Source organism: Mycolicibacterium boenickei (genome assembly GCF_010731295.1).
Taxonomy (GTDB): Bacteria; Actinomycetota; Actinomycetes; order Mycobacteriales; family Mycobacteriaceae; genus Mycobacterium; species Mycobacterium boenickei.
In genome coordinates this window covers 4,833,104-4,947,935 of record NZ_AP022579.1, presented here as the reverse complement: position 1 = coordinate 4,947,935, position 114,832 = coordinate 4,833,104, and the positions used below count along the sequence as shown (strand labels likewise).

The window sequence follows — 114,832 nt, the reverse complement described above, 5'->3', positions numbered from 1 at the left end:
GCCACTGCGGTGACCGAGCCGAGGTCGGCCAAATCGGCCAACAGCATCATCCTGCGTAAGTCCAGCATCATGCACCTCCCACAGTTGATCGTTGCATCACCGCCACAGCGGGTGGAAGGCGCCATGAGTTCACAGTTGCCTGGGTTGGGGCTCTGAACAGGGCTTTGTCACGGGCCGGCGGCAGGAATCACCGCGGTTGTAATTCTCGCTTCATCGAGGCATTGACTGGGACATTAAGCCGCACTGAAAGGTTCCGGTAGCCAAAGACTGTTGTTCGCGGCGACCCGCGCGCTGACGCTGACCAGTGCGAGACCGATCCACTGTTTCGTCAGCCCAACGCCGAGTCAAGACAAGGAAGTCAGCACATGACAGACCTCAGTGAAAAAGCCAGGGAAACAACTTCTCTCACCGACACGGGTCTGGACATCGTGCCCGTGGCCGGATACATCGGCGCCGAGGTGCGCGGTGTCGACCTGCGCGGCGGCTTGGAAGCCAGTGTCGTGGAGGAGATCCGTAACGCTCTGCACACCTACAAGGTGATCTTCTTCCGCGACCAGGAGATCGGCCACGCCGAGCAGATCGCCTTCGCCCGGAATTTCGGCAAGGTGACCCCGGCGCATCCGCACGAGGAGGAGCCGCCGGAGGGGTTCCCCGAGATCCTGCCGATCGACAGCCGTCGCTACGAGCGCCAACTGGGCCGCAAGCGGACCTCGTACGACAACAGCTGGCACACCGACGTCACCGCGCTGATCAATCCGCCCGCGGCGTCGATCCTGCGGGCGCACATCCTGCCGCCCTACGGCGGTGACACGGCCTGGACCAACCTCGTTGCGGCATACGAGAACCTGCCCAAGGAGCTGCGCGACTTCGCCGACAAACTCGACATCAAGCACCAGTTCAACGCCCGCGCGGCGGCCGGCAGCCAGCGGGACCGCAAGGTGCGCGAGGCGAACCTGGTGACCTATCACCCTGCCGTGCGGGTGCACCCGGTCACGGGGGAGCGCGCGCTGTTCGTCAGCCCGGGTTTCACCCGTGGTGCCCGCGAGATCCGGGGTTACTCGCCGACGCAGAGCGAGGCCATCCTCAAGCTGCTGTGGGACGAGGCCACCCGCACCGAGTACACCGTCCGGTTCCGTTGGGCGCCGGGCAGCATCGCGTTCTGGGACAACCGGGCCACCGCACACCTGGCGATCGCCGACGCCGGCCACCTCGACTACGAGCGGGTGCTCTATCGCGTCACCTTGGAAGGGGATGTCCCCACGGGTGTTGACGGACGCGTATCCGAGTCCGTTTCCGGCGAGCCGTTCTTGGGATCCTGAAGAAAGAAGACAACCGATGACAGACACACCAGCGCGCGTCGAGCACCGCCGGCTGGGCGACAACGGGCCGGAAGTATCGGCAATCGGGCTGGGGTTCATGAGCTTTCGAACCTCGGCCGGCGCCGAGGACGAGACGCAGGCGACCGAGCTGGTCGCAGAGGCGATCGATCTCGGCGTCACGTTGTTCGACACCGCCGACGTGTACGGCCCCGAGTTCAGCGAGATCCTGCTGGGTAAGGCAATCCGGGGCCGGCGTGATGCGCTGACCATCGCCACCAAGTTCGGGAACGCACTGGATCGCGACACCAACCCTGACGCGCGTGCCCTGGACGGCCGGCCCGAATACGTCCGCACCGCGATCGAGGGTTCGCTGCGCCGCCTCGGAGTGGACCATGTCGATCTGTACTACCAGCACCGGGTCGATCCCGACGTGCCGATCGAAGACACCGTCGGGGCACTCGCGGAACTGGTCGCGGCAGGCAAGGTCCGCCACATCGGCCTGTCCGAGCCAGGGCCGCAGACCCTGCGCCGGGCCCACGCGGTCCATCCGATCGCGGCCATCCAGAACGAATGGTCGCTGTTCACCAGGGATATCGAGGCCGACACGGTGTCGGTCGCGCGCGAGCTCGGCATCGGCATCGTGCCCTACTCGCCGTTGGGGCGGGGTTGGCTGACCGGGCGGGTGCGCAGCGTCGAGGACGTCAAGGGGGTGCAGAGTCGTCATCCGCGTTTCGGCGCCGACGTGTTCGACCACAACCGGGCGCTCGCCGACACCGTGACCGAGATCGCTGCACAGATCGGCGTCCAACCCAGCCAGGTCGCGTTGGCCTGGGTGCTCTCGCGGGGTCAGGATGTGGTGCCGATCCCGGGAACCCGCCATCCGGAGTTCCTGCGGGAGAACCTCGGTGCGCTGACGGTGGCCCTCGATGCGGAACACCTGGACCGACTGGAGGCCATCACCGGTCAGGTCGGGGGCCACCGTTCGATCCGTCCCGAGCACCTCGGAGTGGAAGCGCCGGTCGCCTCGTGACCGTCATTGCCCGTTACGGCGACATCGACGCGGCGCTGGCGGTCCACAACGAGACGCTGGCCCTGCAACTCGCACATCGATCGGTACGCAAGTTCACCGCGGAACCGGTGACCGACGAGCAACTCTCGGCGCTGGTCGCCGCCGCCCAATCGGCATCGACCAGCTCGAATCTGCAGCCGTGGAGCGTGATCGCCGTCCGCGATCCGCAGCGCAAGGGCCGGCTGGCGACGCTGGCAAACAGCCAGCAGTTCATCAACCAGGCCCCGTTGTTTCTGGTCTGGGTGGCCGATCTGGGCCGCGCCCGCCGACTGGCGCAACGCGCGGGGGCCACGCTCGACGGTGCGGACTACCTGGAGACCACGATCATCGGTTTCGTCGACACCGCACTGGCTGCCCAGAATGCGGTGGTGGCCGCCGAATCTCTGGGACTGGGTGCGGTTTTCGTCGGGGCGGTCCGCAACCACCCCGAAGAGGTGGCGGCCGAGCTGGGGCTGCCGCCACACGCGGTGGCGACGTTCGGTCTGGCCGTCGGTACCCCGGACCCTACGGAGAACGCGGGAATCAAGCCGCGGCTGCCCCAGGCTGCGGTACTGCACCGTGAGCAGTACGACGCGCAGGCAGCCGATTCACATCTGCCCGGCTACGACGAGCGGCTGGCGGTCTACAACAACCGCTACGGTCTGTCGGGCAGCTGGAGTGAGCGGGTGCTGAGCCGGCTGGCCGGCCCGCATTCGCTGTCCGGGCGACACCGGCTGCGTGAGCAATTGGAACGCCTCGGTCTGCCGTCGCGCTGAGAGGTGACAGGAAACGAGCCGCTGAGCGGAATGCTCAGCGGTTCGTTTCGTCGAGTGTGGTCAGAAGAACCCGGTGTCCGGCAACCCCGCGCCGTTGACAGCGATGTCCCCGAGCACCCGAGCCTTGTAGACGGTCGGGTTGTGGGAGAACAGGGTTCGAAGGTTACGCCAGTGCCGGTCCAGGTACGACGCCGACCGCACCGACGACGCGCCGCCGGCGTCGAAGACGCGGGAGGCGGCGCGCAGCGCGGGCTGCTCGATGGCCACCTTGACCCGGGCGGCCGCCACCGCGCCCTGATCTTCGAGCCGGGCGTCGATCCCGCTGACCCGGGCGGTGTCGAGAGCCGGGGCCAACTCGGCCGCCGCCCGCAGCACCAATGCCTCGGCGGTGTAGGCCACCGCATCGATCTCGCCGACGATCTCCAGCAGCTGGGGGTCGGATGAGGGGGTGTCGGTGGTGGCGAAGGTATAGGTACGGTGGCGATCACGGACCAACGCGGCGGCCTCCTCGGTCAGAGACTTCAGGATTCCGGCCGCGATCGCGTGCAGATACAGCTGCACCAGCGCACCGCGCGCCCGGTCCACTCCCACATTCGTGCCGATCGGCAACACCTCGTCGTCGTGCACCGTGACGTCCTCGAATATGGTTGTCCCACTGCCGGTGTGGCGTTGGCCGATGCCGTCCCAGTCATCCGCGTGGACGATCCCGGCCCGGTCCGCCGGTACCACCGCGGCCACCGGGGCGCCGTTCTCATCTTCAGCGGTGGCACGCACGTAGTCGGAGAACTGGGCGCCCGTGCTGTAGAACTTGCGGCCGGTCAGCCGCAGCCCGTCGGCGGAGCGCACCAGCTTCGTGTCATAGGTCTGGCCACCCACGCGGGCGGTGGTGAGCTCAGAGCTCACCCCGCCGATCAGGTGACCCTCGGCCACCACCGGCAGCCACCGCTCCTTGGCCTGGCTGCCCGGGACCCGCTGCAGCTCCTCGACGGTCGCGTAGTGCACCCGCAGGATATGGGTCAGGTCAGGGTCGGCCTGGGCGAGCCTGATCAGCAGTTCGAAGAACTCGGGCACAGTGAGGTCGCCGCCACCGAGTTCGCCTGCCAATCGGGCCGCGCCCAGCCGGTGCTCACGCACCAGGCGCAGCCCGAGCCCGGGTGGTTCGTGTCCGCCCTCGTCCAGACGGCGGCGGTAGTCGGCGGCGATCGCGTCGAGCACTTCCTGCAGCTGTTGTCCCCGCGGAACGGCGCGTGCCGTCAGTACCGAGTCGATGGTCATCGGTGTCAATCCTTTCCGGTGGTTGCGGCCGAGGTGTCGTCGATCCAGGCGTCGTAGAACCAGGGCACCGAGTTGGCCGCGTTGGCGAATCCCCGTACCCGTGGGGCGACGGCGAAAATCTGGGTGTCTTCGAGCAGCGGGATGGAGTACGCGTTGTCGATGACGTAGTTGTTGTATTCCTCGAGCACTTTCAGCCGCTGCGCCGGATCGGTGGCTTCGATCTGGGCGTGCAGCATGCGATCGATCGCGGGGTCCGCGCCGTCGAGGGCGTACAGATCGCCGCCCTTGCTGTCGTAGTTCTGCCACAACCGCACCGGGTCGGCGGTGGGCCAGCCGTTGCGCCGCAGGCCTACCGAATCCTCGATGCTGGCGGTGGGGTAGTTGGCGAAGTCGGTCTGGCGGATCACCAGCCGGATACCGATGCGCCGCAATTGACGCTGGATCAGTTCGTACATCGGCTTGGCGGTGTGGTCATAGACGTCCACATAGATCTTGACCGCCAACTCCTGGCCGTCCTTGACCCGGTAACCGTCGCTGTTGACGTGGGTCCACCCGGAGGCTTCCAGCCGCCGGACGGCCTCGTTCGGGTCGTAGCGGACAGCGTCGCTGCGATCGGTGTAACCCGGGAAGTTCTTCGTGACGATGTTCTGCGCGGGCTTCCAGTTCTCGGTGTAGAGGGTGCGCAGGATCTCTTCGCGGTCGATTCCGAACCCGATCGCCTTGCGCACGTTGATGTCCCGCATGAACGGAGCGGTCTGCCGGACATCGAGAGTGTTGGCCAGGCCGGGGGTGCGCAGTCCCCGCACGTCGAAGCCCTCCCTGGTGAGCAGGCGCTCGTCCGGGGGCTGGGAATAGCGGATGGCGTCGGCCTGCCCGGCCCGTATCGCCCCCACCCGGACACTGTCTTCGGTCACCGGGATGACGGTGACCGTGTCCAGGTAGGCCTCGCCCTGGTGCGGCGCGGTGGCCGGGGCCCAGTTGTAACCGCGGCGCTTGGACAGCACGATCTGCTTGTCCGGAATCTCCGAGGTGGCGACGAACGGTCCGCACCCGATCAGGTTGGTGACAACGGACTGCTGTTCCTTGGTGGCGTCGATCGTGGCATCGGCGACCAGGCCTGACGTGTTCAGCGAGAGCACCGCGATGAACGGCGCGTACGGCTTGCGCAGTGTGACGCGGACGGTGCGACGCGCAGGGTCGGTCGTGATCGAGTCGACCTCAGGGAAGTAGGTGTTGCGCGTGATGCCCTTGTCTTTGTCTCCGTTGGCTTCCCATTCCAGGTTGCGGCGTACCGACTCGGCGTCGACGGGTTGGCCGTTGCTGTAGCTGGCGCCTTCGCGGATGGTGAATTCGTATATGCGCTTGGACGGGTCGACCGTCCACTTCTGTGCGATCCACGGCACGAAGTCGAACGTCTTGGGGTCCTGGTAGACGAGGCGGTCCAGCATCTGGTCCTTGAGCAGGCTGTTCTGCCAGTAGCTGACCTGGATCTGCAGGGAGGCCGGCGCCTCGGCATCCAAGTAGGTCAGGTCGCCGCCGCGAGCGCCGGGTGTCGGGGTGGGGGAATGGGCATCGGAGCAGGCACTCACCGAGCCGGCGACGATCAGGATCGCGGCCACCGTACGTCGGACCATCACGCCGCACGTGCCGGGGTGCCGGGGACCGCATCGAGCAGGCGGCGGGTGTATGCCGCGGATGGGGCGCCGAAAACATCTGCCGTGGGCCCGGTTTCGACCAGCCGGCCGTGTTCGAGCACGCTCACCTGATCGGCGATCTGGCGGACCAGGCTGAGATCGTGAGAGATGAACAGGTAGGTCAGTGCGAGTTCCTGTTGCAGGTCGATCAGCAGGTCCACCACCTGCGCCTGGACGTGGACGTCCAGCGCGGAGGTCGGTTCGTCGAGCACCAGGATGGCCGGATGCAGCACCAGGGCACGGGCCAAGCCGACCCGCTGGCGCTGACCGCCGGATATCTCTCGCGGCTTGCGGGCAGCCAGGTCGGCGGCCAAGCCGACCCGGTCGAGCGCCTCGGCGACCTCCTCGCGGCGCTGCGCGGGGGATCCGATGCGGTTGATCCGCAACGGCTCGGCGATCGCCTCGCCGATGGTGAACCGGGGATCGAGAGCGGCCAGCGGATTCTGGTGTACCAACTGAAGGACCCGGGCCTGTGCCCGCTGCTGCGCGGTGCGCAGCGGTGTTCGTGCGGCACGTACGGAACCGTTCACCCGAACCTCGCCCGAGTCGAAGTCGGTGAGGCCCGCCAATATCCTGGCCGCGGTGGTCTTGCCCGATCCGGATTCGCCGACCAGGGCGTGGATCGAACCGGCCCGGACCTCGAACGACACCGCGTCCAGCGCACGGGCCCCGCCGTAGTTCTTCACCAGCCGGTCCACGCGCAGGATCGGTTCCGCGGCGGCAGTCGTCGCAGGCCGGTGCGCGTACTTGTCCGGCGACAGCGCCGGCGCCGCGGCGATCAGCTGCCGGGTGTAGTCGTCCTTCGGTGCGGTGAGCACCGTTGCAGTGGGGCCGGTCTCGCGCACGTCTCCGTCGTGCAACACCACCACGGTGTCACTGTGCTGCTCGGCCAGCGCCAGGTCGTGGGTGATGAACAGGACGCCGAGACCGTGCTCGACGCGCAGCTCGTCGAGCAACTGGAGAATGCGCCGCTGGACGGTGACATCGAGTGCGGAGGTGGGCTCGTCGGCAATCAGCAGCCGGGGTTCACCGGCAATGGCGATCGCGATCAGCACGCGCTGCAACTGCCCGCCGGAGAGCTGGTGAGGGTAATCGCCGGCCCGGCGGCTCGCGTCGGCGATGCCGACGTGCTCGAGCAGCTCGACCGCTCGCCGGCGGGCACCGTCCCGACCGGCGATCCGGTGCACCCGCAGCACTTCGGCGATCTGGTCGCCGACCGGTTTGAGCGGATCCAGTGAACCCAGCGGATCTTGCGGAACGAAACCGATTGTGCTGCCGCGAAGATCGCGCCACCGGCGTTGCGAGAGCTGGGTGACGCTGCGGCCCTCGACGAGGATGTCTCCAGCGGCGATCCGGCCGTTGGCGGGCAGTAGACCTTGCACCGCGCGCGCGATGGTGGACTTGCCGGACCCGGACTGGCCGACCAGGGCGACCACCTCGCCGGCCCCGACATCGAACGAGACGTCGCGAACGACGTCCCCGCGGCCCGCATATTCGATGTTCAGATCGGAAATAGACAGCAGGGCAGGAGAATTCATTGTCAGCCGACTTTCTCTCGGATGATATGGGCGAGCCGCGACAGGCTCATCACGGTCAACACGATCGCCAGTGCCGGGAAGAACACCAGGCCCGGCGACGAGTTGATGTAGTTGCGTCCCTCGGAGATCAGCAGCCCCCATTCGGGTTCGGGCGGCTGCGCTCCGTAGCCCAGGAAGCTCAACGACGCGATTGCCAGGATGGCCGCGCCGAACTGCAGGGCGGCCAGGGCCAGTACGGAGGAGTAGGCATTCGGCAGGATGTGCCGGAACAACAGGGTGAGATGGCCGGCGCCCAGGTGTGCGCTGGCTTCCACGAATGGCAGGCTGCGCACCGCCAAGACCTCGGATCGCGCGAGCCGGGCGAATACGGCGATGGATGAGATACCGACGGCGATAGCGGCATTCACCGTGCCGAAGCCGAGGGCCACGATGATCGTGATCGACAGCAGCAGCGTCGGGATCGACAGCAGCACATCGATGATCCGGCCGATGATGCTGTCGGTGATGCGGCCGAAGTAGGCCGCCAGCAACCCGAGAACCGTTCCCACCAGCAGTCCGATGACCACGGCGATGAACGACCCGGCGATGGTGGCGCCGGTTCCGGCGATCACCCGGCTCAGCAGGTCGCGGCCGATGTAGTCGGTGCCGAACGGGTGCGAGAGACTCGGGCCGGCCAGGGGCAGGTCCGGATTCTCCTGCAGCGGATCGTAGGGGGCGATGGCCGACGGCGCGACGATCATCGCCGCGACCAGAAGGAGCAACAACACCGGTGGGATGTCCCACGGATTGACATTGACCCGGCGGGACGGCCTGGGAACGGGCACGGCAGGGCGTGCGTCGGTCAGGATCATGCGGGCACCAGCGCGCCTCTCGGAGTAGTGGATCTCTGGATGCGTGGGTCGATCAGCGGATAGGTGACATCGACGAGGAGATTGACCAGCACGAACGTGACCGACACCGTGATGACCACCGCCTGGATGATCGGGGTGTCCTGGTTGCGGACCGCTGTTTCGGTGAGGTAGCCGATTCCGGTGCGGTTGAAGATGGTTTCGGTGATGACCGATCCGGCCAGCAGTTCGCCGACCGTGATGGCCACGATCGTGACGGTGGGAATCGAGCCGTTCTTGACCAGATGCCCGAAGATGATCCTTTTGTCGTCAAGGCCTTTGGCGCGCAGCACTTCCACGTAGGGCTGGGCGGCGGCGTTGCTCAACCCCTGGATCAGCACCTGCGCGATGGGCGCGGCGACCGGCAGTGCCAGGGGCAGGGCGGCCAGCACAGTCGACCGCAGTCCCTCGTCGCGGACGGCCGATACCCACCCGAGGCTGAACGACAACCATTGCAGGGCCACCAATCCGGTGACGAACACGGGGATGGACAGGAACGCCGGTGGCAGCACCCGCGCGAACTCACGCACCGGTGACCATGGCGCGAACACCGCGGCCAGCGCGATGCCGAAGCCCAGCAGGGCGGCAAGTACGAATGCCACAGCGGCCAGCGCCAGTGTCGAGGGCAGCGCGTGCGCCATCAGCCGCGCTACCGATTGGCCGCTGTTGAGCGAATATCCGAGATCCCCGGTGAACAACCGCTGTACCGATACGCCGAACTGCACGATGGCGGGATCGGTGAGCCGGTAGTAATCGCGCAAGACCTGAGCGTCGTGATCGGAGATGGGATTCTCGGGGTTGGAGATCTGCGTCTCGATCGGGTCTCCGGGCAGCACGTTGAGAACGAAAAACACTGCGGTGTACGCCAATACGATCACGATGATCGACTGGCCGATGCGCCGCAGGGTGAAGTTCAACACCGGTCGAACGCTATGGCCGCCCCGCAGGTGGAGCAATCATTCGCACCTTTAGGAACTTTAAGCCGATGGTTCAGTTCTGCTTAACTGTTGTATCCGTGCGCAATTGGATTATGTGTGATCGCAATCGTTGTCGGGCGCGGGATGTTCGATCACGGTGGTGGGCATGGGGGTACCACTCACAGTTGGAATTGAGGTGACCGGCGACGGTCTCAGCGTGCTCGATGCCGGGGTCGCGGGTATCGCCGGCCTGGCCGGGCGGCTGGAGGCTGCCGGCGTGTCGTACTGGGTGATCGGCGCCGGGCGGGGCGAGGGTAACGACGTCACGGTGGAAGGTCTCGACCCGTCCCTGCTCGCCACGATCGCGGCGCGGCACACCAGCCGACTGGGGCTGGTTGTCGCGGCTGCCGCGCACCGGGACCACCCCTACAACCTCGCCCGGAGGCTGGTCTCGGTGGATCATGCCGCACACGGTCGGGTCGGCTGGCTGGCGCTGGACTTCGACCACAGCATCGCGCTCAACGCCAACACCGACACCTGGACCGGCAACGACCTCGACCCGGCGCACACCGACGACGCCATCGTCGCGGTACGGGCACTGTGGCGGACCTGGCCGCTGGACTCGGTGGTGGGGGATCTGGGTACCGGCTTGTTCGCCGATGTGTCGCGAATCCGACGCGCCGACGTACACAACGCATACGACATTGCCGGTCCGCTCAACGTGCCCGGATCGGTCCAGGGTGATCTCCCGGTCTGGCGGCAGGCCGGGATCGGCCGCGACGGCGTCGCAGGTGCCGCCGACCATCTGATTGTCGAGGACGGTGACCCGATCCCTGCGGCAGGCAACGTGGTGGTGCGGCTGAGGTCGGCCGGCTCGATCGATGCCGCGCTCAATCGGATCGCCGGTTGCGCCAAGACATCAGGGGTACTGCTACGACTCGACCCGGCCGAGTTGGAGCACGTCCTCCACGAGGTGCTACCGGCGGCCCGCAAACGCGGCCTGCTGGCAGATCACGAGACCGGGACGTTGCGTGAGCGGCTCGGCCTGCCGGTGCCCGTCGCGCCTGACCTGACCCGCAATCCGACGGTGTTCGAGACCGTACCCAACCCGGGAGGACGACTGTGACGCAAGCAGGCCAAGTGATCCTGAACGTGAACGTGCTCAACGTCGGAATCCACACCGGCGCATGGCGGCGCACCAGCGAGCAGCCGACCGCGTTCGCCGATCCCGGTTACTACGTGCGGATGGCGAAGCTCGCCGAGCGGGGAAAGCTTGACGCATTGTTCCTGGCGGACGGCCCGGCGTTGCGTGAGCATCCAGCGCTGCGTCCGTCGCAGGCGCTGGAGCCAAGCGTCATCCTGGCATCGGTGGCCGCCGAGACCGAGCATCTGGGCCTGATCGGAACGTTGTCCTCGACCTTCAACGACCCGGTCGAGCTGGCCCACCGATTGCTCACCCTCGACCGGCTCTCCGGCGGTCGGCTGGCGTGGAACGTCGTCACCACGTATTCGATCCCGGCCGGCGCGAACTTCGGTCTCGCCGACTACCCGGACCGTCATGTCAGATACCGGCGGGCTGCCGAATTCGTCGACGTGGTCCGTGCGTTGTGGCGCGACGCCGCCGACCCCAGCGGCCGCGGCATCGACCACCACGGTGAGTTCTTCACCGTGGTCGGCGGGCTGCCGCAGGGACCGTCCCCGCAGGGCCATCCGCTGTTGGTGCAGGCCGGCGGATCGCCGCAGGGGCGCGAGCTCGCCGGTCGGGTCGCCGATGCGGTGTTCAGCGCCGAACTCGACCTGGGCGCCGGAATCGACCACTACCGCTACGTGAAGGACGTCGCGGTCGCCTACGGCCGCAGGCGACACGACGTCAAGATCCTGCCTGGCCTGATCACCACGATCGGTAGCACCAGGTCCGAGGCCGAACGCCGGTTCGCCGACCAGAACGCCCTGCTGCCGCCCGGCCACGATCTGGAGCGGCTCTCGCAGGTCCTGGGCGAGGATCTGGCGGGCTATCCGCTGGACGAACCGGTACCGGCGCACCTGCTCGGAGAGGTCGCCGACCCGGCGAAATTCGGTGCGTCCCTGGGATTCCGGGAATCGGTGGTGCGATTGATCGAAAGCCGTGAGCTCACGCTCGGACAGGCCGTGCGTGAATTCAGCGGGGCCGGCCACCGCGTCATCGTCGGATCGCCGGTCGATGTCGCCGACACCATCGAGCGCTGGTTCCTGGCCGGTGCGGCCGACGGATTCAACCTGATGCCCGACGTGTTCCCCGACGGCCTGGAGATCTTCGTCGACGAGGTGGTGCCGATGCTGCAGGAGCGCGGCCTGTTCCGCAGGGACTACGCCGAGTCGACCTTGCGCGAGAGGTTCACCGGCCGGGCTCATTCCGGTGGGGTGCCGACCCTGGTCAGGGCCCAACTCGCGTGAACGAACCCGCCCCGTAGGTTGGTGGCGTGGATACTCCGATCGCCGTCGTCACCGGGGCAAGTCGCGGCGCAGGCCGCGGGATCGCCGCGGCCCTGCTCGCCTCGGGTTGGCGGGTGTACGTCACCGGACGGACGGTGACCGATCCGGGGGAGGGCGGCATCGCCGTCCAGGTCGACCACTCCGACGACGCGGCCGTGGGTGCGCTGTTCGAGCGGATCAGCGAACAGGAGGGCCGGTTGGATCTCCTGGTCAACAACGCCGCCGCGGTCCACGACGACCTGGTCAACCCGAAACCCTTCTGGGAGAAGCCGATCGAGCTGGCCGACGTGCTGGATGTGGGCTTGCGTTCGGCGTATGTGGCGTCCTGGTATGCCGCGCCGCTGCTGCTGGCCGCTGATCGCGGCCTGATCGCATTCACGTCGTCGCCCGGCTCGGTCTGCTACATGCATGGTCCCGCCTACGGGGCGCAGAAGGCCGGGGTGGACAAGTTGGCCGCGGACATGGCGGTCGACTTCGCCGGCACCGGCGTGTCGACGGTGTCGATCTGGATGGGCATCCTGCTCACCGAGAAGTTCAAGGCCGCTTTCGCCGGGCACCCCGACGCCCTGGCCAAAACCGCCGAGCATGCCGAAACCCCGGAGTTCACCGGCTATCTGATCGATGCGCTGTACCGCGATCCCGAGTTGGCGCAGCTGTCCGGACGTACCGTGATCGGTGCCGAACTCGCTGCGCGCTACGGCATCACCGACGAAGGTGGGCGGGTCCCGCCGTCGCACCGGGACATGCTGGGCGCACCGCGGGAACCCAGCTCGGCCGTCGTCAGGTAGTCCAGGTCAGCGAAACGGAGTGCCCGGGCATCGGATTCGCACACCGTCAAAAAGTTTGACGAAGTTGGGAACGGCATGTCGCACAGGCAGACGACCCAGCCGAGTAACCCGGCTCAGATGCCGGTGAGATACCGGCGGGTCACCACCCGCTGCAGCAGCCGCGTCACCGGTCCGCCCAGGCGGCTCCACCAGGTGGCCGGCCGCGAGAACGCGACCACCTCGGCGTGCACCTCGTCGGTGGCCGGGTCGTAGCGGACCGAGAACAACTCCTCGCCCGACTCGGGATGGCCGGCCAGCGTGCCGTACGCGAAGCCGCGGCGGTCGGGCTCGTCGAGAACGTAGACCACCCGGCACGGCGCCGGGACCGGGCCCAGTCGGACGATCAGCTCGGTGCCCACCGCGGCGGCCTCCGAGGTGGCTTGCACCCGCAGGCCCGCACCGCGCTGCATACCCCACTTCAGCACGTTCTCAGCCGCCTGATCGAAGCGGTCGCGGCCGGTGCCGATCACCGCGGAGGCCCGGGTGTGGCGGTACCCGGCGGGCAGCTCGCCGGCCGTCGCGCCCACCTCGGAATAGGTCAACGAGCGCTGCTCCAGGTCGTGCGGTTTCACCTCACCACCATGGCACTAATACGGTGGCTTCGTGGCCCCAGAAACTGACACCGCCAGAGCGCACCCCGGCGGAGGGTTCAACCCGCCCGATCCCACCGATCGCGGCGGTCCCGATTACGGCCGGTTCATCGAGGCGGTGCGCACCCTGCAGGACCATGCCCGCAGCGCCGACGCCCCTGACGAGGTGATCACCGAGGCCGCCGACCTGATCGAGAAGGTCTCAGCCCTACTGGCACCGTACGAAGCCGACGAATGGAATTCACCTTCCGGTCGGCGCATGGACCTGCCCAACCGTGGCAACGTCAACAACGTGCCGGTGGATCTGGAACGGACCGGCGACAACCAGATCGCCGGGACCGCCCACTTCCGGCGCTTCCACCTCGGCCGCAACGGCGCGGTACATGGTGGCTCGCTGGCGCTGCTGTTCGATTCGCTGCTCGGCTACACCGCGGCCAAACTGACCGGCAGCATGTATCAGCGCACCGCATACCTGCACGTCAACTACCGCAAGATCGCCCCGATCGAGAAGGACCTGCAGGTGCAGGCCGGCATCGACCGCATCGAGGGACGCAAGATCTTCGTCGAGGGACGCCTGCTCGACGGCGACGACGTGCTCGCCGAGGCCGAGGCATTGTTCGTTCGGCTCAAGCCGGGGCAGCCATGAGCCTGGCCACGAACCTCGCCGCGGTGAAACAGCGCTGGACAGGCTGGCGGGAGGGGCTGCGCTCGCGTCCGGTCGCCGATTTCACCTACCGGATCGTCATCGGCGTCGTCGGCACGGTCGTGCTGGCGGTCGGCATCGTGGCCATCCCGTATCCGGGCCCGGGCTGGGCCATCGTGTTCCTCGGGCTGGCGATCCTGGCCAGCGAGTTCGACTTCGCGAAGCGGGCGCTGCGTTATGTCCGGGCCCGCTACGACGCCGTGATGGCCTGGTTCGACCGCCAGCACATCGCGGTCAAGGGTGTCAGTGCGGCGTTCACGGGACTGGTGGTGGTCGGCACACTGTGGCTGTTCGGCGTCGTCGGTTTCGCGGCGGGCCTGGTCGGGCTGGAGCAGGAGTGGCTCAAGAGCCCTCTCGGGATGGGGTCCTGATCAGCAACACCGATAGCCCGCACCGATAGCATGACAGCGTTCGCATCAGCCCACGCATGGTAGGAGACTCCCCGATGAGCGCCGCCCCCAGCCCAGCCCCCGCTGCCCCGATCCGGGTCGCGGCCGGGACTACCGCCGGCGCGGCGGTGCGCGAGGCGGGTCTGCCCAGCCGCGGTACCCCGGACGCGATCGTGGTGGTGCGCGACGAAGAGGGGCGACTTCGCGATCTGTCGTGGGCCCCGGACACCGATGTCGAGGTGACGCCGGTGGCCGCCGATACCGAAGACGGCCGCAGCGTCATCCGGCACTCGTGTGCCCACGTGCTGGCGCAAGCCGTGCAGGATCTGTTCCCGCAGGCCAAGCTGGGAATCGGCCCGCCGATCACCGACGGCTTCTACTACGACTTCGACGTCGCCGAGCCGTTCACCCCGGAAGACCTGGACAAGCTCGAAAAGCGGATGCAGAAGATCGTCAAGGACGGTCAGCTGTTCTCCCGGCGCGTCTACGACTCCAAGGATCAGGCCCGCGAGGAGCTGGCCAACGAGCCGTACAAGCTCGAGCTGGTGGACGACAAGTCCGGCGACCCCGATGTGATGGAGGTGGGCGGCGACGAGCTGACCGCCTACGACAACCTCAACGCCCGCACCAAGGAGCGGGTGTGGGGCGATCTGTGCCGTGGTCCGCACATCCCGACCACCAAGTACATCCCGGCGTTCAAGCTGACCCGCAGCAGCGCCGCGTACTGGCGCGGCGATCAGAACAACGCCAGCCTGCAGCGCGTCTACGGCACGGCATGGGAGTCGCAAGAAGCCCTCGACAAGCACCTGGAGCTCATCGAGGAGGCGCAGCGCCGCGATCACCGCAAGCTCGGTGTCGAACTGGACCTGTTCAGCTTCCCCGACGAGCTCGGCTCGGGCCTGCCGGTGTTCCACCCCAGGGGCGGCGTGATCCGTAAGGAGCTGGAGGACTACTCGCGGCGCAAGCACTCCGAGGCCGGTTACGAGTTCGTCAACACCCCGCACATCACGAAGGAACACCTCTACATCACCTCGGGCCACCTGGAGTGGTACGCCGACGGCATGTACCCGCCGATGCACATCGACGCCGAGTACAACGAGGACGGCACGGTGCGCAAGCCCGGCCAGGACTACTACCTCAAGCCGATGAACTGCCCCATGCACCACCTGATCTACCGGGCCCGGGGCCGCTCCTACCGCGAACTTCCGTTGCGGCTCTTCGAATTCGGGTCGGTGTACCGCTACGAGAAGTCCGGCGTGGTGCACGGACTGACCCGCGTGCGCGGCATGACCCAGGACGACGCGCACATCTACACCACGCGTGAGCAGATGCGCGACGAGCTGACCTCGCTGCTGCAGTTCGTGCTCGACCTGCTCTCGGACTACGGCCTGGACGACTACTACCTGGAGCTGTCCACCAAGGATCCCGACAAGTACGTGGGTTCGGACGAGATGTGGGATGAGGCCACCGAGACCCTGCGGTCGGTCGCCGAGGCCTCGGGCCTGGACCTGGTACCGGATCCGGGCGGCGCGGCGTTCTACGGGCCCAAGATCTCCGTCCAGGTCAAGGACGCGCTGGGCCGCAACTGGCAGATGTCGACGATCCAGCTCGACTTCAACATGCCCGACCGGTTCGAGTTGGAGTACACCGCTGCGGACGGCACCCGGCAGCGCCCGGTGCTGATCCACCGCGCCCTGTTCGGCTCGATCGAACGGTTCTTCGGGGTGCTCACCGAGCACTACGCGGGTGCCTTCCCGGCCTGGTTGGCGCCGGTGCAGGTGGTCGGCATCCCGGTCGCCGACGCCCACCTCGATTACCTGTACGACGTTGCCGCCCAACTGAAGTCACGCGGGGTTCGGGTCGAGGTCGACGGCAGCGACGACCGGATGGCGAAGAAGATCGTCAACCACACGAACCTGAAGGTGCCGTTCATGCTCCTGGCGGGGGACAAGGACATAGAAGCGGGCGCCGTGTCGTTCCGGTTCGGAGACCGCACCCAGATCAACGGGGTGCCCGTCGACGAGGCGGTGGAGGCGATCGTGAAGTGGATCGCCGATCGCAACAATGCGGTGCCGACGGCCGACCTGGTAAAGGCAGGCACTGCACGGTGACGGGGGACGAGCGGTCGATCATCGATCATGGCGTGGGTGAACCCGACCATCTGCAGCGGCTGTGGACACCGCACCGGATGAGCTACATCGTCGATGCGGTCAAGGGCGACAACAAGATCGGCTCGGCCGGTTCGTCGCAGCCGTTCACCGACATCCCCGAGATGTCCGACGAGGACGGGCTCATGGTGGCCCGCGGTGAACTCGTGTACGCCGTGCTCAACCTGTACCCGTACAACCCGGGCCACCTCATGGTGGTGCCGTACCGGCGGGTGTCTGAGCTCGAGGACCTGACCGAGGCCGAGAGTGCCGAACTGATGGCGTTCACGCAGAAGGCGATTCGCGTCATCAAGGCCGTCTCGCGCCCGCACGGGTTCAACGTCGGCCTGAACCTGGGTGTCTCGGCCGGCGGCTCGCTGGCCGAGCACCTGCACATGCACGTGGTGCCGCGGTGGGGCGGCGACGCGAACTTCATCACGATCATCGGCGGCGCCAAGGTCATCCCGCAGTTGCTGAGCGAGACCCGGGAACTGCTCGCCACGGAATGGGCCCGCCAGCCGTGAGCAACCTGTTCCTGATGAGCCGGGCGGCCTACGCGAAACTGTCGCGGCCGGTGGCCAAGGCGGCGCTGCACGCGGGCCTGACCCCCGACATCGTCACGATCGTCGGCACCGCCGGGTCGGTCACCGCCGCGCTGACGCTGTTCCCGATCGGTCAGCTGTGGTGGGGCGCGTTCGCGGTGTTCGTCTTCGTGCTCGCCGACATGCTCGATGGAGCGATGGCGCGTGAACGCGGCGGCGGCACCCGATTCGGCGCCGTGCTGGACGCGACGTGTGACCGCATCGCCGACGGCGCCATCTTCGCCGGCCTGCTGTGGTGGGCGGCGTTCGGGCTGCACGACCCGACACTCGTGGTCGGGATCCTCATCTGTCTGATCACCTCGCAGGTGATCTCCTACATCAAGGCCCGTGCCGAGGCCAGTGGGCTACGCGGCGACGGCGGCATCATCGAGCGCCCCGAGCGTCTGGTGATCGTGCTGGTCGGCGCCGGGCTCTCCGGGGTGCCGTTCCTGCACGCCCCCTGGCTGCTGCAGGTCGCCGTCTGGCTGCTGGCGCTGGCCAGTGTGGTCACGGTCGCGCAGCGGATCCACGCGGTCCGCACCTCACCTGGTGCCATGGACCTATTGCAGCCGCTGCAGCCCTCGCAGCCCGACGGCGGCGACACACAGGAGCCGGGAGCCTCGTGAACATTCCGCTGTCGGGGCAGGTGACCGATTTGGGCTATGCCGCGGGTTGGCAGCTGGTCCGCGCGATGCCGGAAGTGGTGGCGCGCAACCTCTTCGACGCGGGTGCCTTCTATGCCTCCCGGGGTGGTGGACCGGAGCAGTTGCGAAAGAACCTGGCCCGGGTGATCGGGGTACCCCCGGCTGACGTGCCGGACGATCTGATGCGTGCTTCACTGGCCTCGTACGCCCGGTACTGGCGGGAGGCGTTCCGGTTGCCATCGATGGATCTGACCGCTGTGGCCAAGCGTCTCGACGAGGTGTTCGTCGGCGCGGACAAGCTGCGGGCTGCTCGCGAGGCGGGCCGCGGTGCGGTGCTGGCCCTGCCGCACAGCGGCAACTGGGATATGGCCGGGGTGTGGCTGGCCCAGCAGTTCGGCACCTTTGCCACCGTCGCCGAACGGCTCAAACCTGAGTCGCTGTACCGGCGCTTCATCGACTACCGGGAAAGCCTCGGATTCGAGGTGTTCCCGCTGTCCGGCGGTGAGCGTCCGCCCTTCGAGGTGCTCTCGGAACGGTTGCGGGACAACAAGTTCGTCTGCCTGATGGCCGACCGGGACCTCACCCGCAACGGTGTCGAGGTGCAGTTCTTCGGTGAAGCCACCCGGATGCCCGCCGGTCCGGCCAAGCTGGCCATCGAAACCGGCGCCCCGCTGCACCCGACGCATGTCCACTACGACGGGGAGGATTGCGTCGTCGAGATCTTCGACGCGCTCGACACCTCGTCGGGGGACGTGTCCGTGGTGATCCAGCAGCTCGCCGACCGGTTCGCCGCGAACATCGCCGCGCACCCGGCCGACTGGCACATGTTGCAGCCGCAGTGGCTGGCCGACCTGTCCGACGAACGTCGTGCCCGGTTAGGTACCTGACCATGCGTATCGGGATGGTCTGCCCGTATTCGTTCGATGTGCCGGGCGGTGTGCAATCCCATGTGCTGCAACTGGCCGAGGTGATGCGCGCGGGCGGGCATTACGTCAGTGTGCTGGCGCCGTCGTCGCCGCATGTGAAGCTGCCGGACTATGTGGTGTCGGGCGGCAAGGCCGTCCCGATCCCGTACAACGGCTCGGTGGCGCGCCTGCGGTTCGGGCCTGCCACCCACCGCAAGGTGAAGAAGTGGATCGCCGAGGGTGACTTCGACGTACTGCACCTGCACGAGCCCAACGCGCCGAGCCTGTCCATGCTGGCCCTGCAGGCCGCCGAGGGGCCGATCGTGGCGACGTTCCACACCTCGACCACAAAGTCGTTGACGCTCAGTGTGTTTCAGGGGATCCTGCGCCCGTTCCACGAGAAGATCGTGGGCCGCATCGCGGTGTCGGACCTCGCCCGGCGCTGGCAGATGGAGGCGCTCGGCTCGGATGCGGTCGAGATCCCCAACGGGGTCGACGTCCCGTCCTTCGCGAATGCGCCTCGTCTCGATGGGTATCCGCGGCCCGGCCGCAGCGTGCTGTTCCTGGGGCGGTTCGACGAACCGCGCAAGGGCATGCCGGTCCTACTGGGTGCCCTGCCGAAGCTGGCCCGGCGGTTCCCCGACATCGAGATCCTGATCGTGGGCCGCGGCGACGAGGACGCGCTGCGCGAGGAGGCCGGCGAGCTGGCCGGGCACCTGCGTTTCCTGGGGCAGGTCGACGACGACGGCAAGGCCGCGGCTATGCGCAGCGCCGACGTCTACTGCGCGCCCAACCTCGGCGGCGAGAGCTTCGGCATCGTCCTGGTCGAGGCGATGGCGGCGCGCACGGCGGTGGTGGCCAGTGAACTCGACGCGTTCAACCGCGTTCTCGATCATGGCCAGGCCGGCCGGCTGGTGCCGGTCGGCGATGCCGACGCGCTGGCCGATGCGCTGATCGAGGTGCTGGAGGACGACGCGCTGCGTGAGCGGTACATCGACCGGGCCACCGAGCGGGTCGCCCGCTACGACTGGTCGGTGGTGGCCGGCCAGATCATGCGGGTCTACGAGACCGTGGCCAGCCCCGGCGTCAAAGTCCAGGTGGGTGACTAGGCGTGCCTACCTGGCTTGTGGTCACCGCACTTGCCCTGCTGGTGGTTCTGCTGCTCGTCGGAGGGTGGGCCTATCAGACCGCCAATCGGCTCGACCGGCTCCACGTGCGCTACGACCTGTCGTGGCAGGCGCTCGACAGTGCGCTGGCCCGCCGGGCCGTCGTCGCGCGCGCCGTCGCGGTCGACGCCTATGCGGGCGCGCCACAGGGCAAGCGGCTCGCGGCGCTGGCGGATGCCGCCGAACGGGCCCCGCGCCCGGCCCGTGAGGCCGCCGAGAACGACCTGTCGGCCGCACTGGCCGCGGTCGATCCGGCCGGGTTGCCCGTGCCGCTGGTCGCCGAACTGGCCGACGCCGAGGCCCGGGTGCTGCTCGCCCGACGCTTCCACAACGACGCCGTCCGCGACACCCTGGCCCTGCGGGAACGTCGCTTTGTGCGGCTGCTGCGATTGGGCGGAACCGCGGCACTGCCAACCTATTTCGAGATCGTGGAACGTCCGGATTCCCAAGCCGAGGCCAACCCCGTGAGCCGCCGGACCTCTGCGCGGGTGGTGCTGCTCGACGAAACGGGTGCGGTGTTGCTGCTGCGCGGCAGCGACCCCGCGATCGACGAGCCGGACAAGCCCGCGCCGCGGTGGTGGTTCACCGTCGGTGGCGCAGTCCAGCCCGGTGAGGATCTGGCCGCCGCGGCGGCCCGTGAACTCGCCGAGGAGACCGGGTTACGGGTGGCTCCGGAGGAACTTGTCGGGCCGGTGTGGCGGCGCGACGCCGTCATCGACTTCAACGCCTCGGTGATCCGCAGCGAGGAGTTCTTCTTCATCCACCGGACCGGCCGGTTCGAGCCGTCGGCGACGGGGCGCACGACCCTGGAACGGCACTACATTCACGGGCACCGCTGGTGCGATGAGACAATGATCGCCGAGTTGGTTGCCGGCGGGGAGGCCGTGTATCCGCTTCAACTGGGCGAGCTGCTGGCTCAGGCCAATGAACTGGCCGAACAGCCGGCTGCGATGCTGGCGAATACGCAGAGAGCTGCGAATCGCGAGCTGCAAGCCATCCGGTGATGCGGATTCAATGGATTTGGCGGCTCCACTAGACTGATTCAGTAGGACTTTGAAGGAGATTGCAGTGGATACCGCGGCGCAGAACGGCTCTAGCAACCAGACCGGCACCGCGCGCGTGAAGCGCGGGATGGCTGAGATGCTCAAGGGCGGCGTGATCATGGATGTCGTCACCCCGGAACAGGCGAAGATCGCCGAGGCCGCGGGTGCCGTCGCTGTCATGGCCCTGGAGCGGGTCCCCGCCGACATCCGGGCCCAGGGCGGGGTGTCGCGGATGAGTGATCCCGACATGATCGAGGGAATCATCGAAGCGGTCACCATCCCGGTGATGGCCAAGGCGCGCATCGGGCATTTCGTCGAGGCGCAGATCCTGCAGAGCCTGGGTGTGGACTACATCGACGAGTCCGAGGTGCTGACCCCGGCCGATTACACCAACCACATCGACAAGTGGAAGTTCACCGTGCCGTTCGTGTGCGGTGCCACCAACCTGGGTGAGGCGCTGCGCCGGATCACCGAGGGCGCGGCGATGATCCGCTCCAAGGGCGAGGCCGGCACCGGTGATGTCTCCAACGCCACCACCCACATGCGCAAGATCGGCGGAGAGATCCGTCGGCTCACCTCGCTGAGCGAGGACGAGCTGTACGTCGCGGCCAAGGAGCTGCAGGCGCCGTACGACCTGGTGGCCGAGGTGGCCCGGGCCGGCAAGCTGCCCGTCACGCTGTTCACCGCGGGCGGCATCGCCACCCCGGCCGACGCGGCGATGATGATGCAGCTCGGCGCCGAAGGCGTGTTCGTGGGTTCGGGCATCTTCAAGTCGGGCAACCCGGCACAGCGCGCCGCGGCGATCGTGAAGGCCACCACGTTCTACGACGATCCCGACGTGCTGGCCAAGGTGTCGCGCGGCCTGGGCGAGGCCATGGTCGGTATCAACGTCGAGGAGATCGCCCAGCCGCACCGGCTCGCCGAGCGCGGCTGGTAAACACCTCGTATGGCGATTGAAGAGATCCTCGATCTGGAGCAGCTCGAGGTCAACATCTATCGCGGTGGGGTGTTCAGCCCGGAGTCGGGCTTCCTGCAGCGGACGTTCGGTGGCCACGTCGCCGGTCAGTCCCTCGTCTCGGCGGTGCGCACGGTGGAGCCGACGTTCCAGGTGCACTCCCTGCACGGTTACTTCCTGCGGCCGGGTGACGCCCGGGCGCCGTCGGTGTACATCGTCGAGCGCATCCGCGACGGCGGCTCGTTCTGCACCCGTCGGGTCAGCGCGATCCAGCACGGCGAGACGATCTTCACCATGTCGGCGTCGTTCCAGACCGACCAGACCGGCATCGAGCATCAGGACGCCATGCCGGAGGCACCTGGCCCGGACGACCTGCCCGGATTCCGGTCCGGGGGAGCGTTCGACGACGCCGGTTTCGCGCAGTTCGCGGAATGGGATGTGCGGATCGTGCCGCGGGACCGGGTGGCGCGACTGCCCGGTAAGGCCTCGCAGCAGCAGGTGTGGTTCCGCCACCGCGATCCGCTGCCCGACGATCACGTGCTGCACATCTGCGCGCTGGCGTACATGAGCGACCTGACCCTGCTGGGTTCCGCCCAGGTCAACCACCTCGACGTGCGCAAGCACCTGATGGTGGCCTCACTGGACCACGCCATGTGGTTCATGCGGCCGTTCCGCGCCGACGAGTGGCTGCTCTATGACCAGTCCTCACCATCGGCCTGCGGCGGGCGCTCGCTCACCCAGGGCAAGATCTTCAACCGCTACGGCGAGATGGTGGCCGCCGTCATGCAGGAGGGCCTGACGCGCTACCAGCGCAACTTCACCCCGCCGGAGGACGCGTGAGCCCCCGGGTCGGGGTGCTCGCATTGCAGGGCGACACCCGTGAGCACCTGGCTGCGCTGCGTGAGGCAGGTGCCGAGGCCGGCACGGTACGACGGCTCTCCGAACTCGACGCGGTCGACGCCCTGGTGATCCCGGGCGGCGAATCCACCGCGATGAGCCACCTGCTGCGCGAATTCGACCTGCTCGAACCGTTGCGGGCGCGCATCGCCGCCGGGCTGCCGTGCTACGGCTCCTGCGCCGGCATGATCCTTCTGGCCACCGAAATCGCTGACGCCGGCGTGGCGGGCCGGGCCGCGGTGCCGCTGAAGGGTATCGATATGACGGTGCGGCGCAACGCCTTTGGCCGTCAGGTCGACTCCTTCGAAGGGGACATCGACTTCGAGGGCCTCGACACCCCGGTGCACGCGGTGTTCATCCGGGCGCCGTGGGTCGAACGGGTCGGGCCCGAGGTCAAGGTGCTGGCCCGCGCCGCCGACCACATCGTCGCGGTGCGGCAGGGCTCGATGCTGGCGACGTCGTTTCACCCGGAGATGACCGGGGACCGCCGCATTCACAAGCTTTTCGTCGATTCGCTCTGAGTCCAGCAAACCCACGGCGCATACATAGCTCAGACAAAGGCGGCACCGACTTAATGGTCGTGTGACGACGACGTTGGAGGATGCCTCCGCCGAGCCTGCCCTCGAAGCCCCGCGCAGCACTCCGCCGATCGCTCGTGAGCGCCTGGCGCTGCCCGCTCTGCTGGTCGCCACCGCCCTGGCTTACCTGTGGAACATCACCGTCAACGGCATGGGCAACCAGTTCTACGCGGCGTCGGCCTGGGCGGGGTCACTGAGCTGGAAGGCGCTGTTGTTCGGATCGCTGGATCCGGCCAATTTCATCACCGTCGACAAGCCGCCGGTGTCCCAGTGGGTGATGGGCCTGTCCGGTCAGCTGTTCGGGTTCAGCAGCGCCGCCATGCTGATCCCCGAGGCGCTGATGGGCGTCGGTTCGGTGGCCCTGCTCTACGGTGCGGTCCGCCGCATCGGCGGTCCGCGCGCGGCCCTGCTGGCCGGTGCCGTGCTGGCCCTGACGCCGGTGGCGGCGTTGATGTTCCGGTTCAACAACCCCGATGCCGCGATGGTGCTGCTCATGACTGCCGCCGCGTACTGCACGGTCCGCGCATTGCAGGGTTCCGGTGCCCGGTGGCTGGTGCTGGTCGGTGTAGCGCTGGGGTTCGCGTTCCTGGCCAAGATGCTCGAAGGCCTGATGGCCATGCCGGCCATCGCCCTGGTGTACCTGGTCGCCGCGACCGTGCCGATGCGGGTACGCCTGCTGCACCTGGCGGGTTCGCTGGCGGCGTTTCTCGTCTCCGCCGGATGGTTCGTGATACTCACCCTGCTGTGGCCGGCCTCCTCGCGGCCCTACCTCGCCGGATCCACCGACAACAACTTCATGAACCTGGTGCTGGGCTACAACGGATTCGGCCGGGTGCTCGGGCACAACCATTACGGCACGCACAACGACGTCGACCCTGTGGTTCCCGCCGGTGCGCACCACGGTGGCTGGGGTGATCAAGCTCAGGGCTTGCCCCGCCTGTTCACCGGCGAGTTCGGTTTCGAAATCGGGTGGCTGCTGCCGGCCGGTCTGCTCGCCGTGGTGCTGGTGCTGCTCTCGAGGCGTGGCCGGCCCCGGACCGACCTGGTACGTGCCGGAGCCATCCTGTTCGGCAGCTGGCTACTGATCGACGGCGTGGTCCTCAGTTTCATGAAGAGCATGGTCCACCCGTATTACTGCTTGTCGCTGGCGCCGGCGCTGGCGGCGATGTTCGCGATCGGTGTCGCCGAGATGTGGCGCCGGCGTGAGGATCGGTTTGGGCAGATCGGTTTGGCCGCAATGCTTCTGGGCGCTGCAGGGTGGGGCTTCTGGATTCTCGGCCGCAATGGGTCGTGGCTGCCACCGCTGCGGTGGGCGATCGTGGTGGTGGCGGTCGCGGCCACGATCGCCTTGTTGTGGGCGCTGCGGGCGGGAAATCGCGCCACCGCCACTTGCGCGCTGACGCTCGCGCTGATCGGTGGTCTGGCCGGACCGACCGCGTACACGGTGGCCACCCTGGGGCAGTCGCACACCGGAGGCGGTCCGAGTGTGGGGCCGGCCGATCCCGACGGCAACCACAACCATGGATGGAACTCCGACAATGCCGAGGTGAACGCCATGCTGCGCGGCGCCAACACCACCTGGTCGGCGGCCATCAACCGGTCCGGTGCCGCGGCGGCCCTCGAATTGTCCACCGACACAGCGGTAATGGCGATCGGCGGCTTCACCGGAACCGACCCGGCGCCGACGCTGGAGCAGTTCCAGACCTACGTCGCCGACCGGCAGATCACCTACTACATCCTCCCGGAGCCCAAGAACGACCACGGCGGCTTCTTCGGCATCAACTCCCACACCGACATCGCCGACTGGGTGAAAGCGAACTTCACCTCCACCAAGGTCGGCTCGGACACGGTGTACGACCTGCGGGCACCGCTCACCGGGGCCCTCCCTCGACAGTGACGCCTGCAGCCTCTTCCATCGGTTTGATGACGGAGGTGAAGTCGGACTCGGGGCCCTCGGCATGCAGCGTGTGCTCCCAGATCCGTTGCACGGTCTCGGCCATCTGCACCGGGAGGCCGAGGGTGGTGGCCTCATCGAGGTAGAGCCGGACGTCTTTGGCCATCAGGCCGGTGGCGAACCCATAGTCGAACGTGCGGGGGAGCACCGCTCGCGGGAACTTGTCGCGGCTGGCGTGCGTGCCACCGGATCCGGCGTTGAGTACGTCGATCATCACGTCGGCACTCAGACCCGCCTTGACGCCCATCACCATCACCTCGGCGGTGGCGGCCAGCGTGGTGGCGGCCATCAGGTTGTTGATCAGCTTCATGGTCTGTGCCGCGCCGGGCTGTTCGGAAACGAAGATGGCCCGGCCGAGTACCTCGAAGACCGGTGCCAGCGAATCGAACTCGCTGCGCGGTCCCGACACCATGATGGCCAGGGTGCCGGCCTGGGCGCCGTGCATCCCGCCGCTGACCGGGCTGTCGAGCGCCGCGATCCCCTTGGCGCCGAGGGCGGCGTGATTGCGTTGTGCGGCTTGACCTCCCACTGTCGACAGATCGACGAAGCGCCGCACCGTCGAACCGGTGGCAACCTCGGCCACCACTGCTTCGGACACCTGTGGGGTGGGAAGACTCGCCAGCACGGTCTCGGCGCGCTCGGCGACCGACCGCACCGAGTCGGCCGGTTGGGCACCCAGAGTGGTCGCCCTGGCCAGAACATCCTCGCGCACATCGAAGGCCAGCACGGGGAATCCCGCCGACAGCAGCCGGTCCATCATGGGCCACCCCATGTTGCCCAACCCGATGAAGCCGATCGCCTCAGTCATCTGCCGGGCTCTCGTCGAGTTCGGCGAACACGGCGCGGGCCAGCCGGAAGCTGTCGACCGCGGCCGGGATGCCCGCGTAGATACCCACCTGCAGGAAGATCTCGCAGATCTCCTCCCGGGTGACGCCGTTGGTGAGGGCGCCGCGGATGTGTGTGCTCAGCTCGTTCGGCCGGTTGAGGACCGCGATCATCGCGAGGTTGAGCATGCTGCGGGTTTTCAGCTCCAGACCATCCCGGCCCCAGACCGCGCCCCAGCAGTATTCGGTGACCAGGTCCTGCAGCGGCTTCGAGAAGGCGTCGACGTTGCCTGCCGCCTTGCGGACATACTCCTCACCGAGGACCGCCGTGCGGATCGCCAACCCCTTGTCGTACGTATCTTGATCCATGCGTCTCTTCCCGTAGTTCGTGGATTACCGCGCCACCACGACAGTCTTGGTGGCCGTCACGGCATCGAGTGCCCCATAACCTTTCTCGCGGCCGTACCCGGACTTCTTGAATCCGCCGAACCGTAGCTCGACGGCGGACCCGCCATCAACAACGTCATCCGCTGCCCGCGTACCGGCGTACGCTCCGGGCATGTCCGCGTCGTCGCCAACCTCGGTCCGGAGGCCAGGTGTCGTCGAGTCGGTGATGAGTTGGGCCGTATGGGCCCTGGTCGGCCTGATCGCCGTGCTGCTGGCGTTCGCCGCGATCTTTCCCGTCGGCTTCAGCGGGGCGGCTCCCGGACAGGCCGACGAGGCCGCGACCGTGGCCGGTTGGGCGGTGCTCACCCTGGCGACCGTGATTCTCGCGCCGATCGGCATGGCGATCGGGCATTGGCGGCATTGGCACATCTGGTACTGGCCGGTGCTGTGCGGCGCCGCGGCGGCCACGACGATGGTCCTGCTGCAGGCGCTGTAGGCGTCGTATCGAGCGCGGTGGGACCGGCCACGTAGACTGGAGAGCCGGAGTTTTAACCGGAAAAGGGGCGTACCTGCATGAGCGGCCATTCCAAGTGGGCCACCACCAAGCACAAGAAGGCCGTCATCGACGCCAAGCGCGGCAAGATGTTCGCCAAGTTGATCAAGAATATCGAGGTCGCGGCACGTGTCGGCGGGGGAGACCCGGCCGGTAACCCCACGCTCTACGACGCCATCCAGAAGGCCAAGAAGAGCTCGGTACCCAATGACAACATCGAGCGGGCCCGCAAGCGTGGCGGCGGTGAAGAGGCCGGTGGCGCCGACTGGCAGAACATCACCTACGAGGGCTACGGCCCCAACGGGGTCGCCGTGCTCATCGAATGCCTGACCGACAACCGCAACCGGGCCGCCGGTGAGGTCCGCGTCGCGATGACCCGCAACGGCGGCAACATGGCCGACCCGGGCTCGGTGGCCTACCTGTTCTCCCGCAAGGGCATGGTGACACTGGAGAAGAACGGCCTGACCGAGGACGACGTGCTGATGGCCGTCCTGGAGGCCGGCGCCGAAGAGGTCAACGACCTCGACGACTCGTTCGAGATCATCTGTGAGCCGACCGACCTGGTCGCGGTGCGGACCGCGCTGCAGGACGCCGGCATCGACTACGACTCCGCGGAGGCGAGCTTCCAGCCGTCGGTCACCGTGCCCGTGGATCTCGAAGGCGCCCGCAAGGTGCTCAAGCTCGTCGACGCGCTGGAAGACAGCGACGACGTGCAAGAGGTCTACACCAACATCGACATCCCCGACGACGTCGCCGCGCAGCTCGACGAGGAGTAGTGGCGAGCGTCCTCGACCCTGAGGGCGTCAAGTGGACGGTCCGACGGCGTTGGTTGCCGTGGCGTCCGCGCCGAAAGATGCCCGACGACTGGGGTTTTGGCGACACGTCGGTCAGCGACGGGGACGACATCATCAGCATCGTGCTGAACATCGCCCTCGTGGTGCTCTTGATCCCGGCCCTGGTGTTGGCGCTGCTGGTGGCCGCGGAGTTCCTGCTGTTGCTGCTCCTGCTGCCGTTGTGGGTACTGGCCCGGTCACTGTTCGGCACGCCGTGGATCATCGTGATCCGCCGTGACCACAAGGTCGTCGGCGAGGAAGCCGTGCGCGGGTGGGACGCGACCAACGCCCGCATCGATCAGATCAAGTCGTTCATCGCATCGGGTGCAGCGCTGCGTCGATAGGCGTCTCACCCGAGATCACCTCGAACGTCCGCCCGGCGGTCCCCGGCTCGTGCAGGACGGCGAGCAACACGCGGGCGACGTCGGCGCGGGGGATCGTGCCGCGGCCGGTCGACTCGGCGACCGTCACGGTCCCGGTGCCCGGCTCGTCGGTGAGGCCACCGGGCCGCACGATCGTGGTGTGCAGCCCGGTCCGGGCCCGCACATCGGCGTCGGCCTCGGATTTGGCCCGCATGTAGGCCAGGAACACCTCGTCGTAGTTCGCGTCCAGCGACCGGTCGTCGGCGGCCAGGGCCGAGACCATCACGTACCGGCTCACCCCCGCGGCCTCGGCCGCATCGGCCAGCAGAATCGCGGCATCCCGGTCGACGGTCTGTTTGCGCGCCGCCCCGCTGCCGGGCCCGGCGCCCGCGGCGAACACGACGGCGTCGGCGCCGCGCAGGGCGACGGCGACCTCGTCCACCGACGCCTGTTCCAGATCCAGCACGACGGCCTCCGCCCCGGCTGCCTGCAGATCGGCGGCCTGGGCCGGGTTCCGGATGAGCCCGGCCACCTCGTCGCCGCGGGCGGACAACAACTGTTCAAGGATCAGGGCGATCTTGCCGTGCCCGCCGGCTATCACTACGCGCATGGTTCCGACCCTACGGATCTGAGCGTGTCCCTGCGGCTGACTGTCGCCGGCTCACGCTAGGCTCTCGAACAGATGTTCTGACGAAGGGGTTCGTGTGCGGGTGATGGGAGTGGATCCCGGGCTGACACGCTGCGGCCTGTCGGTGGTCGAGAGCGGTCGCGGTCGGCAGGTCACCGCGCTGGATGTGGACGTGGTCCGCACCCCGGCCGATGCGCCGCTGCAGAAGCGCCTGCTCGAGATCAGCGATGTCGCCGAGTACTGGATGGACACCCACCGGCCCGACGTGATCGCGATCGAGAGGGTCTTTGCGCAGCAGAACGTGTCGACGGTGATGGGCACGGCTCAAGCCGGTGGGGTGATCGCGCTGGCCGCGGCCCGCCGCGACATCGAGGTGCATTTTCACACCCCGTCGGAGGTGAAGGCGGCGGTCACCGGTAACGGTCGCGCCGACAAGGCGCAGGTCACCGAGATGATCACCAGAATTCTTGCCCTGCAAGCCAAGCCGACCCCGGCGGACGCCGCCGATGCGCTGGCTCTGGCCATCTGCCACTGCTGGCGGGCGCCGATGATCGCGCGGATGGCCGCCGCCGAGGCGCTGGCCGCCGAACAGCGCCGCAAATATCAGGCCCGGCTGAAGGCCACCGCGAAAGCGGGCCGGGCATGATCGCCTCGGTGCGCGGTGAGGTCATCGACATCGCCCTCGACCACGCGGTGATCGAGGCCGCCGGCGTCGGCTACAAGGTGATGGCGACCCCGTCGACCCTGGCCAACCTGCGCCGTGGCGCCGAGTCCCGGCTGATCACCGCGATGATCGTCCGCGAGGATTCGATGACGCTCTACGGGTTCGGCGACGGCGATGCCCGCGACCTGTTCCTCACGCTGCTGGGCGTCTCCGGCGTCGGCCCCAAGATCGCGCTGGCGACACTGGCGGTGTACGACCCGCAGGCCCTGCGGCAGGCCCTGGCCGACGGCGATGTCACGGCATTGACCCGGGTTCCCGGCATCGGCAAGCGCGGTGCCGAGCGGATGGTGCTGGAGCTGCGCGACAAGATCGGTCCGGTCACCCCCGGGACCTCCGGGTTCACGGGTCACGCGGTGCGGGCACCGGTGGTGGAAGCCCTTGTCGGACTTGGCTTTGCGGCCAAACAGGCCGAGGAGGCCACCGACAAGGTGCTGGCCAACGATCCCGAGGCCACCACGGCTTCCGCGCTGCGGGCTGCACTGTCCATGTTGGGTAAGAAGTAATGGGTCGGTTCGACGACGCCGAGGAGCCCGACGACCGGGAGGTCTCACCGGCACTGACTGTCGGTGAAGGCGATATCGACGCCAGCCTGCGCCCGCGCTCGCTGGGGGAGTTCATCGGTCAGCCCCGGGTGCGCGAGCAACTGCAACTGGTCATCGAGGGTGCCAAGAACCGCGGTGGCACACCCGATCACATCCTGCTGTCCGGTCCGCCCGGGCTGGGGAAGACCTCGCTGGCGATGATCATCGCGGCCGAACTGGGCTCCTCGTTGCGGCTCACCTCCGGCCCCGCACTGGAGCGGGCCGGCGACCTGGCCGCCATGCTGTCGAACCTCGTCGAGCACGACGTGCTGTTCATCGACGAGATCCACCGCATCGCCAGGCCGGCAGAGGAAATGCTCTATCTGGCCATGGAGGACTTCCGCGTCGACGTGGTGGTCGGCAAAGGCCCTGGCGCCACGTCGATCCCGCTCGAAGTCGCGCCCTTCACCCTGGTGGGGGCGACCACCCGGTCCGGAGCGCTGACCGGTCCGCTACGCGACCGGTTCGGGTTCACCGCGCACATGGACTTCTACGAACCGGTCGAGCTCGAGCGGGTCCTGGCCCGGTCGGCCGGCATCCTGGGTATCGAATTGGGCGGCGAGGCCGGCACCGAGATCGCCCGGCGTTCCCGAGGCACGCCACGCATCGCCAACCGGCTGCTGCGCCGGGTCCGGGATTACGCCGAGGTCCGCGCCGACGGCGTGATCACGCGCGACATCGCCAAGGCCGCGCTGGAGGTCTACGACGTCGACGAGCTCGGCCTCGACCGCCTGGACCGCGCAGTGCTGTCCGCGCTCACCCGCAGCTTCGGGGGCGGCCCGGTCGGGGTGTCGACGCTGGCCGTGGCGGTAGGCGAAGAGGCGACCACGGTCGAGGAGGTCTGCGAGCCCTTCCTGGTGCGTGCCGGCATGGTGGCCCGCACGCCGAGGGGCCGGGTGGCCACGCCATTGGCGTGGACGCACCTCGGTCTGCAACCGCCGGTTACCGGACTGGGGCAGCCCGGGCTGTTTGAATAGACCGTATGGTCATCGCCGGTCTGGTGTTCGCCGCGCTCGCTGCGGCCCTGCATGTCTACATCTTTGTGATGGAGTCGCTGACCTGGACTTCACCGCGCACCCGCGCCACCTTCGGCACCAGTGCGGAGGAGGCGCAGGCCACCAAGGAGCTCGCCTTCAACCAGGGCTTCTACAACCTCTTCCTCGCGATGGTCACGGTGGTCGGCATCGTCGCGGTCGGCCTGGGGCACAACGCGGTCGGGGCCGCCCTCGTGTTCGCCGGTGTCGGTTCGATGCTGGCGGCCGCGGTGGTGCTGCTGACCAGCTCGCCCGACAAGGCGCGGGCGGCGATCACCCAGGGCATCTTCCCGCTCATCGCGGTGGTGTTGCTCGTGATCGGGCTCGCCATTTGATGACTGCTCGCGGAAACTGATTGGCCGCGGGTTCGACTAGCTGCGGTTTTCCACCCACTCGGCCAGCGCAGCCAGGGCCATCCGGGTGCCCGTCTCGTTGTCCGCCGGATCGACGGCGTCAGGGATCCCGTCGTGCTGAATCAGGACCTCGGTGCCGGTTTCCGCATCGCGCAACGTCGTCGTCATCGTCATCTCGCCGGCCATGGCGGGATCGTCGCTCTCGAACTCCAGCACCTCGACGACCCGCTCATCGGGCACCAGCTCGACGAAGCGGCCGTGATAGGTGTCGGTGTGGGCGCTGGACTTTCCGACGGCGTCCGGTGAGTCGTAATGCAGCGAGACGCGGAACGTTCCGCCCTCCCGGGCATCGAATTCGTGGACCTCGCTGCGCATTCCGGCCGGAACCCGCCACGCCGCGATAGCCTCGGCGTCGACGAGCGCCCGATAGACCGCAGCGCGGGGCGCGTTGACGTGGCCGGCGACCCGGGTGCTGCCCATGCCGCCACGCTACATACTGATTGGCCGCGGTCCTGGATAAGGACCGCGGCCGCTCAGGGGATTCTTCCCTTGTGGGGAAGTCTGTTACAGCAACCCGAGCATCTGCAGGTTGGTGATGTACTTGACGATCACCGCCGGGCTGACGTGGGGGATGTCCTTGTCGGGCCCGATCTTGGCTTCCTGCACCGCCGCCCGGAACCGGTCGGTCGGCGCGGCAGCTCCCAGCAGAGGCTGCGACGGCTTCTGGTAGTTGTGCAGCAGTGGCAGCAGGGAGGCCTGACGCTGCTTGTCCGGCAGCGCGCGCAACGCGGTCTCGAAGCGCTGCAACCACTGGCCGTAGTCGTCGATGCGGTGCACCGGGTAACCGGCTTCGATCAGCCAGTCGGTGAACTCGTCGAGGCCCAGGCCGTCGTCGTAGGGGTTCATCACGTGGTAGGTCTCGAACCCTTCCGTGACATGCACGCCCAGCGTCGAGATGGCCTCGGCGATGAACTCCACCGGGAGCCCGTCGTAGTGGGCCCGCTGGCGGTTGCCGTCCGCGTCGAGTTCGTAGAACGAACCGGGCGCGATGCCGGTGGCCACCAGGCTCAGCATCATCCGGGTGAACATGTCGGGCAGGTTGAGCTGGCCCGAGTACGTGGTGTCGGCCAGGATCATGTCGCAGCGGAACACCGCGACCGGCAGCCCGCACAGGTCGTTGGCCTCACGCAACAGGACCTCACCGGCCCACTTGCTGTTGCCGTAGCCGTTGGCGTAGGAATCGTCGACCTGCCGGGTCGGGCTGATCACCCGGATGTCGGCATCCTCGACGAACTCGCCGGGCTTGATGCCCCAGCCCACACCGATCGTCGAGACGTAGATGAACGGCTTGATCTTGGTGGTGAGCGCGATGCGGATGAGCTCGGCGGTGCCGAGGGCATTCGCGTCGAACATCTGGCTGTAGGGCAGCACGTGGTTGACCAGGGCGGCCGGGTCGACGATCAGATCGACGTCATCGGCCAGTCGCTGCCAGGTGTCGTGGTCGAGACCCAGATCGGCCTCGCCCTTGTCGCCGGCGATCACCTCCAGGTGGTCGGCAGCCAATTCCTGGTAGTGCGCAAGCAGTTTCGCGTCACCCACATCGAAGGTGGCATCAAGGCGCGCGCGAGCCTCGGCGTCGCTCTTGGCGCGGACCAGGGCGATGACCTTGCCGTCCACCAGGTCCATGCGCTCGAGCCATTCCAGGGCCAGGTAGCGGCCCAGGAAGCCCGTGGCGCCGGTCAGCAGCACAGTGCGGACCTCGGCCGGAGCCTTGGGCAGGTTCGGCGCTGCGGCCACGGTTTCGGCGTCGAGGAACTTGTCCAACGTCAGGTCGGCGGCGTGCACCTCGGTCGCGTCCCGGCCGTGCACCGACGCGTAGGTCGGGCGCTTGGACCCGTGGCGCTGGCCTTCGATGTAGCCGGCGATACCGGCCAGGTCGGTGGCCGGGCTGACGATCACGCCCACCGGCACATCCACCTCGAAGATCTCGTGCAGCAGATTCGAGAAGGTCAACGCGGACAACGAATCCCCGCCCAGATCGGTGAAGTGGGCGTCGGGCGCGAGATCGGATGCCGCGGCACCCAGCAAGGCCCCGGCGGCCCGGCTCACGGTGTCGAGCACGGGGGCGTCGGCACCGCTGCGGCGCAGTTCACTGAGCTCGTTGGCCTGGCCCTCGGCCAGCTCGGTGTAGAGCTGCTCCAACCGCTCGCCGTAGTGGCTCTTCAGGTTGGGGCGGGCCAGCTTGCGGATACCGGTCAGCAGACCGTTCTCCAGGCTGAAAGGCGTTGTCTCCACGATGAAATCGCGAGGCACCTCGTAGGACTGCAGGCCGGCGGCACGCGCCGCGTCCTGCAGGGAATCGCTGATCGCCTGCTTCGAGACGGCCGGGTCGGTCGGCACCACGACGGCGAGCAGATAGGAGCGGGCGCTGTTGCCGTAGATGAAGATCTGTCGCACCAGCGGGCTGTCTCCGAAGACCGCCTCCAGCTTGGAGACCGTCACGAACTCGCCCTGTGAGAGCTTCAGCACGTTGTTGCGCCGGTCGAGGTACTCGACGTGGTCCGGTCCGAGTTCGGCGACGATGTCACCGGTGCGGTAGTACCCGTCCTCGTCGAACATCTCGGCGGTGATCTCGGGGCGCTTGTAGTACCCGGGGAACATCTGCTCGGACTTCACCAGCAGCTCACCGCGGGGGTGGGGCTGATCGGTGCGGAAGTAGCCGAGATCCGGGACGTCGACCAGTTTGTAGTCGATCACCGGCGGACGCTGGATCTGGCCGTCGACGAAGACCGAACCGGCCTCGGTCGAGCCGTAACCCTCCAGCAGGTGCATGTCGAGCAGGCGCTCCACCCAGGTCTTCATCTCGGCGGAGATCGGCGCGGAGCCGGTCATCGCGGAGACGAACCGCCCGCCGAGCAGATCCTGGCGAACCTCGGCGAGCACCTCGTCTTCGGGGGCGCCACTACGGTCGAGTCGGCTCTGGTACTCCTGGAACAGCATGTCCCAGATGCGCGGCACGAAGCTCAGCTGAGTGGGCCGCACCAGCGCCAGGTCCTCGAGGAACGTCGAAAGGTCGCTGCGCGCAGCGAAATACGCGGTACCGCCCGAGCTGAGCGTGCCGATCAGGATGCCGCGGCCCATGACGTGGCTCATCGGCATGAAGTTGAGGGTGATCGCGGGCAGGACGGCCTGGTTCTCGTCCCAGGTGGCCTTCGAGGCCAGCTGCCACATGTTGGCGACCTTGCTCTCCGGGTACATCGCGCCCTTCGGGGTGCCGGTGCTGCCGGAGGTGTAGATCAGCATGGTCAGCGGGTCGGGCTGACCCGGGGTGTAGAGCGGGGCGTCGGCCAGTGAGCGTCCGCGGTCGAGGACGTCGGCCAACGGTTCGACGACGACGCCGGTGCCTGCCAGGGCTGCCTTGGCGGCTTCGAAGGTCTCACGCTGCGCGTCGACCTGGGGCCGGTAGTCGAACACCACGAGGCGGTGGGGTGCCGGTCCGGACTTCACCAATTCGACTGCGTCGTCGAGGAAGTCGATGCTCGCGGCAATCACGGTCGGTTCGGTCTCGGCGACGATGGGCCGCAGGGTGGTGACCGGGGCGCTGGTCTGCAGCGGCACCGACACGGCGCCGAGCTCGATCAGGGCGGTGTCGATGGTGGTGTAGTCCACGCTGGTGAACCCGAGGATGGCGACACGGTCGCCTGGCTTCACCGGGTGGTTGTGCCAGGCGTTGGTCACCGCCTGGACGCGGTCTCCCAGCTGCCGGTAGGTGATGGTGTCGAATCGGGGGAGCAGCCGGGCCGAGGTGCGGCCGGCAGCGTCGGTGACGAGTTCGACGGCCCGCTGCCCGAGGGCGGGGCGGTCCGCGTACCCGGTGAAGATCCCTTTGACGACGGCGGGCAACCGGAGTTCGGGCTGGGCCACGGCGGCGTTGACGGCGTCGCTGGGGCGGGCGTCGGCGAACTGTGAATCGGTGTCATACAGATGTGCGATGCGGCGTTGGAGCCGGTCCTCGCGTGTTTCGGTGGTCATATCGGTCCCCTGAGCAAATCAAAAAAATATGGTCGGCACGTTTGTCGCGCCTACTGATTACTACGTTAGTAAAACTAATTATATTTCGAGATGCCAGCGCCGAAGGTGCGAGATGCGTCACGCCCGACACGCGCCCGTCCCACAGCGGTGTGGGACGGGCGCGCGGGGAACTCAGAGCAGGCCGAGCTGCTGCAGGTTGGTGATGTACTTGACGATCACCGCCGGGCTGACGTGGGGGATGTCCTTGTCGGGCCCGATCTTGGCTTCCTGCACCGCGGCCCGGAAGTGATCCGTCGGGGCCAGGGCGCCCAGCATCGGCCGCTCGGGCTTCTGGTAGTTGTGCAGCAGCGGCAGCAGCGAGGCCTGACGCTGCTTGTCCGGCAGGGCCCGCAGGGTGCTCTCGAAGCGCTGGATCCACTGCCCGTAGTCAGGGATACGCTCGATCGCATAGCCGGCCTCGATCAGCCAGTCGGTGAATTCGTCCATGCCGAGGCCGTCGTCGTAGGGGTTCATCACGTGGTACGTCTCGAAGCTCTCCACGGACTGACCGCCCAGCGTCGAGATGGCCTCGGCGATGAACTCCACCGGGAGCCCGTCGTAGTGCGAACGCTGCCGGTTGCCGTCGGCATCGAGCTCGTAGAAGGACTTCGGCGCGATACCACTGGCGACGAGGCTGAACATCATCCGGGTGAACATGTCGGGCAGGTTGAGCTGACCGGAGTAGGTGGTGTCGGCCAGGATCATGTCGCAACGGAACACCGCGACCGGCAGCCCGCACAGGTCGTTGGCCTCGCGCAGCAGGACCTCACCGGCCCACTTGCTGTTGCCGTAGCCGTTGGCGTAGCCGTCGTTGATCTTGCGGACCGCGCTCATCTCGCGCACGTCGACGTTCTCGACGAACTTGCCCGGCTCGATCTGATCGCCCACGCCGATGGTCGACACGTACGTGTACGGCTTGATCTTCGTGGTGAGCGCGATCTTGATCAGCTCGGCGGTGCCGAGGGCATTGGGCCCGAACAGCTCGCTGTAGGGCAGCACGTGGTTGACCAGGGCGGCCGGGTCGACGATCAGATCGACCTCATCGGCCAGGCGCTGCCAGGTCTGCCGATCCAGGCCGAGGTTCTCCTCGCCCTTGTCGCCGGCGATCACCTCCAGGTGGTCGGCGGCCAGATCCTGGTAGTGCGCAAGCAGTTTCGCGTCGCCGTCGCTGTTAGGTCCAGCAGTGTCGAAGGTGGCGTCGAGCCGGGCGCGGGCCTCCTCGTCGGACTTGGCGCGGACCAGGGCGATGACCTTGCCGTCGACCAGATCCATGCGCTCGAGCCATTCCAGGGCCAGGTAGCGGCCCAGGAAGCCGGTGGCGCCGGTCAGCAGCACGGTCCGCACCTCGGACGGGGCCTTGGGCAGGTTCGGCGCTGCGGCCAGGGTGTCCGCGTCGAGGAACTTGTCCAGGGTGAGATCGGCGGCACTGACCTCAGCGGCGTGCCTGCCGTGCACCGACGCGTAGGTCGGACGCTTGGATCCGCTGCGCTGCGTTTCGATGTGCGCAGCGATGCCGGCCAGGTCGGTGGCCGGGCTGACGATCACGCCGACCGGCACATCCACGTCGAAGATCTCGCGGAGCAGATTGCCGAACGTCAACGCCGACAACGAATCGCCACCCAGATCGGTGAAGTGGGCATCGGGTCCCAGGTCGGATGCCGCGGCACCGAGCAACGCACCGGCGGCCCGGCTCACGGTCTCCAGCACCGGGGCGTCGGCCGCCCCGGTACGCAGCGCTCGCAGTTCAGCGGCCTGCGTCTCGGCCAGATCGGCGTACAACTGCTCCAGCCGCTCGCCGTAATGCGCCTTCAGCTTCGGCCACGCCAGCTTGCGGATGCCGGTCAGCAGGCCGTTCTCCAGGCTGAAAGGCGTTGTCTCCACGATGAAGTCGCGCGGGATCTCGTAGGACTGCAGGTCGGCTTCGCGGGCGACTTCTTGCAGGGATTCGCTGATCGCCTCTTTCGAAACGCTTGCGTCGGTGGGCACCACGACGGCCAGCAGATAGGGCTGTGCACTGTTGCCGTACACGTAGATCTGTTGCACCAGTGGGCTGTTGCCGAACACCGCCTCCAACTTGGCCAGCGTGACGAACTCGCCCTGGGCGAGCTTGAGCACGTTGTTGCGCCGGTCGACGTAGCGCAGCTGGTCCGGCCCGACCTCGGCGACGACGTCGCCCGTCCGGTAGAAGCCGTCCTCGTCGAACACCGACGCGGTGACCTCGGGACGCTTGTAGTAGCCGGGGAACAGGTTCTCGGTCTTGATCAGCAGCTCGCCGCGCGGGTGAGGCTGATCGGTGCTGAAGTAGCCCAGATCCGGGACGTCGACGAGCTTGTAGTCGAGCACCGGGGGACGCTGGACGACACCGTCGAACAGGGCCATGCCGGCCTCGGTCGAGCCGTACCCCTCCAGCAGGTGAATGCCCAGCATGTCCTGAGTCCAGGTCTTGAGCTCGGGTGAAATGGGTGCCGAGCCGGTCATCGCCGCGACGAAGCGTCCGCCGAGGACCTTGTCCCGCACCTCGGCCAATACCTCGGCCTCGATGGCCGCACGGTCCTGGCCTGCCTCGGCCAGGCGCTGATCGACCCGGCTCTGGTACTCGCTGTGAATCATCTCCCACACGCGCGGAACGAAATTCAGCTCGGTGGGCCGCGTCAGCGCGAGGTCCTCCAGGAGTGTCGACAGATCGCTACGAGCCGCGAAATAGCAGGTGCCGCCTGCGGCGAGCGAGGCGTAGAGGATGCCGCGACCCATCACGTGGCTCATCGGCATGAAACTCAGGTTGATCGCCGAACTCACCGGTCCGAGCCAGGCCTTGCTGTTGCGGCGCCAGAACTTGGCGACCGAGCTCTGCAGGTACATCGCGCCCTTGGGCGCGCCGGTGCTTCCCGAGGTGTAGATCAGCAACGCGAGCGGATCGGTGCCGTCGGACTCCGGGGCCGGCGGCGTCGGCAGTTCATCTCCGCGGTCCAGCAGTTCGGCCAAGGTTTCGACCACGACGGCGGAGCCGATCAGTCGCTCGGCGGCAGAGGCCACGGCGTCGCGGTGATCGTCGATCTCGGGGTGGTGGTCGAAGACGAGCACTCGGGCCGGAGCGTGGGCGGTCAACGCCAGCTCGACGGCGTCGGCGAGGTGGTCGACACTCGCGGCGATCACCCGCGGTTCGGTCTCGGTCACGATCGGCGCCAGCGCCTCGGGCGAGGAGCTGGTCTGCAGCGGGACCGACACCGCACCGAGCTGGCCGAGTGCCGTGTCGATCACGGTGTAGTCGGCGCTGGTGAATCCAAGGATCGCGACGCGGTCGCCGGTCACGACGCCGGAGGCGTGCAGGGCTGCGGCGAGGGCACGGACCCGTTGCCAGAGCTCGCCGTAGCTGATGGTGTCGAACCGGGGGAGCAGGCGCGCGGTCGTGCGTCCCGTGGCCGGGTCGGCGACGAACTCGAGGGCGCGTTCGCCCAGCGCGGGTCGCTCGGAGTAGCCCTCAAGGACGGTCTGGACGATTTCCGGCAGAAGCAGGCCGGGGGCGTCGACGGCGGCGGTGACGGTGTCGCTGGGAATCGCGGCGGCGAACTGTGGATCGGTGGCGGTCAGATCGGCGATACGGCTCGCCAGTTGCTCATCACGAGTATCAAACGACATCAAGAACCCTCTTTACAGATAGCTGAATTAATCACCGGCGCGACGTTGCGCTACCGAACTACTACGTTAGTGAAACTAAACTTATTTCCGGAAAACCAGCTATCTAGCTGTCAATGTGCTGTGAGTCTGGTCGTTCCTGGGTACGAGCAGGGGACGGCCTGATAGCGGCTCAACGGATTGCTGGGACCGCCGCCCGAGCAGGAGCCCGCCCGGCGAGCGCTTCCACCGCCGCCGTGGGATCAGGCACCGCGATCAACAGGTCGCGGGTCGCGGCCAAGGCGGTGGGCGACGGCGCCACGCCGCCGATTGCGTCAGCCAGATCGAGCAGATGCACGGTGGCCTCCATCAGCGCGACCTCGGCGACGACGCCGAGCGTGGTGCTGCCGACGATCGGGTAGCGGATCACCGTTTCGCCGGCCCGGGCCATCTCGGGCATGCGGCGCAGTTGGGCGGCCGCTTCCACGAATCGAGCTGCCGCAGTCGGTGGCGTCAGCGTGGAGGCCTCGAGCACAGCGCGTTCGGCGATCTGGTTCGCCGTGGCGTTGGCGACACCGTCCGGCCGGTTGAAGATGCGCAGCATCTCGGCGGCGTCGGTCACCGCGGGCGCACCGTCGATTCGCGCCTTGGCCAGTTCGTCGAACGTCGTGGCCTCCGGACACACATGGGCGACCAGCGACTGCACGTCCCAGGACTCACAGCGGGTGGTGGTCCGCCACTGGGTGGCGGTGAGGTCGGCGCACCGCTGCCCCCACCGTTCCCATGCGCCGGCCAACTCATCGCGCAGGACAATCTCGACTAGACGCATCCCCTGAGGGTAGGAGCGTTACTGCCACCGAGTTTGGGGTACCCACCGGGGTGTCAAAGGAGGCATCATGACCGAATTCGATACCCGCGGCGGCCGGCTGCGCATGCCCCGCAGTCGCGGGGCCGCCAGCGGCCTTTTGCTGGTTCTGCTGGGAATCTGGGGTGCGCTGATCCCGTTCGTCGGACCGTACTTCGACTTCGCGTTCACCCCGGATCAAGCCTGGGTGTGGACGTCGGCGCGAGGGTGGTTGGAGGTGCTTCCGGGGGCTGTGACGGCGCTGGGCGGCCTGCTCCTGCTGGGTTCGGGTAACCGGGCCACGGCGCATTTCGGCGCATGGCTGGCCGTTTTGGGTGGAGCGTGGTTCGTGGTCGGCCGGGCGCTCGCCGGGCCGTTGGGCATCGGTGACACCGGCATGCCCATCGCCGTGACCGACGCCAAACGCGTGACGCTGGAGTTGGCCTACTTCTCCGGGCTGGGCGCACTGATCGTGTTCCTCGGTGCGATGGCCGTGGGCCGGTTGTCGGTCCGCAGCGTGCGTGACGTCGAGTACGCACAGCGGCCTGCGGCACACGCCGTGTCGGCCGAGCCCGTCGCCGTCGCTGACGCCGAGCCGACCGAAGCCGTGGCCGCGCCCGAGCGCCGGACCTGGGGCGGGATGTTCGGCAGGCGCCACACCCACGCTCATTAGCGCTTCAGAGGTCGCGCAGGATCAGCTCCAGCACATCGAGCCCCTCGATGAGCAGTTCGTCGCTGATCGTCAGCGGCGGCAAGAAGCGCAGCACGTTGCCGTAGGTGCCGCAGGACAGCACGATCACCCCGGCCGCATGGGCGCCTGCGCACAGCGCCTTGGTCAGCTCCGGGTCGGGTGTGGTGGTGCCGGCCTTGACCAGTTCGACGGCGATCATCGCGCCCCGTCCGCGTACGTCGCCGATCCGGTCGTCCTCGGCCTGCAACCGGCCCAGCCGGTCCTTCATCAGCGCTTCGATCTGCTGGGCCCGGGCGACCAGGCCGTCGGCCTCGATGGTCTCGATGGTGGCCAGCGCCGCGGCGCACGCGATGGGGTTGCCGCCGTAGGTGCCGCCCAGTCCGGAGACATGTGGCGAATCCATGATCTCGGCCCGCCCCGTCACCGCGGACAACGGCAGGCCGTCGGCGATGCCCTTGGCGGTGACGATCAGGTCGGGATCGATGCCCTCGTGTTCACACGCGAACATCGCGCCGGTGCGGGCGAATCCGGTCTGCACTTCGTCGGCGATGAACACCACGTTGTTGTCGCGGCACCAGCCCAACAACGCGGGCAGGAACCCGTCGGCCGGGACGATGAACCCACCCTCGCCCTGGATCGGTTCGATGATGACCGCGGCCAGGTTGTCCGCGCCGACCTGCTTCTCCATCACGTCGATGGCCCGTTTGGCCGCGAGTGCGCCGTCGGTGGCCAACTCCTTGCCGAACTCGGCATCGCGGAACGGATAGGACAGCGGCGCCCGGTAGATCTCGGGCGCGAACGGGCCGAAGCCGTGCTTGTACGGCATGGACTTGGCGGTCAGGGCCATCGTGAGGTTGGTCCGCCCGTGGTAGGCGTGGTCGAAGGCGACGACGGCCTGCTTGTGGGTGTGGGACCGCGCGATCTTGACCGCGTTCTCCACGGCCTCGGAACCGGAGTTGAACAGGGCCGACCGCTTCTCGCCGCGTACCGGCGTCAGCCGATTGAGATGTTCGCAGACCGCGACGTACTCCTCGTACGGGGTGATCATGAAGCAGGTGTGGGTGAAGTCGGCGGCCTGCGCGGCCACCGCCTCGACCACGCGCGGCGACGAGTTGCCGATGGTGGTGACGGCGATGCCCGAGCCCAGGTCGATCAGGCGGTTACCGTCGACATCCTCGACGATGCCGCCTCCGGCGCGGGCGGCATACACGGGCATGGTGTTACCGACACCGCGGGCGACGGCCGCGGATTTTCGGCCGATCAAGGCCTCGGATTTGGGGCCGGGAATTGCGGTGGCCAGAAGGCGGGACTGCTCTGGATGGCTCAACACTGCCTCCTCTTTACGGAAGGGCGGCACCGGAAACAACGCGTACTGAGCCTAGCCGCGGGGCCTGCCTGTCGGCGGCGAATGGGGTGGTCCGGGTCGGCGGCGGTATCGTGGCCTCGGTCGCCCTGACATCTGACACAACACGAAAGACATAGTTGACATGGATCTCGTCATTTTTCTGCCCCTGCTGATCGTCATGGGCGCGTTTATGTTCTTCGCGTCGCGTCGTCAGCGCAAGGCGATGCAGGCGACCATCGACCTGCACAACTCGCTGCAGATCGGCGATCGTGTGCACACCACCTCGGGCCTGCAGGGCACGATCACCGGCATCACCGACGACAACGTCGACCTGGAGATCGCCCCCGGCGTCGTCACCACCTGGATGAAACTCGCGGTGCGCGACCGCATCGAGGAGGACACCGAGGTGGACGCCGACGCCGACACCCCGTCGGCCGCGACTGAACTGACCGAGAGCACCGGTGTCACCGACACCGACGGCCTCAAGAAAGACTGACCGCAGAGCACCCAGGACAAGCACGTACCCTTTGCGGTGCTGACGAACTGATCTCGAGGAGACCCTAGAAACGTGGCATCGTCTACGGCGCCGGTGCACCCTGCGCGCTACCTGACACTTTTCCTGGTCCTTCTGATCGGCGTTTATCTGCTGGTGTTCCTCACCGGCGACAAGCAGGCCAAGCCCAAACTGGGCATTGACCTGCAGGGCGGTACCCGGGTGACGCTGACCGCGCGCACCCCGGACGGCTCGACGCCGACCAGAGAGGCACTCAACCAGGCCCAACAAATCATCAGTGCCCGCGTCGATGGTCTCGGCGTCTCGGGCTCGGAGGTCGTCATCGACGGCGACAACCTGGTGATCACTGTTCCCGGCAACGACGGCAGCGAGGCCCGCAACCTGGGCCAGACCGCGCGTCTGTACATCCGGCCGGTCGTGCATGCGATGCCCGCCAAGCCGCCGGCCCAGCAGGGCCAGCAGCCAGGCGCAGGCGCTCCGGGTGCCCCCGCGGCCCCAGGTGGGGCACCGGGTGCCCCGGGCGCGATCCCGGGAATGCCGGGTGTCATCCCCGGTATGCCGGGCGAGGCGCCGGCAGCACCTCCGGCGGGCGAGGCACCAGCGGCACCGCCGGCCGGCGAGCCGGTCCCGGCACCCCAGCCGCGGCCCTACCCGCTGGACCCCGCGCCCACGCCTGGCGAACCGACCCCGGCTCCCGCCCCTGGTGAGCCCGCGCCTGCACCGGCCCCCGCGCCTGCACCGGGTGAGCCCGCGCCGGCTCCGGCACCGCCCAAGCCCGGTGACGCCAAGGCCGCCCTGGCCCAGCGCATCGCCGACGAGAAGGAACTGCGGCAGAGCACCAACCCGTCGATCCAGATCCTTGCCCTGCAGTACCAGGCCACGCGCTGCGGGGAAGAAGATGTGCTCGCAGGCAACGACGACCCGAACCTGCCGCTGATCACCTGCTCGCAGGACGGCCAGACGGTGTACCTGCTGAGCAAGTCGATCATGAGCGGCGAGGAGATCGCCGACGCCACCTCCGGGCTGAACCAGCAGCAGGGCCAGTACGTCGTCGACGTGACCTTCAAGAGCGGAGGCGCCAAGACCTGGGCCGACTTCACTGCGGCGAATGTCGGCACGCAGACGGCGTTCACCCTCGACTCGCAGGTGGTCAGCGCACCGGAGATCCGCGAACCGATCCCCGGCGGGAACACCCAGATCACCGGCCAGTTCACCTCGGACACGGCCAAGGAACTGGCCAACGTGCTCAAGTACGGCTCGCTTCCGCTGTCGTTCGAATCCTCGGAAGCCGAGACCGTTTCGGCGACCCTTGGCCTGTCCTCGATGCGGGCCGGCCTGATCGCGGGCGCAGTCGGTCTGGCCGCGGTGCTGCTGTACTCACTGCTGTACTACCGCGTGCTCGGCCTGCTGGTCGCGCTGTCGCTCGTCGCCGCGGGCGCAATGGTTTTCGCGATCCTCGTGCTGCTCGGCAGGTACATCGGCTACACGCTGGACCTCGCCGGTATCGCCGGTCTGATCATCGGTATCGGCACCACGGCTGACTCGTTCGTGGTGTTCTTCGAACGAATAAAGGACGAGATTCGTGAGGGCCGGTCCTTCCGGTCGGCGGTGCCCCGAGGCTGGGCCCGCGCCCGCAAGACGATCGTGTCCGGCAACGCCGTGACCTTCCTGGCCGCCGCAGTGCTGTACTTCCTGGCGATCGGCCAGGTCAAGGGCTTCGCGTTCACCTTGGGGTTGACCACGATCCTCGACATCGTGGTGGTGTTCCTGGTGACCTGGCCGCTGGTGTACCTGGCCTCCAAGTCTCCGACGATGGCAAAACCGGCCTTCAACGGTCTCGGCGCGGTGCAGCAGATCGCGCGGGAGCGCCGAGAGGCTTCGCATGCGACCGCGGGACGGGGATAAGCACATGGCAGCAGCAAAGAACACCGCCGACGACACGGCCGCCGAGGACGTCAAGGACACCGCAGTGGAGGCGCCGAACATCGAATCCACTTCCGCGGCAATGCCGAAGCATGGATTCTTCGTCCGGCTCTACACCGGCACCGGCGCCTTTGAGGTGATCGGCCGCCGCAAGCTCTGGTACGCGGTCAGCGGCATCATCGTCGCGATCTGCGTCGCCAGCATGGTGCTTCGCGGATTCACCTTCGGTATCGACTTCGAGGGCGGCACGAAGGTGTCGATGCCCTCGGCCGGTTCCGAGGGCATCGTCTCGGTTCAACAGGTCGAGGACGTCTTCAGCAAGACCCTGAACAAGGCGCCCGAGTCGGTCGTGCTGGTCGGCAGCGGCGCCTCGGCGACCGTGCAGATCCGTTCGGAAACCCTGTCCAACGACGAGACCGAAAAGCTGCGGACCGCGCTGTTCGACGCGTTCCATCCCAAGGGTGGCGACGGCCAGCCGAGCAAGCAGGTCATCAGCGACTCGGCGGTGTCCGAGACCTGGGGTGGGCAGATCACCCAGAAGGCGTTGATCGCGCTCGTGGTCTTCGTCGTGCTGGCGTCGATCTACATCGCGTGGCGCTATGAGCGGTATATGGCGATGGCGGCGATGGCCACCCTCGTCTTCGACCTGGTGGTGACCGCAGGTGTCTATTCGCTGGTCGGGTTCGAGGTCACCCCGGCCACGGTCATCGGTCTGCTGACGATCCTGGGTTTCTCGCTCTACGACACGGTGATCGTGTTCGACAAGGTCGAAGAGAACACTCACGGTTTCGAGCACACCACTCGCCGAACGTTCGCCGAGCAGGCCAACCTCGCCGTCAACCAGACCTTCATGCGCTCGATCAACACCAGCCTCATCTCGGTGTTGCCGATCGTCGCGCTGATGGTCGTCGCGGTGTGGCTGCTGGGCGTCGGAACGCTGATGGATCTGGCCCTGGTCCAGCTGGTCGGCGTCATCGTCGGTACCTACTCGTCGATCTACTTCGCCACGCCGCTGCTCGTGTCGTTGCGTGAACGCACTGAGCTCGTGCGCAAGCACACCAAGCGCGTGCTGAATCGCCGGGAGAAGGGCGCCAAGGCGTCGACGGCCACCAAGGACGCGGCGGACGCCTCCGATGCGGACACCGACGACACCGAGACGGTGTCGGCCTCGGTCGCCGCCGAGCCCGCGCCGGCCAAGCCGGCTCCCGGTGCACGACCGGCCGCACGGACCGGACGTCCGTCGGGCAAGCGGAACACCCGGCGGTAAACCGCATGGTTCAGTGGCGGGCCGTCGCCCGGGCACGGACGGCACTGACGGCGGCGACGCTGTCCGTGGTGGCCGTGATGGGCCTGTCGGCGTGTTCGGGCAGCTCGGCCGACGAGATCGACTACGCCGTCGACGGCACCCTGACCACCTACAACACCAACACGGTGGCCGGAGCCGCGTCCGCCGGGCCGCAGGCGTTCGCCCGAGCGCTCACCGGGTTCGCCTATCACGGCCCCGAGGGCCAGGTGGTCGCCGACAACGATTTCGGTTCGGTGTCGGTCGTGGGCCGCGCCCCGCTGATCCTCGACTACGTGATCAGCGACAAGGCGGTCTACTCCGACGGCAAGCCGATCACGTGTGACGACCTCGTGCTGGCATGGGGCGCGCAATCAGGACGGTTCCCCGGGTTCGACGCCGCCAACCGAGCGGGCTACCGCGACATCGCGTCCGTGGACTGCGCCCCGGGCCAGAAGCGGGCCCGGGTGTCGTTTGCCCAGGACCGCGGATTCCTCGACTACGGGCATCTGTTCGCCGCGACATCGCTGATGCCCTCACATGTCATCGCCGACGAACTCAACCTCGGCGACGGCGGAGTGGCGACCGCCCTGCAGAACGGCGACCAGCCGACGATCGACCGGATCGCCAAGGCGTGGAACACCGTCTGGGATCTCAAGCCCGACCTCGACCTCAAGCGGTTCCCGTCCTCGGGCCCGTACCGGATCGACTCGGTGTCCAAGGACGGCGTGGTGGTCCTGGTTGCCAACGACAAGTGGTGGGGGACCCCGGCGGTCACCAACCAGATCGCGGTGTGGCCGCGTGGGGCCGACATCCAGGAGCGGGTCAACCAGGGATCGTTCGACGTCGTCGACATCGAATCCGGATCGTCGGGCCTGCTCAACCTGCCCGACGACTACGTCAGCACGGAAAGCCCCTCGGCCGGTATCGAGCAGTTGATCTTCGCGCCGGGCGGTCCGTTGGCCGCAACGCCGGCGCGGCGGGCCGTGGCGCTGTGCACCCCGCGGGACGTGATCGCCCGCAACGCCGCGACGCCGATCATCAACTCCCGGCTGAGCCCGGTCACCGACGACGCGTTCAGCGCGGCCGAGAACGTGGGCGAGGCCGTGCAATTCGGGGTGGCCAACCCTGACGCGGCCCGCGCGGCGATCAACAACAAGCCGCTGACGGTCCGGATCGGATACCAGACGCCCAACGCCAGGCTGGCTGCGACCGTCGGTGCGATCGCGAAGTCGTGTGCCGCCGCCGGCATCACCGTCCAGGACGCCGGGTCGGCGACGGCCGGGCCGGTGGCCTTGCGCAACAACGAGTTCGACGGACTGCTGGCCAGCACCGGCGGGGCCGCCGGCAGCGGCTCCTCGGGTTCCTCGGCCATCGACGCCTACGCGTTTCATTCGGGCAACGGCAACAACCTGCCCGGCTACGCCAACGAGCGGATCGACGGCATCATCGATGCCCAGGCTGTCTCGTCGGATCCGAAGGAACTGGCGCGGCTGGCGGGGGAGGGCGCGCCGATCCTGTGGAACGACATGCCGACCCTGCCGCTGTACCGCCAGCAGCGCACGGTGCTGACATCGACCAAGATGTACGCCGTGAGCAGCAATCCGACCCGGTGGGGCGCGGGGTGGAACATGGACCGCTGGAAGTTGTCGACGTGAGCGGCGACACGGCCAGGATCTCGGAGCTGGTGAAGAAACTGATCCGGGAGGTTCCCGACTTTCCCGAGCCCGGCGTGCAGTTCAAGGATCTGACGCCGCTGCTGGCCGACGCGCAGGGCCTGGGTGCGGTGACCGACGCCCTGGCCGCCACCGCCGCGGATGCCGATCTGGTCGCGGGACTGGACGCCCGGGGATTCCTGCTGGGTGCCGCCGTCGCGACCCGGCTCGGTGTGGGTGTGCTGGCGGTACGCAAGGGCGGCAAGCTGCCGCCCCCGGTGCACAGCGTCACCTATCAGCTCGAATACGGCAGTGCGACGCTGGAGATCCCGGCCGACGGGATTGATATCGCCGGGCGCAACGTTGTGATCATCGACGATGTCCTGGCCACCGGCGGAACCCTGGGAGCGGCGCGACAGCTGCTCGAGGCGAGCGGGGCCAACGTGCTGAGCGCCGCGGTGGTGCTGGAATTGACGGCCCTCGGCGGTCGGGATGTGGTGGCACCGCTGGAGGTCACCAGCCTGCATACGGTGTGAGGGATATCCTCGAACTCTCGGAGGTTGAGCGGAGGTGACGATGGCCGGCGATACGGGTACGGACGCGACTGCGGGCCAGGCGGTGCAGTCGCCTCCGGCGTTGCCGGGCGCCACGGGACCCGACGCCACGAAGACCAGCGCCTCACGGCGGGTGCGCGCCCGGCTCGCCCGCCGCATGACCGCGCAGCGCAGTGCGGTCAACCCGGTCCTGGAGCCTTTGGTCGCGGTACACCGCGAGATCTATCCGAAGGCCGATCTGCAGCTGTTGCAGCGTGCCTACGACGTCGCCGAGCAGCGTCACGCCGACCAGCTCCGCAAATCTGGTGACCCCTACATCACCCATCCGCTGGCGGTGGCCAACATCCTGGCCGAGCTCGGCATGGACACCACGACGCTGGTGGCCGCGCTGCTGCACGACACCGTGGAGGACACCGGGTACACGCTGGAGGCCCTGACCGCCGAGTTCGGCGCCGAGGTGGGCCACCTCGTCGACGGCGTGACCAAGCTGGACAAGGTGGTGCTCGGCTCGGCCGCCGAGGGCGAGACCATCCGCAAGATGATCATCGCGATGGCCCGCGATCCGCGGGTGCTGGTGATCAAGGTGGCCGACCGGCTGCACAACATGCGCACCATGCGGTTCCTGCCGCCTGAGAAGCAGGCCCGCAAGGCCCGTGAGACGCTGGAAGTCATTGCGCCGCTTGCTCATCGGCTGGGCATGGCCACCGTCAAGTGGGAGCTTGAGGATCTGTCGTTCGCGATCCTGCACCCGAAGAAGTACGAGGAGATCGTGCGGCTGGTCGCTGACCGGGCGCCCTCACGCGATACCTACCTGGCCAAGGTGCGCGCCGAGATCGGCGTGGCGCTGAGCGCGATGAAGATCAACGCGGTCGTCGAGGGCAGGCCCAAGCACTACTGGTCGATCTACCAGAAGATGATCGTCAAGGGCCGCGACTTCGACGACATCCACGACCTGGTCGGTGTGCGGATCCTGTGCGACGAGATCCGTGATTGCTACGCGGCCGTCGGCGTCGTGCACTCGCTGTGGCAACCGATGGCGGGCCGGTTCAAGGACTACATCGCCCAGCCGCGCTACGGCGTCTACCAGTCGTTGCACACCACGGTGGTCGGCCCCGAGGGCAAGCCGCTGGAGGTGCAGATCCGTACCAGGGACATGCACCGCACCGCGGAGTACGGCATCGCGGCGCACTGGCGCTACAAGGAAGCCAAGGGCCGCAACGGAGTTCCGCAGAGCCACGCCGCGACCGAGATCGACGACATGGCCTGGATGCGCCAGCTGCTGGACTGGCAGCGGGAGGCCGCGGACCCCGGCGAGTTCCTCGAGTCGTTGCGTTACGACCTTGCGGTGCAAGAGATCTTCGTCTTCACGCCGAAGGGTGACGTGATCAACCTGCCGACCGGCTCGACCCCGGTCGACTTCGCCTACGCGGTGCACACCGAGGTGGGCCATCGCTGTATCGGCGCCCGGGTCAACGGCCGGCTCGTCGCGCTGGAGCGCAAGCTGGAAAACGGTGAGGTCGTCGAGGTGTTCACCTCGAAGGCGCCCAACGCCGGGCCGTCGCGCGACTGGCAGACCTTCGTGGTGTCGCCGCGCGCGAAGGCCAAGATCCGGCAGTGGTTCGCCAAGGAACGCCGCGAAGAGGCACTGGAATCGGGCAAGGACGCCATCGCGCGCGAGGTCCGCCGTGGCGGACTTCCGTTGCAACGCTTGATCAATGCCGATTCCATGGGTGCGCTGGCCCGCGAGTTGCGCTACACGGACGTCTCAGCGCTCTACACCGCGGTCGGTGAGGGTCACGTCTCGGCGCGCCATGTCGTGCAGCGTCTGCTCGCGCAGTTCGGCGGCGACGATGCGGCCGAGGACGAGCTCGCCGAGCGGTCCACCCCGTTGACCATGCCGGTGCGGCAGCGCAGCACCGACGACACCGGTGTGGCGGTGCCGGGTGCGCCCGGAACCCTGACCAAGCTGGCCAAGTGCTGCACCCCGGTGCCCGGCGACACCATCATGGGCTTCGTGACCCGCGGTGGTGGGGTCAGCGTGCACCGCACCGACTGCACGAATGCGGCTTCGCTGCAACAACAGTCGGAACGCATCATCGAGGTGAACTGGGCGCCGTCGCCGTCGTCGGTGTTCCTGGTGGCCATCCAGGTCGAGGCGCTGGACCGGCACCGCCTGCTCTCCGACGTGACGCGGGTGCTGGCCGATGAGAAGGTCAACATCCTCTCGGCGTCGGTGACCACGTCCAACGACCGGGTGGCGATCAGTCGGTTCACCTTCGAGATGGGCGATCCCAAACACCTGGGTCACCTGCTGAGCGTGGTGCGCAACGTGGAGGGCGTGTACGACGTCTACCGCGTCACGTCGGCGGCCTGACCCCGAGCGCTCCGGTACCGGGCCCGCGCCGGGCGAGGTACACCACACCGGCGACACTGATCCCGAGTACGCAGATCCCTACCGCGATGACGAGGCCGCGCAGCAGTTTGGCGAAAACCGTTGCGGGCAGCACCGCGTCCTGCGAGGACTCCAGTGACAACGAGAACGGCAGCGACCCCGATTTCAGGACGCCGACGAGTGCGCGTGCCGAATCCGCGGTGAAGTCGCCGGTGATCTCTACTCGGCCGCCGGTGATGGCCTCGCGGATCTCCGGGGCGCTGACCACCCGGGTGTCGAGGGTGAACGCGGTCTGGGTGCCGATGTTGGCCGTGGTGAAGTCCGCCCAGGTCTTCGTTCCGGCGCTGGTGAACCCCACGTCGACCACGTACCGGCCCGCGTCCTCGCTGTACCCCGAGTCGGCCTCGTTGATCTCCGCGCCGCTCATGATCGACTTGTCCAGCAGGTAGACGGTTTCTCCGTCTTCGGAGCAGGTGACCAGCGGCAGGTTGGGGTCGTCGTGGCCGGCGAGCACGTCGTCGTCGCCGCAGCGTGTCGCCTGGAACTGCAGCGCCAGGATCTGCATCGAGGGGTCGGTGGCCTGCCGGAGTGTTTTCTCGTCGGAAATACGTTGTGCCTGACCAGGTTTGGCCGTGCCGGGTGCGGGTGTCGATGGGGCGGTCGGCGGGGATTCGGCTTTGGCGGCCATGGCATGGACCACCGGACGGATCATCAACTGCCCTGGCATCGTGATGTCGCGCACCACATCTGGGTCACGACTCGGGATCGTGGCCACCAAGGTATCTCCGTCGGTCGCGACCTCCGAACCGGAGAAGCCCATTCCATGAAGGCGGTTCTCGACGACGTCCCGCATTTTCGCCAGCGCATCGGCCGACGGCGGGGAGCCACTTGAGGACGCGGTCGAGTATGTCAGGCGGGTGGCTTCGCGGTCGGCCCAGATGTGCCGGGTCAAGAACACCGCGGCGACGTAGCCGCCGACCAGTACGACAAGGAACAACACCCCGAGAACGCGGGTCAGGGCGGTGGTTCCGCTGTGTTGAGGAGGCGGGTACTGGACTGGAATCGGATAGGACACCGCAACCTCCTCGTCGGCTCAGCCCACGCTTGCCGATTTGATTGTCACCGGTGTGGCGGGCTTGCCGTCGTCGCTTCCGTCAGCTACCCCGCCATCGGCGATCGCGTCGAGGGTGGCCAGGCCGGTCTTGTCGACGGTGCCGAACACCGTATACGTCGGCGGAAGCAGGGAATCTTCGTACACCAGGAAGAACTGGCTGCCGTTGGTTCCCGGCCCGGAGTTGGCCATCGCCACCGTTCCGCGCGGATAGACCACGGGTTCTTTCACCGCGGGGTCCGAGAGCCGGTACTGGTTGGTCGGGTACTCGTTGGGGAATCGGTAACCGGGTCCACCCGTTCCGGTGCCCGAGGGGTCACCGCATTGCAGCGCCGCGAGGGCTCCGGTGGTCAGCCGGTGACACTCGGTGCCGTCGAAGAATCCCTGGAACGCCAGGCTGGCGAAGTTGTTCACCGTGCACGGCGCCTTGCCATTGGCCAGGTTGAGTCCGATGCTGCCGCGATCGGTGACGATCCCGGCTTCCACCGTGGCCGGTTCGGTCGGCACAGTGCCGGAGTGCGGCGGGGTGGCCGGCCTGGTTGCCGGCGCGGCCGTGGCCGGGTACTGGCAGTTGGCGCCGAGGTTCGGCGGGGGCGCGAACGCGGGCAGTTGCCGGCTTGAGCCCTGCGCTGCCGGGTACCGATCGTGGCGCGGCATGTCCTCGGCGGCTTTGACGACGATGAGACCGAGCACCACGATCAGCACCACCGCCACGATCGAAAGGGCTGTCATCGCGTACCCGATGATCAGGCCCGCGATCGCGATGCCACGGCCCTGCTCACCGCTGCGTTTGAGCTGTGCGAGCGAGATGTGCCCGAACAGGATGCCAAGCGGTGCGAACAGGACCGAGCACACCAGTGCCGCGACCGCCATGCCGTTGGTGCGGGCAGACGGGGGATACCCAGCCGGATATCCCACCGGGTAGCCGCCGTACGGGGGCGGGACAGTCAAATGGCTCCCGCCCTAGTCCAGGGCCACGGACTTCAGCTGGACATCGAGTGCCGGCTTGCCGTCCGGTCCGCCGCCGGCGACACCGGCCGCGGCGATCTTGTCGAGCGTGGCCAGGCCGGTGTCGTCGATCTTGCCGAACACGGTGTAGTTCGGAGGCAGCTGCGAGTCCTGGTACACCAGGAAGAACTGGCTGCCGTTGGTGTTCGGTCCGGCATTGGCCATGGCCAGCGTGCCGCGCGGGTACACCACCGGCTTCTGCAGCGCCGGGTCGTCCGGCTGGAACTGGTTGGTCGGGTATTCGTTGGCGAACTGGTAGCCGGGGCCGCCCGTGCCCTGGCCGGTCGGGTCACCGCACTGCAGCACCGACAGACCGCCCGTGGTCAGGCGGTGGCACGGGGTGTCGTTGAAGTAGTTCTGCCCGGCCAGGCTCGCGAAGCTGTTCACCGTGCACGGGGCCTTGCCGTTGTCGAGCTGGAGCCCGATGTTGCCCTGCGTGGTCACCATGCTGACGCTGACGGTGGCCGGGTCGGTCGGGACCTTGCCGGTGTGCGGCGGGGTGTTCTGCTTGCTGGCAGCGGCCGCGGCCGGGTACTGGCAATTGGCGCCGAGGTCGGCGGGTGCGGCGAAGGCCGGCAGCTGCCCGTCGGCGGTGGGCTGGACAGGCGCCCCCGACGTCGCGGTGGTGGTCTCCGCCGAGGCGGTGGTGCTGCCCGAGTCCTTGCTGGTGAACACGAACGTGGCCACGACGGCGCCGATGACGACGATGGCCCCGACGACGGTGCCGGCGATGGTCACGATGCGTCGCTTGCGTTCCTGGGCGGCACGGCGCTCCAGCTGTTCCTCCAGCTTGCGCTTGGCCGTCTCACGCCGTTCTTGGTTGGTCGGCACCGCAGCAGTCCTCCTTGTGAGCGGTCGGGATTGGTGACGAGTCTGCCAGGCCGACCTGGACTCAGGGTCTGCGACCCGCGGGAACCGCAGGTGGCGGCGCGGCCGTGGGAAACTGGGGCCGTGTTCATTACCGGATTTCCGGCCGGGATGCTGGCATGCAACTGCTACGTGCTGGCTGAGCGGCCAGGGGCCGACGCGGTGGTGGTCGACCCGGGCCAGCGGGCCACCGACCGCCTGCGCCGCATTCTCGACGAGAACCGCCTGACGCCGGCGGCGGTCCTGCTGACGCACGGTCACGTCGATCACATGTGGTCGGCCCAGAAGGTGGCCGACACCTACGGCTGCCCGGTGTACATCCACCCCGAGGACCGGTTCATGCTGACCGATCCGATCAAGGGATTCGGGCCCCGGCTGGCCCAGCTGGCGTTCGGTGTGCTGTTCTCCGAGCCCAAACAGCTGGTCGAGCTGGACCGTGACGGCCAGACCCTCGACTTCGGCGGCGTGTCGGTGACCGTCGACCACACGCCGGGACACACGAGGGGATCGGTGGTGTTCCGGGTCGCCGGGGAGGACACCTTCCCGGGCTCCGGCGCCGACACGGTGTTCACGGGCGATACGCTGTTCCGGTCCTCGGTGGGCCGCACCGACCTGCCCGGCGGCAGCGGACGTGACCTGCTCACCTCGATCGTGACAAAGCTGTTGGTACTCGACGACGACACCGTGGTATTACCAGGACACGGCCCGCGCACGACCATCGGGCACGAACGCCGCACCAACCCGTTTCTCGAAGGTTTGACTCTGTGACATCTGCATTCCAGGCGCCCAAGGGCGTGCCTGACTACCTACCGCCGGAGTCGGCGCAGTTCGTGGCGGTTCGGGACGGACTGCTGACCGCGGCGCGGCGGGCGGGGTACGGCGACATCGAGCTGCCGATATTCGAGGACACCGCGCTGTTCGCCCGCGGGGTGGGGGAGTCCACCGATGTGGTGTCCAAGGAGATGTACACGTTCGCCGACCGGGGTGATCGTTCGGTGACCCTGCGGCCCGAGGGCACCGCCGGAGTGATCCGCGCGGTGATCCAGCATCGGCTGGACCGGGGCGCGCTGCCGGTCAAGCTCTGTTACTCGGGGCCGTTCTTCCGCTATGAGCGACCGCAGGCCGGACGCTACCGCCAGCTGCAGCAGGTCGGGGTGGAGGCCATCGGGGTCGACGATCCGGCGCTGGACGCCGAGGTGATCGCGATCGCCGACGCCGGGTTCCGGTCGCTGGGTCTGGACGGATTCCGCCTGGAGCTCACCTCGTTGGGCGACGACACCTGCCGTCCGGCGTACCGGGAGCTGTTGCAGGCCTTCCTGTTCAAGCTCGACCTGGACGAGGAAACCCGGCGGCGCGCCGAGATCAACCCGCTGCGGGTGCTCGACGACAAGCGGCCCCACGTGCGTGAGATGACTGCCGACGCGCCGCTGATGCTCGATCACCTGTCGGACAGTGCCAAGGCCCACTTCGAGGTGGTGCAGGCGCACCTCGACGCACTCGGTGTGCCGTACGTGATCAACCCGCGGATGGTGCGTGGGTTGGACTACTACACCAAGACCACCTTCGAGTTCGTGCACGACGGGTTGGGTGCGCAGTCCGGCATCGGCGGCGGTGGCCGCTACGACGGCCTGATGAGCCAGCTCGGCGGGCAGGACGTGTCGGGCATCGGCTTCGGGCTCGGTGTCGACCGCACGCTGCTGGCCCTGCAGGCCGAGGGCAAGTCCGTGACCGGTGTCGGCGGCGTCGAGGTGTTCGGCGTGCCGCTGGGCGACGCCGCCAAGCTGGAGCTGGCCAAGCTGGCCGCGCGGCTGCGGGCCGGCGGGGTGCGGGTGGACCTGGCCTACGGCGACCGCGGGCTCAAGGGCGCGATGAAGGCGGCAGACCGATCGGGCGCCAAGTACGCGCTCGTCGCCGGTGACCGCGACATCGAGGCGGGCACCGTCGGGCTCAAGGATCTGGCCACCGGTGAGCAGGTCGACGTCGCCGCCGATTCCGTTGTGGCCGAGGTCCTTTCCCGCCTCGCCGGGTAGCTGCCCCTTTGCACCGCGAGCGTGCGTGTCTGCTGCCCGACACGCCGCATTTCGGCAGCGCTTCGCGCACGCTCACGCGGGCTCAGCGTCCATGTAGTGCCGCGGTGAGGACCGCGTCGAGGTTGCCGATCCCGCCGTTGAAGGGGTTGCCCCGCTTCAGGATCCGATCGCCGCTCGGTGTGACGGCGACGAGCTTGGGCGAGCTGGATCCCAGCTGCATGCGCCGGGCGAACTGCACGTGGGACAGCGGGGCCAGCACTACGCCGTCGGCGTCGGCGAGCACCCCGCGTGCTCTGTCGAGTACGGCCACGGGCCGGTAGCCGGTCAGCGGTCGTCTGTTGTCGGCCTTGATCCGGCCCACCGCGGCGGCCGTCGCGGCGCCGAAAATCAGCCCGGCGGCGAGGAACACCGCGCTCACCACCGGGGGTACGCCACCTCCTCGGCCACCCAGCGCGAGTCCGAGGGTGACCGCGCCGAAGCCGCCGAACACGACTGCCAGTACGCCGAGGACGAAGGCAGTCGTCGCGAGCGGGCCGGTGCCCCGGTCGATGACGACGACGAGTGGGCCCTGCTCGGCCACCACCGTTCCGCCGACATCGGCGAGGACCCGGTACTGCGCGGGTTGGGTCATCGTCGAAGTGTGCCCGTGGTGTGCCGCGAGCGTGCGGGAAATGCCGACGTTCGGCGGTGTGTCGGGCCGCAGACACGCACGGTCGCGGTGCAGGGGGATCAGATGGCCATGGCGGCGCGGACGTCGGCTTCTGACGTCGAGCCGCCGGATCCGCTGGAGGTGATCCGGCCGGCTTCCAGGATGTAGTAGCGCTGAGCGGATTCCAGCGCGAATCCGATGTGCTGCTCCACCAGCAACACGCCTAGATCGCCCCGTGCGGTCAGGGAGGTGATCGCGGCCTCGATCTCGGCCACCACCGACGGTTGGATCCCTTCGGTGGGCTCGTCGAGGATCAGGCACCTGGGGCTCGTGATCAGTGCCCGGGCGATCGCGAGCTGCTGACGCTGCCCGCCCGAGAGCAGGCCCGCCCGCCGGTTGAGCAGCTCCTTGAGGGCCGGGAACAGGTCCAGTTGCTCGTCGATCAGTGCCTTGCCGTTCTTGCGCCCGTCGGCCACGACCTGGAGGTTCTCGGCGGTGGTCAGCTGGCCGAAGGACTGCTGCCCCTGGGGCACGTACGCCAGGCCGCGGGATACCCGGGCACTCGGGCGCAGCCGGGTGATGTCCTCACCGTCGAAAAGCACCTTGCCCGCAGTACATTTGAGCAGCCCGACGGCCGCTCGCAGCAGGGTTGTCTTGCCCGCGCCGTTGTGGCCCATCACCGCGGCGACGCCGTCGGACGGCACCGCGATGCTCGCGCCGTGGATCACTTCGGATCGGCCGTAACCGGTTCGGACATCGAGCAGTTCGAGCATCAGGCGATTCCTTCCGCGCCGGCCGCGGCAGTGCCGAGGTAGACCTCTTGGACCTTGGGGTTGGCCTGCACCTCGGCCACCGAGCCCTCGGCGATGACCTGGCCGCGGGCCAGCACCGTCACTGAGGTCGCAAACGCCCGCATGAAATCCATGTCGTGTTCGACGACGACCACGGTGCGAGTTCCGCCGATGCGGCGCAGCAGGTTCCCGGTCTCCTCGCGTTCCTCGTGACTCATCCCCGCCACCGGTTCGTCGAGCAACAGCACATCGGCGTTCTGCACCAGCAGCATGCCGATCTCCAACCACTGCTTCTGGCCGTGGGCCAGCACGCCTGCGGGTTTGTCGGCGAGGTCCGCGAGGCCGGTGGTTTCGAGGGCTTCCTCGATCGCGGGCAGGACGCCGCGTCGCCGGCGCAGCAGGGTCCACGGCGAGCGACCGGCGCCCGCTGCGATGTCGAGGTTCTGCAACACCGACAGTTGTTCGAACACGCTCGCGGTCTGAAACGTCCGGCCGACGCCCAGCCGGGCGATCTGGTGCACCCGCTTGCCGAGCAGCTCCACACCCGACTTGTTCACCGAGCCGGTGGCCCCCACCAGGCCGGTGATCGCGTCGATGACCGTCGTCTTGCCCGCGCCGTTGGGTCCGATGAGGAAGCGCAGATCTCCCTGGAACAGGGTGAGGTCGACGTCGCTGACTGCCTTGAATCCATCGAAATCGACTGTGAGACCGCGGACTTCCAGATACTCGGCACCCATGCCGGCGTTGCCGCCGGCCACCGGCTCGGGTGTCTGTGCGGCCTGTTCGGTTTCGGTCACGATGTGGCACCTACTTTCTCGGTATCGGTGTCCGAAGCCGGCTGGGGTTGGGATTCCTCGGCACTCGGCCCGCTCACCCGATTGCGCCGCCACCGGGACAGCAGCACACCGAGTCCGGCCAGGCCGGCCGGGAAGAACCCGACCACCACGATGAACAGCAGGCCCTGGGCGTAGATCCACCCGGACGGAAACCGTTCGGAGAACAGGGTTTGCGCCCAGGCCACGCCGATCGCGCCGAGGACCGGGCCGAGCAGCGTGGTACGCCCGCCGATCGCCACGCCGATCAGGAACGCGATGGACGGCACGATGCCGACTTGCGACGGTGCGATGAACCCGACGATCGGCACGAACAGGGCACCGGCGATGCTGGCGAACAGCGCGGCCAGGGTGTAGGCGACAACCTTGATGTTGGCCGGGTCGTAGCCCAGGAACCGGACGCGCTCCTCGCCGTCGCGCACGGCGACCAGCAACTCGCCGTAGCGGCTGTACATCAGCTGACGGACCAGGGCGACGACGATCAACAGCGTCGCTGCCGCAAGGAAATACACCATCCGCTTGTTGGCCGGATCGTTGAGGTTGAATCCGAAGAAGGTCCGGAAATTGGTCAGCCCGTTGCTGCCGCCGAGACTGGTCTGGCCGACGAGCAGGATCGCCAGCGCGGCGGCAAGCGCCTGCGACAGGATCGCGAAGTACGCGCCCTTGACCCGGCGCTTGAACACGCCGAAGCCCAGCAGGGCTGCGATTCCTGTTGGTACCAACAGGATTGCCAACAGTGCGAACGCGGGGGACGCGAACGGCTCCCAATAGCCGGGCAGGTGCCGAACTCCGGCGATCTGCATGAAGTCGGGCACGTCGTGTCCGCGGATCTGGGCATCGGCGATCTTGAGGTGCATCCCCATCATGTAGCCACCGAGGCCGAAGAACACGCCTTGCCCGAGCACCAGCATTCCGCCACGGCCCCAGGCCAATCCGATGCCCACCGCCACGATCGCGAAGCACAGGAACTTGCCGAGCAGGCTGAGCCGGAAGTCCGACAGGAGCGCCGGCGCCAGGCCGAACAACACGATCGCCGCGATCCCGAATCCGGCCCAGGTCTGCCAGCGGCCGAGAATGGTCATACGAGACTCCTGGTCCGGACCGTGAACAATCCCTGCGGGCGCACCTGCAGGAAGATCACGATGATGGCGAACACGATCACCTTGGCCAGCGACGCTGTGGTGCTGTATTCGATGAACGAGTTCAGGAAACCGAGGGCCAGCGCCGCGATCACGGTGCCCTTGATCTGGCCGAGGCCGCCGACCACCACCACGAGGAAGGCATCGATCAGGAAGCTCTGGCCGATGGTCGGGCTGGTGGAGCCGATCAGCGTCAGTGCCACGCCGGCCACCGCGGCCAGCCCGGACCCGATGAAGAACGTGGTGATGTCGGTTCGGCGTGACGAGATGCCGCTGGTTTCGGCCAGATCCCGGTTCTGGACCACTGCCCGGATGCGCCGCCCCATCGGGCTGGTCTTGAGTACCGTCGCGAGCACCGCCACGCACACGACGGCCAGCACCAGGATGAACAGTCGCGTCTTGGGCACCACGGCGCCGAGTATCTCCACGCCACCGGACAGCCATTCCGGGGCAACGACGTTGACTGCGGGAGCGCCGAAGATGTCGCGGGCCACCTGTTGCAGGATCAGCCCGACGCCGAACGTGACCAGCAAGGTGTCCAGCGGACGGTGGTACATCCGCCGGATCAGGGTCACCTCCAACAGTGCGCCCATGGCGCCGCCGACGAGGAACCCGACCAGAAGGGAGATCAGCAGTGAGGCACCGGCATTGGTGATGAGCTGCTGCACCACGTAGGCGGTGTAGCAGCCCGCCATGATGAACTCGCCGTGCGCCATGTTGATGACGCCCATCTGGCCGAAGGTGAGGGACAGGCCGAGTGCGGCGAGCAACAGGATTGAGCCGAGGCTCAATCCCGTTGCCAGCTGGCCGATCAGGATGTCCATGCTGTGTTCGATTCCCCGTCGCTTCGCTCGTCTCTCAGCCGGACAGACCCGCGGCCCACGGGTAGGACTTCAGGTACGGATCCGGATCGATCGGCCCCTTGGACTCCCAGATGGTGTAGATCAGGCCGTCGGGCCGGATCTCGCCGATCCTGGCGGTCTTGGTGATGTGGTGGTTTTCGCCGTCGATGGTGACCTTGCCCTCCGGGGCGTCGAAGCTGACACCGTCGGCGTTGTCCTGAATCGCCGCCACCTCGAACGACTTCGCCTTCTCGACGGTGTTCTTCCACAGGTACACCGAGACGTAGGCGGCTTCCATCGGATCCGAGGTGGGCTTCTTGGGATCCTTGACGAAGTCCTTGTAGGCCTTGACGAAGGCGTTGTTCACCGGGGTGTCGATGGTCTGGTAGTAGTTCCAGGCGGTGAGTTGGCCGGTGACGTTCTGCACCCCGATCCCGCCGACCTCTTCCTCGGCGATCGAGACCGAGACCACGGGCATCTCCTGCGGCGTCAGGCCGACGTTCTTGTACTCCCGGAAGAACGCCACATTTGAGTCGCCGTTGAGGGTGTTGAACACGGCGTCGGCGTCGGCGCTGCGGACCTTGTTGATGATGGTGGAGAAGTCGGTCGAGCCAAGCGGGGTGTAGTCCTCGCCCTTGATCTCGATGCCGTTCTCCTTGGCGTAGGCCTTGATGATCCGGTTCGCGGTCTGCGGGAACACATAGTCACTGCCCACCAGATAGAGCGACTTGACGCCCTTCTCCTTGAGGTAGTCCAGTGCCGGGACGATCTGCTGGTTGGTGGTGGCGCCGGTGTAGAAGATGTTCTTGCTCGACTCAAGACCCTCGTACTGGACGGGGTAGTACAGCAGGGCATTGGCGCTCTCGAACACGGGCAGCATGGCCTTGCGGCTCGACGAGGTCCAGCCGCCGAACACCGCGGCCACGCAGTCGCTGCTGATCAGCTTCTCGGCCTTCTCGGCGAACACCGTCGGCTCGGAGGCCCCGTCCTCGCCGATCAGCTCGATCTGTTTGCCCAGAACTCCGCCCTTGGAGTTGATCTCCTGGACCGCGAGCTTGATCGCATCGCGCACCGTCACCTCAGAAATGGCCATCGTGCCTGACAGCGAGTTCAACGACCCGACTTTGATCTTCGGGCCGGAGGTGTCCACACAGGAAGCGGCGTTTGCTGCGTCGGTTTCGCTCGCCCGGCTGCCGCAGCCGGCGAGGAGCAGGCTGGTGGCTGCGATCAAACTCCCTGCGGCAAGCGCAGACCGACGCAACGGGGCACGTCCTGGAACTCGCATTGGCGACCTTTCCCTTGAATTGCAGCGCTTCTCGGCCGATCGGTGTCAGCGGCGGTGCAAGAGGTTAAACGCCCTGTGCGGGCGTCGAATCGGGACGTTAGAGCGCCGCTGTTACTGGGAAATGTCTGTGTGTGACAAACAAATTAACCTCAAGCTAGACCGAGTTGGTTTGCCGTTGGCGAGACGCCGCGACACCCATTCGTCGCACCTGTAACAAGGCGGTAGCCTGCGTCGATATGAGGAACATGCGAAAAGCGACAACCACGGTCGGTGCGGCGCTGGTTCTGGCAGCTGCGGGTATGGCGGTCTCCAACGCAACGTCGTATGCGGAACCGGACGCCCAGGGCCACAAGGTCAAGTACACGCTCACCTCTGGCGCACCCTACGAGTTCGACCTCTACTACCTGACGACGCAGCCTGCGAGTAAAGACGCCTACAACGCGGACGCGTACAAGTACCTGCAGAAGGCGACGGTCAACGTCGGTCCTGACGCGCCGTGGGTGTTCGAAACCACGCTCGCCGATCCGCAGTGGGCCATCTTCACCGTCGCGAGCACCACGCACGGTGGCCGGGCCGAGCCCAACGCGCACTGCGAGATCGCCGTCGACGGTCAGATCGCCGTCCAGAACGATCATCCGTACAGCCCGCGCTGCCAGCTCGGCCAGTGGTAGCGGTCAGTCTTTAGGTCCGTACCCGAGTTCCCACGGGTTGGGATCAGCCTTGACGGCACGGTCGAACTGTTGTTCGATAAAGAAGTGCACGACGGGCGGTTCCCTTGCCGGCCCGAAATGCGATTGACTGGGCAAGCGCCCACGGCGCGCGCCGATGCCGTACCCGAAACCGCGGCATCGGCGCACCAGTCTTATCTGTCCGACTCGGCCCTGCGCACGGCGCTCGTGATGGCCCGAGCCAGATCGGCCGGCGCCTCGACATGCGCGAGATGGCCCTGGCCTGCCAGTCGGACCAGATTCGCCTGAGGCAGCGCGGCCGCGAACGGGGCAAAGGCGGCGCCGTACGGTGCCCGGTTCTCGTTCAGGGTGCCGAGGATGAGTGTCACCGGGATATCGAGGTGTCGATATCCGTCGAACGCTGGTTCGTGCGCATTGATCGCGGCGAGCTCGTCGGCCAACGGGGCGGCGAGTGGGCGCAACACCGGCCACGCCGGGCTGCGGCGCAGGTCGGCGACGTATTCCGCGGAGAATCCGGAGACCTCGGTGTTGACCAGGGAGGCGGCCCGGTCGAGGTCGCCTGCGGCGATGGCGTCGCGAAGCGCCGGGACCACCGCCGGGGCGAAGGGGCGGCTGACCGGTTCGTAGGCGGTCACCGAACGGACGTGGGTGTTGTCGACCGCGGCGTCCAGTGCGATGAGTGCCCCGTAGCTCCACCCGAACAGGTGGGCGGTGCCGAGCTCGTCGAGGACGTGTCGTAGGTCGGCGATCTCGACGCCCGCCGAATAGTCCGCGCCCACGGGACCACTCGGGATCCGGCCGCGGCGGTTGAGGGTGATCACGGGATTGGGTAGCTCGATGGCGTCGGCCACCTCTTGCCAGGTCGCCGCATCGGCCATGACGCCTGGGGTGAGTACCAGGGGAGTGCCGGTGCCGGCGCGGACCCGGTGGCTCAGGGTCGTCCCGCCCCGGTGGTACTCGACCATGCTGGGTTTCGGTTGTGTGAATGTCATTCTGGCGCAGGTCCAATCGTTCGTCGTCTCACTGCTACGAACCCGCCCGGGGTGGACGGTGTTCCTCGCACGGACCGGAAATCCCGACACGGGTGGAATTACCTTGACATCATGATCGAACGGATGTTCGATTGAGATGTGCGCTGGGATGGACAGGCCGTCGGGGTCGACGACGGTGCATTGCCCGGTTTGCAGCGGGTCGGTTTCGTACGGAGCGTCCGCTCGCCGCAGTTCGAGGGGATGACCTTCCACGAGGTGCTGTGCAAGTCGGCCCTCAACAAGGTGCCTGCGGCGTCCGCGCTGCCGTTCCGCTTCACGGTCAACGGCTATCGCGGCTGTAGTCACGCGTGCCGCTACTGCTTCGCCCGGCCCACCCACGAGTACCTCGATCTCGACTCCGGGGCGGACTTCGACACGCAGGTGGTGGTCAAGACAAACGTCGCCGAAGTGCTGCGCCGGGAACTGCGCCGCCCGTCGTGGACCCGGGAGACCGTCGCGCTGGGCACCAACACGGATCCCTATCAGCGGGCCGAGGGCAGGTATGCGCTGATGCCGGGGATCATCGGGGCGCTGGCGGGCTCCGGTACGCCGTTTTCGATCCTCACCAAGGGCACGCTGCTGCGCCGCGATCTCGGGCTGATCGCCGACGCATCCAACCATGTGCCGGTCAGCGTCGCGGTGTCACTGGCGGTCGGCGACGACGATCTGCACCGCGAGGTCGAACCGGGGACGCCCTCGCCGCAGGCCCGCCTCGGCCTGATCTCGGCCATCCGCGCTGCGGGCCTGGACTGTCACGTCATGGTGGCCCCGGTGCTGCCGCATCTGACCGATTCCGTCGAGCATCTCGACACGTTGCTCGGCCGGATCGCGGCGGCCGGCGCGAACGGGGTGACGGTGTTCGGTCTGCATCTGCGCGGTTCCACCCGCGGCTGGTTCATGGACTGGCTGGGACGCACGCGTCCTGATCTGGTCGGTGACTACCAAAGGCTGTATCGGCGCGGGGCGTACCTGCCCGCCGATTACCGCGACATGTTGCGGGCGCGCGTCACGCCGTTGGTGGCCCGACACGGGCTGGCACGTCAGGCACGGATGGTGCCGGTGGCGGCGGAGACCGCCGCGGCACCGGCGGCCGCGCAGCCGACGCTGTTCTGACCGTCGAACGGCGGTCAGCTCTTGTTGCGCTTGACCTGATTGAACGGCACCCCGCGGTCGGCCGCGTGCTCGCGCGGGAAGCCGAGGATCCGCTCGCCGATCACGTTGCGCGCCATCTCCGAACTGCCGCCGCCCAACGACCCGGTCTGGCGGGACAGATACCGCACGCCGATGTCGAGGAGCCCGGGGGCGTCGGCGCTGCCTTCGTCGATCACACCGGCCGTGCCTGCGATCGCCAGCGCGGTGTCCACTTCGAGCTCGGTGGTCTCGGCGTGGAACAGCCGGATCAAGGTGCCCGCATTGGGTGGCAGCGAACCGTTTTCGATCGCCTTGCCCACGTGGTCGATGAGCTGCTTCTTGACGATACGTCGCACCAGGGCGCGTCCCGCCAGATCCTGCACGCGCGCGTCGTCGCCCTGGCCGGTGGCCTCGGCCAGCCCGACGTGGTCGGGCGGCATCTCGTTGGCGTTCTCGGCCCCGGTGCCGCTGGCGAACTCGGAACCGCCACCGACAGCGCGACGTTCGTGGTGCAGCTGGCGGGAGGCGACCGTCCAGCCGTCGTTGACCTCGCCCACGACGGCGTCCGCGGGAAGTTCCAAGTTGTCGAAGAACTCTTCGCAGAACTCTTCGTTGCCGTTGACCTCGGTGATGCGGCGCATCGTGATTCCGGGTGCGTTCAGCGGCACCAGGAACATGGTCAGGCCCTCGTGTTTGGGCACGGTCCAGTCGGTGCGGGCCAGCATCAACCCGTAGTCGGCAGCGAACGCGCTGGTGCTCCAGGTCTTGGCGCCGTTGATGATCCACTTGTCGCCGTGCAACTCGGCGCGGGTGATCACCCCGGCCAGGTCCGACCCGCCGCTGGGCTCGGACAGCAACTGGCAGAGCACCTCGTCGCCGCGAATCGCAGCCGAAATGCGTTCGCGCTTCTGATCTTCGCTACCCATGTCGAGAATCGTCGCGCCGCAGATGGTGAACGACGGGGTGTTGAGGATCAACGGCATCTCGTAGGAGACGCACTCGTCGTTGAACGCTTTCTGGTACGCGTAGTCGAGGCCCAGGCCGCCGTACTCGCGGGGGAAGCAGATACCGGCGAATCCGCCTTCGTGGAGTCGCTTCTGCAGTTCCTTTGCGCGCTCCCAGGATTCGGCTTCGGCGCGCACCGAGAACGGGGGATTGTCCGGATCGATCGACGGCATGTTCTCGGCCAGCCAGGCCCGGGCGCGCAGCGCGAACTCTTCGACCGATTCGGTGGTGGCGGCGGTGCTCACGGTGTCGGTCATGCCCCGATCTCCTCGGCTGCGTCGGTCTTGCGGCTCAGTGCGTACACCGCGCGGTGGTGGTCTTCGGGTGACCCGTAGAGCGCCCGGTACAGGGCGACCCTGCGCAGGTACAGATGCAGGTCGTGCTCCCAGGTCACGCCGATGCCGCCGTGCAACTGCACGCAGTCCTGCAGCATCACGGGAGCACGTTCTGCCACATAGGCTTTCGCGACGCTGACGAGCTTGGCTGCGTCCGGCGAGCGTTCCGACACCGCGGCGACTGCCCCGGCGGTGGTGGCCCGCGCGGCCTCGAACCACATCTTCATGTCGGCGGCGCGATGCTTGAGGGCCTGGTAGGACGCCAACGGGCGGCCGAAACTGTGACGGTCGACGAGCCACTGATTGGTCATCGTGAGCACTGTGTCGAGGATCCCGACGACCTCGGCGCACTGCAGCACCAGAGCCACCTGGCGCTGGCGTTCGATGATGGCCGGGGTCTGCTCGGCGGACCCCACCGCGGCGGATTCGCCGACCTCGACCCCGTCGAATTGCACTCGGGCGTAACGCTTGACCAGGTCCACCGAGTTCTGCGGGATGACCGTCACCCCGGCGACGTCGGTGGGCACCACGAACTGCCTGATCGCGCCGTCGCAGACGGCCACCACCAGCACCGCACCACTCTGCTCGCCGGCTTCGACCCGGTCCTTGACGCCGTCGATCCGGTAGCCCGAGTCGGTGCGGGTGGCTGTGGTGCCGACGCCGGTGGCGGACTGCAGGGCTCCGAACGGTCGGTTCGGCTCGTAGGCCGCCCAGGACGCCACGGTCTGGCCGGACACCAGGGCCTCGATCAATTCCTCGTGGCCGCCGGGTGCTTCGACCAGACCAGCCAGCACGATGCTGACCGGGTGCAGTGGACCCGGAGCCACCGTCCGCCCGGCCTGCTCGGCGAGCAGGGCCAGGTCGGTCACGCCGTCCCCTGACGGGCTGCCGCCACCCAGTTCCTCGGGCACCAGAAGGCCGGCCCACCCCAATTCCGCCGCACGGCCCCACCATCGAGGGTCGAACGAGTTGCCCTCGGCGTGCAGTTGACGCACCCGGGTCAGCGGCACTTCCTTTTCCAGGAAGGCCTGCGCGGTGGAGGTGAACAGCATCTGTTCGGGATTTGCCACGTCGGTCATGGAGTCGGCCCAGCTTCTTGTGTGTGAGGAGGACTAGATCAGTTCAGGACGAGTGCCGGGACATCGGGACGGTAGACCTTCTTGTTCTCGACCTTGAACAGGTCGACCAGGTTGCCGCCCATCACCTTTCGGACACCGTCTTGGTCAAGGCCGTGAGCCTGCAGGTCGTCGACCAGCTTGATCGGGTCGGCCAGCCCCTCCGGGTGCGGCCAGTCGGATCCGAAGATGATGCGGTCGATGCCGCAGAGGTCGGCCATCTTCTTGAAGTCGTCCTCCCAGAACGGGGCGACGTACACGCACCGCTTGAAGGCCTCGATGGGGTCCTCGGGGAACTCCTGCGGCATCTTCGAGTAGACGTCCTTGAATTGGTAGAACAGGTAGGGCACCCACGAGGCACCGTTCTCCACCGACAGGATCCGCAGATCGGGATTGCGGGTCAGCGCACCGTGGCAGACCAGCGCGGCCATGGTGTCCTCGATCGGGCGCTTGCCCATCGCGACCATCCGGAACGATGTCGGCTTGAACGGCAAGAACTCGTCGGCAGGCTCCCAGTCGTTGAGGTACTGCGCGTAGCCGCTGTCGGAGGCGTGCATGCACACCGGGATACCGGCTTTCACGCAGGCGTCCCAGAACGGGTCGAACTCGGGGAAGCCCAGTGACCGGGTGCCGCGGTAGCCGGGCACCGGCGCCGGACGGACCAGCACGGTCTTCGCCCCGCGCTCCAGGCACCACTCAAGCTCTTCCAGTGCACGGTCGACGACACCCAGATTGATGACCGGGGTGGAGAAGATGCGGTCGGAGTAGTTGAATTGCCAAGTCTCGTACATCCATTCGTTGAGCGCATGGATGATGTCGAGGATCAGATCCGGATCGTCCTTGAGCCGCTCCTCGACCAGGCTGGCCAACGTCGGGAACATGATCGTGTAGTCAAGGCCGAGGCTGTCCAGAACCTCAAGGCGCGCTTCGGGATTGCGGAATGCCGGGATCGCCTTCATCGGCTTGCCCATCACTTCGCGGTAGCTCTTGCCTCCGCTGCCGTGACGGAAGTACTCCTCCTGGGCGCCCGGCCGGGCGACGACCTCGAACGTGGGGTTCGGGATGTAATCGCTGATCTGGTTGCGCACCACGATCTTCGTGCGGCCGTGCACATCGATGTAGTCGATGACGCCTTTGCGATTGTCGGGCAGGAACTTGGTGAGCGCTTCTTTCGGCTCATAGAAGTGGTTGTCGGCGTCGAACACCGGATAGGGAAGCTCGCGTGAGGGCATGTTCGCCTCCTGGAAGAGTCTGGTTTTCGAAACTGGTAATGACGTTACCACGCGATGGCTGACATGGACGAGCCCATTCGGGCGATCGCTCAAATACTCGGGAACGTGCTGGTCAGGCGGTGGATTCGGGGCGCAGTAGGCCACGCACGCAGAACTCGTAGATGTGCCGGCCGTCGATGGGTGCACCGTTGAGTTCGACCCCGAGTGAGCGCAGGCGCATCGCACCGAGTACCGACTGCATGATCAGGGCCGCGGTGCTCTGGATGTCGATGTCGGGCCGGAAGGCGCCCGAGTCCATGCCGCGGCGCAGGATGTCGCCGATGAGCTCGTGCAACGGTGCCAGCACCCGGGCGTACTCGCGCGGCAGCGACTCGGCGAGATGATCGTTGTAGAAGGTCAGGCCGCGGTTGATGCTGTCCTGGGTGCTCGACGATGCCGGGATGGTGATGCGCTCGATCAGCAGCCGCAGCGCCTCGGGGCCGGGCAGTCCGTCGGTATCTGAGCGCCACCGCTGCGTCGACTCGGCCATGATCTTGTCGATGAGCGCCAGCAGCAGCTCGTCTTTGGTGGAAAAGTGCTGGTAGAACGACCTCAATGAGGTCTTGGAGCGTTCCACGACCTCCAGCACGGTGAAGTCGGTGCGTCCGGTCTCGCCCAGGATGGCGAGCGCGGATTTCATGAACCGGCGGGCGCGGTCCGCCTGCAGCTCGGCGCGTGCGCCGTCGGATGTTCGTTCGGCCGGCCTAGCCATTGCGTCATCACCTCCGTCATGCTGCACTTGCGAGAATGACGTTACCGTTTTTGTAGAAGCAATAGGCGGCTTGTGATTACTGTGATGGACCGATGAGTGAGTGGTTCCTGTTCCTGCCCCAGGTGCGGCTGGACGTCGACGACATCGTCGAGCGGGCGCGGGTGGCCGAAGCCAGTGGATTCGACGGCATCGCGTTCATCGACCACTTGGAGGCACCCGGTGCCACGCACCAAAGCATCTGGGAGGCAATGACCGTCGCCACGTGGGTGGCGGCCCGCACCGAGCGCCTGCGGATCGGTCACCTGGTGCTGTGCGACGCGTTCCGTCATCCGGCGGTGCTGGCCAAGCAGGCCGTCACGCTGTCGGCGACCAGCGGCGGCCGGTTCGAACTCGGACTGGGCTCGGGGTCGTGGCCGCAGGAATTCGAGCGGTTCGGTATCGAGACCGGTGACGCGGCCGCGCGGGTGCGCAGGCTCGGCGAGAATCTGCAGCTGCTCCAGCAATACTGGGGCGACGGCGAACGAGCACAGACACCGCGGCCGGCCCATCGAATCCCGTTGGTACTGGGCGGAACCGGCAAGCGGATGATGGAGCTGGTACGCACCCATGCCGACTGGTGGAACATTCCTTCCCATCAGCTCGATCGGCTTCCCGCACTGCTGCCGACGGTGGGCTCGGCGCGGGTCTCCCTACAACAGATGGTCGGTTTCGTGGGCCGTGACGCCGACCGATCCGCGGTCACCGAACGCAGCACCCGCCTGTTCGGGCATCTCGGCGACGGGCTGGTGTGCGGCGACGCTGCCGAACTCACCGCCCATTTCGCCGGACTGTCGGCCCAGGGCGTCGAACGCTTCTACGTGTGGTTTGCCGATTTCGCGGCGCCCCAGACCATTTCGGAATTCGCCGAGACAATCATCAACGCCTGAAAGGACAAAGGACCATGACAGCCCAACCTCAAGAGGCCGAGCCGACGCAGTGGACGCTGCAGATGCTGCTCGACCTGTTCGATGCCGAACCAGCGGGGGAGAACCGATTCACCGTGCAGACCGGCATCGCCGGGGTCGACGAGCGCCAGGTGGTGGAAGGGACCCAGATCGTCGGTGCGGCCATCGTCGCTGCGGCGAAACGTTTTCCGGACAAGTCGGTTCGCTCGGCCCACGCGGTGTTCGCCCGGGCCGTCATGGTGGGCCCGCCGGTCGAGCTCGACATCGATGTGATCAGTGAAGGGCGCTCCACGGCCACCGCCGTGATCGCTGCATCGCAGAACGGCAAGCGCTGCATCACCATCACGGTGTTCACCGATGTGCCCTCCGGCGACGTGATCCGTCATCACCTGCCACGGCCCGAGGTCGCGGGCCCGGCCGATTCGAACGTCTCCCACATGCCGATGATCGGCCGGGAGCTGCGGCTGGTCGACGTCGTCGACGTGAACAGTCCCGATGAGGTCGGTCCGCCCGAGCTGTACGCCTGGCTGCACTACGACCCCGTTCCGGCCCGCGACGATCTGGCGAAGGCGCTCATCGCGTATTTCACCGGGCACCTGGGTATCTCGACGACCATGCGGGCGCATGAGGGCATCGGTACCGCGCAGGCGCATCTCACCGTCTCGACCGCGCCGATGACCGTGACAGTGAGCTTCCACGAACCGGTCCGGTGGGACGGCTGGCTGCTCTACAGCCACGAGAGCACCCAGGTCGGCTCGGGCATGTCGTATGTGCGCGGCGCGGTGCACACCGAGGACGGCGAGCTCATCGCCTCGTTCAGCCAGGACGCGCTGATCCGCCCGCTGCGCACCACCGACACCAACATCTCCGAGCACTCGCGGCTGTAGGGCCGGCGCCGCCGCTCAGATCTTCAGATACCCCTTGTCTGCCGGGATCTGGGCGGCGGTGACCAGTGCCGACGAATCGCTGGCCAGCCACAGCACGATGTCGGAGATGTTGTCCGGTGCGATGAGCGAATCCGTAGGCAACGCGCCGGGGGAGAAGCTGTGGATGTAGTTCGGATGATCCTGCAGCACCTTGTACATCGACACGTCGTTGCCCATCGGGGTATCGGTGCCATAGGGATGGACCGAGTTGACCCGGATCCCGAATTCGCCCAGTTCTACCGCCAATGAATTGGTGAGCCCGACGACACCGAATTTGGTGGCGCAGTAGTGCGCACAGCCGGGCACCGCCTTGATCCCGGCTGCCGAACTGATCGTGATGATCGAGCCGCCGTTGCCTGCTGCGATCATCGCAGGTACCACGGCCTGCACGGTGTGGAACAGCCCCGTGAGATTGACGTCGATGGTGTCTTGCCACTGCTGTGCCGGAATCTCCCACAGCCGGCCCCAATTGAGCACGCCAGCGTTGGCGACGACGATGTCGAGCCGGCCGAACTGCTCGATCGCGTCGGCCACCAGCCGCTGTTGGCCCTCGGCATCCCGTACGTCGATCTCACGGGCCAGGATCTTGCGGCCCTCGCCCTCGACCAATGCCACGGTCTCGGCGAGATCTTGTGGGGTGGCGGCGGCGTATCCGTTGTGCGCGGCCACGGGTGAACAGGCGTCGAGCGCGACGATGTCGGCGCCGGCGCGGGCCAGCCGCACGCAATGCGAGCGGCCCTGGCCGCGCGCGGCCCCGGTGACGTAGGCGACCCGCCCGGCCAGTGGGGTGTCGTTGTGGCTCATGCGGGTTGCTCCTCAGATAGTGCGGTGACGCGGACATCGGTGAATTCGTAGTCGGACAGCGGGGAATTGCGGGCGAATTGCCGGGAACCGGTGATGGTCTGTGGCCGGTAATACGGGGTTTCGTACTGAGAGTTGACGAAATAGGTGTTCAGGCCCGATGTCGCGGTGTAGTAGAGGTGCGCGACGCGGCCGTCCCGGCGCATCCGGGCGTTCCACAGGTTGAAGGCGTCCTGACTGACGGACGCCACTTGCGCGCCGCGCCGGCGGGTCTCGTCGATGATCCGCACGGCGTGCGCGGCGACGGTCTCGACGTAGTCCAGCCAGGCGAAACCGACGAAGCCGAGCGGGCCGACGATCTCCCAGCGGTTGGGCAGCCGCGGATGGGCGGTACCGGCATAGCTGTGCAGGCCGTGGGCCCGGTAGTACTGCGCGAGGTCGAAACCCCTTGCGCCCACGACGGTGTCGGGCCGGTAGGTCTCCGGGTCGATCCACAGCTCGTAGCCGGTGGCCAGCACCAACAGGTCGGCCGGACGGTCGACGCCGTCGGTGGTGCGGATCCCGGTCGCGGTGATCCGCTCGATCGGCGTGGTGATCAGGTGCGTGTTCGGGTTGTTCAGCGCAGGCAGGAAGGTGCTGGAGATGACCGGCCGCTTGGCCAGGATGCCGTAGCGCGGCACCAGCTTCGGCCGGGTTGCGGCATCTTTGATGACCACGCGCAGCAGCAGCCGGTACAGCAGCCTGGACCAGCCGTCGTAGAGCGGCATCAGGCGGCGCAACCATCTGTCGGGCAGCCGGGAGAAGACGTGGACGATCGGCGCCACCATGAAGATGTCCATGGCCAGCCGGCCGGCCGCGTTGACCGCAGGGACGACACCGGGCAGCCGCAACAGCCGGCGCATTCGCGGTGAGAAGTCGAAGTCGATCTTCGGCAGCACCCAGGCCGGGGTGCGTTGGTAGACATCGAGATTTGCCGCCTCGCCGGACAACGCGGCGGTGATCTGGACGCCCGAGGATCCGGTCCCGATCACCGCGATGCGCTTGCCCTTGGTGTCGTACCGGTCGTCCCAGGCGTTGGGGCGCAGGATGGTCCCGGTGAAGTCCTCGACGCCGTCGATGTCGACGGTGTTCTTGGCGTTGACGTACCCGCCCACCGAACTGATCAGGAAACGTGCGGTCACCGGAGTGCCGTCGCGGATCTCCAGTCGCCACCATCCGTTGTCGTCGTCCCATTGCTGACGGATCACCTCGGAATCGGGGCGCAGATGCTCGTAGAGTCCGAGTTTCGCGGCAGTGTCCTGCAGGTAGCGATGGATTTCCGGGCCGGGTGCGAAGAACCGGCTCCAGTTCGGATTGGGGGCGAAGGACAGCTGGTACCACAGGGTGGGGATGTCGACGGCCAGGCCGGGGTAGTGGTTGTCGCGCCAGGTGCCGCCGAAGTCGTTGCCGCGCTCGATGATGACGAAGTCGCGGATACCCTTCTGGCGCAACAGATGCGCTGATGCGATGCCGCCCGGTCCGGCGCCGATGATGGCCACCTCGTAGTCGGGCGTGCGCACGCGAGGAGCAATCGGAGATTCCGTCATTGGTGCCTTCCGGTCAGGCCGACGACGATGTGGTCGGACACGAATCGTTTCACCGCACGTGGACTGTCGAGGTTCACGCCGATGGGTGGGAGAAGTTCGAAGCTCAGCAGCAGGCGCACGATCCATTCGCTGGCCCGTGCCGGTGCGATGCCGGGACCGACCTCGCCGCGGTCCTGGGCGGCGCGAACGTATGGCTTCCACAGATCGATCGAGCGGCGCATCAGATCGTCACCGGTGTTGCGCAGCAGCAGTACCAGGATGCTCTCGTTGATCCCGCGCGGTGCCACGGAGTCCGACTGCTCGCGGTGCGCGCAGATGACGACCGCAGCGGCGGCGACCTGATCGGCGAGGGTGTCGTGGCGGTCGGCCTCCGCGGCGATGGTCTCGATGAACGCGCCGGCCAGGTGATCGAGCCCGATCCTGATCGCGTTGTCGCGACTGCCCAATGCGTTGTGCACGGTACCGCGGGACACTCCCGCATGTTCGGCGACGGCGGTAAGGCTGAATTGCCTTGGACCCAAGCGTCTCAGCGTCTCAGCGGTGGCAGCGAGCAGTGCGGGTGACACCGCCCGGTCCGTATCGCGCATTTGGACACATTATCGAAATGTGTTCAATGTGGTCAGCGTTTTGGCAGATCTGCCGCCGCGGCATCCAGTACGTCGTTGAACACCCTGGTCAGCATCGGCCGGCCGACCCACCGGGTCAGCGCTCCGCCGACGAGTGGGAACTTCACCCGGAACGTGGTGGTCCACGTGACGCGGGTTCCGTCCTCCACCGCGGCGAAGCTGACTCGGCCGTGCCGGTGTTCCGACGGCGGGAAGCTGCGTTCGACGGTGTAGTCGAAGGAGTGCGGCGCGTCGTAGGCGGTGATGCGTTCCCGGAACCAGCCGATGGCCCACAACAGGATCCGGACCGCGCCTTGTCCGTAAGGCGCCTGCCGTCCGGGTTCGGCCAGCCGCTGGCGTAGCACCAGTGGCGAGCGGGTGAAATTGGCCGCGTTGCTCATGAAGTCGAACACCTCGCCCTGCGGTGCGGCGATGGTCCGTTCGACGGTGACGGTCTGCATCAGTCCTCCTGCTGTCTGGTCAGGGTGCGGAGTGCGGCGGCGTCGCGGAGTTTGTCGGGGTTGCGCATCGCATAGAGCGCGGTGATGAGACCGTCGGTCACCTCGATGAGCAGGACCGAGTCAAGTGCTCCGTCCTGATGGAACAGGACGGCCGGCATCGAGTTGTAACTCGCGAACGCGACGTCGAAGCCTGCCATGCTGCCCTGGGCGAGTCCGGCCATGAACTGTGCGACCCGTCGTGGCCCGACGACGGGACGGCGGGCAGCCGACACCTGCCCACCGCCGTCGGACACGGCCACGACCTCGGGGGCCATCACCGCGACGAGACCGTCGATGTCCCCGGTGTGGGCGGCCCGCAGGAACTTCGTGACGGCGGTGCGCGCCATTTGCCGGTCGGGAGTGAAACGTCGCCGCCGGGCCTGAACGTGTTCCCTTGCGCGGTGGGCGATCTGGCGCACGGTTGTGTCGGACTTGCCGACCACGAGCGCGATCTCGGGATGGCTGTACCCGAACACCTCGTTCAGGACGAACACCACGCGTTCGTCGGGGCTCAGGGTCTCCAGGACCAGCAGCATCGCCATGGACACGGATTCGGCGAGGACGGCGTCTTCGCTCACGTCCGATGCGGTCTGGATCGGCTCGGGCAGCCAATTGCCGACGTAGTCTTCGCGTCGGCGTCTGCTGGTGCGCAGCGCGTTGAGGGCCTGCCGCGTCACGATCTGGACGAGATACGCGTGTGGATGGGTCACCTCGCCGGCGGTGACCCAGCGCAGGTAGCTGTCCTGCACCACATCTTCGGCGTCGGCGGCGCTACCCAGGATCTCGTATGCCAGCGTGAACAGCAGCGGGCGGTGCTCGGCGAATACCTCGGTCGCGTTCAGTTGGTCCCCCTCTGCCCGTGGTCGTCACACTCTCAGACACCGCTCGGCGGCCGAACCGTGACATCCACCGGATGTGAACCGCGTCACATCGTGGCGACGTCGTGCGCGTGGTGGACGATGTCGTGCAGGTGGTAGATCGCGATCGTCGCGACGGTGAACTCGCTGCCGTTGCTGCGTAGTCCGCGTCGTGACCAGGCGTCGGCCGGCACATGGTCGTAGGTGTCGGCGACGACGCTCGCCGCCTCGAACAGTTCGGTGGCGACGGTCCCCGGATCCTGCGATCCGTAGTCGTCGGCGATCGCGGTGGCGTCCTGATCCCAGTTGGGGAACCGCGGGTCGTCCTCGGTCAACATCAACCGCACCCGGTGCGCGAAGATCCGGTGCACGTCACGGATGTGGCAGCCGTATTCCAGGGCCGACCAGCGGTCGGCGCGGGTCCGAACGGCAACCCCGGGCCGGTTAAGCCTGGGTACCCACTGTGCGGCATCGTCGCGGATCAGGCCGGCCACCTCGCCCGGCTGCACCCGCGCCGGGTCGAACCCACACTCCGGGCACGCGCGGGACAGCACCCAGGTCCAGTCCTTGGTATCGGGTTCGAGTTCGGGTTCCATCACACCAGTGTGGCCGCGCGTCAGGTGCCCGACAACGCCGACCTGAGGACATCGAGCGGCAGCCCACCCAGATCGAGTGCGCGACTGTGGAATTCCCGCAACGACAGACCGCGTTGCAGAGACTCCTCGCGGAGCTCGTGCCAGATCCGCTGTCCGATGGCGTACGACGGTGCCTGCCCCGGCCAACCCAGGTAGCGATCCAGTTCGAAGCGCAGGTTCTCCTCGGCCATGGCCGAATGTGAGGTCAGGAAGTTCCAGGCCCGCTCGGCGTCCCACACCTCACCGTCGGGTGCGGTCAAACCACAGTGCACGCCGATGTCGATCACCACGCGGGCCGCGCGGAACCGTTGCGCGTCAAGCATTCCCATCCGGTCACCGGCATCGTCGAGCCAGCCGAGCTCGGCCATCAACCGCTCGGCGTACAACGCCCAGCCCTCACCGTGGCCGGACACCCAGCAGCCCAGCCGCCGCCACCGGTTGAGTTGATCGGCCAGGGCCACTGCCCGCCCGATCTGCAGATGGTGCCCGGGCACGCCTTCGTGGAACACCGTGGTGGTTTCCTGCCAGGTGTGGAACTGCTCGACGCCGGGCGGCACCGACCACCACATGCGTCCGGGGCGCGACCAGTCCTCGGACGGGCCGGTGTAGTAGATGCCGCCGGTCTGGGTCGGCGCTATGCGGCATTCGAGGGTGCGCAGCGGCCCGTCGATGTCGAAGTGGGTGCCGGCAAGGGATTCCACCGCGCGGTCGGAGAGCTGCTGCATCCAGGCCTGCAGCGCATCGGTGCCGCGGATGAGGTAGCGCGGCTCCTCGTCGAGCCGGCGCAGCGTCTCGGCGACCGTGGCACCCGGGTAGAGCTGCTGGGCGATCGATTCCTGCTCGGCCACAACGGCATCGAGCAATCCCAAACCCCATTCGTAGGCCTCGTCGAGGTCGACGGAGGTCCCCAGGAACAACCGCGACATCAGCCCGTAGGTTTCGCGCCCGCAGGCGTCGGACGGGCGGGCGACCGGGGCGATCTCCTCCCGCAGCACATCGCCCAGCTGCCGGTAGGCGTCGGCCGCGGCCTCGCTGCGCTGTCGTATCTCCGCCTGCAGCCGCGGGTTTCCCGGTGCCGCGCCGGTGCCCATCTCGGCGAACAACTGGGCGATCTGGCGGGCCTGGGTGACCCCGCGGGTGACCTGGCGCAGAGCCGGGGCGTGAGCGTTGCGGGCCGCCTCTCGCAGCGCGTCCGCATAACCTGCGGCCCGCTCGGGCACCTTCGCCAATCTCGCGGCGATCAGCGCCCAGTCATCCTCGGTGTCGGTGGGCATCAGGTCGAACACGTCGCGCATGGTCTGCAGCGGCGACGCGATGACATTGAGCTCGCCGAGGTCCAGGCCCGCTTCGTGAACGTCGACGATCGCGCCGAGGCGCTCGCGGAGGGCGGCCACGGTGACCACGTCGACGTCGTCGACCGGCTCGATCCCGTCGAGTTCGGCCAAGGTGGCCCGGGCCGCCTCGGCGCGCGCCGTCACGCCCTGCGGGGAGTAGTCGGTGACGTCGTCGTCGTGGCCGGTGATACCCAGTTCTGTTGCGGCGCACGGGTCGAGACGCGCATAGGTGTCCAGGTAGCGTTCGGCTACCGTGTCGACGGCGGTGGTGGCCCTAGCCAAGGTTGTTCGCGGCGAAGGTGTCGCACTTGTTGGGATCGCCGGTCTGGTAACCGATGGTGAACCACTTCTGGCGCTGCTCGGAGGAGCCGTGGGTCCAGGCCTCTGGATTGACCCGGCCGGTGGCCTGCTTCTGGATGCGATCGTCGCCCACCGACGAGGCCGCCGACAGGGCGTCGCTGATGTCCTTGTCGCTCAGCGGTTCCAGGAACGGCACGTCGGTGCCTTCCTGACGGGTGATCGACGCGTAGTGCGCCCACACCCCGGCGTAGCAGTCGGCCTGCAGTTCGGTGCGCACACCCGCGCCGGTGGCGCCCTCCGGATCGCGCTGGGCTCGGCCGAGAACCCCGAGCAGGTCCTGCACGTGGTGACCGAATTCGTGGGCCACCACGTACTCCTGCGCGAGCGGGCCTCCGCTGGAACCGAACTGGTCGACGAGCACCTGGAAGAAGTCGGTGTCGAAGTAGGCCGTCTTGTCCACCGGGCAGTAGAACGGCCCGACGTCGCTGGTGGCCGGACCGCAGCCGGTCTGCACCTGGCCCTTGAACAGTCGCACGTGCGGACGGGTGTATCCCTTGAGCAGTTGCTGCCACACGCCGTCCACGGAGTTTCCGGTGGCGACCACGCGGCACTCGACCTTGGAGTTGGCATCCGCACCGGTCTTGCACTGGCTCAGGTCGAAACCCTCGCCTCCGACGCCGCTGGTGTCCATCGGCTGTTGTTGAGGCATCACCGTGCCGGGGTCCACACCGAGGAACATCGCGAGAACCACGATCAAAAGACCGCCGAGACCTCCGCCGATCGCGATGCCACGGCCGGGGCCGCGGCCACCACCGGAACTGGAAGTGGTGCTCGTGTCGATCTGCATACCCTCGTTGAAGGTCATCCCGTCACTCCATCGCATTCGCCGGTAGGTGCGTGCTCAACAGCCCGTTAAGCTTGTCACACTACGATTCAGACGTGTCCGTCGTTGCGGAACATTCGACCATCGCCCACACCTCGCTGGGGCGGCTACGCGGCACCCGTGAAGGCGGGGTCAGCGTATGGCGAGGTGTCGAGTACGCCCAGCAGCCCGTCGGCGCGTTGCGCTTCCTGGCGCCGCGGCCCGTGGTGCCCTGGTCCGGGGTCCGCGACGCCGTCGAGCACGGCCCGCTGCCCCCACAGGGGCGTTCGTTCGTCGGGGGAGGCCGCGACGACCCCAAGGTCCGGGACGAGGCCTGCCTGACCGTGACGGTGTGGTCGCCCGACACCGGCGGATCGCTACCCGTGATGGTGTGGATCCCCGGCGGCGCGTTCGTCTACGGCGCCGGCCAGTTGCAGCTCTACAACGGTTCGCGGCTGGCGGCCAACGGCGATGTGGTCGTCGTCAACGTCACCTACCGGCTCGGCGTGTTCGGCGGGTTCGAACTCGGTGACCTGGGTGAGGGATTCGACGACAACCTGTGCCTGCGCGACCAGATCGCCGCCCTGCAGTGGGTGCGCGACAACATCGCCGCATTCGGCGGCGATCCCGACCAGATCACGGTGTTCGGTGAATCGGCCGGTGCCACATCGGTGTTGGCCCTGCTGGCCAGTCCAGCGGCCGACGGGCTGTTCGCGCGGGCCATCGCCCAGAGCCCGGCGTTGCCATTGATCGCCGACCGTGAGGACCGGGCCCGTCAGTCCCGGCGCTTCATGCACCTGCTCGGGGTCGGGGCCGAGCAGCTCAAGGTGCTGCCGCAACGACAGTTGTGTCGCGCCGCGGGCCGGCTGCAGCTCGAGAGTGCGCAGCAGACACCGACGTTGGCTTACGGGCTGACCCACGGCGTCGACCTGCTGCCGCTGCACCCGATCGAGGCGGCACGCGCAGGTGCGGTGTCCGCGGTGCCGTTGATCATCGGCACCAACAGCCACGAGGCGTCGATGTTCGCCTGGGGCAAACCGCCGATGTTGCCGACCACGTTGGCCGGCGTCGAGGACTACCTCCGTCGCCGCGCCCCGGCTGACCGCGACCGGATTCTTGCCGCCTATCCCGATTTCCCGCGCCGCCGCGCCTTGATCGCGTTCGGCTCCGACGTCATGTTCGGCGCGCCGACCTGGGCATTCGCCGATGCCTACAGTGCCCATGCGCCGACTCACGTGTACCGGTTCGACCACACCACCTGGACGTTGAAGGTGTTGGGGCTTGGCGCCACCCACGGCAGCGAGATCGTGCACATCCAGCACAGCTACAGCTCGTATCTGGGGCGCAAGCTGCATCCGTTGGGTCGCCGGGTCCAGCCGTCGGTCGGCCGTCGGATGCAGCGCACCTGGTTGGATTTCGCCCGGGCCGAGGTCGCCGAGTGGCCGGAGTACGACGTCGAGCGGCGCCTGACCCGGGTGATCCGGTCCACGCGGGACGAGACCGTCGCCGATCCCGATTCGGTGCGACGCCAGGTGTGGGAGGGGCTGGCCTAGTTGCCGTAGCGCTCGTCGGTATAGCGGCGCAGGTTGTGCAGGAACCGCTGGAACAGCCATGCCATCACCGGCCGGCCCATGGTCATCCCGAGCCGCCCGGCCAGTCCACTCGGCTTCATGGCCATCACCCAGGTCAGGTGGCAGCCGCCGGCCGTCTCCACCACGCGGTAGTCCTCGGCGAAGGCCGAGATCGCGTTGGAGGTGCTGGTGTTGAATCGGAAAGCCATGTGGGAGAAGGGCTCCCATGCCAGGAACTCCTCGTCACCGACGATGTGGCCGCGCATCGTGACCGTGCGGGTGGTGCCGACGCCGCGAGGTTCGGGGCTGGTCCACTCCACATTGGTGATGACGGTGGCCCAGTGCGGCCACGAGGTCTCATCGCTGAGCACCTCGAACAGCTGCTCTGCGGTGATGGCGAGGTCGACGGTGCTGACGAAGCGGAACGGCGCCCGGTCGATGAAGTCCAACTCGACGCGTTCGCACTCATAGGTCCGGGCCATGGGTAGACACCCTAGGCCAGAGTGTCTAGTGGCGGGTCAGCCCGGCCCGTCGCCGGCCGCCGCCAACAGCGGGACCACCACGTCGCTGATCGGGGTGGGCAGGCCGTGCGCGGCCGCCTTGCGGGTGATGACGCCGTTGCGGATATCCCACTCCAGCGGTCGGCCGGCCTGGTGGTCGGTCAGCATCGAGGTGGTCAGGTCCTCGGGCGCCGCGGCCAGCATGCCGACGATCTCGTCGACCACCTCGTCACCCAGATCGGCACCGTCGGCCCGGGCCACGGACAGGCATTCCGCTACATAGCGCCGGGCCAGTGCGGCCACGTCGTCGCGGCGGAACATGCCCGCACGCCGGTCGGCCAGCACCATGAACCCGACCACGGCGTTGACCAGGAGCTTGCGCCAGGCGGCGCTACGGAAATCGGGATCCCGCTCGACGGTGATCGCGGTGGCACGCAGCGCGTCGGCCACCGTCGCCGCTGCCGGGGTGTCGGGCAGGACCAGCCGGGCCTCGCTGCGTAGCCGCACCCAGCCGTCAGGCTGCATCTCCGATGAGATCCACACCGCTGCGGGCACGACGTGGGCTTCGTCGGTGTACCGGCTGACCTCACTGACCCGCTCGACCTGCTCGACGCCGTTCTGCAGCGCGCACACCACGGTTTTCTCGTCGCACAGCCGGTCCAGCCAAGCCGCGGCCTGCGCATTCTGGGTGTCCTTGACCGCGAGAAACACCACGTCGAGTGGACCGTCGACGCTCGCCGGATCGGTGCGTACCGGGCCCGGCACCCGGATCGGTTCTCCGTCGTCGGGCCGGATCTCGACACCGTCGCGCGGGGTCCGGCCGCACAGCAGAACCGGTTGGCCTGCGGCGTGCAGGAGCGCGGCGACGGTGGACCCGATGGCGCCTGGGCCGATGACCGCGATGGGGGACGTCATGTCGCCAAGTTACCGGCGCAAGCGACTCTCTAGACTGGTCACTCGTCACCACCCGTCTGTCTCGATCGACAATCAGGAGTTTTCGTGCTGCGCAGTCATGCCGCCGGTTCATTGCGGGCCGCGGATGCCGGTCAAACGGTCACCTTGGCGGGATGGGTGGCGCGTCGCCGTGACCACGGCGGCGTCATCTTCATCGACCTGCGCGACGCGTCTGGCGTGTCGCAGGTGGTGTTCCGCGAAGGCGATGTGCTCGCCGCCGCGCACCGGTTGCGCGCCGAGTTCTGCATCGCCGTCACCGGGGTGGTCGAGGTCCGTCCCGAGGGCAACGAGAACCCCGAGATCCCGACCGGCAAGATCGAGGTGAACGCCACTTCGTTGACCGTGCTGTCCGAGAGCGCCCCGCTGCCGTTCCAGCTCGATGAGACCGCAGGCGAGGAAGCCCGGCTCAAGTACCGCTACCTCGACCTGCGCCGTGAGGGCCCGGGCAACGCAATCCGGTTGCGCTCCAAGGTGAATGCCGCCGCCCGTGGCGTGCTGGCCGAGCATGACTTCGTCGAGATCGAAACCCCGACGCTGACCCGCTCGACTCCCGAGGGCGCCCGCGACTTCCTGGTGCCCGCCCGCTTGCAGCCCGGCTCGTTCTACGCGCTGCCGCAGAGCCCGCAGCTGTTCAAGCAGCTGCTCATGGTCGCCGGCATGGAGCGCTACTACCAGATCGCGCGCTGCTACCGCGACGAGGACTTCCGCGCCGACCGCCAGCCGGAATTCACCCAGCTGGACATGGAGCTCAGCTTCGTCGATGCCGACGACGTGATGGCGATCGCCGAGCAGGTGCTGCGGGCGGTGTGGTCGACGATCGGCTACGAGCTGCCGCTGCCGTTGCCGCGGATCAGCTACGCCGACGCGATGCGCCGCTTCGGTTCCGACAAGCCCGACCTGCGGTTCGGCGTCGAGCTCATCGAGTGCACCGAGTACTTCAAGGACACCCCGTTCCGGGTGTTCCAGGCCCCGTACGTGGGCGCGGTCGTGATGGAGGGCGGCGCGTCACAGCCGCGGCGCACCCTCGACGGCTGGCAGGAGTTCGCCAAGCAGCGCGGCCACAAGGGACTGGCCTACGTGCTGGTGGGTGAGGACGGAACGCTGGGCGGTCCGGTGGCCAAGAACCTCACCGACGCCGAGCGTGACGGGCTGGCCGCCCATGTCGGCGCCAAGCCCGGTGACTGCGTGTTCTTCGCGGCAGGCCCGGCCCGCTCGGCGCGTGCGCTGCTGGGAGCCACCCGCATCGAGATCGCCAAGCGCCTGGACCTGATCGACCCGGCCGCATGGGCGTTCACCTGGGTGGTGGATTTCCCGATGTTCGAACCCGCCGACGTGGCGACCGCCTCGGGCGACGTGGCGGTGGGCTCGGGTGCCTGGACGGCCGTGCACCACGCCTTCACCGCGCCCAAGCCCGAATCGGAGGACACCTTCGACTCGGACCCGGGCAACGCGTTGTCCGATGCCTACGACATCGTCTGCAACGGCAACGAGATCGGTGGCGGGTCGATCCGTATCCACCGGCGCGACATCCAGGAGCGGGTGTTCGCGATGATGGGCATCGATCACGACGAGGCCCAGGACAAGTTCGGGTTCCTGCTGGACGCCTTCGCCTTCGGTGCCCCGCCACACGGCGGTATCGCCTTCGGCTGGGACCGCATCACCGCGCTGCTGGCCGGGGTGGATTCGATCCGCGAGGTCATCGCATTCCCGAAGTCCGGTGGCGGTGTCGACCCGCTGACCGATGCGCCCGCGCCGATCACCCCGCAGCAGCGCAAGGAGTCGGGGATCGACGCCAAGCCGGAGTCGAAGGCCAAGCCCGAATCGAAGTCCGAGAACAAGTCCGAGGCCGGGGCTTAGCCTCTTTCGACGTGCTTCAGCGCGCGGTCCGCGAGCCCGGCGAAGTTCGACTGGGGTACCGCGCGCATCGTCGCGTTCGGCGTGGCGACCCGTGCTGAGGCCGGGGTGCCCGTCACACGCGGCGCACTGACGTCACGCTGGCGCATCCGGCCGAGTTCGGTGATCGGCGCTGCGGCGATCACCGGTCCGCGCGCCACCACGGCCGGCTGGAGGACCTGCTCGCCGGGTATCTGGCTGCCGCCCACATTCGCGGGCCTCATGGCTTCGTACTTGGGTGGCACGACGGATGACGTCGTGCCCTGTTTGGGATAGAGGCTGCCGGGGCCGTCATCCGGTGGGGAGGTTCTGCCGGCATCGGCTCGGTCCGGTGGGACCGGCCGGCGTCCCGGAGATGCGTTGTCGCTCCCGTACGACGATGGCGCACCGGTGCCCGTCATCTGCTCGAGCTGCTGACGCCAGCCCTGCAGATATCCGACCAGCTGCTGCGTGTAGTCGGCGGCAGGCACCTGGGACGGGGCAACCGGCGCGGCGGGCGGTGGCGCTGCGTATGCGGTGGGATAGGGCAGCAGGCCCGGTGCCGCGGGCATGGGATACGTGCCGGGCCCGGCCCATGGGCCGGGTGGGGGCGCCATGCCGGCAGCCATCGCGGCCATCGCGGTGAGCGGCTCCAGGAACTGGCGCCACGCCTGCAGATACGCATAGAGCTGCTGGCTGTAGTCAGGTGGGTACGTCATGGTCGGGCTCCTGGCGGTGTCGGGACAGCGGGTGCGGCAATGGTGTCCAACGGATGGGGCAGTGATTGCATGCAGTACTCGGAGTCGAGGATGCGCAGCGCCCGGGTATCGGCCGGTTCGCGGTTCTCGACGTCGAAGATGTAGCAGTAGTCGCCGGCGGGCGTCGGCATCCGGATCGGGCTGGAGAGACCCTGATCGAGAAAGCCGTACGGGAAAAGCCAAGGGAGTACCGTATTTTCGCGGCGGTCGAGGCCGCCGGATCCCACCCACACATAGTGATCAAGGATGGCGTTGACGGCGTGCCGGGCCGATTCGCAGGCCGCTTCCATCGACGTCATCCGCGTGAACGTCCTGGCCCAGGTGCCTGCGAAGACCACCGAGTTGTGGTGCACCTGGTAGCCGCCGTGGCGGGCCTGCCAGACCTGACGCCGCTCGAGGTCTTCGAGCCACCATTGCTCGGTCGGGGCGAAACTCCACGACGTGCCGTGCGGATTCCACGGGTCACCGCCGGGCCGGTTGTCCCAGTCGCCGATGATCGGCACCAGGTAAGGGGTTTCGTTGCGGACAACCCGGCCACGGCCCTGGCCGGGCCCGTCGGCCATCACCAGACCTCGGTCCAGCGCGTACCAGACAGGCCATGGCAGCAGTTCCTCCGCGACGTTGCCGGCGTCGTTGGTCAGGGCGGTGACGATCTGCCGCCACACCTCGGCGGCGATCTCGTCGGCCGTGCAATCCCGGGCTGCCCGGCCGCGGCCCAGCTCGTCGACCAGGTGACGGGACGGCGCGTTGAAATCGCCGATATCGACCGAGAGCACCGAGACGTATCCGTCGCGGGCCAGCCGGGGCCGGTTCTCCCACAGCCCGTGCTGATTGATCGAGGACAGCGCCCACTCGGTTCCGGCGTAGTACATGTGCCCGCGGATCAGCTGGAACTCCGTGTCGAAATAGAACTGGATGCCACTGAGCGTCTGGAACCGGTCCCAGGGCACACGTCCCAACTCGTCCATGCAGTACGGGTCGCGCGGGGTCGTCGTCCGGGTGCCCTGCGACTGCAGCGGTCCGTCGGCAGGCGGCGCGGAGGTAGTGAAACCGTCCAGGCCGGCCACGGTCCCGCCGGTGCCGGCGGCTCGCAGTGCCGCCGTGATCCGCTCGGCCGCAGGAGCATCCACGGCAACCACGGTGTAGTCGGGGTTCAGCAGGGTACCGTCGGTCAGCACGATCTGCACCCGCGGCCTCAGATGCGGCGGCTGCCCCGGGTCGATCGATGGCGGTAGAAGTTGCGCCGCCTCGCCGTGGACGAAATGGACGCCGAGGGAGACGAGGTGCCGATACCAGTTGTCGAACCACGCCTCGGTGGTCGGGCCGTTGAGGACGCCGTCGGCCTTGTCGTCGCGCCGGTCCATGTTCAGGTAGAGCTGCAGATATGTGGTGATGTTGGTACGGGCGTCACCCCACTTCGGGTCGAATGCGGCCAGCACGCGAGGCATTTCGCGCAGCAGCGCGTCGAAGTTCGGTGAGTAGGACACCGGCTGGCAGGTCGTGTCGTTGTCGTGCCCGACGAAGAAGTCGTACGAGGACAGGTTCTGCAGTTCCCGCCCCCGGCGCAACGGACTGGTGACCAGGTAGCGAAGTAGCCGACCCTGGAAGGCGGCGACATCGTTTGCGGTGAAACCCAATTGGGTGAGCTGACGCAGAACGCCGAAGAATTCGGCCAGACTGCGCGGCAATTCGCGGGGGAACACCAAGGACGGCTTGCCGTCCACTGTCGTGCCCTGGGTTACGACGCGGCGCACGTTGTCCATGACGGTGCGTGCGGTCGGCTGACAGTCGCCGGCACCCGTGCGCTGGTAAACGGGGATGCGTTGGAACAGATCCCAGATGTGCAGGTAATAGGCCGGGAAGAAGCGGAAGCCGTGCTCCCCGGCGACCGCGCACTCGGGCGGGCGTGGGTCACCTCTTCGTTCAGGGAACGGACGCAGTTGCGCCGGGCTGCCGCCGAAGGGACCCACTGTCGAGAACTGGGATGCGGCAAGGCCGCCGAGCTTGACCGGGGGATGGATTCCGGCCGGCGCGGTACCGAGACCGTTGCGCTCGTCCTGGCGCGGCTCGTACACCGTGACGTCGAAACCACGGTCGGCCAGTTCGTGTGCCGCGGTGAGGCCGGCGATGCCTGCACCGAGGACGACCACAGTCGGGCGCGGGGCGCACGACGCGGGCGTCGACACGCAGGTCATGACGCACCTGACCGCAGTGCGTTCAGCAGCGCCGGTTGCGTCGGAGCCCGGACTGCGGCATGGACGTAGGCGAGAAGCGTGTCGTGCGCGCGCAGCACATCGTCGAGCGCGCCTCGGACGCACAGCATGTCGGTCTCCACTGCGTCTCCGAGCCCGACCGTTGCGTCCAGCACGTCGAGGATGGCGCCACGGGAGGTGCGTAGCCGGACGCCGGGCGCATCCGCATGGCCGTCGGCGACCCGGAGTTCATTCCCGCCCGACAGGGAGAACACCTCACCATCCACGTCGAGCTCGACCACCAGTGGCCCCAACTGTTGCAGGATCAGCCGGTAGCCGTCGGGCCCCTCGTCGGCGAGGTGCTCGATCGAGCGTCGCAGCAGCGACGAAACCGGCTCAGCCATAGAGGAACTCGAATACACCCGCGCCGGCGAAGTCGATCTGCCTGCCTCCGATCCTTCCGGCCACGGTCACATCGCCGTTGGTTTCGCAGAGCACCGTGGACCGGGTCAGACTGACCTCGCTGGGCTGTGCGAGCCGTGCGTAGGACGTGGCGCGGAACTCGGCGTGCACCTCGTCGTCCACCCGTGCCGCGGCGATCCGGAACCGGTCCGGAACGCCCGGTGCCGCACCGTCGAGCACCAGTCGCATCGGCGGCGGCAGGGTGCAGTCGGGCCCGTGTGCCAGTGTGCCGACGCACTCGGTGGTGAGCGCGGCGTGCCGGAAGATCGCGGCAGGTTCGTCATGGTGCCAGACGTAGAGCGCCTGGGACAGGTAGTTCAGACGGCGACGATCGGTCATCTGCAGGAAGACCATCGACCACGGATCGCTGGAATCGCGGGGCAGGATCGTGCCCCAGACCCAGCCGAAGTCGTCACCCCAGCGGAAGCGACCCCAGTTGTGGTCGTGATACGCCAGTTCGTCGGCGATGTGATGTTCGCGTCCGTCGAGGTGCAGCGATCCGTTCGCCCGCAGTCGTGGGACGAACAGCCAGTTCATGCGGCCTTCGCCGACGGGCTGATTGTTGACCACGAACGGGCGGCTGATCGGGCTGAAGGTGAGATTGCCCGAGATGTCGTGCTCGGGGAGGTCGATGAGTACCCGGTAGCCGTTCGGGCCCAACGTCATCCGGTTACCGCGGATCGTCAGCTCCCCGAGATCGGCCGAAACCTCGAGCGCGGAGACGTCGAATCGCTCGACGGCTCCGATCCACTGGTCGTCGTGTGCGATGACGATCACCCGCGGCACCAGGTGATGACGCCCGGTCGTGGTGGTCTCGTCCGTGAGACTGAAGTTGATCAGGATGCGCCGCCCCGGTCCGTGGATCACGAAGTGGTGCCACTCTTTGAAGCCGGCGGGCTGCGTCGTGGCCAGCACGGGGGCGCGCAGGAAATCGCTGCTTGCGAGTACCGCGCTCATCGCAGCCACCTGCTCACATCGATCGTTGGGCCGACCGGGACGGATTGTGCGGGAGCGGATTCGGCGAGGCGCTCGACTGCCGTCCCCAGGCTGGCCAGCCCGAGCAGCGCGTGTACGAAATCGTCAGTGGGCCGCGGCGGCGCGGAGGCGGTGCCGTCACCGGCCAGCGCGTGAACAGCCCGCGACACCGCGGCCAGCCCGAGCAGATAGCCGAGGAAACTGCTCTGCCGGTCCAGTGCGGCGCGGGGATCGGAGAGACTCATGCAAAGCCCTCCGGACGCAGTCGGGACAGGGTCGCGTCATCGAGCCCGTGGCCGATGACGGCGTCGGCGAGCAACTCGGCCCACGCGGCCGGTGCGGCGTCGGATGCTGCCGGTCCGTCGAGAACATTGAGGCTCACCGTCTCCCAGAGCCGACGGAGATTCTCTACAGACTCGGAAGCGACGAGTGCGTCGCGCAACCGGGCGCCCTCGGGGCTCTGTGCATAACGCCGTCCTTCGGCCACCAGAAGGTTGTGCAGCCCGCGTGCTGCCGCTGGGTTGCCGAGGACCGCGCGCCTTGCGCCGACGAGCAACTCGTGCACGGTGCGCTCGGCCGGGGCGACATCGTCGGGGGAGGGCAGCAGTTGGGGAGCCTGCTGCTCGACGAGGTCGAGGGTGAGGGCTCGGATCCGATCGAGCTCGGCGAGCATGCCGATCAGGACTTCGGGGCTCATCGGGTCCGCCCGTGTACATAGTCGACCAGGTCGGTGAGAACCTGCCGGTGATGACTCGGGGCCAGCCAGTCGAGATCCGTCAGTACCGCCGCAGCGTGCCCGGCGTGCCGGGCGGCGATGTCCTTGGCGTGTGTCAGCGATCCGGTGCGCTGCAGCAGTCCGAACAGCCACTGAATCTCATCGAGGGTCTTCGGCTCGGTGATGTGTTGGGTACGAAGGAAGTTCGTGAGGGCATGGTGACCGGTGCGGGACAGTTCGCCCCGGGTGGCGAGCCGGTCGAGCAGGTCGGTCAAACCCAACTCGCCCTCGGTGCTGGGCCGGCGCTTGGACAGGATGTGCACGGCATGTTCCCGTTCGGCCGGATCCGCGCATTGCAGGGCGTGCAACACCATCAGGGTCCGCTTGCCCTCCCAGAGGTCGCCGCCGATCTCCTTGCCGTAGGCCTCCGGCTCGGCGCGCAGGTTCAGCAGGTCATCGGTGATCTGGAATGCGGCGCCGAGGTGGCGGCCGAACCACTCCAAGTGCGTCAGGTGCTCAGGTGCGGTGCCTGCGGCGATGGCACCGGCCTGCAGCGGGGTGATGAACGAGTACCAGCTGGTCTTGAGTTCCACCATCCGCAGGTAGTCGGTGTCGTCGAGGCGCCAGGTGTTGGTCCGGACCCAATCCAGTTCGATCGCCTGACCGTCGACGGTCTGACGGGTCATGTGCGCGACGGCTTTGAGGATGCGCAGCGCCGGGCCCAATCCGATGCGCTCGACGTTGTCCAGCAGCGGCTGCAGGGACAGTGACAGCATGGCGTCGCCGACGTTGACCGCGACCGGGATCCCGTGGTCGATGTGGAGTGCGGGTTTGCCGCGCCGCCACCATGATTCGTCCTCGATGTCGTCATGGATGAGAAAGGCGTTGTGGTAGAGCTCGAGCGTCGCCGCCGTCGGCAGGATGGCGTCGAGATGGCCGCCGAGTCCCAGGCAGACGGCGATGCTCAGCGCGGGCCGGAGCGCTTTCCCGCCGCGGCGCGGGTAGTCGAGGATCAGCTCTCGCAAACCGCTGGATTCTGTTCCGCTGCCGTAGATCCTGGTGATCTCGTCGTCACAGGCCTCCTTGCACAGTGCGAGGTAGGCGTCGAGCTGATTCGGTTCGGCGTGCGCTGCGCGCGCTTCAGGCAGCGTGGAGGTCATGGGGATTACTTCTTGCGCGGCTTCCCGTACAGCGCCGCGAGGCTTCGCCTGTCCTTGATCCGCAGCGCGAACCGGATCCGGACGGCCATCTCGATCCTCGACAAGCTGGTCTCTCCGAGTACCTCCAGGCTCGGCGCGACGGCGATGGCGAGGTCTACCGGCTCTTCGCCCGAGGACGCTTCAGGGGCACCCGCATGCGCGATGAGTTGGCGCCGCCCGATCATCAGCATGACGGTGCCCGACTGTTTCGGCGCAGTCGTGTCATCCGTGCCTTTCGAATCGACCACCGTCAGTTCCCGGTAGAGCTGGGAAGCCCGGTGCAGTGAGTTGACGTGTGCGCTGGCCAGAAGTTCGTTGGTGATGGGATAGCCGGCCTTGAGATTGCTGAGTTCCTTGAGTCCCTTGGTATTGGTGATCAGACAGGACGGGGCCCGGTAACCCGCGTTCTCGATCTTCGCCCGGGCGTCGATGAGGTTGTTCAACAGATACTGGGGGGATAGGGCAGGAAACCAGATCCTGTTGGCATTCGGCACGTTGATGCGAAGCGATCTGATGACTTTGTTGTCGACTTTGCGGGCGAGTTTCGTGGCCGCCCAATTCACCTCGGCGATCAGAGAATCGAGTGTGGGTGCAGTGGTCTGCACGAGGGTGACTTTGAAACTCACCTGCCGGGACCGGACTTTCAGAAAGCCTGGATTGTTGACCACGTCGTTGCGCACCCGGCTCCCTCCCGGATCGCAGGTGTTCCAATGGGGGATGGCCTGCCAGGCGATGCAGGTTTGCTCGAAGGTCTCGACGACCGCCTGATTGGCAATGGCCAATTGTTCTGTAGTCAAATACATTTGGTGCCCCCTGACCCCGGTCAGAAAAGCATGGCAGACAGAACAGCTGGTTGGGGCGTTTTTGCTGTGAACTACTTCTGGTGTAGCGCCACTTCCTGTCCCGGGGTCATCTCGCCCCGCGCCATCGCATCGCAGTGCGCCAGGTGCAGTGGCGCGACGGGATCGTCGGGAAGCAACCGCTGGCATCGCTTGAAGGCGATACGGGCCCGGTCGACGTCTCCGGAGTCGAACAGCGTGAAGGCCTCTTCGAAAGCGGGGGCGGCTGCGCGCTTGATATCCCGGAGCGCATCCGAATCATCGTCGTACACTTCGTAAATCGTCACCGGCCTGCGGCGGTTCACGACCATCACCCGTTCCAGGCGCCGGATGTCGAATCCCGGGCTCAACCTTGTCCTGGTCGCATCGGAGATGAGCAAGGCCGATCCGTACCGCTTGTTCGTGCTCTCGATCCGTGCGGCCAGGTTCACCGCATCGCCGATGATGGTCAACACCATGCGGTTGACGCCGCCCACCAGGCCGACACCCACCGTGCCGGTGTTGATGCCGATGCCCGCCCGCAGTACCTCGGAACCGTGCGCCTGCCGGTCTCGGTTGTGCTCCCGCAAGGAGCGCAGCATTGCCAGACCCGCCCGGACGGCGTCGTCGGGTGAATCGAACACGGCGACGATCTCGTCTCCCCGGACGTCCTGGACGAAACCGTTGCAGCTGATGATCGGAAGTTCGACGGCGCGCAGGAAGCCCATGGCCAGATTGCCGGCCTCCGACACGTTCATGTCCTCGATCATCGTCGTGTATCCACGGATGTCGCTGATCAGCACCGTCATCTCGCGCTCGACACGGTAACCGGCGCGCACCCTGCGAAGGTCGTCGATGTCGAGGATGCGCAGCAGTTCGTTGGGAACGAATCTGGACTGCACGTCGATCAATGACTGCCGGTATTCGTCGGCGGCTTTCAACTGCGCCTCGAGCTGGAAGTTCCACAATGGCGCGGCGGCCTGCGCGCACAGGAAGGTGACGGCCTCCTGCTGGTCGGATGTGAAGTGCCCGTCGTTCGCATCGCGCTGGGCGCAGATCACGCCGATCACTTTGTCCTGTACCAGGATCGGCGATGCCAGCGTGTGGGCTGCCAGGTGTGCGACGCCGCTCTCCGCGACGCGCAGGACCAGGTCGGCGTCGTAGTAACCCGAATCGTCCGCCCGCGCGTCCAGAATCGCGATTGCGCCGTGGTCGTACCCGGCCCGTACTACCCAGGAGCGGTCGGCGGACCTGGTGAGCAGCTGCACGCGCCCGGCGCCGGTGGTGTCGGCGACCGAGCCAAGGATGATGCGAGCCGCACTGTCGGCGGTACGAGCCCCGGACAGCGCCCGCAGCAGCTGATGGGCGCCGACGGGGTCGATACCGACCGAGCCCGGATGGACCAGATCGCGGCTGAGCAACCAGGGGTGCTGCTGGGCAAGCCAGTCCGTGCGGATCGTCACGCCCAGGCTGAGCCAGCGTTGGTAAGCGGATCGCAACATATGGTCGCGCAACGTGATTCGCGATGTCTCGGCGTACAGCTGCGCAGCCTCCTCATGCGCCCGGGCGCCGATCATGGGTAGCTGGTGGGTCTCGGCGAGCGCGATGGCCCGGTGCAGGTGGCGTTCGGCCTCGCCGTAGTGGCGGCGGGCGCGCGCCCAGGAGCCCTGGAGTAATTCGTATGAAGCCGCGTAGTTGTCCGGTGCCGACTCGGCGCACTTGCGGTGCAACGACATCGCCTGGCGGACGAATCGCGCGGTCGCGCGGTCTCGGGTCGAGCGCTGCATCAGGCTGAGCGCACCGATCAGGTATACGAGCTGCGATACGGACGTCCCGACCAGACCGTCCATGTGCCGGACGGCCTCCTCCGTGAACGGTACGGCGCCGATGTGATCGCCGGACCAGAAGCACAGCCCCTGTTTCATCGCGGCGACGATGCCCATGGCCACCTCGTCGCCCTCGCGCTGCGCCGCGGCCAGCACTTCCCGCTCGTCGTAGCCGCTCTCACCGGCCAGCAGCAGCGGATCCTCACACCGGCCCATCAGGTTGAGGGCCATCTGCTGCTGCGCCTGGCAGAGCATGCTCGGTGCGCGTTGGGAACGGAACTGAGGGATCAGGGACTGGGCCAGCGCGTCGATCTCGGCCAGCGGGCGGCCCACCCAGAACGACTGGGAGATCAGTGTCGCGGCCAGAAAACCGGCGTACTCCTGATCGCCTTGGTCGAGGGCCTCGGTGACGGCGCCACGTAACAACCCGAGCCCATCGCGCAGGGGGTGCCGCCAGTGGTGGATGAAATTGAGGTGCATGAACAGCGTCTGCGGCCGGGCTTCCCGGAATTCTGGACGCTCGGCGAGCTGTAGCCCGACTTCGCCGAACCGCTGGGCCCCGGCGCGGTCACCCAGTATGACCAACAGGAGGCCGTAGCTGGCCAAGACCAGGGGAGAGGTCGGCGTATGACCGTGGGCCAGGGTGAGTTCGAGCTGCTTGCGCACCAGCAGCGGAAACAGGTTCGGCCGGACGATGTAGGACATGCTGCGCATCTCGGCGAGGATCCGTTGTAGTTCGATAACGCGCGGATCGCGGCAGACCGGCAGGCCGAGCAGCCGCTCGTTGCTCCAACGTCGCATCGTCAGTCGCATCCGGAGCATCGCGTTCGCCATTCGGGGCTTGCCCGCTTCGGCGGGCAGCGGTTCGCCCAACTCGTCGAGCGCGGCCAGCCCGATCTCGAGCGCGTCCCGCAACCGGTTCTGCGCGACGCGTCCCTTGAGCCGGAGGTAGGCGAGCCGGGCGCGGTCGGCCGGCTCGGACAACGCCCCGTCGGCCTCGTCGAGCAGGGTGAACAACGCCGGAACGTCGCCGACGAGCAGTGCCGCGTCCGCGGCGTCGAGCTGCAGCTCCCTGGCCAATGGGAAATGCGTGGCCCAACGCTGGGGACCGAGCAGCCTCAGCGCACTGCGGCAGTACTCCAGCGCCAACGGGAACGACGCCTGAACCCGGGCTTTCCGGGCGGCGCGGCGCAATACGTCGACGAAGCGGATGCGTTCGGCGTCGTCGGTGCCGCCCAGACCGCCGATCCCGACGTGCCGCGCGGCTTCGAACAACCGCTCGTCACCCATTCCGACCAGCCGCCTGCCCAGCCGTAGGTGCACGTCGCGCTGTGCATCGTCGGAAAGGTAGGCCCGCGCGGTCTCGGCGACCCGGTCGTGACTGAAGCGGTAGCGGGCGTCACGGCTGATCGCATTCGCGATGCGCCGGCCGCCACTGTCGACCGCCTCAACGAGCCGCAGCTCCATGCACGCCCAAAGTGCCTGTGCCGCAATGTCTGATGGTTTCGCAGCGGCTACCGCGGCATCGGCCAGGTCGAACTCGCCGCCGATGCACGACACCGAGCTCAACACCGCGAGATCCGGCGGACGCAACTGGTTGAGGTAGCTGCCGAGAAACTCCGCCTCGGTGGCGGAGACCTCGATCGAGGACAACGCACGCAGATCCCAGACGGGGTCCTCGCCGTCGCCGACGGGGTTCAGGGCTCCTTCGCGCTGTGCGCGGTACAGCAATTGGCGGATCTGGAGGGGATTCCCCCCGGTGCGGTGCTGGAATTCGGCGGCCACCTCGGCCAGCTCGAGGCTGCGGCCCGTCACGTCGGCGAGCAGTTCCTCGACGTCGCCGGGCGCGAGGGTGTCGAGTTCCAGACTGTGGAGGTACGGGGAGGTGAGGCCGGCTGTGGCTGCGTCGAATTCGCCTGCGCGGTACGCGCCGAGCACCAGAACGCTGCGGGGGGCCACGGCCAGCAACTCCGACAGCAGCAACAGTGAGTCCTGGTCTGCCCATTGCAGGTCATCGATGGCGAGTACGACCGTCCGGTGGGCGGCGGTGACCGAAAGCAGCCGGATCACGGCGCGGTGCAGGCGGCGGCGGGTCTCGGCGGCATCGAGGTCGGCCACCGGCGCGACCCCGCCGAGTGCGTCGGCGAGCTCTGGTACGAGATCCCCGAGAACGCCTGTCAGCGGCGATGTTTCGACACTGAGATCGGCCCGCCACACTTCGCGTTCCGCCGGGGCGGCCGCCATCATGGAATGGACCAGCGAGGTGAGCGCATCACCTATCGCCGCATACGGGGCCGCGGCGCCGTCTCGACAACGGCCGTAGGCGAAAGTGCAGTTGCGGTGCGCGAGCTCGTCGCCGAAGGCCTGGAGGACGGTCGACTTGCCCACCCCGGGAACCCCGCTGATGAGCACGGATGTCCCGCCGTCCCGTTCGGCCGACGCGGCCGCGGCGCGAAGTTCGCCGAGCTCGCGTCGTCGGTCGACCACGCGGCCATCGATGTCGAGCGTCGCCGATGTCACCGCACGTAGTGCCCCTCTCCGGTTGGGCGGTCCAAGGCGAATTGACCGAATCGTCAGAGATAGCCAGGATCGCAGGAGCCTGCGGTTTTCGGCGCGTTTTCACGCGTCTGGAACCGACCCGAGACACACATAGTGGAATAGAAGCGCCGCCGGAGAAGCTGGAGAAGTCATGACCGAGATGGACAAGGGCAAGTTCTACACCGACACGGAATTCCTCGATGGTTTCAACCGGAACGTGGTCGAGGAATTCCGGGCCAACGGCGGCAAGGTCGGCGGCCAGTTCGAACAAGCTGACCTGCTGTTGCTGCACACCACCGGCGCGAAGTCGGGCAAGCCACGACTCTCACCGCTGGCCTATCTGACCGTCGACGGCAAGATGCTGATCGTGGGGTCGTACGCGGGTGCGCCGAAAGACCCCGCGTGGGTGCACAACCTGCGGGCCAATCCGAAGGTACGTATCGAGTTGGGCACCGAGGCCTACGACGCGACGGCCCGGGAACTGCCGGATGCCGAGCGCGACGCGGCCTATCCGAAGATCGCCGAGGCCGCGCCAGTGTTCGCCGAATATCAGGCCAACACCACGCGGGCCATCCCGTTGTTCGAGATCGTCCGCGCTTAGCGCCTTTGCGCCGAAACGGTATTCCAGCAGGCCGCTACCCGCACTTTCTCTGCTGGAATACCGTTTCGGCGTGGGTCAACCCAGTCGTTCGATGATGGTGGCGTTGGCCATGCCGCCGCCCTCACACATCGTCTGCAGGCCGTAGCGGCCGCCTCGCTGCTCGAGCGCATTGACCAGGGTGGTCATGATGCGTGCCCCGCTGGCGCCCAGCGGATGCCCGATCGCGATCGCGCCACCGTTGACGTTCGTCTTGCTCAGGTCGGCACCCGTGTCGTGTGCCCAGGCCAGTACCACCGGCGCGAACGCCTCGTTGACCTCGAACAGGTCGATGTCCGGCAGGGTCAGACCCGCACGCGCCAATACCTTTTCGGTGGCCGGGATGACGCCGGTCAGCATGTACAGCGGATCGGATCCCACGACGGTGGTGGTATGAATACGCGCGAGCGGCCTGAGCCCTAGCTTTCTGGCCGTCGCACCGCTGGTGATCATCACCGCCGCGCTGCCGTCGGACAGCGGTGACGAGTTGCCCGGGGTGATCTCCCAGTTGATCTGCGGGAAGCGCGCGGCATACGCCTCGTTGTAGAACGCTGGCTTCAGCCCGGAAAGGGTGTCGACCGTCGTTCCGGGCCGGATGATCTCGTCGGTGCTCAGCCCGGCGACCGGCGCGAGTTCGGCGTCGAACAAGCCGTCTTTGGTGGCCCGGGCGGCCTTTTCGTGGCTGCCCGCGGAGAACTCGTCCAGCTGAGCCCGGGAGAAGCCCCATTTCGCCGCAATCAACTCGGCGCTGATGCCTTGCGGGACAAGGCCTTCCGAGTAGCGCTCGGCGAAGGCCAGACCGAACGGGTCGCTGCCCGGCAACACCGAACTGCCCATCGGCACCCGCGACATGGACTCCACGCCGGCGGCGATCACGATGTCGTAGGCGCCGGCCAGGACACCCTGGGCCGCGAAGCTGATCGCCTGCTGGCTGCTGCCGCACTGGCGGTCCACGGTGGTCCCGGGGACGGTTTCGGGGAGGCCCGCACCCAGCAGGGCGTTGCGCGCGATGTTGACGGCCTGGTCGCCGACCTGGGTCACGGCCCCCGCGATGACGTCGTCGACGAGCACCGGGTCTACGCCGGTTCGGGTGATCAGCTCTCGCAGGCTGTGCGCGAGTAGATCCGCCGGCAGAACGCCGTGCAGTGCGCCGTTGGCCTTGCCTTTGCCGATCGGGGTCCGGACCGCTCCGACGATGACTGCGTCCCGGTCTGCATATCCGGTCATCTTGGCCTCCTGATGCTCCACGCTGAGTATTGTGATGACTACCCAGGTATAGCACCTGGGTATAGTTAGAACAACTCAGGGATGGGGTTTGATTCCGTGGGAATGCTGCAGGGCAAGCTCGCCGACCGGGACAGCTGGTCGGCAGTGGGTCATTGCCCGATCGAGAGGACCATGGCGTTCGCGGGCACCAAGTCGGCGATGCTGATCATGCGCGAGGCCTTCTACGGCACCACCAGATTCGACGACTTCGCCCGCCGGGTCGGTATCACCAAAGCGGCAACCTCGGCGCGGCTGTCTGACCTCGTCGCGGCCGGGTTGCTGGCAAAGCGGCCCTATCGCGAGCCCGGTCAGCGCGAACGCGACGAATATGTACTGACCGAATCCGGAACCGACTTCATGCCGGTGGTGTGGGCGATGTTCGAGTGGGGGCGCAAACACCTGGGCGACACGGGGCTGCGGCTCGCGCATGACGGTTGCGGTGCCCTGGCCGGCGTCGAAATCCGTTGTGAGGAAGGACACCAGGTGCCCCCGGAGGAGCTCGTCGTCCGTTACGAGCGTTGACTTCGAATCCACGCACACCGCTACTCGTACAAACGCAGCGCCAGTTCCAAGTCAACGCAGGCAGGCAACGCTACTCTCGGCCCGTGCTGCACCTACGTGTCATAGCGCCGGCCGATCTGCGCGGTCCGGTGCTCAACGTCCTGCACTCTGACCCCGGTGTCACCGACATCGTGGTGCATTCCGGTGTCGCGGTCGACCCTGCGGGCGACGAGATCACCGCGGATGTCGCCAGGGAAGCCGCCAATGACGTCGTAGAGCGCCTCAAATCCCTTGACATCCATCACTCGGGCGCGATCACCCTCGAGCCGCTCGACACAGTCCTGTCGAGCGCGGCCTATCACGCCGAGGATGCCGCGGGCGGCGACGGCGCCGATGCGGTGATCTGGGATGAACTGGTTGCGCGGACCCGCGAGGAGTCCAGCCTCAGCGTCACCTACCTGACGTTCCTGTGCATCGCGTGCCTGCTGGCCGCCATCGGTGTGGTGACGGATTCGGCCATCACGGTGGTCGGAGCCATGGTGGTGGGGCCGGAGTTCGGTCCGCTCGCGGCGCTCGCCGTCGCGCTCGTCCAGCGCCGGGTATCGCTGGCCCGGCGGGCCGGGGCGGCGCTGCTGGTCGGTTTCCCGGTGGCCATGGTCGTGACCGGGCTCGCGACGCTGGGCTTCGAGGCGCTGGGCTGGGTGCAGGTGACCACGTTCAGTGAACTCACCCAGGTCGACTTCATCTTCCAGGTGGGACCGTTCTCGTTCGTCGTCGCGCTGCTGGCCGGCGCGGCCGGAATGCTGTCGCTGGTGTCGTCGAAATCGGCGGCGCTGGTGGGTGTCTTCATCTCGGTGACGACGGTCCCCGCCGCGGGTTTCGCGGTGGTGGCCGCGACCGTGGGCGATTGGGGCGTCGCCGCCAATTCCGTGCTGCAGTTGCTGGTCAACCTGCTGGGTATCACCCTGGCCGGGGTGCTGACGCTCGCGGTCTACCGTCGCGCGAAGGTGCGCCGCGCCGTCACAAGTGGCTGATGCCCGCGGCCAGGAAGTACACCCCGACCGCGCCTGCGATCACTGCCACCACGAGGCGATGGTGACGCCCCATCCAGGCGTACAACCGCTCGACACCCGACCGGGTGGCCTCCGGCGCGACCCAGAAGCTGATGATGGGGATCAGCGCGGCCAGGAAACCGACCAGGTTGAACGCGACCAGCGCGGCCATCTGCTCGGCCAGCGCGGCGCCCGAGGTGAGGGCCGCGGCCATCGCCGCCAGGTAGTAGGGCGTGGGAAAACCGTTGATCAGACCCAGCAGCGCCGCTGCCCACGGCGCCTCGCCGCGCAGTGCGGCCTGCATTCCGGCCGGCAGTTTCGACAGACCCGGTACCGCATCCTCGGTGGGCGCGCCGTCGCCGTCGCCCACCACGGCCGGAACGGCCCGGCGTGACCGCACGCGGTTGACCAGGCGTTCGAGCTGCCCGGTGGCAGAAAGGACCGCGATCACCAGCGCCACGGCGCCGATGCCGATCTCCAGTCCCGGCGGCATCGTGCTTCCGCCGTCGCTGGTGGCGTTCTTGAACACGAACACCACCGCAGCACCCACCGCGACATTGGCGGTGAAGGCGAAGAGGAAGAACGGGAGCAGCAACCGCACCGGCCGTGACCGCGACAGCATGAAGGCAACGACCCCGATTCTCAGAGGGTCGATTGCCGCCACGGCGGCCATCACCAGCACGGTGCTCCACATCGGCGGCGGCCACATCCCTTCACCTCAGTTGCTTCACCGCTGAATTCAACCAGCGCCGACCGAATCCGGCCGAATCCGGGCGTGTCCGCGCGGGCGGGCCTTCGCACGCAGTGCGGGGGAGTTCACCTTGTGGTGGGATTTGCAGATGGGGATCAAAGTGGCGCTGGAGCACCGCACCAGCTACACCTTCGACCGGTTGGTGGAGCTGCATCCACATGTCATCCGGTTGCGCCCGGCGCCGCACTCACGCACCCCGATCGAAGCGTATTCACTGACCGTCGAGCCGGCCGGCCACTTCATCAACTGGCAGCAGGACGCGTTCGGTAACTTCCTGGCGCGCTTGGTGTTTCCGGACCGGGCCCGCACCCTGACCATCACCGTGGGGCTCATCGCCGATCTCAAGGTGATCAACCCGTTCGACTTCTTCATCGAGGAATACGCGGAAAACGTTGGCTTCCGGTACCCCGCTGCCCTGCTCGAGGACCTCAAGCCGTATCTGCGTCCGGTCGACGAGGAGGGTGAGGGGTCCGGTCCTGGCGAACTCGTCAAGGCGTGGGTGAGCAATTTCACCGTGCCGCCCGGCACGCGCACGATCGATTACCTGGTGGCTCTCAACCGGGCGGTCAACGCCGATGTCGGCTACTCGGTCCGGATGGAACCCGGTGTGCAGACCCCGGATGTCACGCTGCGCACCGGAATCGGCTCGTGCCGTGACTCGGCCTGGCTGCTGGTGTCGATCCTGCGTCAGCTCGGTCTGGCGGCCCGGTTCGTCTCGGGCTATCTGGTGCAGCTGACCTCCGACGTGGAGGCGCTCGACGGCCCCTCGGGCCCCGCCGCGGATTTCACCGATCTTCACGCCTGGGCCGAGGCGTACATCCCGGGTGCGGGCTGGATCGGTCTCGACCCGACCTCGGGACTGTTCGCCGGCGAGGGTCACATCCCGCTCTCGGCGACTCCGCACCCGGAATCGGCGGCCCCGATCAGCGGTGCCACCGGTCCGTGCGAGTCCACGCTGGAGTTCTCCAACGTGGTCACCCGCATCCACGAGGACCCGAGGGTGACGCTGCCCTATACCGATGAGGCGTGGGCGGCGATCACGAAGCTGGGCGCCGAGGTGGATCGGCGTCTGGCCGACGGCGATGTCCGGCTCACCGTCGGGGGCGAGCCGACGTTCGTCTCGATCGACAACCAGGTCGACCCGGAATGGACCACCGACGCCGACGGCGTGCACAAGCGGGAACGAGCGTCGGCGCTCGCGGCCCGGCTCAAGGCGGTGTGGGCCCCGGCCGGGCTGGTCCAGCGCAGCCAGGGCAAGTGGTATCCGGGAGAGCCCCTGCCGCGCTGGCAGATCGGCCTGTTCTGGCGTACCGACGGCCAGCCGTTGTGGAACGACGCGGCGCTGCTCGCCGACCCTTGGAGTGGTGAGGTTCCCTCCTTGTCCGACGACGCCGGCCGCCGTGTCCTGGCGGCGCTCGCCGCCGAATTCGGGCTCCCGGCCGGCCAGGTTCGTCCGGCGTTCGAGGATCCGCTGAGCCGCTTGGCGGCCGCCGTGCGACAGCCGGCCGGCGAGCCGGTGGCCACCGACGACGACCTGGCCGACGACACCCCGGAGGGCCGGGCGGCCCTGCTGGCCCGGCTCGATGCCTCGGTCGATCAGCCCGCCGCCTACGTGCTACCGCTGCACCGCCGTGCGGACGGCGCCGGCTGGGCCAGTGCCGACTGGCGGCTGCGACGCGGGCGGATCGTGCTCACCGAGGGGGATTCACCGGCGGGGCTGCGGCTGCCGCTCAATGCCATCAGCTGGCAGCCGCCGCGCCCGGCGTATGACGCCGACCCGCTGGCCGCGGGCACCGAGACGCGCGCCGAACCTGATGAGGCCGCGCTCGAGCCCGCCGACGACGCGCCCACGACCGCACTGGTCGCCGAGATCCGCTCCGGGTTCCTGTACATCTACCTGCCCCCGACCGAGGAACTCGACGATTTCGTCGACCTCGTGGCCCGCATCGAGTCCGCGGCCGCCAAGCTGGACATCCCCGTGGTGATCGAGGGGTACGGGCCGCCGCCGGACGCCCGCGTCGCGTCCATGTCGATCACCCCGGATCCGGGTGTCATCGAGGTCAACGTCGCGCCGACCGCCGGCTTCGCCGAGCAGAGGCAGCAGCTGGAGACCCTCTACGAGCAGGCCAGGCAGGCGCGCTTGTCCACCGAGTCGTTCGATGTGGACGGCACGCACGGCGGAACCGGCGGCGGCAACCACATCACCCTCGGCGGCATCACGCCCGCCGATTCGCCGCTGCTGCGCCGACCGGATCTGTTGGTGTCACTGCTGACCTACTGGCAGCGCCACCCGTCGCTGTCCTACCTGTTCGCGGGTCGGTTCATCGGCCCCACGTCACAGGCGCCACGGGTGGACGAGGGGCGTCCGGAGGCCCTCTATGAGCTGGAGATCGCCTTCGCCGAGATCGCGCGGCTGACCGGTTCCGGCAGATCGGCTCAGCCGTGGGTGGTCGACCGCGCCCTGAGGCATCTGCTCACCGACCTCACCGGCAACACCCACCGCGCCGAGTTCTGCATCGACAAGCTCTACAGCCCCGACAGCGCACGGGGGCGCCTGGGGCTGCTGGAATTGCGGGGTTTCGAGATGCCTCCGCACTTCCAGATGGCGATGGTGCAGTCGCTGCTGGTGCGGGCGTTGGTCACCAGATTCTGGGAGGAGCCGCTGCGGGCCCCGCTGATCCGTCACGGCGCCAACCTGCATGGCCGATACCTGTTGCCGCACTTCCTGATTCATGACATCGCGCAAGTTGCCGCCGACCTGCGGGCGCACGGCATCAACTTCGACACCAGCTGGCTGGATCCCTTCACCGAATTCCGGTTCCCCCGGGTGGGAACCGCGGTCTATGACGGGGTGGAGATCGAGCTGCGCGGTGCGATCGAACCGTGGAACGTGTTGGGTGAGGAGTCGACCGGCGGCGGCACCGCCCGCTACGTCGACTCGTCGGTGGAGCGGGTCCAGGTGCGGCTGGTCGGAGCCGACCGGCACCGTTACATCGTGACCGCCAACGGTTACCCGATCCCGCTGCTGGCCACCGACAATCCCGACATCCAGGTCGGCGGCGTGCGGTTCCGCGCCTGGCAGCCGCCCAGCGCGCTGCACCCGACCATCACCGTGGACTCCCCGCTGCGGTTTGAACTGGTGGACTGCACCACAGGACAGTCCAAGGGCGGCTGCACCTACCACGTGGCGCATCCGGGCGGCCGGTCCTACGACACCCCGCCGGTCAACGCGGTCGAGGCCGAGTCGCGGCGTGGCCGCCGGTTCGAGGCGACGGGATTCACACCCGGCACCATCGACATGGCGGACCTACGGGAGAAGCAGGCGCGTCAATCGACTGATCTCGGCGCGCCCGGAATTCTGGACCTGCGTCGGGTGCGTACCGTTCTTAACTGATGGTTCTACGTGCGAACGGCTCACCGGAGTCCGCCCAAGCCACTGGTGTTGCCGTGAACACCGGTGTGGATGTTGACGGGCTGCTGGCCGCCTACCGCGGTTCGAGGGCCCAGCGAGCGCTGTTCGATGTCCGCGACGACGGTGCCGGAGCCGGTTACGACGAGCTGGTCGACGCCGCGGGCAACGTCCGCCCGGCCTGGCGCGAGCTGGCCGAGGGCGTCGGCGAGCGGGGCCGCGACGGCTTGGACCGGCTGCGTGCCGTGGTGCGCGGTCTCGTCGACAACGACGGCATCACCTACATCCAGGTGGACCGCCACGGGGAGGTGGTGACCGACGGCGACGGCACCGCCGTGCCGGGGCCTTGGCATCTCGATGCGCTGCCGCTGGTGATCTCGGCGCAGGACTGGGATTCCCTGGAATCGGGTTTGGTACAGCGCTCCCGGCTGCTCGATGCGATCCTCACCGACCTGTACGGTGCCCGTCGATCGATCACCAGCGGAGTACTGCCGGCCCCATTGCTGTTCGGCCATCCCGGGTACGTGCGCGCCGCCCGCGGCATCGCGGTGCCGGGACGTCATCAGTTGTTCATGCACGGCTGCGATGTCAGCCGCGGCGCCGACGGGTCCTTCGTGGTGAATGCGGACTGGACGCAGGCACCCTCGGGTGCCGGATATGCGCTGGCCGACCGCCGGGTGATCGCGCATGCCGCCCCCGATCTGTACGAGCGGGTCGGCCCGCGGCCGGCCTCGCCGTGGGCGCAGGCGCTGCGCCTGGCCCTTCTGGACGCGGCGCCCGAGGGATCCCAGGAGCCCGTCGTCGTGGTGCTCAGTCCCGGTATCCATTCCGAGACCGCCTTCGACCAGGCATACCTGGCCGGTGTGCTCGGCTTCCCTTTGGTGGAGAGCGCCGATCTGGTGGTCCGCGACGGCACGCTGTGGATGCGCTCGCTGGGCACCCTCAAACGGGTGGACGTGGTGTTGCGCCGGGTCGACGCCGACTATGTGGATCCACTCGACCTGCGGCCCGATTCCCGGCTGGGTGTGGTGGGTCTGGTCGAGGTGTTGCGCCGTGGCGCGGTGACCGTGGTCAACACGCTGGGCAGCGGGATCATGGAAAGTCCCGGCGTGGCACGGTTTCTGCCGCAGCTGGCCGAGTTGCTGTTGGACGAGACCCCACAGTTGCCGACGGCCCCGATGTACTGGGGCGGCATCGACATCGAGCGCTCTCACCTGCTGACCAAGCTGACCTCGTTGTTGATCCGGCCCGTCAGTGGCGGTGAGACGATCGTCGGCCCGGCGCTGTCGGCCGCGCAGCGCGACGACCTGGCCGCCCGGATCGACGCCGAGCCGGGGGAGTGGGTGGGGCAGGAGCTTCCTCAGTTCTCCACCGCACCAACCGATTACCGGCCCAAAGGGTTGTCCGCGGGCGATGTCGGCATGCGGTTGTTCACCGTGGCCCAGCGCGGCGGCTACGCCCCGATGATCGGTGGGTTGGGTTATGTGGTCGCACCGGGAAACGCCGCATACCGCATGAACACCCTTGCCGCAAAGGATGTCTGGGTGCGTACCCCGCAGCGGGTCACCGCCGAGCGGGCCCCGGTGGTCTCGGTGGAGCTGGTGGCTCCCGGCGCGATACCCAGCCCGACGCGAGCCGTCAGTTCCCCGCGTGTCCTCTCCGATCTGTTCTGGATGGGCCGCTACGCCGAACGTGCCGAGAGCATGGCCCGCTTGCTCACCGTCACCAGGGAGCGCTACCACGAGTTCCGCTATCGCCCGGATCTGGAAGAGAGCCAGTGCGTCCCGGTGTTGCTGGCCGCGCTCGGGGCGATCACCGGAACCGACACCGGCGACGCCGACGACGACCACGAGATGGTCGCGATCGCGCCGGCCACACTCTGGTCGGCCACGGCAGACCGGCACCGGCCGGGCTCGCTCGCCCAATCGGTCGAACGCCTCGCGCTGGCCGCCCGCGCGGTGCGTGACCAGATGTCCAACGACACCTGGATGGTGCTGGCCGGAGTCGAACGCGCGGTGCTTCGGCCGTCTGCCGCACCGCCCGAATCGCCCACTGCGGCAGATCTTTACCTTGCCAACGCGCACAGCCAGACCCTGGCCGGAATGCTGGCGTTGTCGGGGGTGGCAGCGGAGTCGATGGTGCAGGACATCGGCTGGACCATGATGGATCTCGGCAAACGCATCGAGCGCGGCCTGGCGCTGACCGCGCTGCTGCGAGCCACCCTGACGACGATGCGTGGCGCCGAAGCCGAACGCGCGGTGACCGAATCGACCCTGGTGGCCTGCGAATCGTCGGTGATCTACCGACGGCGCAACCCGGGCCAGATCCGGATCGCGGCGATCGCCGAACTGGTGTTGTTCGATGCGGAGAACCCGAGGTCGTTGATCTATCAGCTGGAGCGCATCCGCTCCGGTCTCAAGACGCTGCCCGGATCGTCGGGGTCGTCGCGCTCGGAACGGCTGGTCGACGAACTCGCGACCCGGTTGCGCCGGCTCGACCCGGCCGACCTCGAGGAGGTCACCGCGGACGGGGCGCGGGCTGAATTGACCGCCCTGCTCGACGGGATGCATGCCGGTCTGCGGGACCTGTCCGGCGTCATCACCGCGGCCCACCTGTCGCTGCCCGGCGGCATGCAACCGCTGTGGGGACCTGACGAACGGCGGGTGGTGCCGTGACCGAACCCGCAACCCGGTGCTACGACATCACGCATCGCACGGTCTACCGCTACTCCGACGATGTCACGAGCTCGTACGGCCGTGGCTTCCTCACCCCTCGTGATCTGGACTGGCAGCGCTGCCTGTCCCACGAGCTGGTGATCGACCCGGACGCGGCTGATCGCTCCACCAGCCGCGACGCCTACGGCAACATCAGCTCGTATTTCCATGTCACCGAACGGCACCGCACGTTGAGCATCACCAGCCACTCGGTGGTCCAGGTGGATCCGCCTGCGCCCGAATACTATTCCGGTGCGTCGGCCCGAGCGCCGTGGGAGCTGGCCCGGCCCGTCGGCGGCGACGGCGCGCTTGCCGCCGAATTCACCCTGGACCTCTCGCCGCCGGAGATCACCGATGCCGTGCGGGAGTACGCGGCACCGAGCTTCGTGCCAGGACGGCCGCTGATCGAGGTACTGCGCGAGCTGACGTCGAGGATCTACGCAGACTTCACCTACCGGTCCGGCTCGACCACGGTGTCCACTCAGGTGGCCGAGGTGCTCGCGGCACGTGAAGGGGTGTGTCAGGACTTCGCCCGGCTGGCGATCGCCTGCCTGCGGGCCAACGGCCTGGCTGCCAGCTATGTCTCCGGCTATCTGGCCACCGATCCGCCGCCGGGCAAGGAACGCATGGTCGGGGTGGACGCGACACATGCCTGGGCGTCGGTGTGGACGCCGCAGAACGTCTGGCTGGGACTGGATCCCACCAATGACCAGATGGTCGACGAGCGCTACATCGTGGCTGGATTCGGCCGCGACTACGCCGATGTGCCCCCGCTGCGCGGCATCATCTACACGGATTCGGACAGTAGCGTGATCGAGGTGTCCGTGGATGTGGCGCCGTACTCGCCGGATCGAGGAGGTTCCCTGCGTGCGTGATTTCACCTGCCCGAGCTGCGGCCAGCATCTCGCCTTCGAGAACTCCCTGTGCCTTTCGTGCGGCAGCGCACTGGGGTTCTCACTCGACGACATGGCGTTGCTGGTCATCACCGACACCGATCAGAACGGTCACGCCGGTGCCGTCGATGAGGATCAATATCAGCTGTGTGCGAATCTGCATCTGGCCGAATGCAATTGGCTCGTCCGGATCGGACAGGGGGACCAGTTGTGCGCCTCGTGCGCACTGACCCGGACCCGGCCTGCCGACACTGATACCGCAGCCCTGGCGTCGTTCGCAGAGGCGGAGCGGGCCAAGCGCCGGCTGATCGCCGAACTGCACGAGTTGAAACTGCCGATCGTCGGCCGTGACCAGGACCCCGAGTTCGGCCTGGCGTTCGACCTGCTGTCCAGTGAAGCCGAGAAGGTCTTCACCGGCCATCACAACGGGGTCATCACCCTCGATCTCGCCGAGGGCGACGATGTGCACCGCGAGCAGTTACGCATCGCGATGGCCGAGCCGTACCGAACCTTGTTGGGCCACTTCCGTCATGAGATCGGGCATTATTACTTCTATCGCCTGGTAGCTCCGTCGTCGGAGTACTCCGCGCGGTTCGGTGAGTTGTTCGGGGACCCGGACGCCGACTATCAAGCCGCGCTGGACCGGCATTACCAGAACGGCCCGCCTGCGGGCTGGGAGGACGATTTCGTCTCGTCCTACGCCACCATGCACGCCGCCGAGGACTGGGCCGAGACCTTCGCGCACTATCTGCACATCCGCGACACCCTCGATACCGCGGCAGCCTTCGGGTTCGCCCCGGCCGGGGCAACGTTCGAGCGGAAGATTCTGGGGCCCAGCGGTTTCGACACCATCATCGAGATGTGGCTGCCGCTGGCGTGGTCGTTGAACATGGTGAACCGGTCGATGGGTCACGACGATCTCTACCCGTTCGTGTTGCCGCCCGCGGTGCTGGAGAAGATGCGGTTCGTGCACACCGTCATCGACGAGGTCACCGCCTGACCCGCCGTGGTCCGGACGGGGCCAGCATCGCGTGTGCGAGCCGGGAGAGTGCCCCGCTGATCTGATCGACGCCGAGTCCGCGCGCACGCTGGTGGGCGAAATTCTCCGCTGCCAGCGGGGCCAGCAACACGTCGACCAGTGAATCAGGTTCGGCGACATCGGCTTCCGTCAGCAACGCGCGCACGTGCGCGGCCCAGAACCCGTATGCGCCGGTGGTGTATCTCGCGCCTCCGGCTTCGGCGCCCAGCGCCAGGTCGGCGTGAGTGTCCAGCAGGGTGACCATCGCGGCGTAGAACGCGGCGAGCCGGTCGGCCGGAGCCGCGCCGGGCCCCAGCGGCGGGGCGCCCGAGATCAGCTGTTGTTGCAGGACACGCTCGTGCTCGTCGAGCAGGGCCAGGGCGATGGCCGCGGTGCTGGGGTAGCGCCGGTAGAGCGTTCCGCGTCCGACCCCGGCCGCGGTGGCGATGTGGTCCATGGTGACTGTCCGGGGATCGCGCGTGGTGAACACACTGGCCGCCGCGGCAAGGATTTTCGCGCGGTTGCGCGCCGCGTCCGCCCGCTCCGTGCCGTTCCGCTCGGGCCCGGCCTCGTCGGTCGCAAGGAGGTCTGCGCCGATTTCCACCACTGCACTGTAACCGATGGCCGGAATAAGTGGACAATTTGTCCGGTTGTGGCTCATGCTCAACCGGACAAATCGTCCACTTATTTGGAGGTTGCCATGACCACGCTTCTTCACGTCGACGCGAGCGCCCGTGTCCGCTCCATCAGTCGCCAGATCGGCGCGGAGTTCGCCCAGGCCTGGCGCGCCGCCCGACCCGACGGGCGGTACCTGTACCGCGATGTGGCGAGAGATCCGGTGCCGTTCATCGATGAGGGCTGGACGGAGCTCTGTGACGCGGTGCTGGCCGCGGGCAGCACCGATCTGGACCGGCTCGAAGAGTTGGCGGGTACCCCGGAACGCGCGGCCGCGTGGGCGGTCGTGCAACCGCTGCTGGAAGAGATCCGCGCGGCCGACATCGTGCTGATCGCCACCCCGATGTACAACTACTCGATCCCGGCCTCACTCAAGGCCTGGCTCGATCAGGTGACGTTTCCTCGAATGTCCCTGGCACCCAGGCGCTTCGTGGTGACGACCGCCCGTGGCGGCGCATACTCGCCCGGCGCTCCCAAGGCCGCGTTCGACTACCAGGAACGGTTCCTGCGGGATTTCTTCGCCGGTCACTACGCTGTCACCGACACCGTGTTCATCAATGCCGAGATGGCCAATGCGCGGGTAGATCCCGCGCTGGCTCAGTTCCGTGACGCACACGACAAGTCTCTGACTGCCGCGCTGTCCGCGGCGCGCACCCTCGCCGCGGAGTACGCGAAATGAGTTGGCTGCTACTGGGCCTGGCGGGACTGGTCGAGATCGCCTGGTCGCAGAGCATCAAGCCGACCGACGGATTCACCCGGCCGCTGCCCACCGTCGTCTGTGTGGCGATCGGGGCCCTGTCGGTGTATCTGCTGTCGCTGGCGATGCGGGGCCTTCCGGTCGGCACCGCATACGCCGTCTTCACCGGCATCGGTGCGGTCGGTGCGATCGCGCTCGGTGTGTTGATCCACCGTGACCCGCTGAGCGCGGGGCGCGCGCTCGCCCTGTCGATGATCGTCGGCGGGATCGTGCTCGCCCGGCTCACGAATCCCGACTGAGCCCGGTCGCGGCCAGATAGGCGCGCCCGCGCGGGGCGAGCCGGTAGCCGACGTCGAGGCTGATGGTCAGGCCCAGCCCCTTGAGCTGGCGCACGCGGCGCTTGAACCGGGGTACCTCGAGGCCGACGCGCGCCGCCAGATCGGGCGCGCGCACGGCCTCGTTGGCCGCGATCATCTCGAGGTGCCGACGCGTCCACGGTTCAGTGGCAGCGTCCCAGCGGGCCAGCCGGGCGGAGATCGCCGTGACGTCGGCATCGGTGAGCGCGTCATCGGCGGCGAGCTCGGGCCGCTCGTCCGGCCCGAGGTACGACACCCCGATGAGGTAGGTGTGTGCCGCGGACCGCCGGTCGAGCTGAGCCTGCGCCGTCGTCGCATCCGGATAGCCGGCGGCACGGGCCTGCGCGGCCGTCACCCGGTAGTCACCAGGACGCTCGGTGACCGACTCGATGCGAATCGTGCCGGCCTGCGTGCGTTGGGTGCCCCCGGGCTTGGCCCGGGGCCGGTCCCAGCGTCGCAACACCAGCGAGATGGTCCCGTCGGCAATGCCATCGGCAGTCGGCCGATCTAACAGCACGATCACGATCGTATGTCGCAACCCCGTGATCGCCGCCGGCGTTTCTACGATCGCCGCGTGACTGATCGCTACGGTTCCGACATCCTGTCCCGAAACCCGCACAAGCCCAAGCTGACTCGCTCCACGGAACAGCCCGCGGAAAAGGGCCTGGTCGTCGAGGACGCCCAGAGCGGCTACGTGGGTGCGGTGGTGCGGATCGAGGGCGGCCGGGTCGAGCTCGAAGACCGCCGGGGCAAAGTCCGGGCCTTCCCGATGGGGCCGGGTTTCCTGATCGACGGCAAGCCGGTGAGCCTCGTGGTGCCCAAACGGACCGCGGCACCGGCCCGCACGGCGTCCGGATCGGTCGCGGTACCCAATGCCAAGGCCCGCGTCGCGCTCGCCAGCCGGATCTACGTCGAGGGCCGCCACGACGCCGAGCTCGTCGAGCAGGTCTGGGGCGCCGATCTGCGCATCGAGGGCGTTGTCGTCGAATACCTCGGCGGCGTCGACGACCTGGCCGACATCGTGGCCGAGTTCGCGCCCGGACCGGGCCGCAGGCTGGGGGTTCTGGTCGATCACCTGGTCACCGGCTCCAAGGAAGCGCGAATCGCCGAGGCGGTGCGGCGCGGCCCGGGCGGTGAGCACACGCTGGTGGTCGGGCACCCGTTCGTCGACATCTGGCAGTCCGTCAAGCCGGCCCGGCTCGGGATGAAGGCCTGGCCGACGATCCCGCGCAACGTGGAATGGAAACACGGCATTTGTGAGGCGCTGGGCTGGCCGCACCACGACCAGGCCGACATCGCCCGGGCCTGGCAGCGGATCCGCGGCCGGGTCCGCGACTGGAACGACCTGGAGCCCGCGCTGATCGGCCGGGTCGAGGAGCTCATCGATTTCGTGACGGCACCGGCGTAGCTTCGTCGCTCCGGCGTGGTAAGCAGAAGGCGTGTCCGACAGTTTGTTCGACGTGCCGGGTGAGCCGGGTGCCGAAGCCTCGGGTGCGTTGGCCGCACCCGGCACCGCACCACTGGCCGTGCGGATGCGTCCGGCCGGGCTCGACGAGGTCGTCGGCCAAACCCATCTGCTGCAGGCCGGTTCGCCGTTGCGCCGCCTGGTGGAGGGGTCCGGCGCCGCGTCGGTCATCCTCTACGGCCCGCCCGGTACCGGCAAGACCACCCTGGCCTCGCTGATCTCGCAGGCCACCGGCCGCCGGTTCGAGGCTCTCTCGGCGCTCAGCGCCGGGGTCAAGGAGGTCCGTGCCGTGATCGACGTCGCCCGGCGCGCGGCCGTCCACGGCGAACAGACCGTGCTGTTCATCGACGAGGTGCACCGGTTCTCCAAGACCCAGCAGGATGCGCTGCTGGCGGCGGTGGAGAACCGGGTGGTGCTGTTGGTCGCCGCCACCACCGAGAACCCGTCGTTCTCGGTGGTCGCGCCGCTGCTCTCGCGGTCCCTGATCCTGCAGCTGCAGCCGTTGACCCCACGCGACATCGAGACGGTGCTGCGCCGCGCGATCACCGACCCGCGGGGTCTGGGTGGCTCGGTCGAGGTCACCGACGAGGCCGTCGCGCTCCTCGTGCAGCTCTCCGCGGGTGACGCGCGCCGCGCGCTGACCGCGTTGGAGGTGGCATCCGAAACAGCCGGAGGGCCCGGTGGCGTCATTTCTTTCGAGATCATCGAGCAGTCGCTGGACAAGGCTGCGGTGCGCTATGACCGCGACGGGGATCAGCACTACGACGTCGTCAGCGCCTTCATCAAGTCGGTCCGCGGATCCGACGTCGACGCGGCGTTGCACTACCTGGCCCGGATGCTGGTGGCGGGGGAGGACCCCCGCTTCGTGGCGCGCCGGTTGATGATCCTGGCCAGCGAGGACATCGGTATGGCCGATCCCACCGCGCTGCAGACCGCGGTCGCCGCGGCCCAGACCGTGCAGCTGATCGGCATGCCCGAAGCGCAGCTGACGCTGGCGCACGCCACCGTGCATCTGGCCACCGCGCCCAAGTCCAATGCGGTGACCACCGCGCTGGGCGCGGCGATGAGCGACATTCGGGCAGGCAAGGCCGGGCTGGTGCCTCCGCACCTGCGGGACGGTCACTACTCGGGTGCGCAGAAGCTCGGCAATGCGGTCGGCTACAAATACGCCCACGATCATCCCGATGGTGTTGTGCCGCAGCAGTATCCGCCAGACGAGCTGGTGGGGACGGACTACTACCAGCCGACCGGACGCGGCTTCGAACGCGAGCTGACAACCCGGGTGGACAAGCTGCGGGCCATCATCCGGCGCATCCGGCGCTGAGTCCCGCAGTCCCACACCTTGACAGCCTCAAAACCTCGCTCTAACTTGGTAGTCAATCAATTGGTTGATCAACGGAAAGATTGACTATTGGAGCGTGATGGGGATGCCGAGGACAACCTCGACCGAGCTTTCCTGGCCCTTGCCGATCCGGTCCGGCGCGCGATCGTGGCGCGCCTGTCCCGCGGTCCGGCCACCGTGAACGAATTGGCCGAACCCTTCGCGATCACGAAACAAGCTGTCTCGAAACACATTCAGGTGCTCGAACAGGCGGGCCTGGTCACCAGGACCCGTGACGCCCAGCGACGACCGGTCCATCTGGACGCGGCCGCGCTGGAAGGACTGACCGCATGGATCGATCGATATCGGCTCGACGCCGAACGAAACTACCGCCGGCTCGACGACCTGCTGGCCCGACTGGCACCGAAAGCAACCGACCAACCTGAGGAGAAAGACCAATGACGAACGCGCTCAACTTGACTGCCCCCGTCGACACCTTGGCGATGGAGTTCACCCGCCCCTTCGACGCACCGGTCGACGCGCTGTTCCGGGCCCACGCCGAGCCCGAGCTGGTCACCCAGTGGCTGGGGCCCCGTGGCCTGGAAATGCGAATCGACCACTGGGATTTCCGCACCGGCGGCGGATATCGCTACCAGCATTCCGACGGGTCCGGCAGCTACGCGTTCAACGGGGTGTACCACGTGGTGCGCCCGAATGAACTCATCATCCAGACCTTCGAATTCGAAGGCGCCCCGGACATGGTGAACATCGAGTTCATGTGGTTCGACGACCTGGGCAACGGGCGCAGCCAGCTGCGCGGGCGTTCGATCTGCCCCAACACCGAGGCCCGCGATGCCCTGCTGTCCTCGGGCATGGAAGGCGGGATGACCGAGGGTTACGAACGCCTCGACGGGCTGCTGGCCGCGCGGTGATCTCAGGCCGGGCAGACCGTCAGGTGGCGCGGAATCAGCGGAGGATTCCTGAGCCTCGCCCGCCGAACAACCCGGTCCTTCTGCGCCCCATCATCGCCGACACGAGGGCGACGCCGAGCGCGGCGACGATCACCTGGACCAGGAGTTCGAGCCAGTCGACTCCGCTGGTCACCGTCGGGATGCCCATGGCGCGCGCAAGTGCGGTACCGATGAACGCCGAGACGATGCCGACCAGGATCGTCACCAGAATGCCTATTGGTTGTCTGCCGGGGACGATCAACCGGCCGATCAGGCCGACGACGATGCCGATCAGAATCGCGCTGATGATGCCGGTGATGGTCATGGTTTCCTCCGCGGCTGGGTTGGGCTGACCAGGGAAGTACCCCGCACCGTCACAACGCAAACGGCGCCGTCAATTGCTATTCGTCGGCGCTTCAGGCCATCTCGGGAACTCGCAGGTGGGCGAGCACGAGTTCGAACTCTCCGACATCGATCTGATCGGCGCTCAGGTCGCGTAGCCGCGCGGTACGCAGGGCGCGCGCCTGATCGCGGTTGTGGTCCATCGCTTCAGCGCTGTCGAAAGTGGCCGAGGACACCGCCCGTCCCGAGGCCCTGTCGAGCATGAGGCTGGCGCTGCAGAAGCCCTCCAGGTCTTCCATCGCCGGCAACACCGACGCGCGGTAGAAATCCACGGCCCGGTCGAACAGTTCGGGGCGGGTTCGCAGCCACGTCGCACGTACGCAGGCGCCGGGGCCGGAGTACTGCTCGCGGTGCACCACCGCGATCTCCCATTCGTCGACGGTGGCGGTGCCTGCGAAGGTCTCCACCACCCGATGGCGCATCGGCGCTATCGCGGACGCGCTGGCGTGCATTGCGTCGTCGGACCGCCAGGCCGTCGTCAGGACACACTGGCCCGATTCCCGGTTCACCATCAGGGACAGGCCCACGCAGCCGTCGACGTCGTCGAGGGCGGGCATGACCTCGTCGCGGACAACGGCGATGCCGGCATTGACGGCCTGGGTGCGCGCCGCGATCGTGGTTGAACGTGCGAACACGATCCACCCCTTCCTGCCAGGGCGGCGCCCCGGTGGCGCCACCGGTTCCACCCCCAACCTTCCTCCGCTGTGTCGCAGGTGGCAATGGTGTGGCGGGTGCCTCGTAGGCTGGGCCGATGGATACCGACGTGATCGACGTGGACACCTCGCGGCGGCGCATCGTCGATCTCACCGACTCCGTGCGCGAGTTCTGCGGCACGCATCACGACGGCCTGTGCAACGTGTTCGTCCCGCACGCGACTGCCGGTGTGGCCATCATCGAGACCGGTGCCGGGTCCGACGACGACCTGCTCGATACCCTGGAACGGTTGTTGCCGCGTGACGATCGCTACCGGCACAGCCACGGATCGTTCGGCCATGGTGCGGATCACGTGCTGCCCGCCCTGGTGTCGCCGTCGGTCACGCTGCCGGTCCAGGCCGGCCGACCGCTGCTGGGGACCTGGCAGAGCGTGGTGCTGGTCGATCTGAACCGCGACAACCCGCAGCGTTCGGTGCGGCTCAGCTTTCTGGGGACATGACGCCCGTCGCCCTTTTCCGGGGTGAACGCGCAGAACGGTAATGTAAAGCGGTCGAACTGGTGGTTGCTCGCGCAACCCCAGCCACCCACGAACACGAGGACACGAGCAACGTGCAGACACACGAGATCAGGAAGCGCTTCCTCGATCATTTCGTGAAGGCGGGCCACACTGAGGTGCCCAGCGCCTCCGTGATCCTCGACGACCCCAACCTGTTGTTCGTCAACGCCGGCATGGTGCAGTTCGTGCCTTACTTCCTCGGCGCCCGTACACCGCCGTGGGACCGCGCCACCAGCGTGCAGAAGTGCATTCGCACCCCCGACATCGACGAGGTGGGCATCACCACCCGGCACAACACCTTCTTCCAGATGGCCGGCAACTTCTCGTTCGGCGACTACTTCAAGAAGGGCGCCATCGAGCTGGCCTGGACCCTGCTGACCAACCCGGTCAGCGAGGGTGGCTACGGGTTCGACCCGGAAAGACTGTGGGCAACCGTCTATCTGGACGACGACGAGGCGATCCAACTGTGGCAGGAAGTCGCCGGGCTGCCGCTCGAGCGCATCCAGCGCCGCGGCATGGCCGACAACTACTGGTCGATGGGCATCCCCGGGCCGTGTGGGCCGTGTTCGGAGATCTACTACGACCGCGGGCCCGAATACGGGATCGAGGGCGGGCCCGAGGCCAACGAGGACCGCTACATCGAGATCTGGAATCTCGTGTTCATGCAGAACGAGCGCGGTGAGGGCACCTCGAAGGACGACTTCGAGATCCTCGGCCCGCTGCCACGCAAGAACATCGACACCGGGATGGGCGTCGAACGCATCGCGTGCCTGCTGCAGGACGTGGACAACGTCTACGAGACCGACCTGGTGCGGCCGGTGATCGATCTGGTCGCCGGGATCGCGCCCCGCGGCTACGGCAAGGGCAGCCACGAGGACGACGTGCGCTACCGCATCATCGCCGACCACAGCCGCACGGCGGCCATCATCATCGGCGACGGGGTCAGCCCCGGCAACGAGGGCCGCGGCTACGTGCTGCGCCGCCTGCTGCGCCGCATCATCCGCGCGGCCAAGCTGCTCGGCGTCGAGCAGCCCATCATGGGCCAGCTGATGACCACAGTGCGCGACGAGATGGGCCCGTCGTACCCGGAGCTCGTCACCGACTTCGAGCGCATCAACCGGATCGCCGTCGCCGAGGAGACCGCGTTCAACCGGACCCTGGTCGCGGGCTCGCGGCTGTTCGACGACGCCGCCGCGGCGACCAAGAAATCGGGCACGACGGTGCTCTCCGGCAGCGACGCCTTCACCCTGCACGACACCTACGGCTTCCCGATCGACCTCACGCTGGAGATGGCGGCCGAGGCAGGGCTCTCGGTCGACGAACAGGGCTTCCGGTCGCTGATGGCCGAGCAGCGTCAGCGTGCCAAGGCCGATGCCGCCGCGCGCAAGCAGGCCCACACCGATCTGTCGGCCTACCGCGAGCTGGTCGACGCCGGGCCTACGGAATTCACCGGCTTCGACGAATTGTCCACCGA

Annotated in this window: 110 protein-coding genes (2 of these 110 cut by a window edge); 55 read left to right on the top strand and 55 right to left on the bottom strand. The window is 67.6% G+C overall.

Annotated elements, in window-relative coordinates:
• A protein-coding gene (locus tag G6N57_RS23545) for a LysR family transcriptional regulator (protein ID WP_234815865.1) crosses the window boundary here: on the bottom strand, positions 1–71 show its start. 865 nt of this gene lie to the left of the window's left edge; the window shows 71 of its 936 coding nt (coding positions 1–71); the start codon lies at positions 69–71; the stop codon falls past the left edge of the window.
• A gap of 294 nt (positions 72–365) precedes the next feature.
• Between G6N57_RS23545 and G6N57_RS23540 the strand changes: the two genes are divergently transcribed.
• The 3 genes from G6N57_RS23540 to G6N57_RS23530 are packed head-to-tail and all read left to right on the top strand — an operon-like array spanning position 366 to position 3,143.
• The gene (locus tag G6N57_RS23540) at positions 366–1,319 is read left to right on the top strand and encodes a TauD/TfdA dioxygenase family protein (protein WP_077739159.1); all 954 of its coding nucleotides are present in this window, start codon (positions 366–368) and stop codon (positions 1,317–1,319) included.
• Positions 1,320–1,335: 16 nt separating this feature from the next.
• Positions 1,336–2,349, top strand: coding sequence for an aldo/keto reductase (locus tag G6N57_RS23535; protein ID WP_077739160.1), 1,014 nt, complete (start codon positions 1,336–1,338; stop codon positions 2,347–2,349).
• Complete coding sequence (locus G6N57_RS23530; protein ID WP_077739161.1) at positions 2,346–3,143, top strand: NADPH-dependent oxidoreductase; 798 nt, start codon at positions 2,346–2,348, stop codon at positions 3,141–3,143. Before G6N57_RS23535 ends, G6N57_RS23530 begins: the two co-directional genes overlap by 4 nt.
• 60 nt (positions 3,144–3,203) lie before the next feature.
• Here G6N57_RS23530 and G6N57_RS23525 read toward each other — a convergent pair whose 3' ends face one another.
• The 5 genes from G6N57_RS23525 to G6N57_RS23505 are packed head-to-tail and all read right to left on the bottom strand — an operon-like array spanning position 3,204 to position 9,457.
• Entirely contained in the window at positions 3,204–4,418 is a 1,215-nt protein-coding gene (locus G6N57_RS23525) for an acyl-CoA dehydrogenase family protein (RefSeq protein ID WP_097926465.1), read from the bottom strand.
• Positions 4,419–4,423: 5 nt separating this feature from the next.
• On the bottom strand, positions 4,424–6,052 hold the full coding sequence (locus G6N57_RS23520) for an ABC transporter substrate-binding protein (RefSeq protein WP_077739163.1): 1,629 nt from the start codon (positions 6,050–6,052) through the stop codon (positions 4,424–4,426).
• Positions 6,052–7,650 carry a dipeptide ABC transporter ATP-binding protein gene (locus G6N57_RS23515; protein ID WP_077739164.1) on the bottom strand — a complete coding sequence of 533 codons (1,599 nt, stop codon included), beginning with the start codon at positions 7,648–7,650 and terminating at the stop codon, positions 6,052–6,054. The genes G6N57_RS23520 and G6N57_RS23515 overlap by 1 nt, the downstream gene beginning before the upstream one ends.
• A gap of 2 nt (positions 7,651–7,652) precedes the next feature.
• Entirely contained in the window at positions 7,653–8,501 is an 849-nt protein-coding gene (locus tag G6N57_RS23510; protein WP_097926464.1) for an ABC transporter permease, read from the bottom strand.
• The gene (locus G6N57_RS23505) at positions 8,498–9,457 is read right to left on the bottom strand and encodes an ABC transporter permease (protein ID WP_234815864.1); all 960 of its coding nucleotides are present in this window, start codon (positions 9,455–9,457) and stop codon (positions 8,498–8,500) included. Before G6N57_RS23505 ends, G6N57_RS23510 begins: the two co-directional genes overlap by 4 nt.
• 193 nt (positions 9,458–9,650) lie before the next feature.
• Here G6N57_RS23505 and G6N57_RS23500 point away from each other — a divergent pair, with 193 nt between their 5' ends.
• The 3 genes from G6N57_RS23500 to G6N57_RS23490 are packed head-to-tail and all read left to right on the top strand — an operon-like array spanning position 9,651 to position 12,714.
• The gene (locus G6N57_RS23500) at positions 9,651–10,580 is read left to right on the top strand and encodes an LLM class flavin-dependent oxidoreductase (RefSeq protein WP_234815863.1); all 930 of its coding nucleotides are present in this window, start codon (positions 9,651–9,653) and stop codon (positions 10,578–10,580) included.
• A 32-nt stretch (positions 10,581–10,612) separates the two neighbouring features.
• Positions 10,613–11,887, top strand: a complete 1,275-nt coding sequence (locus G6N57_RS23495; protein ID WP_077741704.1) for an NtaA/DmoA family FMN-dependent monooxygenase — start codon at positions 10,613–10,615, stop codon at positions 11,885–11,887.
• Positions 11,888–11,913: 26 nt separating this feature from the next.
• A complete protein-coding gene (locus G6N57_RS23490) occupies positions 11,914–12,714 on the top strand; it encodes an SDR family NAD(P)-dependent oxidoreductase (protein ID WP_077739166.1) in 801 nt (266 codons plus the stop codon).
• A 113-nt stretch (positions 12,715–12,827) separates the two neighbouring features.
• Here the strand turns inward: G6N57_RS23490 and G6N57_RS23485 are convergent, their stop codons facing one another.
• Positions 12,828–13,325, bottom strand: coding sequence for a DUF1990 domain-containing protein (locus tag G6N57_RS23485; RefSeq protein ID WP_077739167.1), 498 nt, complete (start codon positions 13,323–13,325; stop codon positions 12,828–12,830).
• Between the two features lie 31 nt (positions 13,326–13,356).
• Between G6N57_RS23485 and G6N57_RS23480 the strand changes: the two genes are divergently transcribed.
• The 12 genes from G6N57_RS23480 to G6N57_RS23425 all read left to right on the top strand — a co-directional run bounded on the left by G6N57_RS23480 (position 13,357) and on the right by G6N57_RS23425 (position 25,248).
• Positions 13,357–13,989, top strand: coding sequence for a PaaI family thioesterase (locus tag G6N57_RS23480; RefSeq protein ID WP_077739168.1), 633 nt, complete (start codon positions 13,357–13,359; stop codon positions 13,987–13,989).
• On the top strand, positions 13,986–14,417 hold the full coding sequence (locus G6N57_RS23475; protein ID WP_077739169.1) for a TIGR02611 family protein: 432 nt from the start codon (positions 13,986–13,988) through the stop codon (positions 14,415–14,417). Before G6N57_RS23480 ends, G6N57_RS23475 begins: the two co-directional genes overlap by 4 nt.
• A gap of 74 nt (positions 14,418–14,491) precedes the next feature.
• Positions 14,492–16,546 carry a threonine--tRNA ligase gene (thrS, locus tag G6N57_RS23470; RefSeq protein WP_077739170.1) on the top strand — a complete coding sequence of 685 codons (2,055 nt, stop codon included), beginning with the start codon at positions 14,492–14,494 and terminating at the stop codon, positions 16,544–16,546.
• On the top strand, positions 16,543–17,106 hold the full coding sequence (locus G6N57_RS23465; RefSeq protein ID WP_075921003.1) for an ATP adenylyltransferase: 564 nt from the start codon (positions 16,543–16,545) through the stop codon (positions 17,104–17,106). Before thrS ends, G6N57_RS23465 begins: the two co-directional genes overlap by 4 nt.
• Entirely contained in the window at positions 17,103–17,789 is a 687-nt protein-coding gene (pgsA, locus tag G6N57_RS23460) for a phosphatidylinositol phosphate synthase (protein WP_077741705.1), read from the top strand. The genes G6N57_RS23465 and pgsA overlap by 4 nt, the downstream gene beginning before the upstream one ends.
• A 65-nt stretch (positions 17,790–17,854) precedes the next feature.
• Positions 17,855–18,694, top strand: a complete 840-nt coding sequence (locus G6N57_RS23455) for a phosphatidylinositol mannoside acyltransferase (RefSeq protein ID WP_234815867.1) — start codon at positions 17,855–17,857, stop codon at positions 18,692–18,694.
• A 2-nt stretch (positions 18,695–18,696) separates the two neighbouring features.
• Positions 18,697–19,821 carry a glycosyltransferase family 4 protein gene (locus G6N57_RS23450; protein WP_077739172.1) on the top strand — a complete coding sequence of 375 codons (1,125 nt, stop codon included), beginning with the start codon at positions 18,697–18,699 and terminating at the stop codon, positions 19,819–19,821.
• Between the two features lie 2 nt (positions 19,822–19,823).
• A complete protein-coding gene (locus G6N57_RS23445; protein WP_097926463.1) occupies positions 19,824–20,882 on the top strand; it encodes an NUDIX hydrolase in 1,059 nt (352 codons plus the stop codon).
• A 64-nt stretch (positions 20,883–20,946) separates the two neighbouring features.
• Positions 20,947–21,858: a pyridoxal 5'-phosphate synthase lyase subunit PdxS gene (gene pdxS, locus G6N57_RS23440; protein ID WP_036444697.1), complete on the top strand. Its 912-nt coding sequence runs from the start codon at positions 20,947–20,949 to the stop codon at positions 21,856–21,858.
• A gap of 9 nt (positions 21,859–21,867) precedes the next feature.
• Positions 21,868–22,716 (top strand): acyl-CoA thioesterase II, encoded by an 849-nt coding sequence (gene tesB / locus G6N57_RS23435; protein WP_036444695.1) that lies wholly within the window; start codon positions 21,868–21,870, stop codon positions 22,714–22,716.
• Entirely contained in the window at positions 22,713–23,294 is a 582-nt protein-coding gene (pdxT, locus tag G6N57_RS23430; RefSeq protein ID WP_077739173.1) for a pyridoxal 5'-phosphate synthase glutaminase subunit PdxT, read from the top strand. Before tesB ends, pdxT begins: the two co-directional genes overlap by 4 nt.
• A gap of 61 nt (positions 23,295–23,355) precedes the next feature.
• The gene (locus G6N57_RS23425) at positions 23,356–25,248 is read left to right on the top strand and encodes an ArnT family glycosyltransferase (protein ID WP_077739174.1); all 1,893 of its coding nucleotides are present in this window, start codon (positions 23,356–23,358) and stop codon (positions 25,246–25,248) included.
• On the opposite strand, the gene G6N57_RS23420 is transcribed toward G6N57_RS23425, so the two are convergent.
• The 3 genes from G6N57_RS23420 to G6N57_RS32125 are packed head-to-tail and all read right to left on the bottom strand — an operon-like array spanning position 25,223 to position 26,690.
• The gene (locus G6N57_RS23420; protein ID WP_077739175.1) at positions 25,223–26,113 is read right to left on the bottom strand and encodes an NAD(P)-dependent oxidoreductase; all 891 of its coding nucleotides are present in this window, start codon (positions 26,111–26,113) and stop codon (positions 25,223–25,225) included. The genes G6N57_RS23425 and G6N57_RS23420 overlap by 26 nt on opposite strands.
• Positions 26,106–26,498, bottom strand: a complete 393-nt coding sequence (locus tag G6N57_RS23415; RefSeq protein WP_077739176.1) for a carboxymuconolactone decarboxylase family protein — start codon at positions 26,496–26,498, stop codon at positions 26,106–26,108. Before G6N57_RS23415 ends, G6N57_RS23420 begins: the two co-directional genes overlap by 8 nt.
• Before the next feature lie 24 nt (positions 26,499–26,522).
• Positions 26,523–26,690: an aldehyde dehydrogenase family protein gene (locus G6N57_RS32125; RefSeq protein ID WP_234815862.1), complete on the bottom strand. Its 168-nt coding sequence runs from the start codon at positions 26,688–26,690 to the stop codon at positions 26,523–26,525.
• On the opposite strand from G6N57_RS32125, the gene G6N57_RS23405 reads away from it, so the two are divergent.
• The 3 genes from G6N57_RS23405 (at position 26,689) to G6N57_RS23395 (ending at position 28,246) form a co-directional block, all read left to right on the top strand.
• Positions 26,689–27,012, top strand: a complete 324-nt coding sequence (locus G6N57_RS23405; protein WP_077739177.1) for a hypothetical protein — start codon at positions 26,689–26,691, stop codon at positions 27,010–27,012. The two genes, G6N57_RS32125 and G6N57_RS23405, sit on opposite strands and share 2 nt — an antisense overlap.
• Positions 27,013–27,089: 77 nt before the next feature.
• On the top strand, positions 27,090–27,845 hold the full coding sequence (locus tag G6N57_RS23400) for a YebC/PmpR family DNA-binding transcriptional regulator (protein ID WP_065460385.1): 756 nt from the start codon (positions 27,090–27,092) through the stop codon (positions 27,843–27,845).
• Positions 27,845–28,246, top strand: a complete 402-nt coding sequence (locus tag G6N57_RS23395) for a hypothetical protein (RefSeq protein WP_133118394.1) — start codon at positions 27,845–27,847, stop codon at positions 28,244–28,246. The genes G6N57_RS23400 and G6N57_RS23395 overlap by 1 nt, the downstream gene beginning before the upstream one ends.
• On the opposite strand, the gene G6N57_RS23390 is transcribed toward G6N57_RS23395, so the two are convergent.
• A complete protein-coding gene (locus tag G6N57_RS23390; protein ID WP_097926462.1) occupies positions 28,215–28,874 on the bottom strand; it encodes an SDR family oxidoreductase in 660 nt (219 codons plus the stop codon). The genes G6N57_RS23395 and G6N57_RS23390 overlap by 32 nt on opposite strands.
• Before the next feature lie 94 nt (positions 28,875–28,968).
• On the opposite strand from G6N57_RS23390, the gene ruvC reads away from it, so the two are divergent.
• The 4 genes from ruvC to G6N57_RS23370 are packed head-to-tail and all read left to right on the top strand — an operon-like array spanning position 28,969 to position 31,566.
• Entirely contained in the window at positions 28,969–29,538 is a 570-nt protein-coding gene (ruvC, locus tag G6N57_RS23385) for a crossover junction endodeoxyribonuclease RuvC (protein ID WP_036444679.1), read from the top strand.
• Positions 29,535–30,119 (top strand): Holliday junction branch migration protein RuvA, encoded by a 585-nt coding sequence (ruvA, locus tag G6N57_RS23380; RefSeq protein ID WP_077739180.1) that lies wholly within the window; start codon positions 29,535–29,537, stop codon positions 30,117–30,119. Before ruvC ends, ruvA begins: the two co-directional genes overlap by 4 nt.
• Entirely contained in the window at positions 30,119–31,174 is a 1,056-nt protein-coding gene (ruvB, locus tag G6N57_RS23375; RefSeq protein WP_077739181.1) for a Holliday junction branch migration DNA helicase RuvB, read from the top strand. Before ruvA ends, ruvB begins: the two co-directional genes overlap by 1 nt.
• A 5-nt stretch (positions 31,175–31,179) precedes the next feature.
• Positions 31,180–31,566, top strand: a complete 387-nt coding sequence (locus G6N57_RS23370) for a DUF1304 domain-containing protein (RefSeq protein WP_077739182.1) — start codon at positions 31,180–31,182, stop codon at positions 31,564–31,566.
• A gap of 36 nt (positions 31,567–31,602) precedes the next feature.
• Here G6N57_RS23370 and G6N57_RS23365 read toward each other — a convergent pair whose 3' ends face one another.
• The 4 genes from G6N57_RS23365 to G6N57_RS23350 all read right to left on the bottom strand — a co-directional run bounded on the left by G6N57_RS23365 (position 31,603) and on the right by G6N57_RS23350 (position 40,096).
• Positions 31,603–32,064 (bottom strand): SRPBCC family protein, encoded by a 462-nt coding sequence (locus tag G6N57_RS23365; protein ID WP_077739183.1) that lies wholly within the window; start codon positions 32,062–32,064, stop codon positions 31,603–31,605.
• A gap of 84 nt (positions 32,065–32,148) precedes the next feature.
• Positions 32,149–35,616, bottom strand: coding sequence for a carboxylic acid reductase (gene car / locus G6N57_RS23360; protein ID WP_077739184.1), 3,468 nt, complete (start codon positions 35,614–35,616; stop codon positions 32,149–32,151).
• A gap of 171 nt (positions 35,617–35,787) precedes the next feature.
• A complete protein-coding gene (gene car / locus G6N57_RS23355; RefSeq protein WP_077739185.1) occupies positions 35,788–39,291 on the bottom strand; it encodes a carboxylic acid reductase in 3,504 nt (1,167 codons plus the stop codon).
• Positions 39,292–39,460: 169 nt separating this feature from the next.
• Positions 39,461–40,096, bottom strand: a complete 636-nt coding sequence (locus G6N57_RS23350) for a maleylpyruvate isomerase N-terminal domain-containing protein (RefSeq protein ID WP_077739186.1) — start codon at positions 40,094–40,096, stop codon at positions 39,461–39,463.
• A 67-nt stretch (positions 40,097–40,163) separates the two neighbouring features.
• Between G6N57_RS23350 and G6N57_RS23345 the strand changes: the two genes are divergently transcribed.
• The gene (locus G6N57_RS23345; RefSeq protein ID WP_077739187.1) at positions 40,164–40,784 is read left to right on the top strand and encodes a hypothetical protein; all 621 of its coding nucleotides are present in this window, start codon (positions 40,164–40,166) and stop codon (positions 40,782–40,784) included.
• A gap of 4 nt (positions 40,785–40,788) precedes the next feature.
• Here G6N57_RS23345 and gabT read toward each other — a convergent pair whose 3' ends face one another.
• Entirely contained in the window at positions 40,789–42,129 is a 1,341-nt protein-coding gene (gene gabT / locus G6N57_RS23340) for a 4-aminobutyrate--2-oxoglutarate transaminase (protein ID WP_077741706.1), read from the bottom strand.
• Positions 42,130–42,289: 160 nt separating this feature from the next.
• Here gabT and yajC point away from each other — a divergent pair, with 160 nt between their 5' ends.
• From yajC to G6N57_RS23310, 6 genes are all read left to right on the top strand, one after another.
• Positions 42,290–42,643, top strand: coding sequence for a preprotein translocase subunit YajC (yajC, locus tag G6N57_RS23335; RefSeq protein ID WP_077739188.1), 354 nt, complete (start codon positions 42,290–42,292; stop codon positions 42,641–42,643).
• A 72-nt stretch (positions 42,644–42,715) separates the two neighbouring features.
• Complete coding sequence (gene secD / locus G6N57_RS23330; RefSeq protein WP_097926381.1) at positions 42,716–44,566, top strand: protein translocase subunit SecD; 1,851 nt, start codon at positions 42,716–42,718, stop codon at positions 44,564–44,566.
• Positions 44,567–44,570: 4 nt separating this feature from the next.
• The gene (gene secF, locus G6N57_RS23325) at positions 44,571–45,851 is read left to right on the top strand and encodes a protein translocase subunit SecF (RefSeq protein WP_077739190.1); all 1,281 of its coding nucleotides are present in this window, start codon (positions 44,571–44,573) and stop codon (positions 45,849–45,851) included.
• 5 nt (positions 45,852–45,856) lie between these two features.
• Positions 45,857–47,524 carry an ABC transporter substrate-binding protein gene (locus G6N57_RS23320; protein WP_077739191.1) on the top strand — a complete coding sequence of 556 codons (1,668 nt, stop codon included), beginning with the start codon at positions 45,857–45,859 and terminating at the stop codon, positions 47,522–47,524.
• A gap of 17 nt (positions 47,525–47,541) precedes the next feature.
• Complete coding sequence (locus G6N57_RS23315) at positions 47,542–48,057, top strand: adenine phosphoribosyltransferase (protein ID WP_174814588.1); 516 nt, start codon at positions 47,542–47,544, stop codon at positions 48,055–48,057.
• Between the two features lie 40 nt (positions 48,058–48,097).
• Positions 48,098–50,449 (top strand): RelA/SpoT family protein, encoded by a 2,352-nt coding sequence (locus G6N57_RS23310; protein ID WP_077741707.1) that lies wholly within the window; start codon positions 48,098–48,100, stop codon positions 50,447–50,449.
• Here the strand turns inward: G6N57_RS23310 and G6N57_RS23305 are convergent.
• From G6N57_RS23305 to G6N57_RS23295, 3 genes are read right to left on the bottom strand one after another with little or no spacing between them, the layout of a single operon-like run.
• Positions 50,433–51,542: a SecDF P1 head subdomain-containing protein gene (locus G6N57_RS23305; RefSeq protein WP_077739193.1), complete on the bottom strand. Its 1,110-nt coding sequence runs from the start codon at positions 51,540–51,542 to the stop codon at positions 50,433–50,435. The two genes, G6N57_RS23310 and G6N57_RS23305, sit on opposite strands and share 17 nt — an antisense overlap.
• An 18-nt stretch (positions 51,543–51,560) precedes the next feature.
• Positions 51,561–52,529, bottom strand: coding sequence for a peptidylprolyl isomerase (locus G6N57_RS23300; RefSeq protein ID WP_077739194.1), 969 nt, complete (start codon positions 52,527–52,529; stop codon positions 51,561–51,563).
• 12 nt (positions 52,530–52,541) lie between these two features.
• Positions 52,542–53,417, bottom strand: coding sequence for a peptidylprolyl isomerase (locus G6N57_RS23295; protein ID WP_077739195.1), 876 nt, complete (start codon positions 53,415–53,417; stop codon positions 52,542–52,544).
• Between the two features lie 120 nt (positions 53,418–53,537).
• Here G6N57_RS23295 and G6N57_RS23290 point away from each other — a divergent pair, with 120 nt between their 5' ends.
• Positions 53,538–54,221 carry an MBL fold metallo-hydrolase gene (locus G6N57_RS23290; RefSeq protein WP_077739196.1) on the top strand — a complete coding sequence of 228 codons (684 nt, stop codon included), beginning with the start codon at positions 53,538–53,540 and terminating at the stop codon, positions 54,219–54,221.
• The gene (hisS, locus tag G6N57_RS23285) at positions 54,218–55,483 is read left to right on the top strand and encodes a histidine--tRNA ligase (protein ID WP_077739197.1); all 1,266 of its coding nucleotides are present in this window, start codon (positions 54,218–54,220) and stop codon (positions 55,481–55,483) included. Before G6N57_RS23290 ends, hisS begins: the two co-directional genes overlap by 4 nt.
• 82 nt (positions 55,484–55,565) lie before the next feature.
• Here hisS and G6N57_RS31825 read toward each other — a convergent pair whose 3' ends face one another.
• From G6N57_RS31825 to urtA, 6 genes are all read right to left on the bottom strand, one after another.
• Positions 55,566–56,114 carry a hypothetical protein gene (locus G6N57_RS31825; protein ID WP_174814507.1) on the bottom strand — a complete coding sequence of 183 codons (549 nt, stop codon included), beginning with the start codon at positions 56,112–56,114 and terminating at the stop codon, positions 55,566–55,568.
• A gap of 98 nt (positions 56,115–56,212) precedes the next feature.
• A complete protein-coding gene (urtE, locus tag G6N57_RS23275) occupies positions 56,213–56,905 on the bottom strand; it encodes an urea ABC transporter ATP-binding subunit UrtE (RefSeq protein WP_077739198.1) in 693 nt (230 codons plus the stop codon).
• On the bottom strand, positions 56,905–57,660 hold the full coding sequence (urtD, locus tag G6N57_RS23270) for an urea ABC transporter ATP-binding protein UrtD (protein ID WP_162563972.1): 756 nt from the start codon (positions 57,658–57,660) through the stop codon (positions 56,905–56,907). Before urtD ends, urtE begins: the two co-directional genes overlap by 1 nt.
• Positions 57,661–57,716: 56 nt before the next feature.
• On the bottom strand, positions 57,717–58,838 hold the full coding sequence (gene urtC, locus G6N57_RS23265; RefSeq protein ID WP_077739200.1) for an urea ABC transporter permease subunit UrtC: 1,122 nt from the start codon (positions 58,836–58,838) through the stop codon (positions 57,717–57,719).
• The gene (gene urtB / locus G6N57_RS23260) at positions 58,835–59,719 is read right to left on the bottom strand and encodes an urea ABC transporter permease subunit UrtB (RefSeq protein WP_075920970.1); all 885 of its coding nucleotides are present in this window, start codon (positions 59,717–59,719) and stop codon (positions 58,835–58,837) included. Before urtB ends, urtC begins: the two co-directional genes overlap by 4 nt.
• A 34-nt stretch (positions 59,720–59,753) precedes the next feature.
• On the bottom strand, positions 59,754–61,022 hold the full coding sequence (urtA, locus tag G6N57_RS23255) for an urea ABC transporter substrate-binding protein (RefSeq protein WP_077739201.1): 1,269 nt from the start codon (positions 61,020–61,022) through the stop codon (positions 59,754–59,756).
• A 236-nt stretch (positions 61,023–61,258) separates the two neighbouring features.
• Here urtA and G6N57_RS23250 point away from each other — a divergent pair, with 236 nt between their 5' ends.
• Entirely contained in the window at positions 61,259–61,693 is a 435-nt protein-coding gene (locus G6N57_RS23250; RefSeq protein ID WP_036444621.1) for an Rv2576c family protein, read from the top strand.
• 191 nt (positions 61,694–61,884) lie between these two features.
• On the opposite strand, the gene G6N57_RS23245 is transcribed toward G6N57_RS23250, so the two are convergent.
• On the bottom strand, positions 61,885–62,703 hold the full coding sequence (locus G6N57_RS23245) for an alpha/beta fold hydrolase (RefSeq protein WP_077739202.1): 819 nt from the start codon (positions 62,701–62,703) through the stop codon (positions 61,885–61,887).
• 138 nt (positions 62,704–62,841) lie between these two features.
• On the opposite strand from G6N57_RS23245, the gene G6N57_RS23240 reads away from it, so the two are divergent.
• Positions 62,842–63,855 carry an Rv2578c family radical SAM protein gene (locus G6N57_RS23240; RefSeq protein WP_077739203.1) on the top strand — a complete coding sequence of 338 codons (1,014 nt, stop codon included), beginning with the start codon at positions 62,842–62,844 and terminating at the stop codon, positions 63,853–63,855.
• 14 nt (positions 63,856–63,869) lie between these two features.
• Here G6N57_RS23240 and G6N57_RS23235 read toward each other — a convergent pair whose 3' ends face one another.
• The 4 genes from G6N57_RS23235 to G6N57_RS23220 form a co-directional block, all read right to left on the bottom strand.
• Positions 63,870–65,135 carry an acyl-CoA dehydrogenase family protein gene (locus G6N57_RS23235; RefSeq protein WP_077739204.1) on the bottom strand — a complete coding sequence of 422 codons (1,266 nt, stop codon included), beginning with the start codon at positions 65,133–65,135 and terminating at the stop codon, positions 63,870–63,872.
• Positions 65,132–66,292, bottom strand: a complete 1,161-nt coding sequence (locus G6N57_RS23230) for an acyl-CoA dehydrogenase family protein (protein WP_077739205.1) — start codon at positions 66,290–66,292, stop codon at positions 65,132–65,134. Before G6N57_RS23230 ends, G6N57_RS23235 begins: the two co-directional genes overlap by 4 nt.
• 38 nt (positions 66,293–66,330) lie before the next feature.
• Positions 66,331–67,560 (bottom strand): amidohydrolase family protein, encoded by a 1,230-nt coding sequence (locus G6N57_RS23225; RefSeq protein WP_077739206.1) that lies wholly within the window; start codon positions 67,558–67,560, stop codon positions 66,331–66,333.
• Between the two features lie 112 nt (positions 67,561–67,672).
• A complete protein-coding gene (locus tag G6N57_RS23220; protein WP_077741709.1) occupies positions 67,673–68,311 on the bottom strand; it encodes a TetR/AcrR family transcriptional regulator in 639 nt (212 codons plus the stop codon).
• Between the two features lie 92 nt (positions 68,312–68,403).
• Here G6N57_RS23220 and G6N57_RS23215 point away from each other — a divergent pair, with 92 nt between their 5' ends.
• The gene (locus G6N57_RS23215; RefSeq protein WP_077739207.1) at positions 68,404–69,237 is read left to right on the top strand and encodes an LLM class flavin-dependent oxidoreductase; all 834 of its coding nucleotides are present in this window, start codon (positions 68,404–68,406) and stop codon (positions 69,235–69,237) included.
• Between the two features lie 14 nt (positions 69,238–69,251).
• On the top strand, positions 69,252–70,142 hold the full coding sequence (locus G6N57_RS23210) for an acyl-CoA thioesterase (RefSeq protein ID WP_077739208.1): 891 nt from the start codon (positions 69,252–69,254) through the stop codon (positions 70,140–70,142).
• A gap of 15 nt (positions 70,143–70,157) precedes the next feature.
• Here G6N57_RS23210 and G6N57_RS23205 read toward each other — a convergent pair whose 3' ends face one another.
• From G6N57_RS23205 to ypfJ, 8 genes are all read right to left on the bottom strand, one after another.
• Entirely contained in the window at positions 70,158–70,985 is an 828-nt protein-coding gene (locus G6N57_RS23205) for a mycofactocin-coupled SDR family oxidoreductase (RefSeq protein WP_077739209.1), read from the bottom strand.
• On the bottom strand, positions 70,982–72,568 hold the full coding sequence (locus tag G6N57_RS23200) for a flavin-containing monooxygenase (RefSeq protein WP_077739210.1): 1,587 nt from the start codon (positions 72,566–72,568) through the stop codon (positions 70,982–70,984). The genes G6N57_RS23205 and G6N57_RS23200 overlap by 4 nt, the downstream gene beginning before the upstream one ends.
• Positions 72,565–73,155, bottom strand: coding sequence for a TetR/AcrR family transcriptional regulator (locus G6N57_RS23195; protein WP_077739211.1), 591 nt, complete (start codon positions 73,153–73,155; stop codon positions 72,565–72,567). Before G6N57_RS23195 ends, G6N57_RS23200 begins: the two co-directional genes overlap by 4 nt.
• A gap of 32 nt (positions 73,156–73,187) precedes the next feature.
• On the bottom strand, positions 73,188–73,634 hold the full coding sequence (locus G6N57_RS23190; protein WP_077739212.1) for an SRPBCC family protein: 447 nt from the start codon (positions 73,632–73,634) through the stop codon (positions 73,188–73,190).
• Positions 73,634–74,515, bottom strand: coding sequence for an RNA polymerase sigma-70 factor (locus G6N57_RS23185; RefSeq protein WP_077739213.1), 882 nt, complete (start codon positions 74,513–74,515; stop codon positions 73,634–73,636). The genes G6N57_RS23190 and G6N57_RS23185 overlap by 1 nt, the downstream gene beginning before the upstream one ends.
• An 83-nt stretch (positions 74,516–74,598) precedes the next feature.
• A complete protein-coding gene (locus G6N57_RS23180) occupies positions 74,599–75,126 on the bottom strand; it encodes a DinB family protein (protein WP_077739214.1) in 528 nt (175 codons plus the stop codon).
• Positions 75,127–75,146: 20 nt separating this feature from the next.
• Positions 75,147–76,781 (bottom strand): DUF885 domain-containing protein, encoded by a 1,635-nt coding sequence (locus G6N57_RS23175; RefSeq protein ID WP_077739215.1) that lies wholly within the window; start codon positions 76,779–76,781, stop codon positions 75,147–75,149.
• Positions 76,774–77,664 carry a KPN_02809 family neutral zinc metallopeptidase gene (ypfJ, locus tag G6N57_RS23170; protein ID WP_077739216.1) on the bottom strand — a complete coding sequence of 297 codons (891 nt, stop codon included), beginning with the start codon at positions 77,662–77,664 and terminating at the stop codon, positions 76,774–76,776. The genes G6N57_RS23175 and ypfJ overlap by 8 nt, the downstream gene beginning before the upstream one ends.
• A 74-nt stretch (positions 77,665–77,738) precedes the next feature.
• Here ypfJ and G6N57_RS23165 point away from each other — a divergent pair, with 74 nt between their 5' ends.
• The gene (locus G6N57_RS23165; RefSeq protein ID WP_077739217.1) at positions 77,739–79,214 is read left to right on the top strand and encodes a carboxylesterase/lipase family protein; all 1,476 of its coding nucleotides are present in this window, start codon (positions 77,739–77,741) and stop codon (positions 79,212–79,214) included.
• Here G6N57_RS23165 and G6N57_RS23160 read toward each other — a convergent pair.
• The gene (locus G6N57_RS23160) at positions 79,211–79,714 is read right to left on the bottom strand and encodes an SRPBCC family protein (RefSeq protein WP_077739218.1); all 504 of its coding nucleotides are present in this window, start codon (positions 79,712–79,714) and stop codon (positions 79,211–79,213) included. The genes G6N57_RS23165 and G6N57_RS23160 overlap by 4 nt on opposite strands.
• 36 nt (positions 79,715–79,750) lie before the next feature.
• On the bottom strand, positions 79,751–80,647 hold the full coding sequence (locus tag G6N57_RS23155) for an oxidoreductase (protein WP_077739219.1): 897 nt from the start codon (positions 80,645–80,647) through the stop codon (positions 79,751–79,753).
• Positions 80,648–80,731: 84 nt separating this feature from the next.
• On the opposite strand from G6N57_RS23155, the gene aspS reads away from it, so the two are divergent.
• Positions 80,732–82,543, top strand: coding sequence for an aspartate--tRNA ligase (aspS, locus tag G6N57_RS23150; RefSeq protein WP_077739220.1), 1,812 nt, complete (start codon positions 80,732–80,734; stop codon positions 82,541–82,543).
• Here aspS and G6N57_RS32120 read toward each other — a convergent pair.
• From G6N57_RS32120 to G6N57_RS23110, 9 genes are all read right to left on the bottom strand, one after another.
• Positions 82,540–83,277, bottom strand: a complete 738-nt coding sequence (locus tag G6N57_RS32120) for a hypothetical protein (protein WP_234815832.1) — start codon at positions 83,275–83,277, stop codon at positions 82,540–82,542. The two genes, aspS and G6N57_RS32120, sit on opposite strands and share 4 nt — an antisense overlap.
• Entirely contained in the window at positions 83,274–85,511 is a 2,238-nt protein-coding gene (locus tag G6N57_RS23145; protein WP_234815831.1) for an FAD-dependent oxidoreductase, read from the bottom strand. The genes G6N57_RS32120 and G6N57_RS23145 overlap by 4 nt, the downstream gene beginning before the upstream one ends.
• On the bottom strand, positions 85,508–85,912 hold the full coding sequence (locus G6N57_RS23140; RefSeq protein ID WP_077739221.1) for an SCP-2 sterol transfer family protein: 405 nt from the start codon (positions 85,910–85,912) through the stop codon (positions 85,508–85,510). The genes G6N57_RS23145 and G6N57_RS23140 overlap by 4 nt, the downstream gene beginning before the upstream one ends.
• Positions 85,905–86,927: a hypothetical protein gene (locus G6N57_RS23135; RefSeq protein WP_077739222.1), complete on the bottom strand. Its 1,023-nt coding sequence runs from the start codon at positions 86,925–86,927 to the stop codon at positions 85,905–85,907. The genes G6N57_RS23140 and G6N57_RS23135 overlap by 8 nt, the downstream gene beginning before the upstream one ends.
• Complete coding sequence (locus tag G6N57_RS23130) at positions 86,924–87,190, bottom strand: hypothetical protein (protein ID WP_077739223.1); 267 nt, start codon at positions 87,188–87,190, stop codon at positions 86,924–86,926. The genes G6N57_RS23135 and G6N57_RS23130 overlap by 4 nt, the downstream gene beginning before the upstream one ends.
• Positions 87,187–87,642 carry a hypothetical protein gene (locus G6N57_RS23125; protein ID WP_077739224.1) on the bottom strand — a complete coding sequence of 152 codons (456 nt, stop codon included), beginning with the start codon at positions 87,640–87,642 and terminating at the stop codon, positions 87,187–87,189. Before G6N57_RS23125 ends, G6N57_RS23130 begins: the two co-directional genes overlap by 4 nt.
• A complete protein-coding gene (locus tag G6N57_RS23120) occupies positions 87,639–88,820 on the bottom strand; it encodes a polyprenyl synthetase family protein (RefSeq protein ID WP_077739225.1) in 1,182 nt (393 codons plus the stop codon). The genes G6N57_RS23125 and G6N57_RS23120 overlap by 4 nt, the downstream gene beginning before the upstream one ends.
• 5 nt (positions 88,821–88,825) lie before the next feature.
• Positions 88,826–89,641, bottom strand: a complete 816-nt coding sequence (locus G6N57_RS23115; protein ID WP_234815830.1) for a hypothetical protein — start codon at positions 89,639–89,641, stop codon at positions 88,826–88,828.
• A gap of 92 nt (positions 89,642–89,733) precedes the next feature.
• The gene (locus G6N57_RS23110) at positions 89,734–94,023 is read right to left on the bottom strand and encodes an AAA family ATPase (protein ID WP_234815829.1); all 4,290 of its coding nucleotides are present in this window, start codon (positions 94,021–94,023) and stop codon (positions 89,734–89,736) included.
• 169 nt (positions 94,024–94,192) lie between these two features.
• Here G6N57_RS23110 and G6N57_RS23105 point away from each other — a divergent pair, with 169 nt between their 5' ends.
• Positions 94,193–94,642, top strand: a complete 450-nt coding sequence (locus tag G6N57_RS23105; protein WP_077739227.1) for a nitroreductase family deazaflavin-dependent oxidoreductase — start codon at positions 94,193–94,195, stop codon at positions 94,640–94,642.
• Positions 94,643–94,717: 75 nt separating this feature from the next.
• Here G6N57_RS23105 and G6N57_RS23100 read toward each other — a convergent pair whose 3' ends face one another.
• Complete coding sequence (locus G6N57_RS23100; protein WP_077741711.1) at positions 94,718–95,905, bottom strand: thiolase family protein; 1,188 nt, start codon at positions 95,903–95,905, stop codon at positions 94,718–94,720.
• A 96-nt stretch (positions 95,906–96,001) separates the two neighbouring features.
• On the opposite strand from G6N57_RS23100, the gene G6N57_RS23095 reads away from it, so the two are divergent.
• Positions 96,002–96,466, top strand: a complete 465-nt coding sequence (locus tag G6N57_RS23095) for a winged helix-turn-helix transcriptional regulator (RefSeq protein ID WP_036444563.1) — start codon at positions 96,002–96,004, stop codon at positions 96,464–96,466.
• Between the two features lie 83 nt (positions 96,467–96,549).
• Positions 96,550–97,479, top strand: a complete 930-nt coding sequence (locus G6N57_RS23090) for a DUF389 domain-containing protein (RefSeq protein ID WP_077739228.1) — start codon at positions 96,550–96,552, stop codon at positions 97,477–97,479.
• Here G6N57_RS23090 and G6N57_RS23085 read toward each other — a convergent pair.
• Positions 97,466–98,206 carry a GAP family protein gene (locus G6N57_RS23085; RefSeq protein WP_234815828.1) on the bottom strand — a complete coding sequence of 247 codons (741 nt, stop codon included), beginning with the start codon at positions 98,204–98,206 and terminating at the stop codon, positions 97,466–97,468. The two genes, G6N57_RS23090 and G6N57_RS23085, sit on opposite strands and share 14 nt — an antisense overlap.
• A gap of 130 nt (positions 98,207–98,336) precedes the next feature.
• Between G6N57_RS23085 and G6N57_RS23080 the strand changes: the two genes are divergently transcribed.
• From G6N57_RS23080 to G6N57_RS23065, 4 genes are read left to right on the top strand one after another with little or no spacing between them, the layout of a single operon-like run.
• Positions 98,337–101,642: a transglutaminase family protein gene (locus tag G6N57_RS23080; protein ID WP_097926378.1), complete on the top strand. Its 3,306-nt coding sequence runs from the start codon at positions 98,337–98,339 to the stop codon at positions 101,640–101,642.
• Positions 101,642–104,332, top strand: coding sequence for a circularly permuted type 2 ATP-grasp protein (locus tag G6N57_RS23075; RefSeq protein WP_077739229.1), 2,691 nt, complete (start codon positions 101,642–101,644; stop codon positions 104,330–104,332). Before G6N57_RS23080 ends, G6N57_RS23075 begins: the two co-directional genes overlap by 1 nt.
• Positions 104,329–105,246: a transglutaminase family protein gene (locus G6N57_RS23070; protein WP_077739230.1), complete on the top strand. Its 918-nt coding sequence runs from the start codon at positions 104,329–104,331 to the stop codon at positions 105,244–105,246. Before G6N57_RS23075 ends, G6N57_RS23070 begins: the two co-directional genes overlap by 4 nt.
• A complete protein-coding gene (locus G6N57_RS23065; protein ID WP_077739231.1) occupies positions 105,239–106,264 on the top strand; it encodes a zinc-binding metallopeptidase family protein in 1,026 nt (341 codons plus the stop codon). The genes G6N57_RS23070 and G6N57_RS23065 overlap by 8 nt, the downstream gene beginning before the upstream one ends.
• On the opposite strand, the gene G6N57_RS23060 is transcribed toward G6N57_RS23065, so the two are convergent.
• The gene (locus G6N57_RS23060) at positions 106,254–106,886 is read right to left on the bottom strand and encodes a TetR/AcrR family transcriptional regulator (protein WP_234815827.1); all 633 of its coding nucleotides are present in this window, start codon (positions 106,884–106,886) and stop codon (positions 106,254–106,256) included. The two genes, G6N57_RS23065 and G6N57_RS23060, sit on opposite strands and share 11 nt — an antisense overlap.
• 96 nt (positions 106,887–106,982) lie before the next feature.
• Between G6N57_RS23060 and G6N57_RS23055 the strand changes: the two genes are divergently transcribed.
• Both G6N57_RS23055 and G6N57_RS23050 read left to right on the top strand, forming a co-directional pair.
• Positions 106,983–107,636: an FMN-dependent NADH-azoreductase gene (locus G6N57_RS23055; protein ID WP_077739233.1), complete on the top strand. Its 654-nt coding sequence runs from the start codon at positions 106,983–106,985 to the stop codon at positions 107,634–107,636.
• Positions 107,633–107,953: a DMT family transporter gene (locus G6N57_RS23050; RefSeq protein ID WP_077739234.1), complete on the top strand. Its 321-nt coding sequence runs from the start codon at positions 107,633–107,635 to the stop codon at positions 107,951–107,953. The genes G6N57_RS23055 and G6N57_RS23050 overlap by 4 nt, the downstream gene beginning before the upstream one ends.
• Here G6N57_RS23050 and G6N57_RS23045 read toward each other — a convergent pair.
• Complete coding sequence (locus G6N57_RS23045) at positions 107,937–108,527, bottom strand: hypothetical protein (RefSeq protein WP_077741713.1); 591 nt, start codon at positions 108,525–108,527, stop codon at positions 107,937–107,939. The two genes, G6N57_RS23050 and G6N57_RS23045, sit on opposite strands and share 17 nt — an antisense overlap.
• Positions 108,528–108,584: 57 nt before the next feature.
• Between G6N57_RS23045 and G6N57_RS23040 the strand changes: the two genes are divergently transcribed.
• The 4 genes from G6N57_RS23040 (at position 108,585) to G6N57_RS23025 (ending at position 111,728) form a co-directional block, all read left to right on the top strand.
• On the top strand, positions 108,585–109,418 hold the full coding sequence (locus G6N57_RS23040; RefSeq protein ID WP_077741714.1) for a DUF3097 domain-containing protein: 834 nt from the start codon (positions 108,585–108,587) through the stop codon (positions 109,416–109,418).
• Between the two features lie 31 nt (positions 109,419–109,449).
• Positions 109,450–110,799: a replication-associated recombination protein A gene (locus G6N57_RS23035; RefSeq protein WP_077739235.1), complete on the top strand. Its 1,350-nt coding sequence runs from the start codon at positions 109,450–109,452 to the stop codon at positions 110,797–110,799.
• A gap of 87 nt (positions 110,800–110,886) precedes the next feature.
• Positions 110,887–111,258 (top strand): ArsR/SmtB family transcription factor, encoded by a 372-nt coding sequence (locus G6N57_RS23030; RefSeq protein ID WP_077739236.1) that lies wholly within the window; start codon positions 110,887–110,889, stop codon positions 111,256–111,258.
• Positions 111,255–111,728 (top strand): SRPBCC family protein, encoded by a 474-nt coding sequence (locus tag G6N57_RS23025; protein WP_077739237.1) that lies wholly within the window; start codon positions 111,255–111,257, stop codon positions 111,726–111,728. Before G6N57_RS23030 ends, G6N57_RS23025 begins: the two co-directional genes overlap by 4 nt.
• A 34-nt stretch (positions 111,729–111,762) precedes the next feature.
• Here the strand turns inward: G6N57_RS23025 and G6N57_RS23020 are convergent, their stop codons facing one another.
• Both G6N57_RS23020 and G6N57_RS23015 read right to left on the bottom strand, forming a co-directional pair.
• Positions 111,763–112,071, bottom strand: coding sequence for a GlsB/YeaQ/YmgE family stress response membrane protein (locus G6N57_RS23020; RefSeq protein WP_077739238.1), 309 nt, complete (start codon positions 112,069–112,071; stop codon positions 111,763–111,765).
• Positions 112,072–112,162: 91 nt separating this feature from the next.
• Positions 112,163–112,783, bottom strand: a complete 621-nt coding sequence (locus tag G6N57_RS23015; protein WP_077739239.1) for an antibiotic biosynthesis monooxygenase — start codon at positions 112,781–112,783, stop codon at positions 112,163–112,165.
• 116 nt (positions 112,784–112,899) lie between these two features.
• Here G6N57_RS23015 and G6N57_RS23010 point away from each other — a divergent pair, with 116 nt between their 5' ends.
• Positions 112,900–113,301: a secondary thiamine-phosphate synthase enzyme YjbQ gene (locus tag G6N57_RS23010; protein ID WP_077739240.1), complete on the top strand. Its 402-nt coding sequence runs from the start codon at positions 112,900–112,902 to the stop codon at positions 113,299–113,301.
• A gap of 110 nt (positions 113,302–113,411) precedes the next feature.
• A protein-coding gene (gene alaS, locus G6N57_RS23005) for an alanine--tRNA ligase (RefSeq protein ID WP_077741715.1) crosses the window boundary here: on the top strand, positions 113,412–114,832 show its 5' portion. The gene runs 1,270 nt beyond the window's last position; only the first 1,421 of its 2,691 coding nucleotides appear in the window; it begins with the start codon at positions 113,412–113,414; the stop codon falls past the right edge of the window.

Coding starts and splice junctions, on each gene's coding strand:
- G6N57_RS23540 (WP_077739159.1), top strand. CDS start 366: ATGACAGACCTCAGTGAAAAAGCCAGGGAAACAACTTCTCTCACCGAC.
- G6N57_RS23535 (WP_077739160.1), top strand. CDS start 1,336: ATGACAGACACACCAGCGCGCGTCGAGCACCGCCGGCTGGGCGACAAC.
- G6N57_RS23525 (WP_097926465.1), bottom strand. CDS start 4,418: ATGACCATCGACTCGGTACTGACGGCACGCGCCGTTCCGCGGGGACAA.
- G6N57_RS23520 (WP_077739163.1), bottom strand. CDS start 6,052: ATGGTCCGACGTACGGTGGCCGCGATCCTGATCGTCGCCGGCTCGGTG.
- G6N57_RS23515 (WP_077739164.1), bottom strand. CDS start 7,650: ATGAATTCTCCTGCCCTGCTGTCTATTTCCGATCTGAACATCGAATAT.
- G6N57_RS23510 (WP_097926464.1), bottom strand. CDS start 8,501: ATGATCCTGACCGACGCACGCCCTGCCGTGCCCGTTCCCAGGCCGTCC.
- G6N57_RS23475 (WP_077739169.1), top strand. CDS start 13,986: ATGAGCCTGGCCACGAACCTCGCCGCGGTGAAACAGCGCTGGACAGGC.
- thrS (WP_077739170.1), top strand. CDS start 14,492: ATGAGCGCCGCCCCCAGCCCAGCCCCCGCTGCCCCGATCCGGGTCGCG.
- G6N57_RS23455 (WP_234815867.1), top strand. CDS start 17,855: ATGCCGGAAGTGGTGGCGCGCAACCTCTTCGACGCGGGTGCCTTCTAT.
- G6N57_RS23450 (WP_077739172.1), top strand. CDS start 18,697: ATGCGTATCGGGATGGTCTGCCCGTATTCGTTCGATGTGCCGGGCGGT.
- tesB (WP_036444695.1), top strand. CDS start 21,868: ATGGCGATTGAAGAGATCCTCGATCTGGAGCAGCTCGAGGTCAACATC.
- G6N57_RS23420 (WP_077739175.1), bottom strand. CDS start 26,113: ATGACTGAGGCGATCGGCTTCATCGGGTTGGGCAACATGGGGTGGCCC.
- G6N57_RS23415 (WP_077739176.1), bottom strand. CDS start 26,498: ATGGATCAAGATACGTACGACAAGGGGTTGGCGATCCGCACGGCGGTC.
- G6N57_RS23405 (WP_077739177.1), top strand. CDS start 26,689: ATGTCCGCGTCGTCGCCAACCTCGGTCCGGAGGCCAGGTGTCGTCGAG.
- G6N57_RS32125 (WP_234815862.1), bottom strand. CDS start 26,690: ATGCCCGGAGCGTACGCCGGTACGCGGGCAGCGGATGACGTTGTTGAT.
- G6N57_RS23400 (WP_065460385.1), top strand. CDS start 27,090: ATGAGCGGCCATTCCAAGTGGGCCACCACCAAGCACAAGAAGGCCGTC.
- G6N57_RS23390 (WP_097926462.1), bottom strand. CDS start 28,874: ATGCGCGTAGTGATAGCCGGCGGGCACGGCAAGATCGCCCTGATCCTT.
- ruvA (WP_077739180.1), top strand. CDS start 29,535: ATGATCGCCTCGGTGCGCGGTGAGGTCATCGACATCGCCCTCGACCAC.
- ruvB (WP_077739181.1), top strand. CDS start 30,119: ATGGGTCGGTTCGACGACGCCGAGGAGCCCGACGACCGGGAGGTCTCA.
- G6N57_RS23370 (WP_077739182.1), top strand. CDS start 31,180: ATGGTCATCGCCGGTCTGGTGTTCGCCGCGCTCGCTGCGGCCCTGCAT.
- G6N57_RS23365 (WP_077739183.1), bottom strand. CDS start 32,064: ATGGGCAGCACCCGGGTCGCCGGCCACGTCAACGCGCCCCGCGCTGCG.
- car (WP_077739184.1), bottom strand. CDS start 35,616: ATGACCACCGAAACACGCGAGGACCGGCTCCAACGCCGCATCGCACAT.
- car (WP_077739185.1), bottom strand. CDS start 39,291: ATGTCGTTTGATACTCGTGATGAGCAACTGGCGAGCCGTATCGCCGAT.
- G6N57_RS23350 (WP_077739186.1), bottom strand. CDS start 40,096: ATGCGTCTAGTCGAGATTGTCCTGCGCGATGAGTTGGCCGGCGCATGG.
- G6N57_RS23345 (WP_077739187.1), top strand. CDS start 40,164: ATGACCGAATTCGATACCCGCGGCGGCCGGCTGCGCATGCCCCGCAGT.
- yajC (WP_077739188.1), top strand. CDS start 42,290: ATGGATCTCGTCATTTTTCTGCCCCTGCTGATCGTCATGGGCGCGTTT.
- secF (WP_077739190.1), top strand. CDS start 44,571: ATGGCAGCAGCAAAGAACACCGCCGACGACACGGCCGCCGAGGACGTC.
- G6N57_RS23320 (WP_077739191.1), top strand. CDS start 45,857: ATGGTTCAGTGGCGGGCCGTCGCCCGGGCACGGACGGCACTGACGGCG.
- G6N57_RS23310 (WP_077741707.1), top strand. CDS start 48,098: ATGGCCGGCGATACGGGTACGGACGCGACTGCGGGCCAGGCGGTGCAG.
- G6N57_RS31825 (WP_174814507.1), bottom strand. CDS start 56,114: ATGACCCAACCCGCGCAGTACCGGGTCCTCGCCGATGTCGGCGGAACG.
- urtE (WP_077739198.1), bottom strand. CDS start 56,905: ATGCTCGAACTGCTCGATGTCCGAACCGGTTACGGCCGATCCGAAGTG.
- urtD (WP_162563972.1), bottom strand. CDS start 57,660: ATGGGTGCCGAGTATCTGGAAGTCCGCGGTCTCACAGTCGATTTCGAT.
- urtC (WP_077739200.1), bottom strand. CDS start 58,838: ATGACCATTCTCGGCCGCTGGCAGACCTGGGCCGGATTCGGGATCGCG.
- urtB (WP_075920970.1), bottom strand. CDS start 59,719: ATGGACATCCTGATCGGCCAGCTGGCAACGGGATTGAGCCTCGGCTCA.
- urtA (WP_077739201.1), bottom strand. CDS start 61,022: ATGCGAGTTCCAGGACGTGCCCCGTTGCGTCGGTCTGCGCTTGCCGCA.
- G6N57_RS23250 (WP_036444621.1), top strand. CDS start 61,259: ATGAGGAACATGCGAAAAGCGACAACCACGGTCGGTGCGGCGCTGGTT.
- G6N57_RS23245 (WP_077739202.1), bottom strand. CDS start 62,703: ATGACATTCACACAACCGAAACCCAGCATGGTCGAGTACCACCGGGGC.
- G6N57_RS23235 (WP_077739204.1), bottom strand. CDS start 65,135: ATGACCGACACCGTGAGCACCGCCGCCACCACCGAATCGGTCGAAGAG.
- G6N57_RS23230 (WP_077739205.1), bottom strand. CDS start 66,292: ATGACCGACGTGGCAAATCCCGAACAGATGCTGTTCACCTCCACCGCG.
- G6N57_RS23225 (WP_077739206.1), bottom strand. CDS start 67,560: ATGCCCTCACGCGAGCTTCCCTATCCGGTGTTCGACGCCGACAACCAC.
- G6N57_RS23220 (WP_077741709.1), bottom strand. CDS start 68,311: ATGGCTAGGCCGGCCGAACGAACATCCGACGGCGCACGCGCCGAGCTG.
- G6N57_RS23215 (WP_077739207.1), top strand. CDS start 68,404: ATGAGTGAGTGGTTCCTGTTCCTGCCCCAGGTGCGGCTGGACGTCGAC.
- G6N57_RS23210 (WP_077739208.1), top strand. CDS start 69,252: ATGACAGCCCAACCTCAAGAGGCCGAGCCGACGCAGTGGACGCTGCAG.
- G6N57_RS23205 (WP_077739209.1), bottom strand. CDS start 70,985: ATGAGCCACAACGACACCCCACTGGCCGGGCGGGTCGCCTACGTCACC.
- G6N57_RS23200 (WP_077739210.1), bottom strand. CDS start 72,568: ATGACGGAATCTCCGATTGCTCCTCGCGTGCGCACGCCCGACTACGAG.
- G6N57_RS23195 (WP_077739211.1), bottom strand. CDS start 73,155: ATGCGCGATACGGACCGGGCGGTGTCACCCGCACTGCTCGCTGCCACC.
- G6N57_RS23190 (WP_077739212.1), bottom strand. CDS start 73,634: ATGCAGACCGTCACCGTCGAACGGACCATCGCCGCACCGCAGGGCGAG.
- G6N57_RS23180 (WP_077739214.1), bottom strand. CDS start 75,126: ATGGAACCCGAACTCGAACCCGATACCAAGGACTGGACCTGGGTGCTG.
- ypfJ (WP_077739216.1), bottom strand. CDS start 77,664: ATGACCTTCAACGAGGGTATGCAGATCGACACGAGCACCACTTCCAGT.
- G6N57_RS23160 (WP_077739218.1), bottom strand. CDS start 79,714: ATGGCCCGGACCTATGAGTGCGAACGCGTCGAGTTGGACTTCATCGAC.
- G6N57_RS23155 (WP_077739219.1), bottom strand. CDS start 80,647: ATGACGTCCCCCATCGCGGTCATCGGCCCAGGCGCCATCGGGTCCACC.
- G6N57_RS32120 (WP_234815832.1), bottom strand. CDS start 83,277: ATGACGTACCCACCTGACTACAGCCAGCAGCTCTATGCGTATCTGCAG.
- G6N57_RS23145 (WP_234815831.1), bottom strand. CDS start 85,511: ATGACCTGCGTGTCGACGCCCGCGTCGTGCGCCCCGCGCCCGACTGTG.
- G6N57_RS23140 (WP_077739221.1), bottom strand. CDS start 85,912: ATGGCTGAGCCGGTTTCGTCGCTGCTGCGACGCTCGATCGAGCACCTC.
- G6N57_RS23135 (WP_077739222.1), bottom strand. CDS start 86,927: ATGAGCGCGGTACTCGCAAGCAGCGATTTCCTGCGCGCCCCCGTGCTG.
- G6N57_RS23130 (WP_077739223.1), bottom strand. CDS start 87,190: ATGAGTCTCTCCGATCCCCGCGCCGCACTGGACCGGCAGAGCAGTTTC.
- G6N57_RS23125 (WP_077739224.1), bottom strand. CDS start 87,642: ATGAGCCCCGAAGTCCTGATCGGCATGCTCGCCGAGCTCGATCGGATC.
- G6N57_RS23120 (WP_077739225.1), bottom strand. CDS start 88,820: ATGACCTCCACGCTGCCTGAAGCGCGCGCAGCGCACGCCGAACCGAAT.
- G6N57_RS23105 (WP_077739227.1), top strand. CDS start 94,193: ATGACCGAGATGGACAAGGGCAAGTTCTACACCGACACGGAATTCCTC.
- G6N57_RS23100 (WP_077741711.1), bottom strand. CDS start 95,905: ATGACCGGATATGCAGACCGGGACGCAGTCATCGTCGGAGCGGTCCGG.
- G6N57_RS23085 (WP_234815828.1), bottom strand. CDS start 98,206: ATGTGGCCGCCGCCGATGTGGAGCACCGTGCTGGTGATGGCCGCCGTG.
- G6N57_RS23080 (WP_097926378.1), top strand. CDS start 98,337: ATGGGGATCAAAGTGGCGCTGGAGCACCGCACCAGCTACACCTTCGAC.
- G6N57_RS23075 (WP_077739229.1), top strand. CDS start 101,642: ATGGTTCTACGTGCGAACGGCTCACCGGAGTCCGCCCAAGCCACTGGT.
- G6N57_RS23055 (WP_077739233.1), top strand. CDS start 106,983: ATGACCACGCTTCTTCACGTCGACGCGAGCGCCCGTGTCCGCTCCATC.
- G6N57_RS23050 (WP_077739234.1), top strand. CDS start 107,633: ATGAGTTGGCTGCTACTGGGCCTGGCGGGACTGGTCGAGATCGCCTGG.
- G6N57_RS23025 (WP_077739237.1), top strand. CDS start 111,255: ATGACGAACGCGCTCAACTTGACTGCCCCCGTCGACACCTTGGCGATG.
- G6N57_RS23020 (WP_077739238.1), bottom strand. CDS start 112,071: ATGACCATCACCGGCATCATCAGCGCGATTCTGATCGGCATCGTCGTC.
- G6N57_RS23010 (WP_077739240.1), top strand. CDS start 112,900: ATGGATACCGACGTGATCGACGTGGACACCTCGCGGCGGCGCATCGTC.